This window comes from Bacillus sp. BF2-3 (assembly GCF_008368795.1).
Classification (GTDB): domain Bacteria; phylum Bacillota; class Bacilli; order Bacillales; family Bacillaceae_G; genus Bacillus_A; species Bacillus_A cereus.
The window spans coordinates 115344-230686 of the sequence record NZ_QOSA01000005.1 but is presented as its reverse complement, the minus strand read 5'-3'; the positions used below and the strand labels follow the sequence as shown (position 1 = coordinate 230686).

Sequence of the window (115343 nt, the reverse complement as noted above, 5' to 3'; positions counted from 1 at the left end):
CCTGGGCTAGAAAATCAAGATGCACAATTATATTTAGCTAGCAATATTTTACCCCGCGGCAAAAATTACGACGGTCCGATGAAAATTTATGATATGTTACGGGAAGCCGAAGAAACTGCACCGCCTGGTTCTTCCTTTTCTTACAATAACGGATCAACAGAAACGCTCGCTTGGATTATTAGAACTATTACTGGTAAATCACTAGCTGAAAATGTAAGCGAACGAATTTGGTCTCAAATTGGTATGGAAGAAAACGCGTATTACGTTACAGATGAAACAAAAGTAGAACAAGCTAGTGCTGGATTAAATGCAACTGCTAGAGATATGGCGAGATTCGGGCAATTACTATTAAACAACGGGGAATATAATGGAAAACAAATTCTCCCTTCTTCTATTACTAAAGATATAAAAAATGTCCAAGAAGGTGAACTTGCAATTGCCCCTGGAGCTTCCATTTCTTATCATAATCAATGGTGGATTCCGCACAATGAACAAGGTGCTTTCGAAGTGTTAGGTAGTTACGGACAAACACTTTACATCGATCCGAAAACAAATATGGTAATCGTTCATTTCTCTTCTAACGCAACGCCAAGTAATGAAATACATTCGGTTTACTCAAATATGTATATTGATATTGCACATCATTTAGAAAAGCTTCCACAGTAGTGGAAGCTTTTTCATTACAGTACATTATTTACACTACTATACCAATTATCTTTTCGTTATTAGAAAAGATTGAAAAAACAATTACCTAAAATACACCTATCGAAAATTTTATAAGCAGGTTACAATTTTAATTGAGCGTTTAACTTATACATCCACATCTTTTGGAGAATGTATTAAAACACTTCCCTTACAAAGATTGTCTGTTCATATTGGTCGAAAATTTCTTCTATAGATGAAAATAAAGTTTCTTCCGGGATGATGAACTTTATTTTTTGACCAGTTTGCAACAGTTGCTTTGAAGCCAGCTAGTAACCTTTCTCTATACTATCCCTATAAGTGCTACCCCATTTCCAACCGTTTTTCTTCTAGTATATTAAAAGCAGAATTTGATACGAGGCTCTATATCAATCTATCAATAAATTACCACTCTGTAAATATCTGAATTTTCTTTACATTGAAGGTTATCTCCTAAACAACCTCGAATAATTGTAATACATATACATAAGGAGGTTGATCTATTTTGTTTCGTTCCTTTACAAATGGTTGCGTCGCCTTAGTGCAACGCTTCTTGCCAGAACCGTTTATTTTATCATGTTTACTAACTGTTTTCGTTATCTTCTTTGGTATGTTTGCGACTCACCAAACACCTGTAGAAATGATTAATCACTGGGGTAATGGAATTTGGGGACTCCTCGCCTTTTCTATGCAAATGGCACTTGTACTCGTGACTGGATCTGCTTTAGCAAATGCTCCTCTTATTAAAAAAGGATTAACGAAAGCTGCCAGACTACCAAAAACAACTGGACAAGGCATTATTGCCATTTCAATTGTAAGTTTACTCGGTGCATACATAAACTGGGGCTTTGGAATTGTTGTATCTGTTTTATACGCAAAAGAAGTGGCAAGGCAGCTGGACGGATTAGATTATAGACTAGCAATCGCCTCTTCTTACTCTGGATTTCTCATTTGGCATGCCGGTCTTTCTGCCTCTATCCCTCTTACGTTAGCAACAGGCGGTGAAACGTTAATTAAAACGACTGCTGGAAGTATTAAAGAGGCGATTCCAATAACAGAAACGTTATTCTCACCATACGCTCTCGTTCCAGTTATTATTTTTCTCATTACGATGCCTCTCATTAATAAAGCGATGCATCCAGACGAAAAACATACGATTACAGTAGATCCTAGCGTGTTCCATGAAGAAGCTGCTGCTCAAGAAGTAGAAAAAAATACGTTCGCTGAAAAGATGGAAAATAGCATTATTATTACACTTTGCGTTGGATTGTTAGGTCTCATTTATATTTTCAATTACTTTTATACGAAAGGTTTTAACCTTACTCTCGATATCGTGATTTTTATGTTATTAATTGCAGGTCTTATTTTCCACCGTACTCCGATTCAGTATATTCGTGCTTTTTCAGACTCTACGAAAAGTGCTTCTGGCATTTTACTTCAATTTCCGTTTTACGCAGGAATTATGGGCATGATGATTGGAGCAAATAGTGAAGGACTTTCACTTGGAGGAGCTATTTCTAATTTCTTTATTAGCATTTCAAATGAAACGACTTTTCCGCTCTTTACATTTTTAAGTGCTGGCATTGTTAACATTTTCGTTCCATCTGGCGGCGGTCAATGGGCTGTGCAAGCACCAATTATGATTCCAGCTGGCGCTGAACTTGGTGTACCTGCTGCAAAAACAGCAATGGCAATTGCATGGGGCGATGCTTGGACGAATTTAATTCAACCTTTCTGGGCATTACCAGCATTAGCGATAGCTGGTTTAGGTGCTCGTGACATTATGGGATTTTGTGTTGTGAACTTACTATATGCGGGTTTTATCATTAGTCTATGTTTCTTATTTATTTAAACAAAAAGCTAGTTTTATACTAGCTTTTTTACATAATAAATCACTTATTTCCCACGCAATTTATAATCTTCTCCCACTCTGATTCCGTAAGATGTAATGACTCAAATGCAAAAAAATCTTCGCAAATTTTTCCGATCAGGTGTGGATGTTCCCTCAAAAAATTCCACTGTAACGCTTTAGGAAGAAAATATGTTTCATATTCTTTACTTCCCCTTACTACCTGATCAACTTCTCTTTCACAAATTCCTCTTATTAAATAATCATTTCTTAACTCTATTTGAATTTGCTGAAATGTTTCGCTGCATTTTTTCAATTGAAGTAAACACGTAACATACTTCCGAAAAAGTTCGCCATCATACTGAACACAGTTTATAATACGATCGACTTCATTCATAATGCACGAGCCTTTTCTTCTATTTGTAATAACCATTTCTCACGCTTTGATACTTTACTCGTTTTCACAGATTGAAACACTGACCGTTTTATATCGCGAATGCCACAAAAACGTAAAATACCTCTCTTCATCATAATCCAATCTGCTGATCGATATAACAATGCGACGTACCATAGAGGCGAGTCTAACGTATTAATAACCCATGCTTTTTTCCCTTGCAATAATCCTTTCGGCAGAGCCCCTTCATATTTATAAGCAAATCCAGCTACGAAAATACGATCGATAAATCCTTTTAAAATTGCTGGCATCCCCCACCACCATATTGGATAGATGAATAGAAGTGTATCTGCTTCTTCTACTAACGTTCTATACCGAGCTGTTTCCTCTTCATTTACTAAATCGCGTCTTTTCTTCTCTTCATTAAATACGAGGACTGGATCAAATTGTTCTTTGTATAAATCAAGTACGGTAACTGAATGATTTGTTTCCTGTAGTCCTTTTTGCACATGATTGAAAATCGCCGCGTTAAAACTTGAAGGGTTAGGATGAGCATATATAATTAGTACGTTCACTACAAAACAACTCCCTCTATACGTTAAAGTTTCTCCTTCTTTAATAACTTCTCTACAATTTGTACGTTTTTCGAACTTTGCAACAATCGATTTAATAATATAAGTAACTCTTCTTTTTCTAAATCTTTCAGTTTCTCTTTAACTGCACTCTCACCAGCACCTTGCATATCATAAACAACTGCCACCATATGTTCACAATAATTTCCATAGGGACACTCACAGTTACTTTCTGAAAAATCTTCGAGATCGATAACTACTTCATAATTCCCTGCATTTCCAGTAACGAAAGCAAACACTTTTTTATCTTGTATTTCAACATCTTCTACATGCCCATCTTCATAATATTCATATCCCTTATCTACAATGTACTTTGGGATTCATTTCGTTATATCTTTTAATAAGTAAGCGTACATAATTGTACCCCTTCCTTTAATTCCCTTTTGACTTCAAAAATCCTGCATGTTATTCTAATTACTGTTAAGTAGCAAGTCTACGTGACAAAACGACTGACACCTATTCGGCGAAGGTGTCTCTTTTCATTTGCAGCCGATATGAATTGCCTCTTTCAGGCACATTCAATTTTTGACACTACACACTCAACACCATTCCCTGTATCAGGCTGCTTTAGCAGTCTTTTACTCTACATACTCCGTTATTTTAAGAAAAAAAGAGAGCTTAGCTCCCTTTTCTCGCCTTATACAATACCCCTTTTTCAGCATAGAGATATTCATCAGCTAATGTAATTTTCCCATCCAGTTTTAGTTCGTCTAATAATCTTGATAAATAAAATTGATGCAACATCTTTTTCGTGAATTTTCCTTCATGATGCGAAACGATATGTTCTTGAATATCTAACAATGATATCGGCTTATCTTGCTCTATCATATATTCATAAACTGTACTACGCAGTTTTACGTATTTTTCGAGTGTCACAGTAATGCGCAACCCCTTTCTTCTTAATATAAATTTTCGTAATCGGTTTTTTTGCAATAAAAAAACCTCTCCGATAAGAAGAAGTTACGTATATATCTTCGTCTTATCTCCCAGAACAAATATGTTCTGCTGGAATTAGCACCTGCATCGCGGTTGCTGGGTTTCATTGGGCCAGTCCCTCCACCTCTCTGGATAAGAAAATATTCACTTAATTCTTACTATACGTAATTCCACTTCAATTGTCAAACAAATATAATAAATATAACAAATTATATTTTCTTCCTTACTGTTCATACTACCCATATACGAACATGCAAGGAGGATTATGAAATGCATCAAAATGCTCGCGGATATGTACAAGATTCTTTTCAATCATTACAAGAAGCTAAAAATTGTTTAGAAGAAGCGCTCGAAACAGTTGAAAAAGATTTTAATCGCGCTCGTATTGAACAATCACTTTATGCTGTTGAACAAGCTATTCAACGTTGCGAGTACACCGTTCACATTTTAGAAAAAGATTAAAAACTTCCCATCAATTGATGGGAAGTTTTTTCAAATGGCATACTTCATAATTATTGCCGTTATGATTAAAAAATATACAGAATTAGCAATTTCTAAAATTCCTACTTTTATAATAGAAATTTTTTTGCCATACAACACAATTGCTCGAATGACACTTGGTATAAAAATAAGAGAACACCACGGATTGATCACAAATATGATTATCGTTAATACGATATGATATCCCCAAGATATAAGACGATACTTCGGGTTATTTTTTTCACGAATCATCGTTTTCACATAGAACGTACTACCTAAAAAGTATAAAAATGAAATAAGCGCAATGAATAATGCTGTATGATCGATTTGCTTCATTGAAAAGGAATAACTAATTAACCCACCGATACAAAACACAATAATCGCACAAATATCATTTAATAGTGCTCTTTCATTTTTTTGACGAGCGTAATACATATTCACTATAAATAATGGAATCATTACTATTACGAATAAAAGAATTCGCCACTCATATAATAAAGAAATCATCCCAAATAGGAACGCAATAATAAAATAAATAATGGCAACTTGTAAAAACTCTTTTTTTCGTCTTTGCTTTATGTACGTAAGAAATGGGTACGTAGCTAAATAGATAAAGAACCACGCTAAAAACAATGGAATATGATAAATAGTAGGTTTCCCAAGTATGACACTTAATAAAAAAGGAATAACAAGCATGGCCCATGCACCATGTTGCTTCGGAATAACTAACTTCATTAACTATACACCTCCCTTTTGAAAAAAGTTCTCACCTACAATTATACAAATAATTTTATATAATAGCGGATGCATATTGAATCGATTTTTTGACAAAAAAATGCTCCTTACATTATGTAAGAAGCATGAAAGAGGCAAACGAATATGTAAGTCGCGACCCTACCTTATATGAGTATGCTTTTCTATGTCACGTTATGCTCATCTAATATACCGTATTTCTTTTTAAATCTTGTAAGAATCGTAATCCATGAAGTACTAAATAGTAATAAGAAAATAACATTCGAAATCGCATGGCTCAAATCAAAGTAAAAACTTGCGATATAATACGAAATGACAGTTTCCCATGTTGCTTCTCGTATAAAACCGAGAAGGCCCCAGAAATTCATAATCCAGCCAAATAAAAAGCCAACAATTACTCCGTAAAGAAGTCTCCCCCATAGCTTTTTCATAAAAAATGTATTACGAAGTAAACCTGCTATAAAACCAATCATGCCCCACGAAAACATTTGCCACGGTGTCCATGGACCTTGTCCTAAAAAAATATTAGATACGATTGCTGCTGTAGCACCAATCATAAAACCAGTTTCACTTCCAAATACAATTGCAGAAACGATAATGACAAAAGAAGTTGGTTGTACACTTGGTAAAATAGAAAATGGCACCCGGCTTACTGCTGCAATTGCCGCTAATACAGCAACGAGAACAATTTCACGTGAAACAAACGCCTTTCTTTCAAAACGGATATAGAAAGGTAACATAATAACCGCTAATAGAAACAAACTACTTAACATGTAATAACCGTCCATGACAAGTGTCGTAAAAAGCAATGTGCCGATTATTACTGCAAAAATACATATTATGAATGCAACATATCGTTTGGACACGCTTCGTACACATCCTCCCATGTTAATGCATATGGCAATTCTTTTCGAATGAATCGATTAATAGATGTTGTATAAAAGAAGTTGCCGCTAAAAAATTCTTTCGGTGCATCATTCATAATGACTGTTCCATCAAATAACATCATACATTGATCCACGTATTTCGCTGCAAACTCAATATCGTGCGTTGCCATTACAATTGTTGTACCTTCTTTTTGCAGCTTCCTAAATAGTTCTCCTACTCTTTCTTTCTTCCATGGATCCAATCCCTTTGTCGGTTCATCAAGTAATAATATCGTTGGCTTTGATAATAACGTCGTACATAACGCAAGTAATTGTTGCTCTCCTCCGCTACAATCATGCGGATGGCGTTCTTTAAGCGAGTACAACCAAAACTGTTTTAGCGTATCTTCTGCTATTTCTTTTCCTTGTTCTCCATATAATTCACGCGCACGTTCATAAACCTCGTCCCATACTGTATCAAATGTAAAATGGTAATACGGATGCTGCGATACATACCCAATACTTTTAAACCGTTCTTTCGAATCGATTTTATGTACCACTTTTCCGTTCCACTTTACTTTTCCTCTTCTCGCTTTTTGTAATCCTGCTAAAATCGTTAACAGTGTAGACTTACCTGTACCGTTCTTCCCAACGAGCGCTACCCATTTTCCTTTTTCAATCGAAACTGATAAATCACGTAAAATAAGCGGACTATTTTTTTCATATTGGAACGAAATATGCTCTGCGCTTAAAATTACCTCTTGCTTTTCACTTTGTGCTATTGGGTCATTTACATATGATATCGCTGCAAAATCATTCATTTTCATTTGCGCCTCTCGCACTGTAAACGGAATATCTCTCACATTCCACTCTAAAAATAGCCTTGGAATTTGCGGAATAAATGGACGGAATGTTTCTACTCCCCACATATCCGTAATAACAATTTTAGGACTACCATCATACTTAATACGGCCATTATCCATACAAACAACGCGTGTTGCAAGCGGGATAACTTCATCTAAACGATGTTCACTTAAAATAATCGTAATTCCAAGTTCTTCATTAATCCGTTTTAATAATCCTAAAAACTCTTTTGCAGCGATTGGATCTAACTGCGCTGTCGGTTCATCTAATAATAGCAATTTCGGCTGCATAACTAATACCGCAGCTAAATTGACAAGCTGCTTCTGCCCACCAGATAACGTATGAACAGATTGATGCAATAAATCTTGAAATCCTAAAAAGCTAATAAGCTCTGCTATTCTTTTTTGAATAATATGTGATGGTAATCCGATATTTTCTAAAGAAAATGCTAATTCTTGAATCACTGTATCCATAACAATCTGGTTTTCTGGGTTTTGAAATACCATCCCAATTTCTTGGGCAGATAACAAATCAGCTACTTCCTCTATTAAAACACCCTCATAAAATATCTCTCCAGAACGCGTACCAATTGGAAGTAACTCCTTTTTAAAATGTTTTAATAACGTCGTCTTCCCAGATCCCGATCCTCCAGCAAGTGCAATAAACTCACCTTTTTGAACAGAAAGAGAAATATGCTGTAACGCTTTTCCATTTTCATCAGCATATACAAATGATAAATTGTTTATTTCTGCATGCGCCACCATATCCATTCTCTCCCTTCCATTATGATTGGTAAACTAATAAACATCGTAAATACAACAAACATCATCCCATCGTATTGCTGGAAGAAAATAGATTCGACTTTCGGATAAATAATTAATTTTCCTCCGCCATAATTACTACATACAATAGCAGCTATAAATAAAATGATTAAATAATTGAGCGTATACCAATCGCGCCTTTCCATTCTATAGCGAATATACGTCGTACGCTTCGTTACACCAAATCCACGAGCTTGCATAGAATCTGCCGTTTGCAGTGCATCTTCTAATGAACAAATTAATAATACTTGCAGCAATTGCATACCATTTTTGACGCGTTCAATTATCGAACCTGAATCTACCTGCACACCTTTCGTTTTTTGGACGAGTGTGATTTTCTTTAATCGTCTTATAAACAAAGGAACAAATCTCACTGTAATCATCGTTAACAATGCAACTTTCGGTGAAATTCTTGAAAACAAATATAAAAATTTATGACTGGAAATAATATCATTGTATGACGCAAACGTAAACATAACTGCAACTAGTAATAACCCCATTACTATTCCAAACATAATCGCCTCAAGCTTAATACGGCTATCACCTAACCAAAATAACGTAGTTCGACCTCTATGCGTTAATAACGAATTAAATAAAATTACCATAAAAAAGAAAACAATTGTGCTCGGTAACATCTTTCTTATCTTTTCGCTATTTCCTTGCATCACATTTAACATAATAATTAATACTATTGCTCCAATTAAAAAAAGAGGATGAAGACACATCGTACATAGTATCATCACCCCGATATAATAGAAAAAATTCACAAAAGGATGTAAAGAAGAAAAACTTATTTTCATAGCCCTTTACCGAATGCCTTTCTTATTGTAATACGTATACCCACTCAATTGTATCTCCTGGTTTTACCGTAGCTACACCAGCACTATGGTTTGGAAAAGCACCGTTCACACGATATTTCCATCCACTAGTATCCGTAATATCTTTTTCATATAAATCATTAATACCTTTTACATAAATACTATCTCTAGATCCGCTTGCATCAACATCTAATCCTGTACGTTGTAATACTTTATACACAGTATCGCCATCTTGTACATCCATCTTTTTCGCACCCATTATATATCCGTTATTTCCTTTTACCGAGATTGTTACTTGTTTTGCTTGTGGTTTCGGTACTGGTACTGGATCTGTTTTTGGTGGTTCAGGTTTTGGTACTGCCGGAGTCGGTATCGTTTTCTCCGCTTTATTCGGATCAACTTTTTGCTCCTGCTTCGGTGTTTCTTTCGGCTGGTTCACAACCTTTGCTTCTTCTTTTACTTCTGGTGCTTTCGGTTGTTGTTTCTCTTCTTGTACTTGTTGCTGCTCTGGTTGCTTATTTACAGCAGGTTGCTCTTTCGGTTGTTCCTGTTGTTTCTCTTCTTTCTTTACCTCTGGTTGTGCCTGCGGCTTTTCCTCTTTCGGCTTCTCTTCTACTTTTTGTTCTTGTTTCTCTTTCTGTTCTTCTTGCTGCTTTTGCTCTGATTCAGCTTGCTTTTCTTCTGCTTTTTCTTCTGGCTTCGCTTCATCTTTTTGTTCTTCTTGTTTCGCTACCTCTTCTTGCTTTGGTTCTACCTTCTTTTCAGGCTTTACAGCTGCCTCTTCACATCCGGCAAGTAGCCCGAGCGAAAGCAGTAAAGAAATGAACCATTTCACCTTACTCATCCTATCTCTCACCTTTCATACGAAAATTAGGAGCAAATAATTGCTCCTAATTTTTTGTTAAGCTGCTTTACGTCTCCATAATACATATGCAGAAGCAATACATAATACACCCATACCTACTTCTGTTGCTGCACTATGAGAAGATGCTCCTGTTTTTGGTAGACTGTTACCGTTTCCGATTTTTTTATTCTTAACCGGTTCGTTATCTACAACTACTTTTAGATTTTCATCTTTTGTTTCTTGTTGTACTTGTTTTTGTTCTTTCGGTTCTTCAGTAACTTCTTTTTCTACTACATTATTTTCTGGTTCAACGACCTTTTCTGGCTCTTCAATCGGTTTTGGCTTAATTACATTACCAGCGTCTACATTAGACCAATCATAAATAGATTTTCCCATTTCCTTAAATTGAAGTAATGCTAAAAGAGCCTGTTCTGTAGCCATTCCGTTACCATTTTGATCACTTGGTAACCATTTAAATTCACCATTTGAAAGTTGATATGATAATAGGTTTTGCATTGCCTTATGAAGACGATTTTGATCTACATCTTTAACAAGCGATAATCCAATAATTGCTTGCGCAGTACTATTTGAATTTTCTTGTCCATCAGCTGAAAAACCACCATTTTGCAGCTGTTCGTTATATAAATATGCAACAGCTTTTTGTATAGCTGGTTTCACATCTGATCGCTCTTGATAAGGAGCTAATGCTGATAAAACCATACCTGTTACATCAACGCTACTAGCACTATCTTTACTACCTGAACTATTATAAGTCCATCCACCGTCTGTATGCTGATTATTTAACAGTGCTTCAACTAAAGCAACTCTGTTCCATTTTGATTCAACTGGAATCTCATACTTCTTCGTATCAAATGCAAGTAAAGCAAATGCATAACCTGTAACAGAATTCACTTTATCTGACTCATACAATTTTTGAACTAAATTATGCCCACCTACATTTTTAGGGTCTGCACTCATTGCATTCATCATAATAATTGTTCTAGCTAAATCTGTCGCTGAAAAACGATTAATGCGCTTTTCTACTTTTTCAGTTACTGACTTAACATAATTTAATTTTGCCTCAATTGGCACATTCTTTCCAAAACGAGAAAGCGCTACAGCTACCCAGTCACTTTCAATTCCATCTTGTAACATCTTATCTGATGTTTTAGAAATGGCTTCGTTTAATTGTGCACTTGGATCTTGAATGTTCTCTTGCTTTGGTTGTTCTGGTTTTTCATCATTTATTTTTGTACCCTCTGGTTTTTCTTGTTTTGGATCATTCGTCTTTGGTTCTTCTGGTTTTTCTTGTTTTGGATCATCCGTCTTCGATTCTTCTGGTTTTTCTTGTTTTGGATCATCCGTCTTTGGTTCTTCGGGTTTGCCACCGTTAGTTTCTTCTGTTTTACACGTCCCGAACTTATCTAACGTTTCTTTCAATGTTTCCTGGCTTATATTGCTCCAGTCTGAAACAAAGCGAAAGACAACAACATCTCCAGATTTTAATTTATAACTATCTGCTCCGACTTCTGCAGACTTATCATTTACATCATATAGCCAAGCACTTGTAGCCCCGGCCATTAAACCATCGATTCCTTTTACATATGTTCCAAACGACATCGTTTCAGATTCTACTTTGTCCCCCATGACCTTTTGCAGCAAACTTAAAGCTGTTTCCCCATCTTTAATTTGCTCTTCTTTCGGACATAACATAATGCCCTTTTGTGATTCCCCAATAATTGCAAGTTTTGCTGTATTTTCTTCAGCAAACGTAATATGTACTGTATTCGCAAAAGAAACAAATACAAGTGTCACTGCCATTAACGACGTAAGCAGCCACTTTTTCAACATTGCCATCCCAAAATTTCCTCCCTTACTACCATTTACACAAAAAAAGGCCCTTCAAGGGCGTGCGATTGACACTCTCTTTTTGTAAGTGTCGAACAAAAATGTACAACACCTCCTACCCGCATTATTCGCGGCTATATTTGTATAGGAAAAATAATTTTGTTTATGAACGTATCATTGTGATAACATTCACTTTTCTTGGCACAACTTACTTCCATTTAAGTTATCGTAAAACGATAAACCTATACATTCTGTAAATTTTAAATTTCTGTATTATTTTACTATTGACAAAGAATTTTGTCCATGCTTTATCGGATTTATTTTCTAAGAATAATAACTTATTAACTCTTAACGATGTAAACTCTTTTCACTAATAATGACGCCATCTTCATCCGCATAGACATATTCATTTGGATTCCAATCCACTTGTCCAAAGTGCAATGAAATATTTCGTTCTCCTTTTCCTTCTTTCACACTTCTATTTGGCATCGTTCCTAACGCTAAAATACCAATATTAATATTCTTTAGTTCACTAGAATCACGAACATACCCATTCACAATAATTCCTGCTAGCTTTCTTTCTTCCGCAATAGCTGCCAAATTATCACCAAGTAACGCACAATTCGTAGACGCTCCGCCATCAACAACTAATACTGTTCCTTCTGGTAATGTTTGCAATCCTTCCTTCACTAGTACATTATCATCTTTCACTTTTACAGTTGCAATTTTCCCGTGGAATTGTTCTTTCTTCCCAAAAGACCGAAAAGACTGGCGACATATTTGTAATTCCTTTTCAAATTCATCACATAGATCAGTAGTTTTCCACATCTTGTTCCCTCTTTTCCTTTTTCTTTCTACATAACATATTCTTGGCTTATTATCGTTTCCCTGTCTAATATTGCAATAATTTGTACGTGCGGGAAAAGGATACAAAAACTATTGCCTTAAGAAGCTACCTTTATTATAATCTATTTCACAGATTAAATTCAGAATATTAAAAATTAACCAAGTGAAGAAGGAGGGATTTTATGCAAATACAAACTGAGGCAAAAAAACAACCTAGTAAACAAAAGTTTAAAATGCCTGATGCGTACGTACTACTATTTTTTATTGCCTTACTTTGCGCCATTGCTACTTATTTCGTTCCTGCTGGAGAATTTAAAAGGGTTACAAACGGGACCGTTACAACGACAATACCAGGTAGCTATCATTCTGTTCCGCAATCACCCGTAGGATTTGTTTCTTTTTTTACCGCTATTGAAAAAGGAATGACACTTGCTGCCCCTATTATCTTTCTAATTTTATTTACAGGTGGAGCCATTGCAATTCTTGAAAAAACAGGTGCTCTTGACGGTTTAATCTATCATGTTATTAACAAATTTCGTAATCAGCAATTACTTTTCATTTGTATCGTTGCCGCACTTTTTTCTATTCTTGGAACGACTGGCATTATCGTTAACTCAGTTATCGGTTTTATCCCTATCGGCATCATCGTTGCCCGCACGTTAAAATGGGACGCTATCGTCGGTGTAGCAATTATTTATTTAGGCACTTATGCTGGTTTTAATGCTACTATTTTATCTCCCTCACCTTTAGGCATTTCACAAAAGATCGCAGAACTTCCGATGTTTTCCGGGATTGGTTTACGCACCGCAATCTATATATCTTTTTTACTTGCTACCATTCTATATATAAATTGGTATGTAAAGCGCTTGAAAAAATCGAATAAAGGAAGCATCCTTGGCGACAACTGGTTTCCAAGTAACGCTCTTTCAAGCGAAAAAGAAGCAGAGAAAAAGGAAGTTCCTTGGACGATACGTCATAAATTAATTTTACTCGTTTCAGCTTTATCATTAATTGCATTTTTAATAGGCGCTTTTCGTCTGCATTGGACGGACGCAGAAATGACCGCTACTTTTATTTTCATAGCAATTACAGCCGGAATAATAGGTGGCATGAAAGCAAACGATATCGCTTCTACTTTTCTAACTGGCTGCCAAAACCTTATCTATGGTGCTTTAATTGTCGGAATGGCTCGCTGTATTTCAGTCATTTTAGAACAGGGCAAATTACTTGATACTATCGTTAACCAGCTCGCACAGTCTCTTGAAGGACAAAGCCCTGTATTTGGCGTTATCGGTATGTACGTAAGTAGTGCTGCATTACATTTCCTTATTTCATCCGGGACAGGAGAATCGGTTATTTTTATTCCGATATTAGCTCCATTAGCTGATTTCATGCACATTACACGCCAAGTTACAGTACAGGCTGTTATGCTCGGAGAAGGTGTAGTAAACTGCTTAAATCCAACTTCCGGTGTTTTAATGGGCGTTCTCGCAGCAAGCGGGATTTCTTATGGAAAATGGATTCGTTTCATGGCTCCACTTGCACTCATTTGGTTTATCATTGGACTTGTTTTTCTTATTGTTGGGGTGAATATTGAGTGGGGACCTTACTAAATACTTAACTAGATAAATAAGTACTATCGTTCCATATAAATATCTATTCTATTTCCCTCACTAGTCCTATAAAAATCATTTATTCTAGTAAAAATATAAGAAGGGATTGATCATAATGATCAATCCCTTTTATCAAAATATAATACCTTTAAAAATCTTAGTTCCAGATTTTATTTACCCATTCTGGATGATCAATAAAAGGATTGCGGTTATGTTGATATTTTGTAAAAATCACTTCATTACGCTTTCGCTCTAAATCATCGACCGGGTCTTGTTCATTCCATTTTAATAAAACAGATAGTTTCCCCATGTATGGATCTTTATTGTTATTCACTTTTTCATTTAGTTCTAAATCTATTTCGCCGTTGTCCCCCTCGTAACGAACAGCCATATAAAACAGCATTCTAGCAATATCTCCTTTTACACTATCACGAGGTTCCCAAGAATCACTATCATATTTACATTCTGTCGCTTCAGAATGATTTACACCACCGTTATCAAAATCTAGATTTCCACGTGAACTATTTACAGATACATCCGTCGCTCTTAAATGATGTAGATCTGTTCCAGGTCCTGCAGTCGTTCCAAAGTCACCGTGAGATTTTGCCCAAACATGCTCTCGGTTCCAGTTATTTACTCCTGATCCATTCGTAAGTTTCCCTTGCGAACGACCAGTATATAAGAGTATCACATTATTTTTATTATTTGGATCTTCATCAGTATCTCTTAACGCTTCCCAAACCGCACTGTATGATAACTTTGTATGATTATCAATAATATTATGCAGTTCCTTCTTTAATTCTAACCCCGTTTTTCCTATTGCGTTATTATAATATGTATCGTCATAATTTTTTACAATAATCTCCTGTGCTGATGCAGGAACCACTTCACCGTGTATAGTATCTGTGAATGATAGAGATGCAGAACCTAAAATAAAAAATGAAGATAGTGTAACCATAGCGATCTTTGTATTTCGAAACTTCATATACCCATTCCCCTTTAAAATATAATTTAAAGCTATTAACTAAAAAGTGCTTTCTAACCCCCGAAACCTTTTAGAAACCCATACCCCTTTTCTGTTTATTTAATACAAGACTCTATCCAGTCTGTATCACTTCTAAACTTTTTGTTTATTCACATTCCAAACAATTTCACTTTTTACAAGGAATATCCTTTTCTTATAAAGATTATTAACATATTCTTTACAACTAAAAAGTAGTTTAATATTAACTTATAAATTTAAATTTATTTATGCAATAATGCATATTTGATAAATACTTTAAAAAACAGTTTGAATAAAATGCATTCAAAGAAAACCGTGCCACAAAACAGATACGGTCTAAGACAGAAATAATAAAAATTAAGATGATAGCTCGACTTTTCCCTTTTCCATAACTATCTTTATTTTTGTGTAAAACCTTTCTTTCTCTGAATAATACGTACAAAAATAGATTGGATACCATGTAGGCACCAATCTATTTTAATTAAAGAAACTGTGTCAATTCTGAGTTCACAACACGTTGTGCAGTAATAATAACATTTTCAGCTGTTAGTCCATAAACACTATATAGTCCACCAGGTTGATTAGGAACAATTTGAACTTCATATTCAAATGCTTGTCCAAGAGCAGGATGAACTAAACTTAGAGTTGCAAAAGTAGAAGCATTAGAATTCACATTGAAGTTTACCTGTTCAATTAATACTAATGAACCGTCAAGTCTAAAAACTCTAGCTACTCCAGTAAGTGGGCCCGCAGTACGGTTAAGGATCTTCACCCTAACTTTATTTGCATTAGCAGGTTGATTTCCTACGTTTTCAATTGGTCCTGTAGTAAGAGCCATATAACATCACCTCCATTATATTATTATTATATTCAACGATAAACATTAATGTTATAGTCTAATTACCCAATTTACTTAAAATAAAAAGAAGCTCCAAATTCTATTATATTTAGGTCATAGATATTAAACTTAATAAAATCAAAGGCAGGAACATATTTGATATGTTCCTGCCTTTTTATTGTGAGAAACCGATAAATAGCCCTCTAGCTAAGATTTTAAAGTGCTACAAAATCAAAAATTTTATCTCACCAAAGTTTTCTATGAGAATCCAGTGAACAGCTTATTTACATAATTTTTGTTCTCAGAAGTTGATCTTGTAGCGCTCTTTCTCGTAATTCACTATGTTTTCCAAAGAAAATAGTGAAAAACAGGGCGGTGAATACATTTACAAAATGACAAAACTGTAAGAATACACGAATGTTTGTAAGAAAGTTCGATGTTTTCTTTTTCCTTTTTTTATTATAGTGAAAAAGAAGAACAAAATATTCTCTTATGTAGGAAAGGAAGATAATAATGATCGATCTATTAAATAAATGGATGTTAGAAAGTACAGCCAATTTTAATATCGTTGTAGGACTTACAGCACTTCTATTTTTTGGTTCAGTAATTGCACTTATTATTATTTACAAAAAAATTGGTAAACCGGTTGAAAGAACAAATACTATTTATTTAAAAATTACTTCTCGTATGTTTACTACTCAAATTCTAATGAATGCTATATTTATTTCTTTAGTTGGTAAAGATATTGAGAATTTTCGTCAAATCTTTATATTATTTGAAGCTTTTGTATTCTTTATTGGAGCTATTTATTCGTTTAAATTATATAGACAGGAGTACAAATGATTCACTTATAAGAAACAATAAAAAACAGTAGTGATTTTACATTACTGTTTTTTATTGTTCATTTTTAATTGTAAACTTTTCATTTTTAGTTAACTGTATATTCTATACATATGAGGTTAACATAACCCATCATTAGCGTTAGCGAGGAAAAAGGACAACCCTGCTCTCACAAGTGAACCCTTTTTTAGTTCTATGAATCTATACATATTATATACATTCCTATCCTAACGTGGTTTTAGTGCTCTTGTTTGTTACTGGATTAGCCAAAAAACTGTATAAAATCTTGCATACTATTAGCGTGTTTTTTCAAAAATACTGGCATCCCCCAATTGGTGCTTTCTTATGGATATTGCTTGACTCCTCATTAAACACTCTCCGGTTCTTTGTCTATCTTTAGGAATAAACCCTGCTTGTTTATTTCAAGTTCTTGCATCGAGGTTTTACCTTCTCCCAAAGCCAAACAAACAATTCAGATTACATGCCTATATCAAACTAAACATTCAATCTTTATCCAGTTTGTAAATAAAAAAGGACAATCAGCCCTCACCAATCGGGCTTTTACGGGCAGTTGATCCCCACCTAATTTCTTTGCTTCCGCCGAAATTTGAGATGAGGGTCTTACTGCCCGGCAAATAGCGGGATAAAACTAGAACTTCTTTTCCTATGTATATTTACTTCGTTACCTCTCCAAACTGCGCTCTCGTCACTTTCGCCAAGTCATCTACTTTAAGCTCAATTTGTATACCAATTTTCCCGCCACTTACTATCATCGTTTCAAGTGATTGGGCACTTTCATCAATACATGTAGAAAATAACTTCTTCATTCCGACTGGTGAACAACCACCGCGAATATATCCTGACACTTTCGTAATATCTTTAACAGGAATCATTTCAATTTTCTTTTCACTTACTGCTTTTGCGGCAGCTTTTAAATTTAGTTCCTCATCTACCGGAATAATAAACACATGATAATTTTTACTATTCCCTTGAGCGATTAACGTTTTATATACTTCTCTCACTTCTCGTCCAATTTTCTCGGCTACTGATACGCCATCAATTTTCCCATCGTCTGGATCATATGACATCATCGAATATTCAATTTTTTCTTTATCTAATATTCGCATCGCATTTGTTTTATCTTTTTTCATAGTGATCTCCTTAAAAGGTTATTTCATATTATTAAGTTTTATTATACACCCTTTTCCATTTCTCCTACATAACTTCACGTATATTTCAAAACTAAAAATATTGATAATTCAAAAATCATCTGATATAATTTGGAAAAACTTACGTTAAGGAGAGATTTGTAATGCGAAATTTTAATACTTCTTTCCAACTTCATCATCATACGTAACGCCGTGTATCCGAAGAAAAATTTTTCTTCGTGGGTACAGGGCTTTTCCTGTTGACCCACGAAGCGTTCATAAAGCTATGTGGGTATTTATATACCTGCATAGCTTTTTTTAATTTGAAAAAGGAGTGATTATGATGGAAATGAGAAATGTAAAGGGAACGAAAGACTATTTACCAGAGGAGCAAGTGCTGCGAAATAAAATTAAAAGAGCTTGTGAAGATACGTTTGAACGATACGGATGCAAACCGTTAGAAACACCAACGTTAAATATGTATGAGCTTATGTCATACAAGTACGGCGGTGGTGATGAAATATTAAAAGAAATATATACACTTCAGGATCAAGGAAAACGCGACCTTGCCTTACGATACGATTTGACAATTCCATTCGCAAAAGTCGTGGCAATGAATCCGAACCTCCGCCTCCCTTTTAAACGTTATGAGATTGGGAAAGTATTTCGAGATGGGCCAATTAAACAAGGAAGATTTCGTGAATTTATACAATGCGACGTTGATATCGTCGGTGTTGAGTCTGTCATGGCAGAAGCTGAACTTATGAGTATGGCGTTTGAACTGTTCCAAACGTTAAACTTAGAAGTAACGATCCAATATAACAACCGAAAATTATTAAACGGTATTCTCGAGTCTATTAACATCCCTACTGAGTTAACGAGTGACGTCATTTTGTCATTAGATAAAATCGAAAAGATTGGGATTGATGGTGTACGAAAAGATGTATTAGAGCGCGGGATTTCTGAAGAAATGGCTGATACGATATGTAATACCGTATTATCTTGTCTAAAGCTTACTATCGCTGACTTTAAAGAAGCTTTCAATAATCCACTCGTTGCCGATGGAGTAAACGAATTACAACAATTACAGCAATATTTAATCGCCCTTGGAATAAATGAAAATACGATATTCAACCCGTTTTTAGCGCGAGGACTCACAATGTATACAGGTACTGTATATGAAATCTTTTTAAAAGATAGATCGATTACATCTAGCATCGGTAGCGGCGGCCGTTACGATAACATTATCGGAGCATTCCGTGGTGATAATATGAACTATCCAACAGTCGGTATTTCATTCGGTTTAGACGTTATTTATACAGCACTATCGCAGAAAGAAACAATCTCATCTACAGCGGATCTATTTATCATCCCACTCGGGACAGAGTTACAATGCTTACCAATTGCCCAGCAATTACGTTCTACCACTTCCTTAAAAGTCGAACTAGAACTAGCAGGACGCAAATTAAAACGTGCCCTTAATTATGCCAATAAAGAGAATATCCCTTATGTGCTTATTATTGGGGAAAACGAACTTAGTACAAACACTGTTGTGTTGCGGAATATGAAGGAAGGTAGTGAGGTGAAGGTTCCGATTTCTTCTTTAAGTAATTATTTATAATACGAACCACCCTCGTTTGGGTGGTTTTTCTATTTTATAGATACCCAACAATTAGTTTACATAAAATTATTATATTCTATTAAAAATACAAATAAACAATATCCAATTATCTATTTTTTTTGGTAATATATAGATACGAATTGTTTTAGGAGGATTCACTTTGAAAACCTACATTCAAGCACTAAAGTGGACTACAGGGATCTATCATCTTTTATTACTTCCTTGTTATTATGTATTTCCAAGTCTTGTTAACCTATATGGGTTACCTTTACTACTATTGATTGTTTTACATATCAATACTATTTTATTAGCTAAAAAAGAAGGCATGAATACGTACCCTCATTATATCGGTATTATCGTTACTCTAGTTGCCTTCTTTCCTTATATAGACATCTTTCTACATATGATAGCAGCCATTTTCCTTTTATTAGATGCTGCTTCTACGAATGCAAAAGAAGTGTATGATTCATAACAGGATGAAATGAAACTTTAATCAGTAGAGTTTTGAAGTCGGTTAGCAAATTGCAAAACTTACACAATAACTTCATTGCTAACACCCAAAAAGGATTTACTTTTTAAGTAAATCCTTTTTTAAATTCCCCTCCTTACTCCAGAATAATAAAAGAATATTCTGTTTAATTTTTATAAATTTCTAAATATTTATAATACATTCGAATTAACATACATTTTAGTTATGTAAAAAATCTAAGTTTTAAGGAGATGAATCCATGCTTAAAAAGTTGGTAGCAGGTGCATTATTAACTGTTTCGTCGTTAACTGGAGGAATGGGATTAGTATCAGCTAGTACCGAAAAAGATTATACGATTTCCTCTTTCGAATATGTAACTGTAGATGAAAAGACTGTTGATTCGTTTAACAAATTGAGTGCTCCATCAAGGGAAGACGTAAAAATAACGTTAGTTCTACCGAAACAAAATCAAAATGGAGACTGGTTATCTTATGGATTTTCGAGCAAAGAAAGTTTAGAGTCTTTTATTGAAAAAGATAAACAAAGGTTGAATCATTCAATCACTCCCCTTGGTGTTGGAGGAAGCGGACCTGGTAGTACAGACTTCTATAAACTCACAAATCAAGGTAGCGAGTATTTTTCACTAAGTAGCGGTTATAAAAACTTGTCTGCTAGTTGGCAAAATCAAATTGTTTCTATACGTACAGCAGCTCCTACTGCTAGCTATTCAACAACACTATGGGAACGTACTTCAACTGACGGATATGGAAAAGGTGTTGTTTTTAAACATGCTGATTGGTATGGTCAAACTGCAAACTTAAATAACTTTCCAACTTCAGCAGTTGAAGTTAAAAAGTAAAAAATATAGAAATAAAAGGTGTTTTCACGTATGAAAGCACCTTTTATTTCTACAATTATTTCTTCTATAACAATTTCAACTCTTAATTATTATTTTTCGTATTCCTACTCTCCAAAACTTTCTCCATATTATGAGTTGCCCATTCCATCATTAATAGAATCACTGGACGTAGTGATTCACCAAGCTCAGTTAACGAATATTCAACTTTAGGTGGCACTTCACGGTATACTTCACGATGTATAATGCCATCAGCTTCAAGTTCTCTCAGCTGCAGCGTTAACATTCTTTGTGTGATATTTGGTTTTAATCTTTTTAATTCATTAAAGCGCTTTGTACCATCTAATAAATGATACAAAATTACCCCTTTCCATTTCCCTCCAATCACCTCAACCATAGCTTCAACTGGACAAGAATATTTATTTAAAAATGGGTAATTTATATTATTTTCGTTTGGACAATCCATAATAAATCCCTTCCCTTAACAATAGTATCTTTTTTGATACTATACCACATAAATGTGCGTACTTGTATCTATGTTACTTTAAAAATATAATTTACTTACAAAAATAAATTCATGAAAAGAGGAACTTTTATGACAAATACAAACGAAATTACAAAAGAAAAGATTATGGAGGCTTTTCATTTCAGACATGCATGTAAAGAATTCGATCCTATGCACAAAATTTCAGAAGAGGATTTTAAATTTATTTTAGAAACAGGCAGATTATCTCCTTCTTCTTTTGGATATGAGCCTTGGAAATTTATTGTCGTACAAAATAAAGAATTAAGAGAAAAACTACAACCGTATTCATGGGGCGCTGGTGGGCAACTTGCAACAGCTAGTCATTTTGTTATTGTTCTTTCAAGAAACATTAAAGATATGCATTATGATGCAGAGTATATTAAATATATGATGAACGATATTATTGGATTGCCTGAAGACACTCAAAAAATTAGATATGAATTCTTCAAAAAGTTCCAGGAAACAGATTTTAACTTATTACAATCCGATCGTGCTGTATTTGATTGGGCATCTAAACAAACTTATATTGCTTTAGGTAATATGATGACGAGCGCAGCTCAAATCGGTATTGATTCTTGTCCAATAGAAGGATTTGATAAAGAGGAAGTAGATTCTTTACTTCGTCAAGAAGGCATTATACAAGACGATAACTTTGAAGTATCAGTTATGGTTGCCTTTGGTTACCGTAAAGAAGAGCCAAAGCGTGATAAAACAAGACAGACTATGGATACAATTGTTGAATGGATTAAGTAATATAGCACAGACAAATAATGCTCCTAATAGCTGGATACTTATACTAAAGAACTATCAGTCGTTTTTCTTATGTATGAATTTGGTTTTTCATGGAAAGATATGTTAGTATGTATACAGTTTGAGTGCTCTATTTTTAGAGTCGAACAGGAGGAGAATGAATATGTCTGATATTGAAGTTGGCGAAGTGTTTACTCTTAGTGATGAGAATAACGAAGAGCAAGAAGTAGAAGTACTTGGAGCGATGGATGTCGAAGGTGCAGAGTATATTGCTGTTGCCTTTGTTGAAGATATCCAAACAGAAACTGAGGAAGACATTGATATTTTCTTTTTAAAAGTAGAAGAAGATAATGAGTTTTCATACATTGAAAATGATGAAGAGTTTGATAAAGTATCTACTGCGTTTGAAAAGATTTTGGATGAGCAAGAGCAAGAATAGTATGAATGAAAAACACGCGGGCGGATGTATATCCGCCCTCTTTTTATTTATTACTCATCCAGAGACTCACGCAGTAATTGCAGTACATCTTTCATCGCAAAAGGTCCATCTTTTTTAACATGTTCCGCAAATTCTGAAACGAGACGTAATGTTCTCACACTTTCGATTGGATGCTCTCCTGATGCACTTTCAGCTGAAAGCATAACTGCATTCGTCCCGTCCAGTACAGCTTGAAACACATCAGTCACCTCTGCCCTTGTTGGAATAGAATGATCTACCATAGATTGAAGCATTTGTGTTGCTGTAATGACATATGTATTCGTTCGATTACATTCCTGAATCATCATTTTCTGTAAAAGCGGAATGCATTGATACGGTAACTCTACTCCTAAATCGCCCCTTGCAATCATAATTCCATCTGCTTCTTTACATATATCTTGAAAATTCTCGATTGCTTCCATCGTTTCTATTTTTGCAATTACATTAGGTGACGTTTCTTTATACTGTTGTATAAAATCTCGTATTTCTTTTATATGACTAGGTTTTCTTACGAAAGAACACGCGATAAAATCAACATTCTCTTCTAAAAGAAACTGAATATCTTTTTTATCTTTCTCTGTAATAGCTGGTAAACGAACAGCCGCATCTGGTAAATTAACTCCTTTATGAGATGAGATATTGCCACCTGTTTTTACCTTCGTTTCTATTTTGTCCGTACTTATCTTTTCAACAATTAATTCAACTTCTCCATCATTAATTAAAATTCTACTGCCTACTTTCACATCATTCGCAATTCCTTCATAATCAACACTCGCTTCTGTATTACTCCCTGTAACTGGTTGTGTATGTAAAATAAAAGAATCTCCTGCCTGAAGTGTAATTTGCTCTCCCTTCACTTCACCTAATCTTATTTTAGGACCTTGTACATCACCCAAAAATTTAATAGAGTCATCTAATGATTTCACTAAACGAATGATGTCTTTATGACTTTCATGCGTGCCATGCGATAAATTCAGTCGAACAATTTTCATACCATTCTTTATTAACTGTGCTAATGTTTCTTTATTATTACTTGCGGGTCCAATTGTACAAATTCGATCGATTGTCATTTTTGTCACCATCCTTTTTTTAATAAGTTTCCCATATGGACTTAAAAATAACAGAGATTCTGACATGAATAGATTTAAATTTACATGAATTTCATAAAATTAAACCTGTATCCCTTGCTGGCTAAGCATTAGAAGATATATTCGCTTTTTTGCAAATGAAGACATGTTGAATCGAAAGTAAAAGAAACGTTAAGTATGGGATAAACCATTGAGAGTTTCGAAATTTTCATATATTGTATGAATTGAGTTCGAACTCAAAAATTTAAAAAGGTGGGAAAATTAGTGAATATGAAAAAATCTTTATCGGTGACAACTTTAGGGTTAGCGGTTTTAGGTTTTGGTTTTACTAATAACGCAAGTGCTTCAGAGGTCGATACTGTAGACAAGCAGCCCGTTTTAGTTGACTTTGATACAATTCAATCAACAAAAACATCTAGTGTTCCTAGTTTGACTATTGCAGCTGCACCTAAGAATGACTCTAACATTAGCGTATATACTCCCTTTTTTGGTAACCCATATGCAGTTGCTAAATCGAAATCAACTACGACCGAAGACTATGTTTATGCAAAAGCAAGAACTTTCAATGGCGATGGCTCATTAGTGAATACGAAAAGTAATAGTGCAAAAAAATCATCCTTTGTAAGTGCTACAGCGACCAACACAAGCATTTATTATGGAGATGATTACGCTATCGGTAATCATACCTATAAATTAAGTGGTTATAATGATGTGAATCACGAAACAAAAGCTTTCTGGTAAGAAAGAGAAAAAAGATATGCATCTTGCATATCTTTTTTCTCTAATATTTTACATATATTGAGGTGCTATTTATGAAACAAATATATATTATTAGCGGTGTTTTACTTATTTCATTACTTACAATTTATATTTTGTTCAATACTTCATTCATACAACCTCATCCACCTTCCATAGAAAATAAACGAGAGCAACAAACCAATACTATTTCTTACGGATTGAAGGATAATCAAGGCCAACATATTAACAATGGTAGTACAATTACTAGTGAGGATAATAAAATTAATGTAACATTATCATTCGTACATACTATTAATGAAAACCGAAAATATGGATTAATTGTTCTAGAAGATTACGAACAAAAACCTTTTAAAATAGAAGATACTACTACTGAAATATCACACTATTTTTTTGATATGAAACCAAACAGTTCAATGACTACGAAAATCTCTTTACACACTTCTCCTAATGCAAGTGAATTAACCTTTTTAATAATTAAAAAACCTGAATACAAATTAAAAGATAATAACTTAAATAAAGCAGCTATTTTAGAAGATATTCTAAGTATGCGATATTCAATGCATCCTCTTCAGAAAGAAAACGAAAAAATAAAACTCTCCCTTATAGATCCAGATGCTATTCTAAAAGATGGTCTTTACGAACCATTATTTGTTACGAACCGTGAAGAGAACTTACAAACTGTCTTCTTTGAAAAGGAAGGCAAGCAATTAATTTTATCAAACGGTAATGAAACAAATGATGAAATGACTTACGCAATCGTGGCTTTTAAAGATTGGAAACAAGTTGAAATATTTAACAATAGAAAAGTCGTTTATACTAAGGTTGCACCTGAAACGAGGCAAATCTTTAATTTCACATTGCCTTCAGTGGATCAGGAAAGTAATTTGCAACTCGTCGCTTTTCCATTTCCTTATAAAGTTAGCGAAGAAGATTATATCAGTCAACAAACATTCAGTTCCTTTCGCATCGTAATTGAAAATGAAAATAAATAAGTTATACTATGCACATTACAACAACCTAAAAAAGGCCTACTCACACGAGTAGGCTTTTGAAACTATGAAAGTTTCGTCAATAACTGATTTAAATCTTTTTTCGTTTTCATCGTTAATGATTTCATTTTATTAATATCGATTTTTTCTTTCTCCGCTCCTACAATTAACGGATACATACTTTGACCGATTGTTTTAGAATCCGTCGGATGTGATGCTTCTAGCTCTTTTTCAATCACATCCCACTTTTCATTAATTTGTTTGCCAAGCTTATTCACTGTTTCCAATTTTGGATTAGCAGCTAACTGCTTGTCCAAGCTATCAATTAATGCTACAACTTCTTTAACATTCGTTTTCACAGCAACACTTTTCTTCGGATCTTTCGTTGTCTTTCCGTTATTGTTTGTGCTTGTACTTGTGCTTTGATCTGTTATTTTCCCGCTAGTCGTTTGATCATTCGTTTTTCCTGTCGTCTCTTTTTCTTTTGTTTTTACATTTTCGTTTTGAGTTGACGTTTTGCCGTTACTTTCTGTCCCTGATGATTCTTTCGTATTTTTTGCATCCTTATCTGTTTTTTCATTTGAAGAAGTATTTGTTTCTTTTTCAGTATCTTTCGTTGTTTTTGACGCTTCATCTGCACTTGTCGTTTTTGCTTCTCCATCATTTTGCGCAGTTACTTGCTCTTTCTTTTCCGTTTCTTTATCTGCTGAAGGACTACAAGCTGCCATAGTAAGCATTGTACCAATTGTTATCGATGCGATAGCGACCTTTTTCATTTTCATATAAATCCCCCTATGTTTTACATAATTTATCCTCCCCTTTACGATTCGATTCCCCCTTAAAAAATCCCTTTTCATACGAATTATCATCTTTCCGACAGTAATCTTCATAATAATACGTACAAAAACTGATAAACTCATTTTAATATTCGAGTTTCTTCTACTTCATTTTTCTACTCGCAAGTAAAAGAAAAAGAGTATATTGTCACATTAAGAATTACTATCTTCATATGACGATATACTCTTCTATCAAATTTTTATCTTTCTTGACATTTTATTTATACAAAAAAATAAAATTTTCTTTCGTTTTTTGTTTCTCAACATTTGTTAACATAATATTTTTATGAATAACCACCATTCGAGTGAATGACTTGCCCAGTAACCCATTTCGCTTCTTCACTTACTAAAAAAGAAATTAAGCGCGCAGCATCCACCGGCTCTCCTACTTTACCTTGCGGGAACTTCCATACTAAATGATGCTTCAGCTCCTCTGTAATCCATCCTGTATTCGTCGGTCCTGGATCAACGGCATTAACAGTAATCCCCTTCTCCATCGCTACTGGTGCTACTGACTTTGTAAATGCTTCAATTGCCCCTTTCGTTGCTGCATATGCTAGTTCATCTGGCATTGGCCCTACTGACTGTCCTGAAGTAAGATTAATAATACTCCCGCCCGTTTTAAGTGAATAATGTTTTATAAACAATGAACTTAATAGCATAGTAGCCCGAACATTAACTGTATAATGTTTATCCAATTGCTCTACATCTAATTCCTCAATCCTCGTATGAGTAGAATATACTGCATTATTAACTAGAATAGATGGATCACCTAACCGTTCTGATACCATATAAAACAAACGATTTGGCGAATAAGACTGCGATAAATTGATTTCTGCCATTTCACATCGAACATCGTAACTTTCAATTTCCTTTTTCAGCAAAAAGGGTTCTTGATCACTCATTCCCCATGGCATCGCTTTATCATACTTTGGCCAGTACGTGAAAAAAATGTCTATCCCCTTTTGAGCAAGCACCTTGCATACAGCTGCACCAATTCCATTCAGACGAGTTGCCCCTGTTACAATTGCTATTTTCTTCACCTTTTTCTCCTCCATCTATACACAGATCCCCTGCATGAATACAGAGGATCTATCTTCTTATTGAATATTTGACAGTATACGTTCAGCACCTAATTTTAACATTTTAATAAAGATATAATTTACAATCGTAAACATTACAAATAAAACGATAAACATAACCCACAGTCCGACATGAAGGAAGAAGTATAATACACTTACTCCCCCCACAATAATTAAAGCTATTAAAATATTAGCTAAAAAATTCCATAAAGTTGTATATCGACTTTTAAATAATTTCTGCTCTGTATCCCAATGAATATCTGCAGTTTGCGCGTCCCAGCGTGTTCCGATTAAATTAATTAATAACAACCCGTTCGCACTTAGTAAAAACCACAGTATCATAAAGACTGGAGAAATCCCAGCTACAACTGCCATCGTAATACCGAATACTGCTAAAATGATCACATTAATTAACCAAGCAGTGATTGCTTTCGCAAAAAAGATATCCGAAGCCTTTACTGGTAAATAACGATTCACAAACCAAGAGCTTCCATCTCGCGAAAATGACGTTGTTGCAATGACGTTACTACCCATTAAAAATAACGATGCACAAAGGCCAACACCAATTGCAAATCCTGTTGTCTTTGGATTGTTAATATACTCTGTAATAAACTTTAAGTTTCCATCTTGCACAAATAAAATAAAGAACAACATAATTGGCATAACGAAAGTTTGTACAATGCAATTTAAGAAAAATTGTGGTGTACGGAATAACGTTTTAAATTCTTTTTTCACATACGCTTTTAAATGCGAACTTTGTACTGTTGATTTCTGTAAACCTTCCGCCGAAATAACTTGTTTCTTTGCTGTACTCGTTGAAAGTCCAATAACCCCTTTTAAATATGTACGCTCTGCTATGTAATAAAACAACACAAAGAAGACAAATGAAATAACTGCAAAGATTATTACATATAAAGGTCCCTTCCAATTTGCATTTTCTACTAATGCTACTGCTCCAAAATATGTAGTTGGAAAATAGTTTGTCATTTGTACTAAAAGAGAAGACTGGTTGTTTGCAAGGTAATCCGCAATTGCATCTTCAGAAAACGAACTTTTATTTTTCCACTGCAAAAATACGTTAATTCCTACAATAAATAGTATACTTACGATTCCAATAAATATATTTCCTCGGTCTTTATTTTTCGCTATATTTGTATACCTCATAATAACTGTCATCAGTAACGAAGCTAGTACTAACGGCACAATTGGGAAGAGTAAGTAAATGAAAATCATATATATGTAATATGTAATAAATGCTCCACTTTTTAAACCGTACGTAATAAAGATCGGTAATAAAATAAATGAACTCATTACGTATTGTGTAATTAATACTGTTAAAAATTTGGCTGAAATAATTTGCGCTGGTTTTAATGGTAATGGTAATAACATTTCAATGTCATTGCTGTAGTAAAATACAGTTAAAATGTTCGTAATACTCATTAAAAATACCCATATACTCGCAATCGCAAGTCCCATTGCGATAATCATTCCTGGATCTTGCCCTAAATGTATCATTCCCTCATACATTGCATGCGTAATAGAACCAAACAGTAAAAAGCCGACAAATAAAATAGCTGCAAATGAAAATACATACGCCCATCGCTTCTTCTTATCTGTTATAAAATCTGCATAATTTAATTTCAATAATACTTTCGTTAACGTCCAAATTTTACTCATTGCCCGTCATCTCCAAGAACATTTTTTCAAGTGATTCATTGGATTTAAAATGATCTCTCATTTCATCTAAATTCCCTTTGAACTGAAGGTTTCCCTTATTAATAATCGCGACGCGGTCACATAATTTTTCTGCCACTTCTAATACGTGTGTAGAGAAGAATACAATCTTTCCTTTATCCGCATGTTCTCTCATCATTTCTTTTAAAATATATGCAGATTTCGGATCAAGCCCAGTTAACGGTTCATCTAAAATCCATACATCTGGCTCATGTACGAGCACACCAATAATAACGATTTTTTGTCTCATACCGTGCGAATAACTTTGAATTTGATCAGATAAAGCATTATAAAGATCAAACTTCTTCGCTAAAGACTCTATTCGTTCTTGTCGTACTTCTTTCGGCACTTCATACATATCGGCCATAAAGTTTAAATATTCAATTCCTTTTAATCGTAAAAACATATCTGGACTATCTGGTACATAACCAAACGTCTTCTTCGCTTCCATCGGCTCTTCCATAATATTTTTTCCGTTAATCGTAATAGTCCCTTTGTCCACCCCGTGAATACCAGTAATCATCTTAATTGTCGTTGATTTACCCGCACCATTCGGTCCTAAAAATCCAAAGATTTCGCCGCTAGGTACAGATAAACTTAAGTCTTTTACTGCATAGGTAGACCCATTATAACTTTTTGACACATTCGTAATTTCAATCATTCCATCCAATCCTTTCCTTAATTACCAAATAACTATATTGATATTATAGCATACTTCTATTTTAAGATTTTTACATTTTTCAGTTTATTTAACCTTTAAAATAAATATACACCCCTAATCCAACAACTAAAACGACAGCTAGTATAATATAAATCATTGTTAAGCGTTTAATATTCCCCTTTGTCGCTTTGCTATAATTTGCATCACCATTCCGCCCAATTAACACCGTCGCAATGACAGTAATCACTACAAGTAATACAACGATCATGATCCAAGTTAGCATTTCTTCCTCCCCCTCCTTACAACCATCTTACAATATTATCCTCTTTATTTCGCAGCATATTTCCTCTTTTTACTATTATTATGAAGCAAACTGGAAAACTATTATTACCATTCCTATCCAATTGTGATATATTTGTAACATAACGTGACTTATTTCTAACAACGTAAGGAGGACCTATCATGAAAACAACTTGGATAAAATATTTAGGATTTCTCGGTTTCTTCGGTTTCCTCGGATTTTTTTATGAAAAAGGATTGTTTACTATGTTCTGTTTCTTCTCCTTTTTCACATCGTATAGAACAGTTCAACACGATGAACTGTTTGAACAAATTGTCAATAAATCGTGCCGCAATGCATTTATCGTTACGTTACTAACTACCGCAATCATTATGTTTATTGAAATGTTATTTCCAAACCCGGCGCTACAAGAAATTGATATCGCTCTTATTTTCGGCACACTCATTCTTACATTCGGTTTTTCTATGTTCTTTTATGATAAACCTGTTGATGAAATGGAAGATGCACCATGGCGTTCGTAACGAAGATAAAAGAATACCGCGCCAAATTGAACATGACACAAGAAGATTTAGCAAAGAGCGTTAGTGTGCGACGTGAAACAATTAGTCATCTCGAAAAAGGTAAATACAATCCTTCCTTACAACTTGCTCACGATATAGCGAAGGCACTACATAGTACGATTGATGAGATTTTTATTTTTGAGGATAAATAAAAAATACCGTCATTCTTTCCAAGAAGAATGACGGTATTTCTCATTGATTATCCATATAAAACCGCATGAAATACGCCTAATAGTAAGTATTGATCCTGCATGTAATCTTCATCATATACATTCATCTCAATGTAATACATATCTTCCTCAAGACGAATATTCCAATCTGCAATTACATAGCCCTTTCGTAATAACTTTCCCATTCCAAATGAAGTTTTATGAACAACATATTCTTCTGCCTTATATGTAAAGGTAAATAAGAAATTTGCATCCAATAACTTTCCGTCACATACAAGTATTTCATGCTCTGCATCATGATTATCTTTGTACGTTACTAAAATCCTTCTTTGGCGCTGCCTACTTACATCCTTTGCAATGACGCGAATATTGTCCTTACTATCCTTTATTTCATAAATAATATTACTACCAATTTTCGGAATAAAATCCAGCACTCTCATCAGCGTATTTTTATAATAGCCCCTTACTACACCTACTTGCTCACTTCCATTATAAACCTCTATCGGTGTCGTATCTGCTTTGCTATCACACGGTCGTTTGTAAGAGAGCTGCATCATTTGCTCTCCTCTTAAGTACTGATCAAACGTCACAGGATATTCTATCATGCGCAGTTCTTTATTTAACTCATACAAATAGCGTTGAACACTCTCTATTAATGTTGTAGTAGCTATACGCTCTTGAAGTTCAAATTCTTGCCAGCTGGAAAAAACATTCCATTGATTATGATCCTCTTCATAGAAGAAACCAAGAATTACCTCTTCACGGTCAGCCGTTTCATATTTCATAGGCACGTTCTGCCCATGTTGCACTTGTTCCATCCACTGTCCTAAATAAATGCCCAGCTCTGCAACCTTCATACATGATTTTTGAAAAAATACGCTGTCACTCGCGCAAATCGTTACATCTCCTTCGATAAAGCCCTTTGAATAAGCATCATACCGTGGCTCATCCTTCTGCGGGAGATTCTTGTCTAACTCAAATAAAAACGTTAACATTCTTTATTCACCTCTAGTTGTTACACTAATCATACATGACATCGCATCACGCTAGGAAACTATTTATATACGTATATTTAATTCACGCATTATAACACGTGAATGACCTTGTATAGTAGCTCTATTTTTTTGTTCTATATCTTAGTATATAAATTTATATGAGCGATTTTTCAAATATATCTATCGCAACTTACAATATATCAACGATTTTTCAAATATATCTATCACAACTTACAATATATCAACGATTTTTTCAATATATCTATCACAACTTACAATATATCAACGATTTTTTCAATATATCGATTTTTCGACAAATATCAGCACAATTAAAATGAAGCTACCTTTTCTTCCGCCACTTCTACAATTTCTAAAATTTGTAGAAGACTCTCCATTTCATAAGTCGGATTAACACTCGTCTTATTCTCTTTCAAACTCGGATTATACCAACACGTATCAATGCCGTAATCTTCTCCGCCTTTCATATCAGAAGTTAACGAATCTCCAACCATGAGTACGCTTGATTTATCTGTAATCCCAAACTTTTCAAACGCATAATCAAAAATCTCACGTGCTGGTTTTTGATGACCAACTTCTTCAGAAATAATAATGTGATCAAAGAAATTACATAAAGGCGAATTTCCGATTCTTGATTGTTGCACCTTCGTATATCCATTCGTAATAATACCTAACTTGCAATCTTGTAGATTTTCACATAATTGTACTGCGCCTTCTATAAGATGTACTTCCTTCCCTAAATTTTCAAGGTATACATCACTAAATTGCTGCGCATCTACGTCTATATTATGCATTGCAAATAATTGTCTAAATCGCTCTACGGCTAATTCACTTAGCGTAATCATTTTATTTTCTAAATCTCTCCATAATCCATTACTAATCTCTTTATAGCTTGCAAGATAATCATTATACCCTGTAGGCATATCAAACTGTACAAACGCATTATGTAATGCGTGTCTTTCCGTTTCAGGGAAATCTAATAATGTATCATCTACGTCGAATAATATAACTTTGTATTTCATGATGTTCTCCTCAATTCCTATTTTAAAAGCTTCGTTCTCATTGTTTAAAATTTATTTAATTCTTTTAACTAAAGCACACTTTAATTCAATTTTTATATAACTAAAACTACACCTCTGCGTTTAATAACTTATAATCATTATTAAAATAGGCATGTATCATGTGTCCACCAAATAAATCTCCATCATGATATTCACAGTATATATCATTTTCTCTAATTTCAATTTCATAGAGCGTAATTGCTTTTGCAAATTTTTCTTTCGTTATATCATATTCTCCTGCATCTACAGCATCCCAATTTAAATGTTCATCATTCTCATCATACTCAGGCCAAAAATCATTTTTGTAATTTATCAATTTTTCTGCTATGGCTACTTTAGCCTTTTTATCAAATTCTTCTATACATAAAAAAAGCTTCTCTGCCCTTTTAATCATCTCATTAACATCTACATATTCATTTCTAATATCCAATTGCCAATGTATTTCCCCATTTTTTTGCTGATATGCTTTACATGTCTCATTAAAGGTAAACAATCCTATTAATTCACTTTTTATTGATTTCCCCATCTCCTAATTTCCTTTCTATTATGATAACCCTCCATCAAATACATAGACATTTTCTTGCTTTTTCCCTATAGTTCATTATAGAAATCATTATAAATCACACGACTTTACCGTCACTTAACATAATAACACGATAGTAATATAAGTTTATATATTTCATTATGAGGCGCTTAACCTGCTCTTTATTGAATACACCATTATCTTCTATTTTCAACTACGCTATAAGTAAAAGGAGGCTAATCCGCTCAGCCTCCTTTTACTTATTAATCTTCTAGTAATAACTCTTTCATTTCCTCTAACGACTCTTTCGTAAAGCCAAGAGCCCTTTCAGCGTATGCTTCAACTGATTCGTATTGCTTTTGAATTTCACCAATCGCAGCTTGCAAGTATTCAGCACGTGCTTCAAACATCGCACCTAATATCTCTCTACTCTCATCGTTTTGTAGTTTTGCACCTAAAAAGGCCATCATTTTCTCGTTTAACTTTTCACGGAAACCGTTACTTAGTAAATAATCTTCCATTACTGTTTTCTCTGGTACACCTAGTAAAAGTAATAATAATGCTGATCCAAATCCAGTACGGTCTTTCCCAGCTGTACAATGGTTTACTAACGGTAAGTTTTCCGGGTTTTGCGCTAAGTTTAAGAAGCTTACGAACGCCTCGTTACCACTTACGAAATCTTGATTCATTTTCACAAGATACTCACCTGGTTTTCCTAACATAGAAAGGTCACCAACTTGGAAAAACTCATTTATATTTAAGTCTTTCGCTAAGTCTTGCATAACTGGTAAGCACACTTGACGAGCACCTGTAATCTCAGGATTTGGCTTATGCTTTACCTCAAAGTCTGTACGATAGTCACAAATTAACTTTAAACCAGACTTTTGTAAATAGTCGATATCCCACTCTGTTAGTCCTGCTAATTCTTCAGAACGGTATAATTTGCCCCATTTCACTTTACGTCCATCTCTCGTTTCATATCCACCCATATCACGGAAGTTAAACGCACCTTGTAATGGCAATCTACGCTCAGCTACTGTCACTGCTTGTCCATTACTTCCTACTAGTCTAAAATATGGACGTTCATTTTCACTCGGGTTTTCAATTGTATATGATAATCCTCCATTTACAGTTGCAAGTAGTTCTCCATTTTCTTCAATATGATCTGGTGAAGTACTCCAATAAATACGAACTTCTTCTATATTATTTGCCCACTTTATTTGTAACGTATTATCTTCAATTCTTTCTACAGTTGCTTGTAGCCAATTTCTTTGCTGCTCCATTCTTTCACCAACGCTTTCTCTTATAATCGAATCTCACTCTATTGTATTATACAAATATCTACTTTGTCGTTCTCATTTTTCTTTTTATCTTACAAACAGGCAAAAAGTTCTTTTACTTGTTCAAAATTTGTACATGGATTACCGCGAAATACGTATGCGATTTGTTCATTACCTAAATCTTCGTATACAACTGTTCCGCGATTAGGGTGCGAATAAAACTCTAACCCGTTTATAATTTGTTTTGGGCCATAGTTCATTGTCCATGAAGAAATAGGATAATACGCTTTGTTTTTATGTCTACAAACCCAAAGTGCATATAGTTTATTAACTTCGTCCCAGTATACATACTGCGTTTCGTCATTTCCGAAACCGACCGATTCAAGTTTCCAATTTAGTTTTTCATGAATTAACAAATTTACATAGGATACGTCATCTGGAGCATTCCACTCTCTACATCTTCCTATCTCACCCATTTCACTTCTCTTCGCTTGAAAGCTTAATAAGTGAAATGATGTATGTAATATCGTTTTCCCAAGCTCCATATTTACTGGTTGTAATTCAAATAGAAATCGTTCCATTTCGTCTTGGTTTACATATCCATGATCAACAGAAATTTCAACTTGTGTTTTCCATATAGATGTAACGTAACTTTCTTTTCCTTTATAATTTACACCTTTCCAATACACAAGCCCTTTATATTGAAAACAATCTCCTTTTGCTTGAGAAATACAGCTATCCGGAAATACTGGTTCCATTATATCGAGAAAAAATTCCTTTACTCGAAACATCCCAGTTGGAGTAACAACCTGAAACCAAAAAGTTCCCCACTTTTCACCTTCATAACGTTCTGAAACTTTTTCAACATTCCAGCCTTCTAACAATACATTTGGATACAATAACACGAATGAATGCATGGATTGCTTTAACATATATAGTCCCCTCCCGCTATACGAGTTCGAGAGTATACATCATTCATCCTCCTAAAACTTTCTCACATATCTCTCAGTTGAACTAAGCAGCTGACATCCGTTCTTTTCAAAAACATCCTTCATCCACTCATTTTGCATATTTGTCTCACCAATATAATAAGATGCACCTATTTCCTTTAAGACAAACATCGCACCTGCAAATAATGCGGCTTCATATCCCTTATTACGCACATTTGGAGTAACTGCGAAGTACATAAGTTTTCCTTCTTCTAACGTACCTCTTTCAATATGCGGGATTACAATTCCTATCGGCTTTTCATCGACACTCGCTGTTAAGCAATGTTCTTTCCATTGCTCACCAATTTCTTCTAGCATCATATGCACAAATTGATCATGAGCGACTGGTTCTCCCGTTGCTTCATTCCACAGTGAATAAAAAGCCTCTTCTCCAACTTCTTCAATAAGCTTAAAATCAATTTCACTTTCTACATCTTCTACTTCGTATATATCTTTAAATACAATCATGTTTTCCGTAACATATTCAAATGAATACGTTTCAAAACATTTTTTATACACATCATAATTTGGACTTTTTGAAGAGATTTCAAAATGTAGTTTTTCTAATCCATCTTTTTTAGCTTCAGCAACGTAATATTGCACCATCTCTTCTAATTGCTCTTCTGTAAAAACCTCTGCATTATTTTCTTTTATCATAATAGAAGAAGCACTTCTTCTTATTTTAAAATGTTTTTCTAACTGTTCTATCGTCGTCATATTCTTCCCTCATCTATATCATACTCGAATTTCTAATCGTTCTCCTTGCATGAGCAGGATTGTCCTTGAATATATAGAATACTAGAAAAGATCGCATCTTTAAAGTGCGGAGGAGGTTCTCCATTGGATATTACAGCATTGCAACAACAGTTAGAGCTTATACAACAAAATGACTACACGCAACTGCAACATATAGACGTAAATGAGTTAACTTTGAACATGCTTCAGTATATCGGAACGACTGATAGCTACGTTCGTTACCAACTTATATATAAATGTTTTGCGCATTTCATTCATCATGAATTCCTTATGGACGATCAGCTGAAATTACTTCTGCAAACTTGTTTAAGTGATGAGTATTTATATTGTGACATTTACTCCCCACATACAGATGGGGTTTTCACACGTTCTTACACTGTTTCGTTAATTGCGTTAATACTCCAATTCGCTAATTCGCACTACTTTTGTACAGAGGAGGATATCGAAGAAATAAAAAATAAACTCATTACATACACAAACTTAGAAACGGATTTTCGGGGCTATATTGAAAATAAAGGATGGGCTCATTGTCTTGCTCATGTATCTGATGCCTTTACTGAAATTGTTCATAATACGTATACAACTTTTGAATGGTACGAAGAATTAATTCATTGTTTATTAAATAAAATCTTTATTCCATCTGACCTTTTTCATAATAACGAAGATGAACGCATTGTTACTCCATTACTAGCAATGCTGTATCATGATTTTCCTCAGAACGATTTAATTTCTATTATTCATAAAAAAATAAAAAGGCTTCCTCAAATTAGAAAACGCCTTTCGCTTAATGAGTATTGTATTTTATGTGCCAATATTAAAACCTTTTTACGCACATTATTTTTCAGAACGAAAGATGACCATAACTTAGCCTTTACAGCACGTAAAACAGAAAGAATGTTAAAAGAACTTCCTAACTATTATTAAATACAAGGAGCAATGACATGGGTTATATTGAAGATATGAGAAATCTAGTAGGAAATCATCCACTTATTCTAATAGGATCACACGCCATTATATTAAATGAAAAAGATGAAGTATTGCTGCAGCTCCGTACAGATTTTAACCGCTGGGGCATTATTGGCGGTGCCTTAGAATATAACGAAACGTTAGAAGATGCTTTAAAACGAGAAGTGTTTGAAGAAACTGGACTTATTATTAAAAATCCAGAACTATTCCGTACATACTCAGGACCAGATTTCTTTCAAATCTATCCAAATGGCGATCAAGTACACGGTGTACTCGTTGTTTATATTTGCCGAGAATTTTATGGTGAACTTGTATGCGATCAAAGTGAATCAAAAGAACTACGCTTCTTTTCACTTGATGAATTACCTAATAATCTTCCTCCTGTTATCGAGAAGATTATTACAGATTATCTAAAAAAATAAGGGAACGCTTAACGTTCCCTCTCAAATCCAATCCGTTTTTTAATTTCTGCTAAATTTATCTTCGCAATAGCGCGTGCCTTCTCAGCACCGTTTTCTAATGCTTCATATAATAAATCCGGCTCATTCATATACATTGCGTACTTTTCACGAGGTCCAGCTAACTCACGATCTACAACGCGAAACAACTCTTTTTTCACATCGCCCAATCCGATTCCAGTCTCATATTTTTCACGTAATGACTGTACTTCGTCTTCTGTCGCAAATTCTTTATAAATTGTAAATAAGGTTTCTAGTTCTTTCGGTTCATTTGGAAGTGAAGAGTCTGTTTTGATTTTAAATATTAACTTTCGAAGTTTTTCTTGCTCTGCAAATAATGGGATTACATTTCCGTAACTTTTACTCATCTTCCTTCCATCAAGACCAGGTAAAATAGCTCCTTCTTCTTGCACTACATACTCCGGTAGTGTAAATGTCGTGCCAAATGTATGATTAAAATACGTCGCAATATCACGCGCAATTTCAATATGTTGAATTTGGTCTTTTCCAACTGGTACATGAGTAGCTTGAAATAATAATATGTCAGCTGCCATTAAAATCGGGTACGTGTATAACCCCATATTCACTCCCGCATCGACCTCTAACCCTGCTTCTTTATTTTGCTCCACCTTCGCTTTATACGCATGAGCACGGTTCATAAGACCTTTCGGAGTTAGGCAAGCTAAAATCCAAGCTAATTCTAGAATTTCCGGTACTTCTGTTTGCCGATAAAAAACAACATCTTCCCCAAGTCCAAGCGATAACCAAGTAGCTGCTACCTCTTTCGTATAACTGCTGAACTTTTCTGAATCATGCACAGCATTTAATGCATGATAATCAGCTATAAAGTACAATGCTCTTCCTTCATTATTCTTTGACATTTGTAATGCAGGTTTAATCGCACCAATATAATTCCCTAAATGCGGATAACCTGTCGGCTTAATTCCTGTTAACATTATTTTTTCACTCACACTAACTCCTCCTTTCTCAAAATAAAAAGAGCCCCTCATCCTTAAAAAAGGACGAGAGACTCCCGCGGTACCACCTTAATTAGCTATCATTAGCTCACTTCATACTTCAATAACGTGAAGTAACCGTCTTTACCTACTCATTTCAGTTAGAAGCTCCAGAGCCCATTCCATATTCATCCCTTACTGATTTCCACCACACATCAGCTCTCTAAAAAGTTTCGAATATGTACTCTTCTCTTTCATTGCTTTTTCGTTATTTTTTACAGTTTATCACATTTCACTTCCAAACAAACCCTAATTTTCTATTTTATATAGCAGGAATTTCCACTTCAATTGTCTAATGTTATATAGGTTTGTTGAAATATTCGAAACAACTTTGGAGGTTTTTTCATGGTAAAATATATATCAATTTTAGGTTCAACAGGATCCATCGGCACATCTGCATTAGATGTCGTTTCAGCTCATCCTGAACATTTTAAAATCGTCGGTTTAACCGCAAATTATAATATCGATCTTCTTGAGCAACAAATCAAAACGTTTCAACCTCGTATTGTAAGCGTTGCGACAAAAGACTTAGCAGACAAGCTTCGTACGCGTATTTCAGCAAATACAAAAATCACACACGGGACTGATGGCTTAATTGCAGTAGCTACTCACCCTGATTCAAATCTTGTATTAAGCTCTGTTGTAGGTGTTTCAGGATTACTTCCAACAATTGAAGCATTAAAAGCGAAGAAAGATATCGCTATTGCTAATAAAGAAACTTTGGTTGCAGCTGGACATATCGTAACTGAACTAGCGAAACAAAACGGATGTCGCTTAATTCCAGTAGATAGTGAGCATTCAGCTATTTTCCAATGTTTAAACGGAGAAAATAATAAAGAGATTGAGAAGTTAATTGTAACAGCTTCCGGTGGTGCTTTCCGTGATAAAACACGTGATGAAATGCAAACATTACAAGCAAAAGATGCTTTAAAGCACCCAAACTGGTTAATGGGCGCAAAACTAACGATTGATTCTGCCACATTAATGAATAAAGGGTTCGAAGTAATGGAAGCGAGATGGCTATTTGATATTCCATATAAAAAAATTAATGTAATGATTCATAAAGAAAGTATCATTCATTCTTTAGTAGAATTTATTGATGGATCAGTTATGGCGCAGCTCGGTGCTCCTGATATGAGAATGCCGATTCAATATGCGTTTCACTATCCTACTCGGCTGCCTTCTTCCTATGAAAAATTAAATTTATTAGAAATCGGTAGTTTACATTTTGAAAAACCAGATTTAGAGAAGTTCCCTTGTCTACAATACGCATATGAATGTGGCAAAATCGGTGGTACTACTCCCGCTGTATTAAATGCAGCAAATGAAATTGCGAATGCGCTATTCTTAAAAAATGAAATTGCCTTTTTCGATATTGAAAAAACAATTTACAAAACAGTTGAAGCTCATCATAACGTAAAAGATCCTTCACTAGATGCTATATTAGAAGCAGATCAATGGGCACGCCAATATGCAAATGAATTGTTAATAAAAAAGCGCTAAAACAGTTCCCACTGTTTTAGCGCTTTTTTTCACGTATTCAACTTAACAAATCTATAACCGTGTGTAACTAACACTTTTAATATCGCATATCCTGGAATGGCTAAAATAATGCCCATAATCCCGAATAAGTTTCCGGCAGTTAAAATGATAAAAATGATAGTAATCGGATGAATATCTAACTTTTTACCCATAACTTGCGGAGAAATAAATTTACCTTCTGCTAATTGTACAACCATCATAACGATAATTACTTTTAACACCATTGCTGGCGAGTCGATAAATGCGATAATTAACGCTGGTGTAATCGCGATAATTGGTCCTACGTACGGAACGATATTTACAATCATCGCTAAAATCGCAAGTAATACCGCATATTTAATACCAATAATAAGATAACCAATTAATAGCATAATACCGATAAATAAGCTGACGATAATTTGACCTCTAATATACGAGCTAATCGCATAATGCATATCATCTAGTATTCTCATTGCTGCTGGTTGTCTTTGCTCTGAAATAAACTTTAAAAAGTGATTCGGCAATTGCTCACCATCTTTTAAAAGATAGAACAATATAAATGGAACCATTACAAATGTCAAAACAACCTCTGTAACAGTACTCAAAAATCCAGTTACATTCCCAGTTACTGATGATAATGACTTTGTAAAATCAACTGTGTATTCTTTTACCATATTCGCAACATTAATATTTAAATTCTCCTGAATTTTACCGAGTAAATTACTTTCCCCGAATCTACGTGCTGCTTGTTCAATCTCATGGCCAAAATACGGTAAGTTATCAATTAATGCATCAATTTGATCTTTAATAATAGGGATAACCGTTACAACTAAAAATACAAATAATCCTAGTACGATTAAATATATGGAAGCTATCGATACGATTCTTGAAACACCTTTCTTTTCTAAAAGCGAAACGAATGGATGCAAAATATAAAATAGCACGCCTGCTAATAGTACTGGGAAGAAAATTGTTTTTAAAAATACGATAAACGGTGTAAAAACAAATGATATTTTTGTTAGCAATAAAATATTAATGAACAATAACGCAAATCCAAGTAATACCGCCAAATAATTTTGTTCTCTAAAAAACTTTCTTAACTTATCTCTTTTTCTTATATTTATTTTCTCCAACGAAACCACCTCTTCGAATGATGAAAAGCCCTTATTCAGGGCTCTTCATCATAATCTATATCTCTATTTCCTTGCAGCTTTCACTACAAATGATACAATAAGAATTAACACGATTGCACCTAATAATGCCGGCACGACATGAATCCCACCAAATGATGGCCCAAAGGATCCAAATAATCTACCACCTAACGAAGCACCTAATAAACCTGCGATAATATTTCCGAACATACCACCTGGGAAATTTTTACCTGTTATAGAACTAGCAATTGCACCTATAATAGCACCAACTATTAATGTGATAATCCATCCCATTTTTAGTCCTCCATTTCTATTATAGTTTGTATGATTTAATACAAACATATGTATTTATCATTGCTAATCATATTTCACTATAGAAATATATTTACTACTATTTTACATATGGAGATACATATATTATATGCAAAAAAGAAAAATATTGTCAAACTCACCCATAAAGCAATTATATTCATATACCATATTTAAAGGAGGCTTCATTGTCTATGATTCTTAAGTTAAATTCCACTTCTTTTGAAGTAGCAACATCCATTTTACAGGTTCAAATTCCAGCTTATAAAGTTGAAGCAGACTACTTAAATAGTACTGCCATACCTCGTTTATATGATACTGTAAACGATATTCAAAATTGCGTTGAAACATTCTATGGATATTTTTCTGAAAATAAACTTGTCGGTTTTATTTCTTTTGTACAAGAAGAAAAACTAATCGATATCCATAGGCTAGTTGTATCGCCCGATTTTTTTCAAAAAGGAATCGCAACGAAACTCCTAATTTATATATTTAACATGTTTCCCTCTTCAATGGCATACATTGTACAAACAGGTAAAGCGAATACCCCTGCTATTACTTTATATAAAAAACACGGATTCATTACAGTATCAGATACAATACTTCCTGACGGTATGATTCTTACGCAATTAAAAAAGACAGAATACACAAAATAATTTGACTTGTTCGCTCCTTTATGTTATTTTTTACTTTATAAAACCTTTTGCTGAGTCCAAATTTTGGAGCGGGGGAACCATTTTTGTAGCTATGCTACTTGGGGCGAATCTTTTTTAAGTAGGGAAACTCTCACTTCCCGAGTCCGACAGCTAACCTCGTAAGCGTAATGGGAGAGGAAGGTGCTTTTTGCCTATGTTACACATTTTGCCTCCTTAATTATAAATATGGGATCGATATCAAATAGTCACCTATATTTATAGAAAAGGAGAATGTATTATGTTACGTTTATCTGATCACGCAATTAAAATGATGGAGCAAAGACTTCGAATTGAAAAACAACGCACATATCAAGCAAATAAGGTTGTAGATAACTTACATCACAAATACTTCTTTCAGCATATTTTTCAACCGAAAAGATAAAGAAAATGTTTATTTAATATTAAAAAACACAAGGTGTGTCTTACAAAGACATTCCTTGTGTTTTTTATATTCTTTATAAAATTCTCACTACATTTAAGCTTGCTGTAATCGCACCTGCTATAGTAGTCACATGCCCTACACCTAACGGGCCATTTTGTAATATTAATGTTGAATTGGCACTCGTCACATTCACAAGAAGTGTATTTGAAATGGCTGGTTCGATTACTACAGTTGATGTCGTTACGTTTTGTATAAAACTCCCTGTTAGTTGCGTTCCATTTAATAGCAATCTAACAGATACTGTCTCATTCCCACCATTTGCATCCCCTTGAAAATAGTAGCTTACTAAATATATTCCTGGCGTCGTTACTGTGACTGTCGTAGCACTAGTTAAAGATACACCAGTTCCATATACAGTGGATCCAGAATTAATTGGGATGTTGGCATTTGCTGCAATTGTGCTTGTTGATGTAGAAAAGAAATATCCGCCACCTGTCGATATAGCAGATGATCCTGTTGCTCCAGTTAAGCCTGTTGGACCCGTTGCTCCTGTTGGGCCTGTTACTCCTGTTCCCCCTGTCGCTCCTGTTATTCCTTGTATGCCTTGTATTCCGGTCGGTCCAGTTGCACCAGTCAATCCCGTCTGGCCTGTTGCTCCCGCCTGACCCGTTACACCTTGTGGACCTTGGATTCCCTGTGGACCTTGTGGACCAGTTGCTCCAGTCGGGCCGGTTGCTCCAGTCGGACCCGTTATCCCCTGTGGACCTTGGATTCCTTGAGGACCTTGTGAGCCCGTTGCTCCTGTCTCGCCGGTTGCTCCAGTTGGACCGGTTGCTCCTTGTGGTCCTTGAATTCCTTGTGGACCTTGAGGACCCGTTGCTCCCGCCTCGCCGCTTGGACCGGTTGGACCGGTTGGACCCGCCTGACCAGTTATTCCTTGTAGACCTTGAGGGCCTGCCTGACCAGTTGGGCCTTGTGGACCTTGCACGCCTTGTATCCCCTGAATTCCTTGGGGGCCGGTTGGACCAATTGGACCTTGGATTCCCTGAATTCCTTGAGGACCCGTTGCACCCGCCTGACCCGTTACACCTTGTGGACCTTGCACACCTTGTATTCCTTGAGGACCAGTTGGGCCTATACTTCCTTGTGGTCCCTGAATACCTTGTATTCCTTGAGGACCAGTTGGACCTGTTATGCCACTCGGACCTTGTATGCCTTGCACTCCTTGAGGACCGGTTGAACCACTCGGACCTTGGATTCCTTGTAGCCCCTGTAAACCAGTTGGACCGGTCGCTCCCCTTACTCCTTGCTCACCTTGTATGCCTTGTATCCCTTGAGGGCCGGTTGGACCGATTGGCCCCTGTGCCCCTTGCACTCCTTGTGGACCAGTCGGACCGGTTGCTCCTACCGGTCCCTGGATTCCTTGTAGACCTTGCGGACCAGCCGGACCGGTTACTCCTTGTATCCCTTGTGGACCTTGAATGCCTTGATCACCCGTTGGACCCGTTGCCCCCATCGGTCCCTGTACTCCTTGCAAACCTGTTACACCAGTTGCTCCGGTCGGTCCCTGTATTCCTTGTACCCCTTGAATTCCAGTCGCTCCTGTTGCTCCGGTCGCTCCTGTTGCCCCTGTTGCTCCAGTCGGACCAGTTGGACCCCCTGGTGATCCTGCTGGACCGGTTGGACCAGTTGGACCTCCTGGTGGACCAGTTGGACCGGTTGCTCCAGTCGGGCCAGTTGCAGAACCTGTCGGACCAGTTATCCCAGTGGCTCCTGTTGGGCCGGTTGGACCTGGATCACCTTGTAAACCGGTTGGACCAGTCGGACCGATTACACCTTGCACTCCTTGTATTCCTTGTATTCCTGTTGGACCTACCTGCCCCATTTCTCCCTGGGGACCTTGTAAACCTTGAACACCAGTTTCCCCTTGTGGACCCATTGGTCCTTGCTCCCCTTGAATTCCTTGAGAACCAGTTGGACCGGTTGGACCAATCGGACCCTGTATTCCTTGTATTCCGGTTACACCTTGTAAACCACTACCTCCTAAATTACCTTGCACACCTTGTATACCAGTATTTCCAGTTGGTCCAGTCGGACCAATTTCCCCTTGCACTCCTTGTATGCCTTGTATTCCTGTTGGGCCGGTTGGACCGATTTCTCCTTGCATTCCTTGTATGCCTTGTATTCCTGTTGGACCGGTCGGACCGATTGGGCCAGGAATTCCTTGTATCCCTTGAATACCAGTTGGACCAGTCGGACCTCTTTCTCCTTGTATTCCTTGAACACCTTGTATTCCCTGTGGGCCTCGTTCTCCCATAGGTCCTTGATTACCTTGAGAACCTTGTGGTCCAGTTAAACCAGTTGGGCCGGTTGGACCATTTTCTCCTTGCACCCCTTGCACTCCTTGTATTCCTTGTGGGCCGGTTGGACCGATTGGACCTTGTACGCCTTGTATTCCTTGCGGTCCAGTTGGGCCACCTAAAGCACCAGTTGGACCGGTTGGACCAGTGGGCCCCGTAATACCTGGCGGTGGAAAAGGAATAGGTGCTTGAAACTTACTACACTTATCTTGATTCTTCACAAGCATCTCCCCCGTTATAACTAACGTATCAAACTATTTTTAATACATTTAAACTAGCTGTTATCACACCAGATAATGTCGTTACATGCCCGATAGCTAACGGACCATTTTGTAAAGACAAAGTTGCATTTGAAGAAGTAACTTCAATGACCATCGTATTCGAAACTGCTGGTTCTAATATAAAAGTACCTCCTGTAACATAAAAAATAAAACTCCCTGCGACTTGTGTTCCATTTAAAGTAAGCCTCACTGAAATTGTTTCATTTCCGGCCGTTGGATCACCTTGAAAATAATAGCTTACTAAATAAATTCCCGGCGTACTTAACGTTACAGTTGTTGCATTTGTTAAACTGACATCAGAACCAAAAACTGTAGATCCAGAATTAATTGGTATTAACGCATTCGCTGCAATTGTACTCGTTGAAGTAGAAAAGAAATAACCGCCCCCACTAGGTAAACCAGTCGCTCCTGTCGCTCCCGCTATTCCAAAGAAACCTATTGAACCTGCACTACCAGTTGCTCCTGTCGGTCCCACCACGCCACTTGGGCCCTGACTACCTTGTGCTCCAACTGGGCCTATACTACCACTAGCACCTGTCACCCCACTTGCTCCAGTTGGGCCTTGCAAACCTTGAACTCCTTGTATACCTTGTATTCCTTGCGAACCCGTTGCACCTGTATTACCTGTCGTTCCCGTTATTCCTTGTATTCCCGTAATCCCTTGCACTCCTTGCACACCTTGTGGTCCAGTTGCCCCGGTTGCTCCAGTTGCCCCAGTTTCACCCGTTGCACCTGTAATTCCAACATTTCCTTGTGGACCTTGGGGCCCTTGACTACCTTGCGCTCCTTGGACTCCTTGAGGTCCTGTTATACCAATTTCCCCTGTATTTCCTTGGGGGCCTCTAATTCCTTGTGCACCTGTTGGACCGATAATTCCTTGCACACCTTGTATTCCTTGCACTCCTTGCGCTCCTGTTGGACCCATTATTCCTTGTAATCCTTGAGGACCTTGCAAACCGATAGCTCCAGTCGGTCCTATTATTCCTTGCACTCCTTGAGGACCTTGGGCACCTTGTGTACCTGTCAATCCGGTAGTCCCTTGTATCCCTTGAACACCTTGAGGACCTTGTGTTCCAGCTGCTCCTGTTTCCCCTTGAATTCCTTGTACGCCTTGGATTCCTTGTGCTCCAGCTGGGCCGGTTGCTCCTCGGATTCCTTGTGCTCCTTGAGCTCCTTCCGCTCCTGTAACACCAACTGGACCAGCTATCCCTTGTATTCCCACCATTCCTTGTGCACCTGTTGGACCTATCACACCTTGAATACCTTGAATACCTTTAGGACCTTCTGCACCAGTTGGACCAGTTACTCCCAGCGGACCTTGTATTCCTTGAGAACCTTCTGCACCCGTTGGACCTGTTATACCTTGGTTACCTTGAGGACCTTGTGCTCCTTGTACTCCAACTGCTCCAACTACACCTTGGGCACCTTGCGCTCCCCTTACACCTTGATGACCTGTTGGACCGGTTATACCTTGCACACCTTGCCCTCCAATTGGACCTATCCCTCCGCTTACACCTGTTGAACCGGTCGCACCCGTTGGACCTGTTGGACCTCCTGGTGGACCCGGTGGGCCAGCTGGTCCAGTCACCCCACTAGAAGGGCCAATTGGACCGGTCACTCCCGTCGGACCGCCCGGTGGTCCTTCTGAGCCTTGAGTACCAATACTACCTGTCGCTCCCGTTATACCTCTTATTCCTTTTATCCCTTGAAAACCTGTTGCTCCCGTTATACCTTGTATTCCTTGCACACCTTGTGGTCCTTGTAAACCGATTGCACCTGTTATCCCCTTTATTCCACTTATACCTTGGGCACCTTGCATTCCAGTAGAACCAGTTGGACCCACTTCCCCTTGTATTCCTTGAGCTCCTTGCGGGCCTTCCTCTCCAGTAATTCCTTGTATACCTTGGAAGCCGTCTTCTCCTTGTATACCAATAGCCCCTTGCTCTCCTTGTATTCCTTGAACACCTTGAGGGCCTTGTGGACCAGTTACACCCGAGACTCCAGTTATGCCTCTCTCTCCTTGCATTCCTTGTGCCCCTGTTTGTCCTCGCTCGCCTATTTCCCCTTGTATTCCTTGTGTGCCTTGTATACCTTGACTACCAGCAGGACCCGTTGCTCCTTGTATTCCTTCTAATCCTTGTACTCCAATATCACCAATTAGACCTTGGTTACCGATTAATCCTTGAGCACCTTGGAGACCAGTCGGACCAGTTATACCTTGCTCTCCTGTATCACCAATAGCCCCTTGTATTCCTTGTGCTCCTGTTGTCCCTTGGGGACCTTGTATTCCCCTGATACCTTGAGGACCTTGGGGCCCAGTTGCTCCCGTCGGTCCAGTCACCCCTGTAGGACCAACAGGACCTTCATGCCCTCCAGTTGGACCGATTGGACCACTATTACCTGTCGGACCCGTTGCTCCTATAAGCGGAAGAGGCAGTGCCACTCCAAATTTTTTGCACTTTCTATGATGACGCACAACAATCCCCCTTCCCAAAAATAATTACACCTTTTATATGAAATGCATTTTTATAAGAAAAGTACACTTTTGACCTCATTTTTTTAAAATAAAGAAGCCTATGATTTCATCTATTTGAAATCATAGGCTTCTTTTATAAAAACACTTTACTTTCTAGCTTTAATAATAAAAGTAGTCGGCACCATTCTAGCTTTATATAAAGAATAATACTTCGTAGACGGCTCAGCTAGTTCTCCATCAAACGAGCTTGATGGTTCAGGCTCTTCTATTCTCTCAATTTTAAATCCCACTCTATTTAACTCATTTATGTATGTACTTATTTTTCTCTTATATAATGTCGCTTGTACATTTTCTCCTTTAAATGTTTCAAACGTAATGGGCGTTTCCTCATGATAAGAAGACTTTATAGCAACTTCTTCCGTACCATACTGTAAGTTTGAATATACCGGGTGCTCCCAACTAAAAATAAAACTTCCCCCTGGCTTTACATATGAATAAATCAGTTCCAACGTTTTTCTTAAATCCGAAGTCCAACCTAATGCATAAATGGAATATACAATATCAAAATATCCTTTCGGAATATCGCCTTCTTCTTCCATTGCTCCGCATACTAACTTTGGATTCCAATCCTTTAACGTCTTATTCGCTATTTCAATTTGTGTACTCGAAAGATCAAGCCCCCATAATTCCTCTGCCCCTTGTTCCGCCATATATTGCAACGAATGCCCACTTCCACAGCCAATATCAAGAACCTTTTTCTTTCTGATTGAATCGAACAAACGAATCTCATCTTCAGACGCCGTATACGGACCATATTTAGGTAAACAATCCACTTGAAAGAAATAAGGTGCAACTGTATCCCAACACTTTTTATTTAAAGCTAACATTTGCGTACCTTTCATATTCTACATTCCCCCATCCATTTTTCTTTCTCTAATATTAATTACATATCATAACCAGATCGCCCTTTTCTCTTCGCCCGGTAGTTTTTCACTTTCGCAATCGTACCGCATGCTCTTCCTCCTTCTTCTCTAGCATACATACCGCACCATCTTTTACTTCCATTTCGCGAATGATCATAAAATACCCAGCGACAATCTGGACATGCTTTTAACCTTCCCCATACATTTTCTTGAATTGACATTAACACAATGCTTAACACTTTTGTATACACATTCTCTTCATATACCGGTTCATATGTAATACCTTTCATATCATCCTTTATATGTACATGAAATGGGTATTTCTCTAACCATTTTTGCAATGATCCTTCGCCTTCAATTGTCATCCGAATATCTTCTCGAAAACCTCTTAATTCCTCTATCGTATGAAATGGAAACTCTTCATCAAAATATTCTTTCATAAAAAGCTTTATGTCTTCTTCTGTTTGCAGCAAATCAATTGGCTCTCTCGTATCGTTTGGTATTCTCCATGTATTTAAAAATTCCCGAATATATTCTAGTTCATTTGGAGCGTTTTGATTCAATTCGATCCACCTTCTTCTTAAAATTTACTTTTTTCTGACTTTATGTATAATTATAGTATAAAATAGTTAACCATCAAATAATTTTACTGGTTACATAATTAGGAGGATTTCTATGAAAAGTTTCTCAACACCGATACGTTTCATGCTTATTTCTTCATTTTTTATGTCTTTTGGGTATTTTGCAGTATACGCATTTTTAGCTATTTATCTATTAACCTTTCTTCATTTTTCTGCTGTCCAAGTAGGAACAGTGTTGACGGTTATGACAATTACATCACGAGTTATCCCATTATTCTCAGGGTTAATTGCTGACAAAATAGGCTATATCATTATGATGATAGCCGGTTTATTTTTGAGAGGAATCGGATTTATCGCTTTAGGAATATGCTCTGATTTCTATACAATTTCTATTTCTTCTGCACTTATTGGCTTCGGAACTGCATTTTACGAACCTGCTGCGCGCGCCATATTCGGTTCACAACCAGCTCATTTGAGAAAAAATTTATTTACATATTTAAACCTTAGCTTTAATTGCGGTGCAATAATCGGACCAATTGCAGGAGGGTTCTTACTCTTACTTGATCCAATCTATGCCTTCTCTCTAACAGGATCACTTATGCTGTTATTCGCTTTTATCTTTTACTTACTTAAAAATCACTTCCAAGTCACTACTGAAAACACGTCTATTACATTAGGAATACAGGCCATCTTACAAAACAAGTCTTTCCTTCTGTTTTCCTTTATCATGATTTTCTTCTATATTATGTTTACTCAACTTACTGTCGCACTTCCACTTCATATGAAAAACATTAGTAGTAGCAATCAACTTGCTACACTCGTTATTACGATAAATGCGATAACAGGCGTCATATTTATGGTATTATTCCGAAAATTATTCCACAAATACAACACACTTTCAATTATTAAATACGGTGTTTTATTAATGAGTATTTCCTTTTTACTCATTCCTTTATTTCAACACCCATATTGGCTCTTTATTTGTGTAATTTTATTTACAATCGGTGAAACACTCGTATTACCTAACGCTGATATCACTATTGCAAATTACAGTAATGAATCATATACAGCCACTTTCTTCGGATTTTATCAACTATCACTCGCATTTGGTTTTATCATTGGTAATTATACCGGTACATCTTTTACATCCAACTTAAGCGGAATGTATACACCATGGCTTATTTTTGGCGGAATAGGACTTATTGGTTTTATTTCACTACATATTTTGAATATAAAAAAAGTGGCCTCTAAAGAGGATATACACCTATGTAATACAAGCGACCTATAACGAAAAAGATTCGACCATCATCTTTGACAGTCGAATCTTTTTATTTTTCATATTCAAGGTGATTATGTCTTTTACAACCAAATAAATAGCAAGCCCCTATATAATCAGTTTCAAACTCTAATCCTGGAACGTATCCAGATTTGATACGTTCTACCATTGTTTTATAACAATTATTCTCTTCTGTATATTCCTCAATTAACTCTTTCTTATCATTTTCTGTCCAGTTTTCTTCTACTTCTTCATTCTGAACATCTTCTATTTCTGCTGTTTTCGCTTCGATACATTCCCGTATAACTTCATTTATACGGGAGAAATTATTCGTTTTATATAGAGCATACACAAATCTACCAATCCAATTAGGACTTTTCCAGCATTCTTTATATCCCTTTTCGAACCATTCAATTGCTTCTTTATAGCAATTCAACTCAACATATAAATCTGCTACATTAATTTCCCCTAAAAAATTATCAGATTCCCTGTTAAAAGTATCTAACTTCTCTTTTGCTTCTGTCGTTCGTTCTAAATCAATTAAACATTTTACATAGCTATACATGATATAGTCCGAATCCCCTGCAACTCGCAAGAAAAAGTCTGAAGCTTTTTCCAGCTCTCCAAGGTTATAATGCGCTACAGCTACATTATGATATGCTTCATCTGATGGTTGAATCGAAATAGACTTTTGTAATGCTTCTTTCGCTTCTGTCCATTTTTCTTGTTTCATGTAAATGTCCCCTAAGATGTTATAAGGAAAGTATGAAGAAGGATTAAACTTAACAACTTCTCTTATTAATTCAAGAGCTTTATCATCATTCTCTTCCTCATAAAAGTACATCCAAGCCAGATTATTGAGAGATTGTACGTCTCTAGATTCATGTACTGCTTGTTGAAACAGTTCCATTGCTTCCTCATATTTATTTTGTTCAAACATTTCAATTGCCTTCTCATTAATGTTCAAATAACTACCTCCGAAGTAAATGAATTCATCTATTCCCTATCATTATTGTAAAATGTAAAAATTATAATTTCTATAAAAAATTTCTTTCTCTCGTCTACATTTCGATTGAAATAGAAGCTAAAATATACGAATTTACAAAAATCAGTAAATTTTTCATTCTCCCTTAAATTGGATATACCTCCTGTTTCATTTTACATATTATGGTACAATTAAGAGGGTACTAACTAAACATTTACGCTCCGCACTAGTAATCTAGCAATACAAAAATCAAAAATCACATGGAATTGAGGGATGTTATGAAACAGAAATTAGCTGTTCTTCTATTCACTGGAATCATATTATCAGGATGTTCAACTATAGCAGAGAATTCTTTAGAAAGCGGGAAAGGCAGTATGGAATTATTAACACCAACGATTACAGCAAAAGACAATGAATTAGAAATTAAAACTAAAGGCATTGATGAAAATAAAGTAACTTTTATTTATGTTGCTAATAAAAAAGTGTTGGAACAAAAACTAAAAAATGGTGAATCCTACAAACTTAACATTAAAGATATCGAACACGCTCATAGGACGGACTACAAACCAAAAGTTCAACTTTTACAAACGAAAGACGATGATGATGATGGAGAAATAGTAACCTTCAAACAAGTTAGATATACAGTTAAAAACTGATTTTAAAGTTGTTTCATTATAAATGTAACAAAAGAAAATATACTTTTAACAGTAGATAAATGTAGGGGGTGCTAACATGAAAAAACGATGGATTTCTTGGTGGATTGGTAACATATTTTGGATTATCGTTTTTGGAATATGGGCCGCTATTATTTGGCTACGAGATGTTGATGGTGCTGGTGTTATTCAAACACCTGAAATTAAATCAATATCACTTATCGTTTTATTAATCACGTTTATCATACCGGTATTTTTTCAAATTATATGGCTAATCATTAATTTGAGAATGAGTAAAAAACATAATTATACGATTTAGTTTTTTTGAATTAACAGATGAATATTTTTCATAAAAAAAGAGAGGAATCTACATCAAAATAGATTCCTCCCTTTTACATTTAGACTTATACTGCGCTTTTAATGCATCACTATTCCTCTTTTTTACGATGCATGTTCATCTTTCTTCTTCATTAACGCTCTTTTCTTCATCGCCTTCGTTAAATATCCACCCTTAAACGAGCGAATTTCATACGAAGACATAAACGCTTTCGGTGCAATTTCATTAATGATTTCTAAAAGCTCTTTCTCTCTAGAACGCTTTGCGACGATATCTAAGCGATAACGTATAGAATTAATACCTTCGCCTTCAAATACTGTAACGCCAAATCCAGAGTGACGTAACTCATCTACTAATTCATTACAACGGTCTAGTAAACTAACTTGATACGTAATATAACCAATTGCTAATTTATTCTCTATATAACCGCCTAATAACAGTCCCGCACTAAAGCCAATGACATAGGCAACGATGTTCATCCAATTTGATAAATCTTGAAACACAATACCTAAACTGACAATGTAAATAGCTCCTTCTAACAATCCAACACCAGCAGCGGATCTTGTTTGATTCTTTACAAGCAAAATCGTACGGATTGTTAATATTGGAACGTAAATAATTTGAAGCACAAAAATAAGTAGCGCTTGTAACATTGGTATCCACCTCTTTCAAAAAGTCTTTTGTCATAATAACATACATAACCTTTAGAAATCGATGGGTTTTTTAAAATTTTTTTATTATTTTTCATACTATTGAAAAACACAAAAAAGAAGCGTATTATATTTGTCATTAATTTGATTACTTGTATCATATCGCTAAACTAAAAAAGGAACCTGATTAGGTCCTTTTCATCATAGCTCTATATTTTTCGAAGCATGTTCTCTTTGCTTCTCTTCTTCTTTCACTAACTGCATATTTGCGTACGCTAAATTTGCAATCATTAAAAAGTGACCACCTAAAATACCTGTACCGAATGCCCACATTTCCATTTCATGCTCAATTTCATACATGATGATAGCTCCTAAAATAGCAGCTGCAAATCGGTTTAAAACTCCTAATCCAGGAGCCTTTTCCTTCATTACGATACTTTTCCCGAGTTTCTCCACTCTGCGAGCTAATAACCAAAGACAATAAGCACTTACTGCTAATCCAATACCGAACCCTGTCACTTGTTTTCCAAACGGAGTAATCGTCCACATAAGTAGTAAACCACTAAAGATCACATACAATTGTAATCGATATACACGTAAGGCTTCTTGAATCAAAATATCCGCTCCTAAGTTCTCATTTTTTGTACTTTAGAAGAAAAGCAGCAACTTACACAGTTGCTGCTTTCTCTTCTTCTTGTTCTTGTTCCATCTTACGAATTTCAACACGTTTAATTTGGTAAGCGTCTTTTTCTAACACTTTAAATTCATAACCTTCCGCCTCAACGTGTTGTCCTTCTTCGATTTCATGATTTTGCATCATAATCCATCCACCGATTGTATCCACATCATCTTCTTCGATGTGTAATCCAAATAAATCTTTCACTTCTGAGATAAGCACTTTTCCATCAACAATAATATGTTGCTCGTTCACATGTTGAATTGGTGGTGCTTCATCTTCATCATATTCGTCACGAATTTCGCCGACGATTTCCTCCAAGATATCTTCAAGCGTTACAATTCCAGCTGTTCCTCCGTACTCATCATATAAAACAGCCATCGGAATTCGCTTCTTCTGCATTTGAAGTAATAAATCGTGAATTGGAGTCGTTTCCATCACTTCAATAATCGGACGCATATACGAGCGAATAGATGATAAATCTTTTTGATCCTCGGTCATATATCGAATAAAGAAATCTTTTACGTTGACCATACCGATAATATCATCTTTATCTTCTCCAAAAATCGGATAACGTGTGTATCGCTCATTTTGGATTACTTTCATGTGTTCTTCTACTGAATCTTCCAGGTAGAAACCAACGATTTCTGTTCGCGGTACCATAATCTCTTTTGCAATACGATTATCAAATTCAAAAATGTTATTTACATACTTGTATTCAGCTTGATTAATTTCGCCACTTTCATAGCTATCTGAAAGGATAAGACGTAATTCTTCTTCTGTATGAGCTACTTCATGTTCTGAAGCTGGCTTTAAACCAAATAAACCAGTTATCACACGAGCTGAACCGTTCAATACCCAAATAAATGGATACATTACTTTATAGAACATCATTAATGGACCTGCCAATAATAACGTTACCCTTTCAGCCTTTTGAATTGCCATCGTTTTTGGAGCTAATTCTCCTACTACAACGTGTAAATACGTCATAATCATAAAAGCAAGACCAAATGTTAATACTGATGAAATAGAAGGATTTAAGTTCCATTTCTCAAATAACGGGTGTAATAACTTTTCAATTGTCGGTTCACCTAACCAACCTAATCCCATAGCTGTAACTGTAATACCTAATTGACAAGCAGATAAATATTCATCTAAATTTGTTGTTACCTTTTTCGCTGCTAAAGCACCGCGTTTTCCTTCCGCAACAAGCTGATCGATACGGCTTGAACGTATCTTTACAATCGCAAACTCTGCTGCTACGAAAAATCCAGTAAATGCGATTAAAATCGCAACCATGACTAAATTAAATATTTCCAATGAATCCCCTTAGTTAAAAAACTAAGGTGTCCACCTCCTGTATACTATAATGTTTTCTTATTTGTTTGTTAGAAAACATAGCCCGATACAAAAATTAAAGAGGTCGGATTTCACTTATTCTATAATAATAGAGCAAGTGTCTGTATTAAAGCTGTCGTTTGACCTGATAAAGATTTCGATATTTTTTCACGTTGTGAATCAGTCAATTCATCTAAAAGCGGTTTTAACTCAGTAAGCTCCACTTCTAATCGATGAATATGGTCTGTCACTTCATTCACTTGTTTCGAAACGTGTTCATTGATACCGAGCAGCTTCTTCTTCTCCTCGATTTTCTCTTTAATCTCACAAAGCGGCATATGCATTTCTTTGCACTTCTCAATAAATTGTAATGTCTCAAATGCTGTTTCGTCGTAATAGCGATAATTAGATTGAGATCGCTCCGCTTTTAAGATACCTAGATTCGTATAATAATCAATCGTTCGTTTCGACACGTGAGCCATGAGAGCCAACTGTCCGATTCGATACACCTTCCCAACGATCTTCCCCCCTTGTTTATATTACTTACATCATACAATACATAAACTGTACAGTCAAACGTGACGGTTTATTATTCACAATTTATACAAAATTCCAATCTCCTCCTATGATGATTCAATACGAGTAATCTACACTTATACAATAAAATTACTAAACTACTACCTAATCACTACATTATCTGCCACTTTTAACCTTTCTTATTTAAAAGCATATCCTACTAATAATGATTGCTTGTATAGGAGGGAATTAATATGAAAAAGACAATCATTTCTCATTTTTATAATGAAGAATACCTACTTCCATGGTGGCTTATGCATCACACGAAAATATTCGATCACGGCATTTTAATTAATAGAGGGTCTACAGATCGTTCCGTAGAGATTTGTAAACTATTAGCACCCCACTGGGAAGTACGAAATTCAAGATTTCTTGAGTTTGATCCAACTAATACTGATATTGAAGTGATGGAAATTGAAAGAGAAGTTTCAGGTTGGAAAATCGTTTTAAATACTACTGAATTCTTTTGTTGTAATAATACTGAAGAATTTTTTTCATCTCTTCATACACTAGGCCAAAACATGTATGCGATTAGAATGATTTTAATGATAGATAATCATAATTATAATTATTCAAAGCCTAGATATTCTATCCCCTTAGTAGAACAGCGATACCACGGTGTCTTCCCTTATAACCCAAATCTCGGATGTGCTTGGAGATTTATTCACAATCATCTAGACGGTGCATATTTACCTGGTAGACATCATTCGCGGCACGGATATATAATTTATGACTATCCTTCATTTATTTTAAAATTTTATTTTAGCCCTTGGAATGAACAATCAAAGGCAAGAAAATTACAAATTACACCTACCCTTTCAAAAAGGGGTGTTCAAATGGGACTTCAAACACATTACGGTCAATCTCCTGAAGTACTGGACATACGTTTTTTAGAGCTTAGTAACCTAACACAAGACCTCCGTCATAACCCTGAATATCAAGAATTATTCCCAAAATTCAAACCGTAATACTTTCTGCATCGTCATCACCTCAAACATTTTCATTCACTTAATCAAAAACAATCTCATTTGCATAAAACATGAATACTGTATAAATAATAAATTTTTATTTTAGGAGGAAAAAATGAAAGCTGTTATTCTTGCTGGTGGGTACGGTACAAGAATTGGGGAAGAAACACATTTAAAACCGAAACCTATGATTGAAATTGGAACAAAACCCATTCTATGGCACATTATGAGTTTGTATAGTCATTACGGAATTACTGAGTTTATTATTTGCTTAGGCTATAAAGGATATGCAATTAAAGAGTTCTTTCTAAATTACAACTTACACATGTCTGATTTCACAATACAGTTAAACGATAATACAATTACTAGCCATTCTCATCGTGTAGAACCATGGAAAGTTACACTAATCGATACTGGTGTAAATACCGAAACGGGTGGCCGAGTGAAAAAGATTCAAAATTATGTCGGAGACGAACCTTTCTGCCTCACTTATGGTGATGGATTAAGTAATGTAAATATAAAAGAACTTATTACATTCCATAAAAAACATGGAAAAATGGCTACTGTTACTGCCGTACAACCTCCTGGTAGATTTGGTTCTCTCATATTAGATAAACAGTCTGTAACATCTTTTCAAGAAAAACCATTAGGTGATGGCGGATGGGTTAACGGTGGATTTTTCGTTTTAAATCCTGAAGTTTTCAATTACATTAGTGGAGATAAGTCTGTTTTTGAAACAGACACTTTAGTTCAGTTAGTAAACAAAAATGAATTGACCGCATATCAACATTCTGGTTTTTGGCATCCGATGGATACATTGCGCGATAAAAATAAATTAGTCGAGCTATGGGAAAGTAATAGCGCTCCGTGGAAGGTTTGGTAATATGGCTTCATCATCTTTTTGGAATAAGAAAAAAGTATTTATTACAGGACATACTGGATTTAAAGGCTCCTGGCTCACCCTTTTCTTAAGTTCTTTAGGTGCAGAAGTAGTAGGCTTTTCTTCTCATCCCCCATCCATTCCTAACATTTTTGAACAAGGTAACGTAGCAAAAGAGTGCACGACAATGAAAGGCGATATTACAGATTACCATTCTTTATTTCATGCCATGAAGCAGCATAAACCTGACATAATATTTCATTTAGCAGCTCAGCCAATCGTAACCGCTTCATACAAAAATCCTATCGATACATTCAAAACGAATGTTTTAGGTACTGTCCACGTGCTAGAAGCAGCAAAGTCCGTCGAAAGCGTACGTGCCATTATTAATGTGACAAGCGATAAATGTTATGAGAATGACAGTAGTGGCGACCGAGCGTTCGTGGAAAATGACCGACTAGGAGGTTTCGACCCTTATAGCGCTAGTAAAGCTTGCGCTGAAATAGTGGCAACATCCTATCAAAAATCATTCTTCCGCACTAATACCCAGAAACTCGCCTCAGTCAGAGCTGGTAACGTCATCGGCGGTGGTGATTGGGCAGAAGATCGATTATTCCCTGATATCATTCGGGCATATTTGCACAATCATACTTTGTATATTCGAAACAAATATGCCGTCCGTCCGTGGCAACATGTTTTAGATCCTCTACATGGCTATATCCTTTTAGCTGAGAAACTTTGGAATGATGATAAATATGCAGAAGCGTGGAATTTCGGCCCAATGAATGAACCTAACAGAACCGTTCATGATGTCATTGAATCTGTAATAAAATTATGGAATAACCCACTAACAATCATTTCCTCCTCTACAAATACTCCTTATGAATCACCTGTTTTAACACTCGACAGTACAAAAGCAGTAAATAAACTCGGCTGGACTCCTAAGTTATCAACAGATGATGCTATCGCTTGGACTGTTGATTGGTACAAAAAATATGCATCTGGTGAAAATATAGAATCTTTCACACGACAACAAATCGATGCATTCAAAAATTTATAAGGGGGCTATAAAATGGAACAGAAAAAATGCCGTTTTTGCCACTCATTACTAACCAACACTTTTTTAGATTTGGGCGTTTCCCCTCTTGCTAATTCATTTGTAGCTCCTGAAAGCTCATATAAAATGGAACCTTTTTATCCGCTGCACACATTTGTTTGTAACTCTTGTTTACTCGTACAGCTAGATGAATTTGAATCCCCACAAAATATTTTTCATAACTATTTATACTTCAGCTCTTACTCCTCAAGTTGGCTACTACACGCTAAACAATACGTAGAAATGGCGATTAAGCGTTTCAACTTAACGAAACATTCAAAAGTGATTGAAATCGCAAGTAACGATGGGTACTTATTACAATACTTTAAAAAAGAAAATATCGAGACATTGGGAATTGAACCCGCGAAAAACGTAGCAGAAATTGCTATCAAAAAAGGAATTCCTACTCATGTAAATTTTTTCAGTAATGACTTAGCAAAAAAATTGCCACAAGCTGATTTAATCGTCGCAAATAACGTATTAGCACACGTTCCGAACTTGCATGATTTTGTCGCTGGTTTAAAAACACTATTAAAACGTGATGGCACGATAACAATTGAATTCCCGCACTTATTAAACCTTATATCCTTTAACCAATTTGATACCATCTACCATGAACACTTCTCCTACTTCTCACTTATAAGCCTTCAAAAAGTTTTAAGTTATCATCATTTACAAATTGTTGATGTAGAAGAACTTTCAACGCATGGTGGTTCCTTACGGATTTTTGTAAACCATCTAAATGCCCAATCAACTATCCATTCCAATGTTACAAAATTAATTCAAAAAGAAGTCGACCACGGGTTAGATACTTTAGATTACTATCTCCTTTTTTCTAAACGCATCGAACAATTGAAAATAAATATTTTAAAGTTTTTTATTGAAGCGAAAGTTTTAAACAAACAAATTATCGGTTACGGTGCTCCAGCTAAAGGAAACACCCTTTTGAATTATTGCGGGATAGGTAAAGAATTTCTAGCTTATACAGTAGATAAAAATCCTCACAAACAAAATCTCCTTTTACCAGGAACTCGTATTCCAGTAAAATCTCCAGCAGAAATTAAACGTACAAAACCGGATTACATTTTCATACTTCCTTGGAATTTGAAAGACGAAATTATGAAAGAATGCTCTTTCATTCGTGAATGGGGCGGTAAATTTTTAGTGACGGTTCCAGAAGTTGAGGTGATCGAGCCATGAAGAAAGTTGTTGTAACAGGTGGTAGTGGCTGGATAGGTAAATATGTTGTACATTCACTTATACAAAAGGGATATGAAGTGCACGCCACGTATAATAAAAATAACCCCTCTCACCTCCCTTGCCATTGGCATAAAGTAAACTTGCTTCGCGATGACGAAGTAAAACAATTCATTTCGGATGTTCAGCCTAGCCATCTCATTCACCTTGCTTGGGAAGCAGTGCCACCAGCATGCTATGTATCTATTAATAATTACTATTGGCTAAAGTCTAGTATTTCATTGATTCAACACTTCACAACATGCGGCGGAAAGCGTGTTGTCGTTGCAGGTACTGGCGCAGAGTACGAATGGTTTAACGGCGTATTATTTGAAGATTCACCGCTCCTTTCCTATAAAACCCCGTATTCTTTATGTAAAAATGCACTGCACTCCTGGCTAGAAACGTATGCACAACAAACAGGCCTCAGCATGTGTTGGGGCCGCATTTTTCATATGTATGGACCTCACGAACAAGGTAATCGGCTCGTTTCTAACATTATCACTTCCTTATTAAAAAATGAGGAAGCACTATGTACACATGGAAAACAATCGAGAGATTTCCTCCATGTGAGTGACGTCGCTGACGCTCTCGTAACAGTATTAGAACATGGCGTTACAGGCACCATCAATATCGCTTCAGGTCAATCTGTACAAATTAAAGAACTAGCTTCTATCATCGCTAAAAAGATAGGAAAAGAACATTTAATTAAACTAGACGCGATTCCTTTCTCTAAAGATGAACCTTTATTCGTCGGCGTTAGTGTAGAACGTTTAAAAACTGAAGTAAACTGGAAACCAACATACGATTTAAATACAGGAATAGAAGAAACAATTTTATGGTGGGAATCATTTATACAAAAACATAACGATATACGTCACTAAAACGTAAATCCTTCGTTCCTCTCGCTAATTCCTTATACCATTCTTCTAATCTTTCCGGCGTAATAATATGGTGCGTCCCCATTCCCCCATGCTTACTAGCTTCAGAAAGAGTCGGACCAATTTGTAACTTTCTCTTTCTCATCACATCGTTCCACGGACTAAACCCAAACCATAATATACAAGCAAGAGGTGGATAAATCATCGATTCATGCGCAGATAAATGTCTTCCAACCGTATAACTTCCATGCTCATGATTATGAATAAATCTACCTCTTCTCCATAACGGCCAATCTTCTGGTAAATAACCATGAAATCGCTGTTTCATTAAAGGTATTCCAAAGTTAAGGTCAGGATAGTTGCAGTTAGGATCATCAACCATAATAAGCCCGTCCAGCCAATACATCCTCCCCCCCAATTCATGTAGCGATTTCCAAAACTGATTTTTATCTTGCACGCAAAGAAACTCAGTCGTATTTAAAATCATTTTCCATCCTTGTACTTCTTGTTCTATCCTCATCACTTCATGATCTGTCGCATATGCATCAAACTCTGGATTTACAGAATCTCGCACCTCCCAATGCGGTGCGAATTTTTTACAAATCTCAACGGAACGATCTGTTGAACCTTTATTAATTAAAATACCATGATCAAAAAGTTTCGTATGATGCATAAGCCACCATGGCAATAAATACTCTTCATTGTAAAAATGCGAAATAACGGTTGTAGTTATAATAATCTCCTCCTCTTTCTCTATTAATCTACTTTTTATCCTACAACCAATATACTCATAAGCAAAAATATGTTTCCTAATTATCGGTCAAATATTATTATTAATATTTTTGTAAGTTTTCCTTCGGTACCCAGCCCTTCTCACCATCTCTTCCTTCGCACCAAACCCATCCATTCAATTCTTCTAATCCGATCAATCTTTCTCCAATACTCACATTTAATTCTTTCGCAGTATATTGTTTTATAATAATTCCCGTTCCATTCATATCTTTTCTTATAATTTGCTCCGGAACCCATCCTTTCCGGTCATATTTCTCTTCGTGACAAAACATCCAGTTTTCCCAATTTTCAGGACCAGCGTAACTCTCTATCATTTTCACTACATCCCCCTCTTCTAAGCGAATTGGATTAGGATAATTGCTAACATGTGATTTTATAACGATATATTTCATAACACTCTCCAATAATCAGAAAATTAAGTTATAATATCATTATAAAATTATGAAGGAGGAATGCACTCATGTACTACAACACTTCATTCGAAAACGATCAACCTGTAGGCCGTCTATAAACTAAGACGGGCTTATAACACATACACTATGCCTCGTCTTAGGGAACTCATATTACCCTAAAAATAGACGGAGGTACTTCAAATGAAACAAACCATTTTAGGAGCTATATGCTTATCACTAGCAGCAAGTATATGGGGCGGTATGTATGTTGTTAGCAAATACGTACTCGATTTCATTCCACCACTAACACTCGTTTGGCTACGCTTTATTATCGCTTTTGTTGTTTTATATGGCATTTTGAAACTAGCTGAGAAAAAGCAAAAGAAAAAAGTAACCATTCGCAAAAAAGATTGGCTCCTATTCGCTTGGATTGGATTTATCGGCTATTTCATTTCGATCACATGCCAATTTATCGGAACAAAATTATCCGACGCTCATACAGGCTCGTTAGTTACATCAGCTACACCTGCATTTATGGTTATATTTGCAGCGCTCATTTTGAAAGAAAAACTAACTGCTCGTAGACTTTTATCTACTATAATAGCGACAATCGGTGTCATTATCGTAATCGGATGGGATATTGAAATTGGCTCCTATTTTATTGGAACAATCATTTTAGTTGGAGCCGCTATTACGTGGGCTTTACTATCTATTTATGTAAAAATCGCTTCAATCCAATTTTCATCCTTAGTTATTACAACGTACGCAATTTTCTTTTCACTCTTTTTTATTACACCTTTTATGATATGGGAGCTACAAGCGGCCTCTATCGGAACAGTAAATACGTACGTAATATTAGGCGTATTATACTTAGGAATCGTCTCAACAGCAGGTGCCTTTTTCCTTTGGAATAAAGGATTAGAATTACTGGATGCAAGCATAGGTTCCTTATTTTTCTTCTTCCAACCTATCGTTGGATCGTTACTTGGTTGGCTCTTATTAAATGAAACATTAAATAGTAACTTTTTTATTGGTGGTATTCTTATTATATGTAGCGTTTTCATTACTACTTTTGAAAAGAAATAAAAAGCAGGCAGAGATTCTTAGTCTCTGCCTGTTCGCATTATTGGATCTTGGTCGTGAAAACCAATACAAATCGGTATATTATTTTGCACTTCACTACGTACACTTATAAAACTACACAGCGTTTTAGCAATTAAATATAAAGTGATACCAATTGCTTTTTCACTTGTGTCAAAGCCATTTTCATTATACATATCCGCTAATTCTACAGACTCCGGTCCCTCAACATCATATGTCCATTCAGAAGCCCAATCATCATCCTCTTCTTCAAGTGGAGCATACTCCTCACAAATATAAAACTGACTAGTCCACTCGTTATCAAGGTCATACTCAAAATAAATCGCTTTTGCTTCTTCATTAGTAGCCATTTCTACAGCTGCATCCAAACCTACTCGAATACTTACCTTATATGACTCTACATCAATTACTTTAATTCGTTCTGCATATTCTGTAGACGCCAACATGCAACAAATATCATAATACTTCGCTTCTATTTGCTCTACTGCTAACGAAAAGACATCCTCTTGCATCTCTTCTAAATACTGAAATATATCCACACTAAATACTCCTCACTCTTTACGCACTCCAATGCGATGGACGAGACAATAATTTCGGTAATTTCGTATGTTTGTCCCCTCTAGCAGCATTAACTTGAACTTGCGTCAGAAAAATACTATTAGTAAAATCAGCCCCGCGAATATCTGCATCTCGCAAATCTGCTCCGATGAGATCTGCTCCTCTTAAATCTGCACCATTTAAGTTAGCCGCAATTAAGTAAGCTCCTCTTAAATTTGCACCTTGTAAATTTTTCTTTTTCAGATTCGCTCCCATAAGGTCTGCTCCGCGGTGAATGATTCGTTTCTTACGCGCAGTATTCATTTCCTTCCATACTAATTCGCTCGTTTCTAAAAGAAGAATGTTCACCTCTGCCCTATGCATTGGAACATTTATTTTCATTAACTCATCTGGATTTAAATTCGAAAGTCGATCTGTCTCCTCAATTGCGGTCTCCAGCTCTTTATGAATTGGCTGTGTTGCCTTTAAAAGAATCGCTTCATTCAAATACCAAAGCATTTCATGAAGTTGATGCATAACCGGAAAAGCATCGTACATTTTTCTTGCATGCTTTGCATCTTCCCTCCAATCAATCCCTTTAAACGTACCCTGAGAAATCTTCTGCCCAGCACCGAAACATTCAAATACTGTACAACCTTTATAACCTTTTCCTCTAAGATTTTTATGTATACTACATTTAAAATCTGATTGTAAGTTGGAACACGGTTTACCACCATCTTTATTCACTGCAAAATCTACCGATGCTGCAAACGGTAATGCAACGCAACATAGACCGAAGCATTTTTCGCAGTTTGCTTTTAAATGATCGTTATGATTAGTCAAAATCTATACCCCCTGTTGTCTTTTGACTATTTCATAATATTCCAACTGTAATAAATAATCAATTTTAAAATAAACCAGCATCTTTCGTTTCAATTCATAACTTTATCATTCGATTTCCTTTCAATTGAAAAGGACTATTTCTATTTAATGAATTATAATTGAATTATAAATTTTCTAACTAAAAAGGAGACTTATTATGGCACTAGAAATGAAAACAAACTGTCAAATTTGCGATCAATCGCTCGAACAAAATTCTGAAGCATACATTTGTGTATATGAATGTACATTTTGCGCACCATGTACAGAAGAAAGACATAACGTTTGTCCAAACTGCGGCGGCGAATTAGTACGTAGACCGAAAAAGAAATAATAAAAAGCAAAGCGATATCGCTTTGCTTTTTATTATTTTCTGAGTTGATGAAACTATATCGGACAATTAGTACGTAGACCGAAAAAGAAATAATAAAAAGCAAACGCTTTGCTTTTTATTATTTTCTGAGTTTATGAAATTATATCGAACACAACTTAAACATTTACAAACTTCACACAAACAGGCTCTGGCACAGCAACATCAGATTGTAAAAGTGTTAACTTACCTGTAGATTCATCTCTTGAAAATAACACAAGATTATGTGACTTTTCATTTGTAGCAACAAGGAACTTTTCAGTAGGATCTAATACAAAGTCTCTTGGCCAATTTCCTTCTGTAGATGTGTGTTCAACAAATGTAAGCTGACCTGAATTTTGATCTACGCTATAAACAGCGATACTATTATGACCACGATTACCTGCATATACAAAACGGCCGTCAGAAGAAATATGAATCGCACTTCCTTGATTATTTTCATCAAACTCTTCTGGAACAGTAGAAATATACTGTAATTCTGTAAAGGATCCTTCTGCAGGATTATAGGTTAACACAATAACCTCTGAACTAAGCTCCGTCATCACATATGCATACTTTCCATTCGGATGAAAAGTAATATGTCTTGGACCACTTCCTGGATTTACAGATAAACGATTCACTTCTGTTAATGTACTATCTTTTACTTCATACGTAATTATTTTATCTATCCCTAAATCAACGCCCACTACATATTTTTCATCAGGAGTGTACCCCGCGTAATGTGCATGTGGTTTTTCTTGTCTTTCTTTATTCGGACCTGAACCTTCATGTGCCATAATAGATGAAGCAGGATTTACAGTTCCATTTTCTTCATTTATTTCAAAAGACTCAATCGTTCCTTTATGGTAATTCGCTGTAACTACTGTATGATTTCCACTATCAACACTAATATGACAAGGAGAAGCACCTTCTACTACTTGTCTATTTTTCGCTTTTAGTTCTCCAGTATGACTATCAATGGAATACGCAGCTACACCGCCAGATTCGCCTTCCTTAACAACGGAATAGAGATATTCATTATTTCGGTTAATCGTTACATATGTAGGGTTATCCAGCTTAGCGGCAAGTGTTACATTACTAATTTTTTTTGCTTCTACATCTAGCGTAAATTTATATATTCCTTCGCTATTTTCTTTCGTGTAAGTTCCAACATATCCAATAAACTCTTTGTTATCCTTCATTTTCATAACCCTCTCTCCCTATATTTTTCGTTCATCATGCTTCTTAAAATATTTTATGTTGAAAGAGTATCCTAAAAAATCGGAGTACCTCTTTATACGTTACCATATTTTCTTGGTAACTAGCTTTTAAACCCACTTTTTTTGGTACGCTGCTATACTTTCATATTCTTCTTCCAATTGACGAGACAGACGAATATAGATTGGTGTTAAATCTTTATACTTTTCCACACTTTCCATGTTTGGTTCATGGTGGAAATTCGCACCTACCATTTCAGAAACTACATGCAACGTATCTACTTCACCTAAACTATATAAACCGAGGATTGCAGCTCCTAAGCAAGAGCTTTCAAAACTTTCCGGAACATATACGTCTTGATGGAAGATGTCCGCCATCATCTGTCTCCAAAGCTCCGACCTTGCAAAGCCGCCTGTCGCTTGAATTTTTTTCGGTTCGCCAATTAACTCTTTTAAAGCGAGAAGAACCGTATATAAATTATAAATTACTCCTTCTAAAACAGCACGGATAAGATGTTCTTTCTTATGATGCAATCCGAGTCCAAAGAAAGATCCTCGTGCATTTGCATTCCATAAAGGAGCTCTTTCCCCTGCTAAATACGGGTGAAACAATAAACCGTCAGATCCAGGATTCACTTTTGCTGCTATTTCAGTAAGTACTTCATATGGATCTTTCCCTAAACGCTTCGCAAGTTCAATCTCTGAAGTACCCAATTGGTCACGAGCCCATCTGAAAATCATACCGCCGTTATTCACTGGTCCACCGATTACCCAATGGTCTTCAGTTAACGCATAACAAAAAATTCTACCTTTTGGATCTGTTACAGGACGATTTGTTACAGCACGTATCGCACCGCTTGTACCAATTGTAACAGCCACAACACCAGGATCAATTGCATTTACACCTAAATTGGATAGGACTCCATCACTCGCTCCTACTACAAAAGGCGTAGAAACAAGTACATTCATCTCTTTGGCAAGCTCTTCATCTAATCCTGTTAAACTGTGCGTTGTTGGAACAAGCTTTGAAAGCTTTTCATCTGTAATTCCCGCAACATGTAAAGCCTCGTCATCCCATTTTAAAGATTTCAAATTAAACATCCCTGTTGCTGACGCTATAGAATAATCAATTACATACTCTTTATATAACTTGTAAAAAACATATTCTTTAATAGAAATGAATTTATAACTTTTTGCGAATAACTCTGCCTGCTCATTCTGTAGCCAAACTAATTTCGAAAGTGGTGACATCGGATGAATTGGTGTCCCAGTACGAAGGTAAATTTCATGACCATTCATATCATTCTTTATTTTCTCCGCCCAGCTTGCACTTCTATTATCTGCCCAAGTGATACATCTCGTTAACGGCTCTCCCTTTTCATCTACGGCAATGATACTATGCATTGCCGAGCTAAAAGAGACACAAAGAATATCACTTGGCTGTACACTACTTGATTGTATAGTTTCTTTAATCGTATTTATTACTGCACGAAAAATTTCTTCTGGGTCTTGTTCTGCTATTTCAGGTGTAGGAGAATATAAAGGATATTCAATTCCATGACTTGCAATAACAGATCCATCAGTAGAAAATAGAACTGATTTTGTACTAGTTGTCCCAATGTCTACACCAATCATATATTTTGAGCTCACCATTTCTTCCTCCTAACAAAAATCCCTACAGTATCCTAATCATATAAGAACCATAAAAATATATTTATTTTATCTGTTCATAACGTTATGTGCTAAAGTTGTCTCTCTCAATTCATATAAAAATATCCTTATTATTTTAAACAAACATATCGAGTAGTAAAACTCCTCCAAAAGCGATAAATGAAAGTAACGTTTCTAATACTGTCCATGTTTTAAATGTTTCTTTCACTGTTAACCCTAGGTATTCTTTTACCATCCAAAAACCAGCATCGTTTACGTGTGAAAACATTAATGCTCCTGCACCTGTTGCAATAACGAGTAACTCTAAATTCACACCTGTCGTATTTTCAACGATTGGTGAAACGATGCCCGCCGCTGTTGTTAAAGCGACTGTCGCTGACCCTGTCGCAATTCGAATTAATCCAGCTACTATAAATGCTAATACAATTGGAGATAGTGCTAAATGCTCAGACATTTGAGCAATAGCATTGCCTACACCACTATCGATAAGAATTTGCTTAAATCCCCCGCCGGCACCAATAATCGCAACAATTGAACCGATTGGTAATAAGCTATCTTCTGTTACCTTCTTAATAGCCTTTTTATCGATACCTTGGCGAAATCCAAGAAAATAAAACGCTGCAAAACATGCAATCAATAGTGCAATGATAGGACTACCGATTAATGTGACAGTCTTCATCAAAGTAGTAGAAAGAGGCACATAAGGAGCTGCTGCAGCTAAAACCATTAACATAACAGGTAACAAAATAACTAAAAATGAAACTCCTATTCCTGGTAATTTCGTTGATTTTGTATTTACACGAATCAATTCTGGCTCATTTTCAGGAATTACACGTTTGTGAATCCATTTCGCAAATATAGGACCTGCAATAATCGCTGCAAAAAATGTAATAATGAGTGAATACATTAGTACCTTCCCAAGATTCGCTTTATAAATACCAATTGCTACAATTGCCCCTGGATGCGGAGGAACAAGGCCGTGTACGACAGATAGCCCAGCAATTGCTGGTAATGCTATCAATAAAATATTTTGTTTCGTTGTTTTATGAATTGAAATTACTAACGGTAGTAATATTAAAATACCTACTTCAAAAAACACCGGGATTCCAATAATAAAACCTGCAATTAACATAGCCCATGGTAAGTTTTTTATCCCAAAGGATTTTATAAAGAACTCTGCCACCTGCATTCCAGCACCTGACTCTGCCATCATTTTCCCTAAAATTGTACCTAATACTAAAATACCTACTAAATGCCCGAGAACACTTCCAACTCCCGTTTCATAAGCACTTACTATTTTATCCATTGGCATTCCAGACATAATTGCTAAAAACAAACTTGCAATCGTTAAACTAATAAACGCATGCCATCTCCACCACGATACCCCTAAAATAACAATTACAATTGATAATAATGTAATAATTAAAAGGTACATATTCATACTCAATCCCCCTTTATGTAAACCCTTTCATAAATACTATATAATGAAAAGAACCTATATAGTTCTTACTTGAGTAAAAGATACCTTTTCATATTGCTATACGTTTAAAAGCATCTTCACATCATAATGATTTATATAAAAAGAATCTCCCTTATTAGAGATACACTATAACTCATCTCTCTAATAAGGGGATTTCTCTTTCATAATTATAATGTTATTTTGATAAACGCTTCGCGCGATCAATTTTTCCTTTTTTAAAAGTGAATGACACTTTCATCTCTGCTTTTTTCACGTAGTAAGACTACAAAATCAGGATCCAGTTTAAACGATGAAGTTACTTAGGATTTGTCCTCTCATGAAAAGCAATTTTCGGAAAGCACCTTCACTTTCATGCATTATAATTTAGGAGCTTTCGCCCAATCCGCAGCAAATTTCTCAATACCTTGGTCTGTTAATGGGTGCATAGCAAGTTGCTCGATTACTTTATAAGGGATTGTTGCAATGTGAGCACCTGCCATCGCTACACGAGTTACATGATCTGGATGTCTGACAGAAGCCGCAATAATTTGTGTATCTAATTGATGAACATCGAATAATTCAGCAATTTTAGCAACTAATAGTACACCATCTTCAGAAATATCATCTAAGCGTCCTAAAAATGGAGAAACATACGTTGCACCTGCTCGAGCAGCTAAAAGTGCTTGGTTCACAGTGAAAATAAGTGTAACGTTCGTTTTCACACCTTTTTCAGTAAGATAGCGACAAGCTTCTAATCCTGCTAGCGTCATTGGAAGTTTTATCGTGACGTTTTTATCGCCACCGTTAATTTTAATTAATTCTTCTGCTTGAGCAATCATTTCTTCAGCTGTAACAGCATCTGGCGTTACTTCTGCCGAAACAGACTCAACTTTAGGTACTGCCTGACAAATTTCTGCGATACGGTCTTCAAACTTAACGCCCTCTTTTGCTACTAAAGAAGGATTCGTTGTAACACCAGCTAAAACTCCAAGTTTATATGCTTTTTTTATGTCCTCAAGATTTGCAGTATCAATAAAAAATTTCATGATCAATTCCCTCCAGTTTTTAAACGTTGATGAGTTACATGTTTAATATGCTTATCCCGTAAAAGCCCGATTGATGTGGAATAAAGCCCCTACTTATTAAAGTTTCACTTTATTTCTTTTCTACTGCATGTCCGCCAAATTCATTGCGCAGAGCTGCTACAACTTTTCCTGTAAATGTATCATTGTCTAATGAGCGGTAGCGCATTAATAGAGACATTGCGATAACAGGAGTTGCTGTTTGAAGGTCTAATGCTGTTTCTACTGTCCATTTTCCTTCACCAGAAGAATGCATAACACCCTTAATTTCATCCAGTTTTGCATCTTTAGAAAATGCATTTTCTGTTAATTCCATTAACCAAGAACGAATGACTGAACCGTTGTTCCATACTCTTGATACTTTTTCATAATCGTAGTCAAATTCACTTTTCTCTAGAATCTCAAATCCTTCACCAATAGCAGCCATCATACCGTATTCAATTCCGTTATGAACCATTTTTAAGAAGTGACCACTACCAGCTTTTCCAGCATATAAGAATCCATTTTCTACAGAAGTATCGCGGAAGATAGGTTCAACGATGTCCCAAGCTTCTTGATCTCCTCCAATCATGTAACAAGCACCATTACGAGCGCCTTCCATTCCGCCAGAAGTTCCTGCATCCATAAAGTGAATGCCATCTTTCTTTAATTGTTCATATCGGCGGATAGACTCTTTATAATGTGAATTACCTGCTTCAATTAAAATATCTCCTTTTGATAAAAGTGGTGTGACCTCATCAATAACAGAATCAACAACAGCGTGTGGTACCATTACCCAAAGAATTCTTGGTGTTTGTAATGACTGAACAAGTTCACTTAAACTAGATGTACCTGTAGCCCCGTACTCTTTCATTTCTTCCACTGCACTTGCATTTAAATCAAATGCTGCTACTTCATGTTTATGATCCATTAAATTTTTCCCTAAATTTAATCCCATTTTACCTAACCCAATTAATCCTACTTGCATAATATAATTCCTCCTCAAATTATCTTTTATTAAAAATTCATATCACTACAATCTGGAATACCTTTCAGCACTGAAATGTTAGTATGTACAGAAAGGTATTCACAGTCATAGCTTAAGAATTCAACACATTTTTTGTAATTTGAACAACATTTTCTGTCGTAAATCCAAATAGATTCATGACTTCAGCTCCAGTTCCTGAAGCTCCAAATGTTTCAATTGATAGTACTTTTCCTTCTTGTCCTACATAACGTTCCCAACCTAGAGATACACCCATTTCAAGAGATACTCGTTTCGTTATAGAAGACGGAAGAACGGATTCTTTATATTCGTTCGATTGGCGATCGAATAACTCCCAGCTCGGCATTGCAACGATGCGAACAGAAACTTGATCTTCTTCTAATTTTGCTTTCGCACTAGTAGCTAAGGATACTTCAGAACCTGTCGCAATTAAAATTACATCCGGATTTTCATTCGTTTGTGTTAATACGTAAGCTCCTTTAGAGAGATTCTCTATGTTCGCTTTCGTTTCATTAAACACCGGTAAATTTTGACGGCTCAGTACTAAAACGACTGGACCATCCGTTTGCTGTAAAGCATACGCCCAAGCACTTGCTGTTTCATTTGCATCTGACGGACGGATAACTGTTAGACCAGGAATTGCTCGAAGCGCTGCCAATTGTTCAATTGGTTCATGCGTTGGACCATCTTCTCCTACAGCAATCGAATCATGTGTAAATACGTAAGTAACAGGTAACTTTTGCAGTGCAGCCAGTCGAATCGATGGACGAAGGTAATCATTAAATACAAAGAATGTACTTACGAAAGGTTTTACTCCTCCATGGAGAGCCAGTCCATTCGCTGCCGCGCCCATTGCGTGTTCACGTACACCGAAGTATATATTTCGTCCGGCATATGATTCTACTGCATATACTGCTTCACCTTTTATATCTGTCATCGTAGAATGAGAAAGATCCGCACTTCCACCGAAAATAGAAGGAATCGATTTCACATAATGATTAATAGCTTCCCCACTTGCAACACGAGTGGAAATCGTTTTTTCAATATCAAAGGATAGAATGTCTTTCGCTTCAATTAAAACATCACCTGTAATCGCTTTTTCTAATTCATCTGCTAGTGCAGGGTTCGACTCTCTGTATGAATTGAACTGCTCATTCCAGTCATTTTCTTTTTCAATACCTTTTTGTTTCAGTTCATTAAAATGAGCTTTTACTTCTTCAGGTACAAAGAAATCTTCCTCGTAACCCCAACCATACACTTGTTTTGTCGCTGTTGCCTCTTCTACTCCAAGCGGATTACCATGTGCTTTGTTCGTTCCAGCAACTTTTGGACTTCCATAACCTATAATAGTTCTAATTTCTATAAGAGTAGGTTGATCCGTATTTTCTTTCGCTGATTGAATAGCTTTTGTAATAGCATCGACATCGTTTCCATCTTCAACTCTTACATATTGCCAATGTACAGATTCTGCCCTTTTCTGAATATCTTCAGAGAAAGCAATGCCTAATTCACCATCAAGTGAAATTTCATTTGAATCATACAGTACAATTAACTTGCCAAGTTTCATATGTCCTGCCATTGACATCGCTTCATAAGCGACACCCTCCATTAAGTCACCATCTCCGACTAAAGCGTACGTATTGTGATCTATAATAGAGTGACCATCCTTATTGAACTTCGCTGCTAAATGAGCTTCTGCCATTGCCATTCCGACAGCATTAGCAATCCCTTGTCCTAACGGGCCTGTCGTCGCTTCAACTCCAGGAGTATGACCAAACTCAGGATGTCCTGGTGTTTTACTATTTAACTTTCTGAAGTTTTTCAAGTCATCAATTGAAACGTCATATCCAGCTAAATGAAGTAAGCTATACAGTAGGCTCGATCCGTGTCCCGCTGATAAAACGAATCGATCACGGTTAAACCATTTCGGATGATTAGGATTGTGATTTAAATGATTCGCCCATAATGCATAAGCCATCGGTGCTGCTCCCATCGGAAGACCTGGATGACCTGAATTTGCCGCATTAATAGCATCAATTGATAATGTACGAATTGTATTCACTGCTAATTGATTTATGTTTTGTGTCATAGTAATCGTCCCCCTACATGCTTTCATGAAAGAAAGTACTTATTTTTCCGTCTCTTGATCTAACCACCATTTAAATCCACTTTCTTGCAATAATTCATTAGACGCATCTGGACCATATGAACCAGACTCATATTCATGAAGTGGTAATAAGTTCTCCTCGAATGCTTCAAGAATTGGTTGTACCCATTCCCATGACAATTCAACTTCTCTCCAATGTGCAAAGAATGTAGCGTCTCCACTCACCGCATCATGAATGAGTCTTTCATACGCTTCAGGTACTCCCACATCCGCTTGCTCACAAGTAAAGTTAATACGCATCGGTTCAATTTCTCCATTTTTCAATGGATTTTTACTATTTAACTGTAATGAAACGTTCTCACCTGGACTAATTTCAATTATTAATAAGTTAGGTGCTGCATTTGGATTACTATCTTGATATTGCTGTTTTAACGTATTTTTAAATTCGATTACAATACGAGTAGACTTTTCTTTCATTCGTTTTCCTGTTCGTATATAAAATGGAACGCCAGTCCAAAATGGATTATCGATCCACAGGCGAGCAGCAACAAATGTGTCTATGTTAGAAGAAGGATTTACTCCTGGCTCCTCTTTATACGCTACAACTTGTCCGCCTTTTATTTCTCCTGAAACGTATTGACCGCGAACGATATGGTTTTGAACGTCTTCTTTTTTCACTTTACGAAGCGTCTCCATTACCTTTCGCTTTTCCTCTCGAATTTCACATGCATTAACCTTTTCCGGCAGATTCATAGCAGTCATCATTAATATTTGTAACATATGATTTTGAACCATATCTCGAATGGCTCCTGCCTGATCATAATATCCTGCTCTTTCTTCAACCCCAACTGTTTCACTAGCTGTGATTTGTACGTTCGCTATATGTTCTTTATTCCAAATAGACTGGAGAACAGGATTTGCAAATTCTAGTGCTTCAAGATTTTGAATCATCGGTTTACCTAAATAATGATCAATACGGTATATCTCGTCTTCTTCAAACGTGCGACTAAGTTTATCATTCAGCTCACGAGCAGATGCAAGGTCGTGCCCAAACGGTTTCTCAATCATTAGGCGTTTCCATCCATCCGTTTTATCAAGTCCGCTTTCCTTAATATTTAAAGCAATCGTCTCGAAAAATTCAGGAGCAACGGAAAGATAGAACATTCTATTACCTTTTATATGTAGCTCTTCTTCCCTTTCACGAACGACTTGTAATAATCTCTCATAGTCTTCCGGCTTACTCACATCTAATGGACAATAGCGAAAGTTATCTAAAAAAACTTCGAGTTCTGGAGTACCTTCTTCTCTATGACGGGAAAACGTCTCTATTGATTCTTTTATTCTTTCTTGAAAATCCACATGAGATACTTGACGTCTCCCAAGCCCGATAACGGATATTTGCTTTGGAAGCTTTTGATCTCTATATAAGTTATATAGTGCGGGGTAAATTTTGCGTTTCGCTAAGTCCCCTGTCGCTCCAAATAAAACAAAGGTCATTGATTCCAATTTCAGTCCCCCTCTTGTTGTATAATCCTTGTCAATATTTTAAAAATGAATTGTACAGAAGCCCCTGTTTTTATAAAAAAAACAAAGAGTTATCAAATTCCAATTCCTTTTATACCTTTCGCTTTCTAATTGTCCCCAATATTAATAGTGGCAATTCAAAGCACTTCTACCACAGATTACTTATTTATCGAACTCAACAAACAAATGTATATCCGATTACTTTTAGTAATTAAATAATCTTATGTCTAGTATATTAACCATATAAATTATTATCGTCAATAAAAATGTCTTGCATTACATACTATTTATTTCGTAATGCTTTTCTAAGTGTATTCCTAATTACCATTCATTTTCAAAGATAATGATTGATATAACAAATGTCAGTTTCATCAAAATCTTCAATCATTTTTCTATTAAACTCACGAGCAGACGTTACATGATAACCAAAAGGCTTCTCTATAATAAGACGGTTCAATCCTTTTGTAGCCCACAATCCACTTTCCTTAATATTTAAAGCAATGACATCAAATACTTCTGGTATAACAGATAGGTAAAACATGCGGTTTTCAGGAATGTTTAATTCTGTTTCACGCCTCTTTACAAGACGCAACAAATCTTGATAGTCCTCTATATTCGCTGTATTTAATTGACAATAACGAAATGTGCTAATAAATTCTTCTACTCCTAATTTATCATCAGTAGATCTTCTAGAAAATGTAGCAAGGGATTGTTCTACCTTTGTTTGAAATTCCACATCTGACATTACCCTTCTGCCGATACCGATAATCGAAATAGATTGTGGTATATTTTGATTACTAAATAGCTTATATAAAGCAGGATAAATTTTGCGTTTCGCTAAATCCCCTGTCGCTCCGGATAAAGTGAAACTTTAATCAGTGGGGGTTTTGTTCATCCCCACTGATTATTAGTTGAACCAATCGGGCTTTTACAGGCAGTTGCCCCCACCTAACTTCTATAATATCGCTGAATTTTGAGGTGGGGGTCTTACTGCCTGTTAATGCGGGGTAAAAGAAATGTCATTGAATCCATTTGTTCTCTCCCTTTTAAAACAATTGCTAGAATAGAATATATAAGTTCATTCGCTACTTAGCACAATACTGTCTCTAAAACCTCATACTTTACCAATGTTTCTTCAATACAATTTTTCCAAGAGCACGTTCTGACTCACTTATGTGGTGTGCTTTTTTTACACCTTCTACATGTAAAGGCAACACATGCGTGACAACAGGTTTAATCTTCCCGCTCTCAATTAATTCTGTAATAAGAGAAAGTTCATATCCGTTAGGTTCAGTAAATATATGGTCACTCTCAATATTTTTCTCTCTTGATATCTCGGTTTGCGGAATTTTCATACCTTTCGGACCATAAATAGACGCTAACTTTCCATTTGGTGCAAGTACTTTATAACTATTCTTTAGTACATCCCCACCTAACACATCAAATACAATATTGTAATTATGCAAAAGCAAAGAAAAGTCTTCCGTTTTGTAATCGACGACAGTATCAGCGCCTAGATCCTTTACAAATTGCATGTTTTTCGTACTAGTCGTAGTTGCAACATGTGCACCGAAACTTTTCGCTAGTTGAATAGCAAACGTACCTATCCCGCCAGATCCAGCATGAATTAAAACCTTATTACCCTTTTGAACATTAGCGAATTTCACTAAACTTTGCCAACTTGTCAAACCTACTAGAGGGATTGACGCCGCTTCCTCAAAAGATAGATTTCTCGGTTTTTTCGCTACATACTTCTCATCTACTGCCACGTACTCTGCATACGTACCATTTCGTTCAATATCTGGACGACTATATACTTCATCCCCCACTTTACATACTGTTACGTTTTTTCCTATAGCAGCAACTACACCTGCAACATCCCATCCTAAAACGAGCGGGAAGTCATAAGAAATTACGTCTTGAAGTAAACCCTCACGTATTTTCCAATCCACAGGATTTACACCAGCTGCATATACTTCAATCAGTACATCGTTGTCTTCCAATAGCGGTGTCTGCATTTCAATCTCTTGTAGTACACTTTTATCTCCATATTGCATAAGTCCTATTGCTTTCATTCTTTTCACTCCTTTACAAGGCTGGGAAATGCGGTAGCACTTCTTCTCCTAGCTCATCCAATACTTCGTCAGCTGGACGTTGACCATCAAATAGAGCAAGGAATAAATGATTCACACCAATACTTTTATATATATCAAGTAATTCAATTAGTGCCTTACGCCCTGTACGGTAACCTAAACGTATCGGTGTAGGACGTTCATTTGGATCTTCAGATAAATCTAAATGCATCGGTTGTATAAATGGTTTGAATACATCTGGATGATAATCCTCTACTAGTTCTCTCCATTGTCCAATTGCTCCCGCCTGATGCACCGGACTACGTGGATAATACATCCATCCATCTCCATGTTCAGCAAACCATTCCATATTTTGCTGACTAAAACCTGTAATAAAGGTTGGAACACGTTTAGACGGTTTTGGAACTAAATTCGCACCATGAACTTCTCCTAGTGTCGACTGGATAGACGGGAAGTTTTTATACAAAATTTCTTCCAAGTAAGCAAATGCTTCTCTAAACTTTTCACCTCGTGTTTCATGACTAACACCTAACGCTTTGAAATCGGCACGTCTGTCACCGGATGAAACGCCAAGCATAATTCTTTCTGGAAATAGTTGATCTAATGTAGCAATTTCTTTTGCTACACGCAATGGATGACGAAGTGACAACACTGTTGCCGACGTTCCAAATGCGATTTTCTCTGTCTTGCTTGCTAAATACGTCAAATAAATCATCATATCGTAAATTTGACCTGTTGCAGGATCACCAAAATCAGGGTCTTGCAGCAATACATCGCGAAGCCATACACCTGTAAAACCGTATTGTTCCGCTTTTTGTACTAACTCTACTTGTTTTTCCATCGTTGGAGCATGAAACTGATAATTTTCAATCGGAATGTGAACTCCTAACGTAAGTTGATCTTTCGCAAACATACGATTATATCCAAAATGGTTCGCAAACTTTTCCATGTGTTTCACTCACTTTCCCTCATTCATATAAACCTATACTTTTCATATTTCTTCTCAAAATTTATAAGCAACACTGCAACACCACATTGTTGCCGATTGTAATCGTTATAACTTTCTTTGTGCTACGAGTGTTATTATAAATCGGCCATAACATGAATAACAGTACGTACTTTAAAGTGATGTAGGCACTTTAAAGTACCTATACTAAGTGAGTAATAATAAATCATGCTGCAAAAATAACATCTACCCTTTCTTCAAAAAGCTTTACTGTTGCTTTTGCAAATACGTTTCATTATTTCACGTACTTTCCCTTTCTTTATATAAAATTGTTACTAACCAAATTCAAAATATTATACTTATTTTTCGTACTTTGCTATGCTATAACCACAAACAGGAGGTATAAACTATGAAAGCACAAATTATCCATTCTTTTGGGGGTTCATCTGTATTTCAATTAGAAGAAGTTTCAAAACCAAAACTTTTACCAGGTCATGTTCTAATCGATGTAAAAGCAACAAGTGTAAATCCAATCGATACAAAAATGCGTAGTGGTGCCGTTTCAGCAGTCGCTCCTGAGTTTCCAGCTATATTACACGGCGATGTAGCTGGTATTGTTATTGAAGTAGGAGAAGGTGTTTCGAAATTTAAATGTGGGGATGAAGTATACGGATGTGCCGGAGGTTTTAAAGAAACTGGAGGTGCACTTGCAGAATTTATGCTTGCTGATGCACGATTAATTGCTCACAAACCTAAAAATTTAACAATGGAAGCAGCTGCTGCTCTACCATTAGTTGCAATTACAGCTTGGGAATCTTTATTTGATCGTGCAAATATTAAACCTGGTCAAAATATTCTCATTCATGGAGCTACTGGTGGCGTAGGACACGTAGCCATTCAACTAGCTAAATGGGCAGGCGCTAAAGTTTTTACAACCGCTTCTCAGCAAAGCAAAATAGACATCGCCCATCGTCTAGGAGCCGACATAGCTATTAATTATAAAGAAGAATCTGTTCAAGAATATGTACAAAAACATACGAACGGAAACGGATTTGAAGTTATATTTGATACAGTAGGCGGCAAGAATCTTGATCATTCTTTTGAAGCTGCTGCGGTCAACGGAACTGTCGTAACAATTGCAGCTCGTTCAACCCATGACCTCTCTCCTTTACACGCAAAAGGACTCTCTCTGCACGTTACTTTTATGGCGTTAAAAATATTACATACAGATAAACGTGACGCTTGCGGGGAAATTTTAACTAAACTAACGCAAATAGTAGAAGAAGGACACCTTCGACCATTGCTAGATTCTAAACTTTTTACGTTTGATGAAGTTGCACAAGCACATGAATATTTGGAGTTAAATAAAGCAATTGGGAAAATAGTGTTGAAAAACGTTTGGTAACTTTCACTAAATAATACAAATAACAGCGGGATTGCTTCGCCTTATCTTTGTCTTAAGAGGCGTGCCACAATCTTAAAAGCTTTCCATCCTTTACAACAAGTAAAAAAAGAACAGCCGAATTTTTCTTATAGTAGAAAATTCGGCTGTTTGCATGTCGCAATTTGCTTTTTATATATTTCCATTAATAGATAAAATACAACTCATTTGCCTTACCATCTTTACCTTCAACAGAATATTATGTTGTTTTTAATTTTTTAAAACACACTACGTACTAATCCCCCGTCTATTCGCAACGCGGAACCATTAATTGCTGAAGAAAGTGGGCTGCTTAAGAACGTGACAAGATTGGCAATTTCTTCTGGTCGAATAAGTCTTTGAATAATAGAGGTTGGTCGATTCTCTTTCATAAATCGCTTCTCAGCTTCTTCTATTGTCAATTGCTCATTAGGATAAAGACTATTTAACATAGTCTCCACTCCTTCCGTTAAAGTCGAACCAGGCATTATAGTATTAACAGTCACATTCGTTCCTGTCGTCAGCTCAGCTAAACTGCGAGAAAGTGAGAGTTGCATCGTTTTAGTCGCACTATAGTGAGCCATTTCTTGAGATGGCATAATAGCTGCTTCGCTAGCAATAAAGATGACTCTTCCTTCTTTTCTTTCAATCATTTTTTTCAAGTACGAGCGAGTAAGTCGAACACCACTCATAATATTGACTTCAAACAATTTAAACCAATCTTCATCAGGGATATCAAAATATTCTACAGGTTCAAAAATCCCTAAGTTGTTAATAAGAATGTCTACTTCAGGGTACTTTTCAATCACATTTTGGCACCCTTGTTCTGTTCCTAAATCAGCTACTACAGGTTGAAGAATAGCATCCGGATACTGCGCTCGAATTTCGTTTATCGTTTGATTAACATTTTCTTCACGGCGTCCATTAATAAGTACAGTAGCTCCTTCCGCTACTAATGAAGTGGCAATTGCTTTTCCAATCCCTGCCGTAGATCCAGTAACCAGTGCTGTTTTTCCTTTTAATTGCATATGCATATAGATCCCTCCAAATTCATGTGCTACATGATTGACTTACGTTGGAATAAATAATTACGTTTATATTGTGGTTCACTTCTCTTATCTTTAACAGAAAATAAGCAGATCCACCCTTTTTTCGAAAGAGTATAAACGAAAATTATGTAGCTATTGGACTCTGTACGGAATTAAAAATCGAAATTATTATCATTTAGATCTACTCGATAATTCTGATTCTAATCATTGTCATGTTAAAAAATCACATCAACAGCAGAGTAAAGCTAAAACCAACTAATAAATACCATTATGATATATATTAACGATAAAGAAAATTACGCACTTTAAAGTTCCATAGGAACAAAAAAGTGCCCTATAAACTATAATTTCTAACTCCTTATATTTGCTAAAGTAGTATCTTTTTTTATCATAGAAAAGGTTGTAAAATCACACATTCTTACATACAGTTATAGGATCATTTTTATCCTAATTAACTAAAAACCATATAACACATTTGTAAAATAAAATTCTAAAAAAACCTTGCAGAAAAATTCTACAAGGTTTTTGCCTATACACACAAATTAATCACTATATTAAAATAAAAGGGTTTATAATTCATCGCAATATTATTAAATATAAGCTGCTTTAAAGGCTTGTTGGACAGCTTGTACTTCTAATGAGTCTTTACCATATAAGTTCGTTGCTACACGAATACAAGCTTCTTTTAATTCTTTAAAGTTAGAAGTCATATTTAATTCATCCGTATTTGCATAATAGAAAATATCAAACATTTTATCTTCTCCAATGCCATGTACGTTTACTCCATTATGGTTTCCACCACTAGCAATCAAGTAAGCTACTTTATTAATAATGCTAGAGTTCGTGTGTACACCACCATGATCGTGGTCAGCATCAATAGGTAAGTTATTATAATGTCTATAGTCCTCCGGATATCTAGAAGAGATAGATGATGGGTTTTTCATATCTCTAAAAATACGACCAGATTGTTCTCCCATTGTCCAATTGAACTTTCCGTTATTTGCATACTTTTCAACTGCTACTCCTAAAATATCAGATAACGCTTCATTAATTGCACCAGCTTCTCCTGCGTACTCAAGTCCAGACTCATTTCTTGTAACCGCGTGTGTAAATTCATGTCCTGCCACATCAAATGCTCTAACAATTGGATCTCCATATACCAGCATAGCCCCATTACTAAATGCATTAAACCACTGCTTAGGATTCCCTTTATTCGTACCATTTGTGTTCCAACCATGAACGACAGAAATTACTTTTTGTCCGTTATTATCAAAGCTGTTACGGCCATATTTTTCTTGATAAAAATCATATACTTTCGTTGCTAAATAATGGGCACTAACTGCTTTAGGATCTGTAAAATTTGTAGAATTACTTGTTACTAAATCATCGAGATAACCCCATACATTTCTTCTATAATTATTATAATCTTTATAATTAGCAGTATATGTTTCAATTCCCTTACCACGAGAATAATCTGCAAGCATGTACGTTCCATCACTTCGCTGCGTAATTCCAAACGTACGATTAATACCTAAGTCATCTTTTCCTGTACCTGTTAATTTTGAAGGATCTTGTGATTTATTTACTGTCGCAGATTGGACAATACTACTATCTACTTGTATACCTAATTTTTGAACGAGTTCTTTTAATAGATTACCACCAAAAGCATCAATTAATACTGTACCAGATACATATTCAGGTGTAGATGCACTAAAAGTAATTTGATATGCGTTTGTAGCTTTATTTGTATTTTCATCTACATATACTACTTGTTTAATTTCTGGTTCTTCAATAAATGTAAGATCATTTCCATAGATGTTGAAAAGCTGTTTCTTTGCATCCTCTTCTGATAAAGTAATAGGTTGTTTCAAATCTTCCTGTTGTTGTAGATCTTGGGCACTATCCCCCGAAACGCTCGTAAGTACACCATCATCATTAATATGTGCTGTTAGTTGATATCCGTATACATCACGTCCTTCATACGTTTGTTGAAGACGTACCAATGTAGTACCATCATAAGATTTACGACTTTGCGTAACATTATAATTAACTTTGGATTCCGTATTAACTTGCTTTGATGATAATGCTTGTTCTGTTTTTCCTTTTAGTGCATCCTTTGCTACATTTTCTGCCGAATTTTGAGAAGGTGCTGTTAAATTACCTGTTCGGAACGTATCCTCCTTTGTGTCCACTTTTAAATCTTCTGTTGCCGCATGTACTCCTCCATAAGGCATAATCGCCGATAACACCACTCCTGTAGTTAAACCTACCTTTACGAAATTCTTCATATTTTTACTCCTTTTTAATCTTATTATTAAGTTAAATAAATGTTTTTCAGAATTGGAAACATAGATATTTCAAACTATCTATGTTTATCTACTGTTTATGAATTGTGATTCCTCATAATATAGATAGATTGCGTCGTTACTTTTAGATTCATTTCATTTCTCAAAAATTACTCATTATATAAGCTATCTTTATATTTATTCATATACGTTATTTTTTGTGGTTCTGATAACATATTTATTGCCATCCACACATTCTTTTTCATTTCTAATTTTTGCATTGGTATCTCTTTTAAAACCGGATTACTTATAATTTCTTCCATTTCTTCATCAATTCTTTTCATAAGATTTTCTTCTGGATTATTTTTTAAATAAGTATTTTTCAGTCCCCATTTTGTCATTATAAATTCATTTGTTTTATTCATAGGATTAATAATAGTAGCTTTACTAGTTAATCGTTTTTTTATTTCATCATGATAGATTTTAATTTTATATCCTTCTTTTAGTGGAATAGTATCTTTTACAATCGTTACATTTGTCCCTTCCATTTCCTTCGTATAAATTTTTTCACCTTTCTCATTAAACACCTCTATTGATGCGTATTTTTCATCTGCATAATAGCTATGAGGCGTTTTAGTAGTAACCGTAAAAACAGCCCGCTTTTGCTCTAAGTCTGTATTTAATTCGGCAAACTGATCATCTCCTAATCCTAGGAATTGAATCGTTTCATTTACCAAATTGCTCACTTTCATTTCGTTAACATCAATCGTTAGACTATTATCCTTTTCCTTTACATAGGCATAATACGAACGGAAATGATACATTCTATCCATTTTCTCACCTGAAATTTCAACCGTATAAACCCCATTTGGTACGTCTTGTAAATTGATATCTGCTGTTTCAATTGTTTTTTCTTGAACAACTGTATTCCCTTCTTTTAATTTAATCTTTCTTCCTTTCAATGTATCTATTTCATTTGTATTTAAATGGATATGCAAATTCCCTTTTAACCCAAGTGAAGCAATTTGCTGATTCGTAACTATTTCAAAGTTAGAGTTTATCGGAATATCAGGATCAACTAGAGCTCTCGCCTTAGCTAATTGTGATTCAGGCACTATATACGCTAAAGAAGTAACTGCCGGATAACCTTTCGCCCTATTCATCTCTATTTGTTTATGATTAAGCTTAAAGCCCCATCTTTCAAAAACGGGTGTAAAATCAACTTGTACATTCTCGCTATAATACTGATTCATTAAATCTGGTAAAGAATGGTCACCTTTTTTAAAAGCAGCATTACTAGCTAGTTTTCGATAACCTTGATACATTTTTGCAAAAGCTTCATCGCCAGCTTTTTGTTTCGCCATCGTTAAAAGAATAAGTTTTTGTCGCAAATCTAAATCATCATAATTTTTATTTTCTTTCATTAAAGCATTGTATAAATTCCGTTCTACCTGTTCCTTCTTCCCAAAATTAAATAACCAACCAACTTGATCTGCTTTTTTGCCGTATTTACTATATTGATATTGAACACCAAATAGATTATTAGAAACTTCTCCTGTAAATATTCCTTGATTATCAAAACCAGCTTGGTATCCATGAGCGATTTCATGTAAAGTTCCCCAACTTAGTTTATCTAACCACATCTTTGTACTATCTGTACTATTGGCTGTCCAATTTGCGCCATAATAGGCACCGCCAGCACCAGATATATCTGCTTTTAAGAAATAACGATTTTGACTTTTTTTATTTTCAACCGTTGAGCCATCTAAACCAATAATTGAATCATACATCGCAAAAATATCTTCATAATATGCAATTAACTCATCCAACGATTGAAAATCTTTTAAAGATCTTACTAACTCTTTATCTTTTTTAGGTACAAATAATTGAAAACTCTCCCCTTGAATTAACGCATACTCTCCATCAAATTGATCCCATGTACTAAAAAATTGAGATACACTTCCTTGTTGTTTATAAATCGGAAGAGGTTTAGTAGCACTTTCATTCCCTAGTTGGTACTCAAGTACAGCGTGCTCTTCACCATACGGAGTATCTATGAAAGGAACTAAAGGCGTATCACCTTGAATGGTAATCCATTCATTTCCTACTTGTATGGATTTTTCATTTTTAGAGTCATTAGACAATAAACGTAATGTTAATTTGTCTTTAAAATTAGGATTCGTTTGTCTTACCTTTAATGGTGTATTTCTCTGCAAAATAAATCCTAAATCTTGTCGATCGTGATATTTACCCTTACTTATGCCCGCCTGAAATATCCAAGTAGGCTCTTCTAAACTAGTAATTTCTTTTACATTTGTTCGTTCATCAGCATGTAAGTGTATATTTCCTATGAGGAAAAACATTGTATACATGATGCCTATAACAAGTAGCCTTTTCATTTACATATCTCCTTTTCTATTTTTTATATACAAAATACAATAAAACCCTCCTTCTTTACTTATAACTGTCGTCAGTAAGTTACTTATTAGTGTAATTATTATAGTTACATTAGCTCATGATTATCAATCATTAAATATATGTAATTTTGCATATATGGATATAAAACCGAAATTTTTGAAATACCGTGAAATGATCCAATATTATTTCATACATTATTCAATAAAAAAACACACGAAGCCCCTTAAGTCTTCATGTGTTTTCATACATGTTATTACATTTGTAATTGAATAAATTATCTTATTCTGTAATATTAAATTTTGAAACCAGTTCCGTTAATTCTTCCACCTTTTCTTTCATTTTGTTAGATTGAATTGATATTTGTTCAATTGATACAGCTTGTGATTGAATTGATTTTACTGTTTGAAGAGTCTCTTTTTTTACATCCGTTGCAGTTTCAGAAACTAGCGAAAGAGAAGCATTTACTTCTTCTGTACCAGCAGACATCTCTTCTGTCGCTGCGGATACTTCTTGAATTTGACTTGTAATCTTATCAATATCTCTCATAATAGACAAGAAGGTTTGATTCGCTTTGTGGGCAGCTTCTTTTCCTTCTACTGCCTTCTGTTGGCCTTTTCGCATGACATTAACTGTATCTTGAGTATCTTGTTGAATGGATTTTATTAAATGATTCACTTCCTTTGCAGATTCTTTAGATTGCTCAGCCAAGTCTCGAACTTCTGCGGCAACCACTGCAAATCCTTTCCCATTCTCTCCAGCACGTGCCGCTTCAATAGCGGCATTTAAGGCAAGAAGATTCGTTTGTTCGGCAATATTAGTAATTGCAGCGAGAGCTGTATCAATCTGTTGTGTACGTGTAACAAGTTTATTTATTACTTTTGATGTTTCCTCGACAACATCATGCACACTATTCATTTGAAGAATAGAGTGATTTATCACTTCACTACCGATATTTATTCGTTCTGTAGTCGTTACTGCTACCTCAGCGACTACTGCTGAAGATTCAGCTACAGTTTGCACCCCTGTTGTAATTTCTTCCATTGAGGATGAGCTCTCCTGAATACTAGTTACCTGTCCTTCTATTTTTGTTTTTACTTCTAAAACAGTCTGTACAACCTCATTTGAAATACTAGACGCTCGATTTGTATCTTGTAATACGCCCTCCGTAGTAGAAATAACCTCTTGTGTTGTCATCTTAACATTCGCAATTAATTGTTGAAGGTTATCTAACATACTATTAAAAGACTGAACAATATGCCCTAATTCATTATTTGCTTTATAAGGAGTACGTGTTGTTAAATCTCCAGCTGCTACTTTTTCCATATCATTTTGTAGTAACACAAGTGGTTTTCGGATAGTTAATTTAATAATATATCCAATTAATATAATTATCAAAATTGCTAAAAGCGAAATACTAACAAACATTATCATTGTATTTTGAGCACTATTATTATTTTCCTTCTGTAAAAGCTCTGCATTATTACTATTATATAAAATTAATTCACGAATTGATTTTATTGATTTTTGCATATTAGGTTCAATCTCTTTTAGGTAATATGCATATGCTTCCTCATTATTAGATTTCCCTAATTCTTGCGCTTTCTTCATTTGAGTTCTTAATTTATTAAATGTTTCATAAAACGTGTTATATAATTCTTTTTCTTTAGTAGAAATAACTTTAGCCTCAAACTGCTTTAAAAGATAATCATTTTCCTGACGAATTCCGTCCATTTCTCTTATTAATTCATTCATTCTTTTTTCATCTTTTGATACCATATTTTCCATAAAGTTCATATTAACATGATAAAAATTAGATTCTACAATACCAATCCACTCAATTGGTAGTAAATTATCCTCATACATATTAGAGGAAGTACTTTTCCCTCTTTCTAATCCCCAAAACCCTATTAGGGATAATACTATACATGCAATACTTGATATAGTTATTAATATGTTTAGTTTTGTACCAACCTTACTGTTTCTTAATAATTCCAATTCACTTTCTCCATTCTAATATATAGTTTAAGTAATGTATTTTATACCAAGAATCCAAAAATTACGATGTTTATTTTGTAATATGCAATTTTGCATATCATCCACTACTGATTCAAAATAACCTAACATTGTAATTTTGGTTTTCCAAAAATTCATGATTATGAACACACCCTATTAATTCTTGAACTTCTCATCCAAAATATCCAAAAATATTGTGGCACCAGGGGAACCCATCATTGATGTATAAATTACACTACCATACAAGACTAGCTTAAAAATATTTTTCTTATTGCTCATTTTTCTATTTCCTCTCTATTAGAAGTACTCCTAGCACATCACACTAATAAAAACGATAGTATTAAAAAATAAGGAAAGACATAACACCTATGTCTTTCCTCTAAAATTGTAACACTCAATATACTCTTAGCTCTATTTGATTTGCCAGTTAAATCCTCACATTTCTTTCTTTATAATATCTCCTAACTCCGTCCAACTTGTAATCCGCGGGATATTGAGATGTTGATTGTAAGAAGTAGTTTTTACATACACATTTATCGGTTTTCCTATTAACGTTTCTAAGACTGCCGGCTTATCATCAAAGAAATAGTTTAATTTTATTTCTTGTATGAAGTGTATTTTTTCTTCATCCTTCATTCCATAGAAAAAGCGATCTTCATGTACCGGAAAACCTTTTTCTATTAACCATTTTTTTGTTTGCTCTCCATGTTCTTTAGGCCGTGCTGTTATATAGTATATTTCATGTCCCTGTTTTTCTAATTCTTGTAATGTCTCTACTGCATATGGAAACGGTGAACAAGAAGTATAATAAATCTCATCCAGCAAACTATTCCACATATGACTGCCTTCCTCCGAAGTCATGCCAAATGCTTCATGAATTTCAATTGTTTTTAAAGAATGAAATACATCCAATCCTACTTTTTTGTTTAATTTCTTATTATATAAATGAAAAGCATGCTGCCTTAAATCAATTAATGTATCATCGATATCAAATCCAAACTTCACTCTTCATCGCTCCTTTCTGCAATCCATTTATCGGAACATATAAGTAGCTTTTATTCTCCTTATATTTTCCGATATTCTGGATAGCCAATAAATCTATAATCTTTTCCAACCTGGGTAAATGATACATCCTTAAATTCAATTGCATCTTGCATTTTAGTAATACCAGTCCCCTCTACAAAGCTAGGCGCCAATCTGCCCCCAATAATTTTTGGTGCGACATATAATATAAGTTTATCCATCAATTTATTTTCAATAAACGAAGCATTTACCTCTCCACCACCTTCAATAAGCAGGGAGGAAACTCCTTTTTGCCCTAAAACATCAAGCATTTCATGTAAGTTTATATGCTTTTCTCCGCTAGTAACAAATACTTTAACTCCTGCATTTTCTAATGCTATCTTTTTTTTCGCTGCATGATTACTTGTTGTAAATATCCAGGTAGGAGCTTCTCCATCTGTAACAACATTAGCTTCCATCGGTATGCGTAATGTCGAGTCCAATATTATTCGAATTGGATTTCGTCCATTTGGAATACGCGTTGTCAATGATGGATTATCCTTTTGAACAGTATTCGCTCCTACTAAAATAGCCGCATTTTCGTTTCGTATTTGGTGTACTTCTTGTCTTGCTTCTGTAGATGTAATCCACTTACTATCCGATGAAGACGTAGCGATTTTACCGTCTAATGTAACTCCTGATTTAATCGTTACAAATGGACGCTTTGTCAAAATATATTTATTAAAGACTTCATTCATTTTTTTAGATTCTTCTTCACACACTCCTACAAGTACTTCAATACCTGCATCTTGTAGAATTTTAATTCCACGTCCAGAAACAAGCGGGTTTGGATCAAGTGTAGCAACTACTACCTTCTTAATTCCTGCTTGTACAATTGCTTCAGCACAAGGCCCTGTTCTACCATGATGAGAACAAGGTTCAAGAGTTACATAGATTGTAGCACCACGTACCTGTTCTCCAGCCATACGTATCGCATGTATTTCGGCATGTGGTTCTCCGGCCTTCATATGTGCTCCGACCCCTACAATTCGATTATCATTTACAATTACAGATCCAACCAATGGATTTGGAGTCGTTTGTCCCTTCATAGCCTTGGCATTTTCTAGTGCTAGCTTCATATACAATTCATGCTCAAGCATGTAAGTGTCCCCCTTCAAAATGTCCAGAACGCTGAATCTTCGTTTGCAAATATTTCTCATTAAACTCTGAGATATCACCCCATAACGGTTCACGACTCGTAACATTTAATCCAGCTTTTTGTAACGCTTCTAATTTTTTCGGATTATTTGTAATAAGTTTTACAGGTTTTGAGCGTAGCGCTTTTAATACTTCAATTGTATCATCATAGTTTCGAACATCATCTTCAAAGCCTAGGTTCAGATTAGCTTCTACTGTATCTAACCCATTTTCTTGCAAGAGGTACGTCATTGCTTTACTAAACAAACCAATTCCTCTTCCTTCATGATTCGCTAAGTAAAATAAAGCACCTGAACCATGTTCTGTAATCATTTGTAAAGACTGCTTTAATTGGAATCCACAGTCACAACGTTTACTACCAAAGATATCACCGGTGTGACAAATACTATGCATACGAATTAGGGCATCTTCAGAATTCTCAAAATCACCATATACAAGCACACTAGATTGCTGCATATCAGCTAAATTAATAGAGGAGAGTTTTTCGATAATTCCTTCTACACTATTTGTAACCTCACTACATTGTAACCAAGAATACCATTGGAAAACTTTAGTCTCCCCATATAAATTAATTGGTAATTTGATAGGGCCTACTAAAGAAATATCCTTTCCATCTTGATGTATAAATTGAATTTTATCTTCTAACATATGAATTGTATCTGTTGTAACCATTAGGTACCTCCTAGTATTGAGAATCTCTAAAAATTCTCTTCCATCGTTATATTTTTTATTGTTTAACTTACACAACGTAAGTATTTTTACAGATGCTATTCTTTTTTCTCTCAGCTTATATGCAATATGTATCATTACAACTTTGGCCATTTAAAGAAAAGAGTTTTAGTTACATAAAACAACTTAGTTACTTTATGTAAGTGAGTATACATTCGTAATTATTTTACGTCAAGTAATTAATTATAAAAACATTTGTTACTAATAGTAAGATGTTATATAATTTGTTTTAGGAGGTGAAGGAAAATGAATGATTCTACATTATGCCCTCGCTTTGAAAAAGGAATGAAATTTTTTAGTCAACGATGGACAGCACTCATTATTTACCAACTTTTCTCTGGACCTCAGCGCTTTTGTACGCTTGAATCTTCTCTTCCTGTTAGCGGAAGATTACTTTCAGAAAGATTGAAAGAGTTAGAACTAGAAGGAATTGTCGAACGTAAAGTCTTTCCTGAGACACCAGTTCGTATAGAATATTCTTTAACTCAAAAAGGATTTGCTTTAGAAGCTATTATTCGCGGAATAGAAGCATGGTCACAGGAATGGATAAAACTTGAGGAATAACATAAAAGCTTTTTCGTATATAGTTTTAAGTAATCAAATTACAAATATCTATAATTAAAACGCTAGTTTTTCAAACATTTATGAAAAGCTAGCGTTTTTGAATGAATAAAATTTAAGAAATGAAACAAGGTGATCAAAGCGATCACCTTGTTTCTTTAAAGATTAAAATATTGTTTTTAACAACTTTTATTAATACATACGCTATTAATAAATAGAACGAATAAAATTCTTGTAACTAAACAGTTTTATTTTCATAATACCGTTAGGTTATCCCGCTATTTCCGGACAGTAAGACCTCTACTGATTAAAGTTTCACTTTATTACATTTGAATATTACTTATGAAATTTCACACGCTCTTCAAGTGGTTGGAATTCTTTTTCACCTGGTGCAGCTGTTGGATTACCAAATGGCATTTGTGCAATTAGTTTCCAATTAGCAGGGACATTCCATTCTTGTTTTACCTCATCGTCAATTAATGGATTATAATGTTGTAAAGATGCCCCTAATCCCTCTGCTTCTAAACCTGTCCACACGACTAATTGGTGCATACCTGATGCTTGGTGTGACCAAATTGGGAAGTTTTCAGCATATGCAGCAAATTTTTCTTGAAGCGATTTAACGATAGCCTCATCTTCAAAGAATAGTACTGTTCCATAACCAGCTTTAAAAGAATCCATTTTTTGTTGCGTTCCTGAGAAATCTCCATCTCCAACTACTTTTCTTAATGTTTCAGTTGTAATATCCCATAATTTATCATGAGCTTCACCAAATAATACAACTAATCGCGCAGTTTGAGAATTGAAAGCTGATGGAGTATATTTCACAGCAAACTCCACAATTTCTTTAATTTTTTCATCCGATACTTGTACCTCTTTGTTAATTCCATAGTAAGTACGTCTTTCTTTCAGTGCAGTATAGAAATCTTTTGTCATAATTCATTTCCTCCTAAGTTTTAATATTCTTCAAAATGATACATTGCGAAGATAATATGAGTTGAAATGAGTTCATTTTTGAACCATTGAACACCATAACACCAATTGCTAGTCATTCTGAATCTAAACCACTGCTTCTTGCTTCAGTTTCCCTAAAAAAACACCTATAGCATCATTGATACAATCTAGTGATCATTCGGTATTATTTTACCCATTCTCTATTCATGTATCCTGCTTGTTTCATATTTACACAAATATGAAAATAACCTTAAATTGCTGGTCAAAAAAGCCAGGTAGCATGAATAACACATTACCTGGCTTTTTACATTTTTAATTTAAATTCAACTAAACATTACCAATGAATAGTAGTAAAAACTATACCTGTCACTTATTTAATAATTAACATCTCATAAGGATGTTGTTCCATAAATCTATTCTCCCAGGGAATCTCTAATGATGTCCAATTTGAACCACCGTCTACTGACTGATACACTCCTTTATTGCTAAACAGATAAAACGTTCCATCACTTGTTGCCTTTAATACTGGTATGATTGTGCCTTTAGGAGTTGGTAAACCTACATTCATTTCTGCCCAAGACTGATTTTTTTCTTTCTTATAAATAAATGATTCACAATTTCCATTATTGTAATCATGCGCTACGTGTGGATTTGAAGATGTCGCGATAATAATATTTTCTGGATCATTTGGGTTAACTGCCATTTGATATGCGTAATGATGCTTTAGCCCGCTACACATATAGTTCCAAGTCTTACCTCCATCATTACTCTCCGCATACTCTTGACCTGGTTCTTTCAAGAATGAATCACCTAACACCCCGTATAAACGATTTGGGGCATTGCGATGTGATGTAAGAATGTGAATATCTTGAGGATAGTTCCCCTCTTTTTCCTCAGTCCATGTCTTACCTCCATCTACACTTTTAATTAATCCGCCTACCTCAATAGTCGTATAAATAGTTTCTGGATTATTAGCATCAATTTCAATATGTTTTACATGGTGTGTATATGTTCTTTGAGGAAAGAACCATGATGAATATGATGGCATTTGTCGATAATCAGTTAGCAGCTCAAAACTGTCTCCTCCATTTTTGGATACGAACATTGCGCTCGGTTCAGTTCCTACATATACAATCCCGTTACCGTCATCCCCCTTCGCTAGAGATACAGAAACTGCTGTAATAGCTCTCATATGAATAGCATTAGCTGGGAACACTTCACCAAATGAAGGCAACGTACCAATTGCTTCCCATGAACTTCCTCCATCTTTACTTCTCCATAATCCTCTATCAAAAGTACCACAATACATTCTTTCTTGGTCGTATGGATCTGAAGCTAACGCAACCGGATTCGCACCTACAAACTGCGATTGGACGCTCCATGTTGAGTCTTTTTTTTCTGCAATTACAAGTTCTCTATCAAACGCTAATATGAATTTTTCCATTACTAAAATCTCCTCGCTTCATGAATTTTCTACTATGTTATTTAAATTTTGAACATTACAAGTTAAGAGGTGTATTTTGTATGCTATAGCATACAAAAGATAAATTTTATAAGCAATATGTGATTAAAAACTTACATTATATAATTTGTTAACTTCACATCAGTATAATGAACAAGATGTCCTGTTAACTCATATAAGTCCATATGCCACCTCTAAATAAATCGCAATTTACATGCTATAGCATATATAATATAGAATCCATTATTTTATGTCAAACTTTAATACTGTTAATCAGTTCTTTAGCTCGCCTAAAGTAATTTAAAAGTCATAATATAAACAGAAACATTTTATTGAATAGAAAATAAAAAAAGAGTGCAATTTTTGCACTCTTTTTACTTATTTCTATTAGAAATCAAAGTTATCAGGATCTGGACCAACGCGGTGATTTTGATTTAATGCATCGATTTTTTCCATATCTTCTTTCGTTAATTCAAAGTTAAATACATCTGCATTTGCAATAATGCGGTGCTCTTTCGTTGATTTTGGAATTGTGATCACTTCATTTTGAAGGTCCCAACGTAAAATCACTTGTGCTGTTGTTTTACCATGTTTCTCAGCAATTGCCTGTAATGTTTCATTATCTAATAATTGACCTTGCATAAGTGGTGACCATGCTTCCATTTGAATACCTTGTTCTTTACAGAAAGCTTGTAATTCTTTTTGTGTTAAACGAGGATGGTATTCTACTTGGTTGATCATCGGCTTAATTTCTGCATCTTTTATTACATCTTGCAGATGGTGAATTTGGAAATTACTTACGCCAATTGCACGTACACGCTTTTCTTTATAAAGTGTTTCTAACGCTCTCCATGTATCTTTATATTTCCCTTCTACAGGCCAGTGAACAAGATATAAATCTAAATAATCTAGCTTTAATTTTTTTAAGCTCTCTTCGTATGCAGCAATCGTTTCTTCATATCCTTGATCTGCGTTCCATACTTTTGAAGTAATAAATAATTCTTCTCTTGAAATACCAGTTGTTTCAATACCGGCACGAATCCCCTCACCTACAGCTGCTTCATTTCCGTAAATTGCAGCTGTATCAATGCTGCGGTATCCTGCTTTAATTGCTGATTTAATCGCTTCTACAAGTTCTGGTCCTTCTTCTACTTTAAATACACCTAAACCAAACCAAGGCATTTCCACACCATTACTTAATACTGTTTTACTTTGTAAATTTTTCATTTTATTTTCTCTCCTTTTATTTTACTTGATCTCTTTTTTCTAATGTCATGCTCCATGCTGTTAAAATAACAGCACCTACTACCATAATGCCGCCTACCCAAGCTGTATGAATTAACCCTAACGAGTTCGTTACAATACCGCCTAAATAAGCACCAAGAGCAATCCCAGCATTAAACGCCGCAATATTAATTGCCGATGCAACATCGACAGCACTCGGTACAAATCGTTCAGCTAACATTACGACATATACTTGTAACCCTGGAACATTCATAAATGCGAATAGCCCCATTAAAATAATTGTGATTAACCCAGCTACCTTAAATGGTGCCGTAAATGTTAAAACAAATAGTATAATCGCTTGAATAAAGAACATGTAGAATAGCGCTCGAATTGGATTATGATTCGATAATTTTCCGCCAATCACATTCCCTATCGCAATGGCGATTCCATACACTAATAAAATGATAGTAACCGTATTTGCTTTAAATCCTGTTACCTCTTGTAATAACGGAGATAAATACGTAAAAGTTACGAATGTTCCCCCATATCCTAATGCAGTAATAATGAAAACTAGTAACAGTCTTCCGTTCGTAATCAGTTTAAATTGATCGCGGAATGATACAGACGCACCTTTTTTCATATTAGATGGAATGAGAATACTATTTGCAATTAAGGCGATAATTCCAATTACTACAATTGCTAAAAATGATGTTCTCCAGCCAAATTGTTGACCAATAAATGTTCCAATTGGTGCACCTGTAATAGTTGCAACTGTTACACCAGTAAACATAATCGCAATCGCGCTAGCCCGTTTATTTTCTGGGACAAGTGCCGAAGCAATTGTTGAACCAATTGACATAAACACACCATGCGAAAGTGCAGAAATAATTCGCGCAATAAGTAATACAGTGAAGCTTGTTGCTACCGCTGCGATTCCGTTACCAATAATGAAAATAATCATAATCCACATTAATAACGTTTTTCGTGACATATTAGCTGTTAATGACGTTAATACTGGAGCCCCAAACGCTACGCCTAACGCATATAAAGAAACTGTTAAACCAGCCGTTGTAACCGACACATGTAAATCTTCCGAAATAGATGGTAATAAACCGACACTAACAAATTCAGTTGTCCCAATCCCGAACGCACTAATTGCTAACGCTAACAACGCAAATATACTTCTTCGATTCGTCTGAACTTCTGAAGACGATGCTGTATATGAATTCAATTGAGTTTCCCCTCTTCCCTATAATTCCTATCATAATAGTGCGATAAAAAGGCCCTTTTATCTTCTAAAAAACATATTTAATCTCTACAAACGCTATTATGAATGGTTTCATTCTTTTTTTAAAGAACGCACTTTAAAGTACTATAGGTACTTTTTAGTACCGTAAAGCTTGTTTCTCTCTTACATGTGCTATTATGAATGATAATCACCCTAATAAAAAGTACGTACTTTAAAGTACTATAGGTACTAAAAAGTAACATTTATATAACCTAGCTTATTTTGCTCAAAAATTGAAATCTACATTCCATGAAAAAGACTTTCAAATGAAGAAATACACTTTCCCGTAGAGGCAACTTTAGAGAATATTACTTAAACATATAAAGGATCATGTTCATTACCACAGACAAATAATAAAAAGGCAAAAACGAACAGAAATGTGTTCATTTTTGCCTTTTTTATTTAATGATTAAAATGTACGACTTTGGGAAAGGAAATCTGCATTAGCTCCTGTTACACCACTTTGTCCCCAGTTCCCTGGAATCATTTCACGAATAAGAATTAGCACTTTATCCAAAGGTGCATGAGTATATTTAGATGTTACTTGTGTAAGTTCGTTTACCCACTTATCCTTTGTCTCTTGATCAAATGTATTCCATATATCAATCTTAATAATAGCCATTCCATTAACGTTACGACCTAGTGTATCGTAAGACTCTTTTGTCTCCCAATCGGACACCCTACTTTTCACAGCAAAGGTAGCATCACTTGCTACAGCCCCAGCTTTCCCCCAGTTTTCTTTCTCAAGTTCCGTTATCAACACTTGAATTTTGTCAGGGACAATTTTTAATAGTTTTATTGTAAGTTCCGTTACACTATAAATAAATTCCTTCTTTTCTTCTGTTGACATGGTTGGCCAAGTATTTAGCTCGATTAATGGCATAGTATTGCCCCCTAAATTTAATTATCTATTGACTAGTTACAACTATTGGTTCAAATGATTTTTAACTGCTCTTACTACCAATTCGTGATCTTCTTCTGGTGGTAATCCTGAAACTGTTATCATTCCAATAACCCCTACGTTTTTTATCCTGATAGGAAAGCATCCACCAAACGCAGCATATTCCGAAGTATCTAAAAGATATTTTTCATTATATGAAATTCCAGTTATTTCACTTTGTATCTGCATATAATACGAGCTACGATCATGCAGGGAAACGACTCGTTTTTTACGCTCAATCCATTTCGTATTTTCCGCATTTGTCCCTGTCATCTTGAAATGAAATAATTGCACACCATTTTTCGTTATATCAACAGCAATCAATTTCCCCTCTCGCTTTGCTGTTTCAACGATAAATAAACCTAGTTGCAAGGCATCTTCATTTGTAAAAGAGGAAAATTGAAGCGTTTCCTCTTCTTTTAAAATTTGTTTACTTATTTCATTCAAATTTGAAGTGCTCATATCTTTAACCTCCATAATTGTTTTATGCCACACCGACATTTTTTCGAAATTATTAGGCCATATAGTACAACCCTTCAATCAATCTGATTCTAAATAAACTGCTGTAACATCGTTGGTAACTAGTAGTACCGTAAAGCTTGTTTTCTTCTTACTGGTGCTATTATGAATGATATTCAAAGTTATAAAAAGTACGCACTTTAAAGTGCTATAGGTACTTTAAAGTACTATTCTACTTATCCCTATCTTACAGAGACTATTATGAAATATATTTAACATCTTAAAAATGTATGTACTAAAGAATAATATTTTTAATCACTAACTTTTTTGATCAATCGTTATAATCCAATTTCATCAAAATTTTTATCAATTATTACACTATCCAACAATAGGAGGAAACAAAGATGGATGAAAATATATCCAAAAGCTGAAAAGCAGTTGAGTCCCTTGAGGAAATAGTTATAATTCACTACTTATAGAAATAGGCATACAAAAACGCCATCCTTTCCTATAATTCTACAGAAAGAATAGCGTATTTTTCAAAAATGAGTTCTTTTATTGAGAAACTTTGATTCTATATCATACATAAAAGGGCAACCAGTGCTAAAACAGCTGGAAGTCCTTGTTTCACAATAATTGATTTATTAGATGTGAAACCTCCGAAAATAGCTGCTATCACCACACAAATCACGAAAAATAATTGGACCATATAACCAATTGGATTGAGTCCAAGTACAAGTCCCCAAATGAGACCAGCCGCTAAAAATCCATTATATAAACCTTGGTTTGCAAACATAATGGCTACGTTTCGATCTCCTTCTAAATGCTTCGGTAATTTGAAAGCACGTTTCGCTACTTTTGAATCAATAAAAAACATTTCAAGGATCATGATAAACAAATGTTCTAATGCTACGATCCCGACTAAAATAGCTGCGATTATTTCCACACTATTCTGCCCCCTACACTCTCTATTCTTTAATATTCTCTACATTTTTTTGCACCTGTAATAGAACATGAATAAGTATTTTGCGTTCTTCTCCACTGATATTTACGAACATTTCCTTCATAAAATGTTCCTTTTCTTTCTTGTCAAAATATTAATTGATATATCAATTATTGATACATCAATTAATATACATCTCTCTTTTTATTTTTGCAAGTTTTTTTGCTCAATTGGTTTTATTTTGTTCCAGCAACTTTAAACCAATTCAAAACATCAGTTCGCATTTCTAGAAATCATAATTACTTTAAGTTCATTCTGACAATCATATTTAACTAAATATATAAAAGAATTGAGTTATATCTCCATCAATTTATAAAAATTAATTTTTTCTAAAAACAGATACTTTACGTTTTTTATAGTAATAAAAATCATTTTTTTGTTTCAGAGGCAATCCATTTTGTTAGCCTGATGGGCATAAGATAGCACCCATATGGAGAACCAATTATCTTTCAAGAAGATGGCTAGAAATCTGGAATTGGTACAGGAGTTGCCTACTTCCCCGATTCAGATGGTACTAATTTAGAGCTAATTGCTCCAAAAGGGCCATTTAGACGTGACTAATTAAAATATATTAATACTGAAAAACCACCTTTATGAGAGGTGGTTTTTTGTTGCTAATAGTGAAGGTTAATATTGAGGTCTGATTGATACCTATTCCTTTTCCACATCTTTCATCATACCATCGAAAGAATAGTCTTATAGCTATTTCAAATATTTCGGCAGTACTATATTGCTAGCAAGCTAAAATTTCATGGTACTCCCCAAAAACTCTGCTGAATCATAACCCAAAGTTCATTTTATCATTTCAAGGTAATTCGAAATTCTTAAGTTGTTGGGCACGGGGTACAGCTGAAAAACAGTGTATATTCATTAACTTCAAACTAATTTTGATGTAACAAAATTGTATTTATACCTTTTTAACAAATTCAGATTTTAATTTCATAGCTCCAAAACCATCAATTTTACAATCAATATTATGATCTCCATCAACTAATCGGATACTCTTTACTTTTGTACCAATTTTTACAACTGATGAAGTTCCTTTTACTTTAAGATCTTTAATTACTGTTACAGAATCACCATCGTTTAAAATATTTCCATTTGCATCTTTAATTACCTTTGTATCTTCACTATTTTCAGCTTCTAATTCTAAAGTCCACTCATGAGCACATTCTGGACAAACAAAAAGATTCCCATCTTCGTAAGTGTATTCTGAATTACATTTTGGACAATTTGGTAAATTAGACATATTTTTATTTCCTCCACTCATTTTCGTGTATTCTATTAAATAAATATTATTTTTAATTTCCCTTTTCCGTTTAAATATACGGAAAATATTCTCTTCTTACTGTTTGATACTTATTTGTTGAATGTATAAAAAAACTACTTGTTCACACCTTGTAAAAAATCTTCTCCACATTCTCCAAAGCAAACTTTCTTCTTCTCTATTTTTTAATAAAATGATGAAAAAGTAGATGAAATCAAACAAACTTTGTATGTGAAGTGAAATTTTTAAAAATCTAATGCATTTACTTTATTCTTTATTGTATTGATTTCCTGAGATTGCTGAGAAAGCCCTGTACACTCATGAAAAGCAAAATGCTTACACCCTATACATTTTCTTGTATTCAGATGTCCTAAAGCACAATTAATTGCTTCCCCGGTATGATCAAAAAAGTTTTCTTTCCCAATCTCAGCGTACAATCCATTCTTATCTAGATTGGCTTTTAGCTCTGATTGAATTCCAGAAATAAGAAGTACGCCACCTTGTTTTTTGAAGTGCTGAACAATATTCCTAAAGTAAGACTCTCCTGTGGTATCAATAAAAGGAACTTTTCCCATACGTAAAATTAAAACTTTAGGTTTATAATGAATAGTCGCTAAAATATTTTGTTCAAATGTTTGAGCAGCCCCAAAGAATAATGGGCCTTCTATTGTATAAATACTAATTTGTGGACAATCATGAGCTTTATTTACCACATGCGATAACAATTTTTCATTCTTTTTTGTATGATCAGGAAGCACTTTAGATATAACAAGCATATTACTCATACGTTTTGTAAACAAAATAACAGCTAAAATAAGACCGATCTCCACAGCTGTTGTTAAACTAGTAAATACAGTAAGTAAAAATGTTACTAGTAATACAAGGGAATCTCCTGTCTTCATTTTGAGTATGTGATAAAAATGTTTTTGTTCGCTCATATTCCAAGCTACCACCATTAAAATGGGAGCCATACTAGCAAGAGGAATATGTGAAGCATATGGAGCTAACAGTAAAAGTGTCAATAACACAAATCCCCCATGAATAATACCCGACATCGGAGATACAGCCCCACTCTTAATATTAGTCGCTGTACGAGCAATTGCTCCAGTTGCTGGAATCCCGCCAAATAACGGGGTAACAATATTTGCAATCCCCTGACCGACAAGCTCTTTGTTACTGTTGTGTTTACTATTTGTCATACCATCTGCCACGACAGCGGATAAAAGCGACTCAATTCCACCGAGCATCGCAATAACAAATGCAGGACCAATTAACTGTTTTATACGTTCTAATGTGATTTCTGGTATATCAAACTGAGGAAGTGTATTTGGAATCGTGCCATATGCTGTACCAATAGTAGGTACATGACCTGAGAAAAATACAGTTGCAATTACAGTTGAAATAACAACACCTACTAATGAACCAGGCACTTTTGGTAAAATCTTTGGTGTTATGAGTATAACAAAAAAGCAAATCAAAGCAGTTATAACACTATAAAAATTGGTAGTACTGATATGAGTGAAGAGTTCCTTCAAATTCGCTAGAAATTCCTCATGCTTTTTTATACCTGTTAAACCTAAAAAACTAGCAATTTGTCCCGTAAAGATAATAACAGCAATACCTGAAGTAAAACCAATTGTTACAGGACGTGGAATAAACTTAATTAAAGAGCCTAGTTTGAAGATTCCCATAAGACATAAAATAATTCCAGCTAACAAACCCGCGAGTAGTAAATTTTCGTATCCATAGGTAATTACAACTCCTAAAAGAATCGGAACAAAAGCACCTGTAGGTCCTCCAATTTGATACTTCGAACCACCAAACAGTGAAATGAGTATTCCAGCAATACAGGTTGTATAAATCCCATACTCTGGCTTAACACCAGAGGCTATAGCAAAAGACATAGCAAGTGGAATCGCAACAACTCCAACAATCATTCCTGAAAGAAGATCCTTTTGAAAATGTGCTAATGAATATCCTTCAAACCTTCCTGTAAATAACTTTCTCATTACAAACCCTTCTTTTCTATTTTTAATAGATCTGGATTACAAATGTATTTCTCGGTCCCTTATACAGAAAATTGTCCTTTTCACAAAAATAAAAAACATCCTAATATTTACTATATGTTTTACTTAAATGACACTCCAATTCACCTATATCTCCACCTTGTTGTACATAGGATTTCAATCTTTCTGCTAAACGTTCTCCGGCTCGACTATTTAGCTTCTTCGTATCAATAAACGATCTAATCCTTACCTTATCTGGAGTAATATCTCTACGAAACATTTGTCCTGGAATTTCACTCCAAAAACGATTCCATTCATCCAGTAATCCTATTTGATCAAATAAAAAACCTTGAATTCCACATAACCAAGCTGTACAAGCAGTATTTCTTTTTCGACATCCAACTCCATCTTGTAAATGTTGGCATGAAAAACAACAAGAATTTCCACTTTTTATACAAACTTCACAAACGTAATGAGCTCCTAATGAGCGAAATGTTTCAATCCCATGTTGGATGATATCTTCTTTCTTAACCTCAATACTCAACCTATCCCTCCTTGGCCATCATTTCACTTTCTGCTTCATCTAGCTCTTCTAACATTGAAATCGTATCGATTAAATGGTTGTTGAAAATCTTCCGTGCAACCACCAATAAATCCACAATAATAGGGTCTCGTAAAGAATATAAAACTCTTTTTCCATCTTTCCTACCAACAACAATATTTTTTGAACGTAGTACACTTAATTGCTGAGAAACAGCTGAGCCTTCCTTATTTAAAATATCTTGAATTTCGTTTACGCTTTTTTCACCTTCTGACAATAATTCTAAAATACCTATTCGCAAAGGGTGTGCTAAGGCTTTAAAGAAATCTGCTTTAAATTGTTGCATTTCGTTTCCCATTGAAATCCCTCCGTTACTTTTCCTCAATTTCAAAAAGTATCATATACATCTTCAAATGTTTGAATATGTATATGATACTTTTAAAACCTCGAATTTTCAATACAAATTTTACAATATTAAATAAGCATCAAATAGAGAAATATACTATTCAAATTCAGGTTCAAAATTTATTATCCAAAATAAAAGCGCCTAACATATTAGGGATATATAATACGTTAGGCGCTTGATATTTAAAATTTTTCGATTTAGGTCTTGATAATATTGGATGAGTATATGACCAAAACGCTAGATGACTAATATGAATAAACTTATTTGTAAAATTAATTCCTTAGAATATTTTAAGAGCAAGTTTTGAAAAAAACTATTCAAAACTTGCTCCTTATTTTCTCAGATCCAACTATTTTGATACTAAAACCAACAGTAGTGAATTAGAATAATGACTTAATACTTGCTAAGACAGTAAGTACACCTACAATAATAACAAATACGTTGCTCATTTTCCCTTTGTATTTAGCTAGTACTGGCACTTTTTGAATCGCATACATCGGTAATAGACATAAGATAGCAGCAACTAAAGGACCGCTTAGAGAATCAATAAGTCCAAGAATACTTGGATTTGTATAAGCAACAAACCAGCATGATAATACAACAAAAGTAAGAATTATTGTCTTAATTGTTTTTTCTTCAATATCTTTTCCACGTGATTTACCAAACTTAATAATCATGTCACGCATTACTTCAAATGCTCCTATATAATGGCCAAGGAAAGACTTTGTAATAGCCACAAAAGCAATAATTGGAGCTGCAATAGTGATTACAGGCGAATTAAGCTCATTAGCAAGATATGAAAGAATTGATAAGTTTTGTTCTTTTGCCATTTTTATATCATCTGGAGTCAAGCTCAATGCGCTACTCCAAACGAAGAACATAACAACAGCGAATGTCATGATATAACAAACCTTTTGTATTTGCGCACATTTAGCATCAGTGGCTTCGATTCCATACGTAGCTCTCTGTTTCACAACAAATGATGAAATCATAGGTGAATGATTAAATGAGAATACGATGATTGGTAGAATCATCAATATCGTCCCAAAATAGCCTGTTCCTGTTGAAGCAGTTGAAACAGCTGAAAAACTAAGCATTGACGTATTCCACTGTGGAATTAAAGATATTGCGATAAACAGTAGAGAAACTATGAAAGGATACACTAACATACTCATTACCTTTACAGTAATATCTTGACCAAAATTCAGTATAGCGATAAGACCAAGAACTAATACAAGTGATAAAATAGCTCTTGGAGGTTCTGGCATGTGCAATTGATGCACAATAAAACTACTTGCAGTGTTTGTAAGCGCAACCGAATACATTAGTACGATTGTATAAATTGAACCGAAATATACGATGTTAAAAATGATACTCGCTTTATTTCCGAAATACTCTCTAATTGTACCTGTGATCCCCTCATCAGCAGAATTAGAAGCGTATATCATTTTAGCAAGTGCCCTATGTGAGTAGTACATAACTGGATATGCAAGCAATGTAATTAGTAGTAAAGATAATAAACCACCTGAACCTGCATTAATCGGTAAAAAGAGCACCCCTGCTCCAATTGCAGTTCCAAATAGACTGAGTGCCCATGTAGTATCCTGCTTATGCCACTTTTTCGGATCTGCATATTGCTCATTTTTTAGTGCGGTATTTTCAGCTTGAACTTCTATTTTCTTTGCAGTATTCCCGTTCATATAATAACTCCCCCTTGTATCTATTCCTGCATTTCTCTTTGCAACTAACAAATATTCCCTTTTTGGAAAATGAATTCCTTACAAGTTGCCCCACATTGTATGTCCTTCATCATAATGAATCCAAATTGAAACATTCGCTAATTAGCGTCCTAATATAATTGTTAGCGTTCACAAAAAAGTTTACTCGTAATATCCGCTCTTTATATAAAGAACCCTTAAGAGAACAATATAGAATAGACTTCATAAATACGTTGCAACATTTCTAATAACAGTGTATTACTTTAATGGTTTCTCTTTTTTACTTTTAACAGTAATTTTAGCTAAACCGGCCTCTCTTCATTTGCGAGGCATTTCTTTCTCAATTCTATACATTACTTTCATAACTTCGGTAGCACTGATGATATTGCTCACACAAGCCACTGAAGCACATTACATACATTTCGCCTCTAATCACACACCTTTCTTACTAATAATCGCATTTTTTATATTTTCTCCAGAGATAATAAAATTTCTCTCGACGCCCTCATTATAACGTGTATATTTATAAAATTAATATTTTTATATTTTCAGAAATATTAAAGAGGAATAATTTTATATGGATAATATTTTACAGTTAGCATGTAGCTATTGTTTTTATCGCTTAAAGCTGAATTAGTTAGTAAAAAAATACAATAATACATTGTTTTTCTAGGTGACTTATTATAAAAATACTTATATCCCCTTTTATCAAAAAATTTTATTTTAAACATAAAAGATATTCTAATAAATAATTAATTTAGGTAAAAAGAAAAAAATCCCAAAATAAAAAACCAAATTTTAGGATATATATTATTAATATTGAATTCATATACAATTTAAAAAGCTACACTGAGCAAAAAACAAAAAAGCTGCCCCATATGGACAGCTCATTTACATAATTATCGTTATCAGGAATACACAAACAAATCACTTCAATATCATCTTAATTGTAGTTTGTCCGGCTCTTCTTCAGGGATATCTCTATGTTTGTAATGAATCGTTTTTACATCATTTCCTTTTATGCGAAAAGTAATTGTGTCCCATAAGGCGGATTGTGTGCACCCTCAAAAGTTTAAATTTTAAAATCCCTCATTAACTAGCTCTTTTATCGAGTTTAATTTTGAAGAAAGCTCGATAAACCATTCTTCATCCCCTGTTAATAATGCAAGATCTATAAGATAAAGGATTTGTTCCTTATTTATTACCTTTGATTCAGGGAGTTTGTTAACGTGTTTACTAAAGAGTAAAATCGCTTCGTTTATTGTGTACTGGCCGTCACGTTTCACAATACTAACTGTAACTATATCCTCTACATCATCAAGTGATACAATATAACCAACTATTAATTCACCTTCATTTGATATTCCACGAACCCAATCTCCTACTTTTAAAACATGATTATTATTTGACATCATACCGTTTCACCTTCCTATAAATATTTTTTGTGACGATAAAAAAGATATAAAAACAAATTATACTGTAATATTTTTCATTACATTTAAGTGTTAAGAACTCACGGCTATATAATAATTAAGCCGCTTAACGCTCTTGATTGATAAGGTCAACAACTTCTTTCATTGTATAATTCTTTAAGTATTCACCTAGATGCTCTTCAGCACCTAAGAAAATAGCGAAAAGAACTTTTCGCATATTCGAACCTACAACACACTGATTGTTTGATTCTGGACACTTCGGCTGCAAAGCACCTTCAGAGGTTATCTGATAAATATGCCAAAGATTAATTTCATCTAAATCGCGAGCGAAAATAAAACCGCCACCAGTCCCCTCTTTCGATTGTATAAACTTATGTTTTTTTAACAAACTTAGTACTTTGCGAATGCGTACTGGATGAACACCTGCACTTTCTGAAATAGCATTACTTGTTGACATCCGGTCTGGCTGTAAAGCTAAATAAGTTAAACTGTGTATGGCCAAGGTAAAGTCGCTGTTCATGATTTTCCTCCTACGATTAAAAATATTGTTTCTCATATATTAACATACTGTAGCCATAAATATTACAGATTGGTTAGAACGTTAAAACATGTGGAATGCTTCTTGCCATAAAAAATTAATTCCCTTATATTCTATCCCGTCCCACCTATATCTGATAACTTCATTTAGCTTTTTAAGTTAAAAAGAAAATTAAACACTCCACTGTTTCTTCACTTGTTCTTCTGCCAACTGTTCAATTTTTGTCCAAATCGTATCTTTACTTACAATAACATTTGTTTGATAATTTCTATCTTTATAATTAACTGTAACACATACTTCAATCATCTTCTGCTTCCTCCTTTCAAGAAAATTTCTTATTTATATTTAATACCTGAAAAATTTTGAATTTAGTTATAATCTCTAGCATATAAATTCATTTTTTTAAATAATTAAGTTTAAAAACCCCACTGTTTCTTCACTTGTTCTTCTGCCAACTGTTCAATTTTTGTCCAAATCGTATCTTTGTTCACAATGACATTTGTTTGATAGTTTCTATCTTTATAATTAACTGTAACGCATACTTCTATCACCTTCAGTTTCCTCCTTTCAAAAAATTTCTCTTTCATACTATTACTTATTAATTAGCCAACTTTTGCAGTTCAATGTTTAAAAATGTTCGGACACTACGTGGTAAAAATTTGCGAATTTCTTCTTCGTTAAAACCAATTTGCAATCTTTTTTCATCCAGCATAATCGGGCGACGCAACATTAGTGGATGCTCAATTATTAATGTATAAAATTCATTTAGCGAGAGCTCATCAATATTTATATTTAAGTCCTGAAAAGTTTTGGATCTAGTTGAAATAATTTCAGTAGCCCCCTCTTCAGTTAAACGAAGAATCGATTTAAGCTCATCAACTGTCATAGAATTTGATACGATGTTTTTTTCAATATAATCAATTTGATGCTCTTCAAGCCATGCTTTCGCTTTTCGGCATGAAGCACAGCTTGCTGTTGTATATAGAATTACCATATTTAACTCACTCCTTTAATGTTATTAAACGTACATTTTAAATATCGCTTATTGAAATGTATTAAAAAAAATTACAGTTTAGAATCAAATTCACATAATGTTAATTATTCAGCAATGTTTCATTTATCTCTATTATTCATGCTACATTTTACAGACGTTAACAACTCACTTTTAAAAATCTTACTGTAATTTTAAACTTTACAGTTCAATTAATCAACTGTTAAGTCTTGGATTAATTTTAATAACACAACAAATTATTCTCCTGTAAAATTCCCCATAGCATGATGGCTCCTTCAAAGCACATTTCACGCATTTCTTGCTTACAAGTGCTATTATGGATTATATTCATCCTAATAAAAAGTACGTACTTTAAAGTGTTATAGGTACTAAAAAGTAACATATGCATTTTTAAGTGCCGTCCTGCTTATTTCTCTCTTACATCGGTTATTATGACCGATATTTAGCACAATAAATAGTACGCACTTTAAAGTGTTATAGGTACTAAAAAGAAATAATTTTAGTATTGCAACGGATGTAGGCTCACAACTGTAATCTAAATTCATCAAAGGAGTTTTTTTATGAAGACATACAATGTTCCTGTAGAAGCGACTTTAGAAGTTATTGGCGGAAAGTGGAAAGTTGTTATCCTTTGTCATTTAAAAAAAGGAACAAAAAGAACGAGTGAATTAAAACGTTTAATGCCTGGTATTACGCAAAAAATGTTAACGCAACAATTACGGGAACTAGAAGAAGATGGTGTAATCCAAAGGAAAGTATATGACCAAGTACCACCAAAAGTAGAGTATTCTTTAACGGATTACGGTTCGTCTTTAGGAGCTATACTCGATTCCCTCTGTTCCTGGGGAGAAGTTCATCTTGAAAAAACCGGGAACACATCCATGCTGATTACAGCAGATGAATCATAACTGTAGAAGACATAAAATAGGTTGAGACAATGCTTGCCTCAACCGGTTTTTATGTCTCTTTATAATTTTTTTGCCGTAATGACTGTTTCAAACTCAAAGGTTTCCGGTAGATGATCTGCATAAGAATATTCAAAAGTTCGTCCATCCGTTAAGTAAGCTACTTGCTCAACTCGCATTAGGAAATCCTGATTTGTTAAGTTCATAAACTGCTTTTCCCTATCATCTGGGCGAATCCCTTTAACCCTGACAACAGATGTCCCTACTTCAAGACCAAGTTTATTTTGAATATGTGAGTATATCGACTCCTCTAAAACAGAAGCCTTAACACCTGGGATAACCGAAATTGGCATCCATGTATGCTCCATAATCGTCGGAATGCTGTGAATGATGCGGAGGCGAATGATTTTATAGACGAAATCACCAATTGAAACTCCCAATTTCTCAGCAACTACTTCATCAGCACCTACAATCGCAAACTCGATAATTTTACTTTCTACCTCACTACCGTAAACAGCTTTCGTACCTGTTAAAGTTTGAATCATTCGTGCCTTTTCCTGCTGATGCCAATCTTGTACCACTGTTCCACTTCCGCGCCGACGGATAATGTAGCCGTCTCTTACTAATAGATCCAGCGCTTTTTTAATCGTAAGTGCTGAAACATCGAATTCTTCAGCAAGGACGGAGCTACTCGGAATTTTTTCGTTGATTTTATATTCACCGTCTAAAATTTGCTGTTTAATCTTTTGATAAATGCCGAGGTATTTTACTTGTGTTGATCCGCTTGCCATTTCCATACCTCCTTTATACTGCAAACTCTCTTCTATTCATTCAAATGTAAAGCCTCAAGTTTGTAAACTGAAGGTGATGGGGCAGCAAATCCGTTTTCCAAGATTTCAATATTCGTTACTGCTTCTTCATCTTTCACAAGTTTTGGTGCACCATTTACAATTGTGTCATACGCTGCATCATAGAAACGACCGTAATCACCAAGCGGCGTTTTAATTTGTTTTTCAATCCAGTCACCATTTGCATTACGATACTTAGCAATTCCATAATACATCGGCGAATCTTCACCAAATCCTGCACTCTCAGGCATAATACCCGCTTTCAAATCATTTTCCTGCTGATCTTCACCGTATTTAATAAAAGAGCCATTTGTTCCATGAACGATAAAGCGTGGATAATCTTTTGCTACGATATGGTTCGTTTTCAGCTTAATCTTCAACTGATTTCCATAATGTAGACCAACATCGAAATAGTTATCAACCGCACCTTCCACTTCATTATTACGAATATCGTATGTCACTGTATTTGGACGGCCGAATAGTGAAATCATGCGGTCCATCGTATGAATACCTAAACTGTAAAATGAACCTTCTTCTTTTGGAGCTCCATGAGTGATTGAACCAGGACGGAAATAATCAATATGTGATTCAATCTCAATAATATCACCAAGGAATCCTTGTTCAACTACTTGCTTTACAGCTAAAAAATCACCATCAAAACGGCGGTTTTGATAAGGCATAACGACTACACCTTTCTCTCGTCCTAAAGCTAATAATTCTTTCGCGTGTTCTACTGTATCGCAAAATGGTTTTTCAACGATAACTGATTTTCCGGCTAGTATAACTTTTTTTGCTAATTCATAATGCGTATGTGCTGGCGTACAGATCGTCACGACTTGAATTTCTTTGTCATTCAACAATTCGTCCAAATCAGTAGTGAAGTAAACACCTCTTTCCTCATATGGAGCCGCTAATTCTTCATTTATTTGACGTACAAAAATCGTTTTTACTTTTATATTATTACGTGTATTTAGATAAGGTAGGTGATAACGGTTAGCTGATTTTCCAAATCCAATAAAGCCCATTGTTAATGTCATGTTCTTCAACTTCCTTGCTCATAAATTTTCGTTTCTACATTTATTATATATTTTTTCTTTAAAAGTATATAGTTTTAATTTTAAAATTATATACTAAAAAGTCGAGATAGAAATCATTTTCTGATTCCCATCTCGACTTTACGTTATAGACTTATATCCTATCATCATTTTATTTATACTCAATGACTTGAGAGCTACTTGGTTACATGCTCTTATTCATACATATACGAACGTGTCATCGGAATTGTATCATTAATCCCTTTTGTAAATACAAATTGATGTAAATCAATATTACCTGTAAAGAACGAAGCTGCACATGCATTTAAATATAAACGCCACATGCGGATAAATCGCTCATCTTTCGTTTTACGAACTTCCTCTAGTACGTTTTCAAAATTTCGAGCCCAATGTTGTAATGTTTTTCCGTAATGTCTACGTAAGCTTTCTACATCCACAATAAAAAATTGTTCGTTTGTCATGTTCGTGATTAATTCGTTCACAGCAGGAACATACCCACCAGGGAATATATATTTTTCAATCCAACCATTCGTAGCACCACCATTAGCCGGAGAAGTAATGCAATGCAGCAGAGAAATCCCGCCATCATTTAATAATTTGTTAACTGTTTCAAAGTATTGCGTAATGTTGTCTTTTCCTACATGTTCGATCATACCTACACTAACAATTTTATCAAATTTATGATTCTTAATATCGCGGTAATCAAGTAAAGATACTTCAACTAAATCCGTAAGTCCCTCTTGTTTAATTCGCTCAGAAGTCTTAGCATATTGTTCCTCACTTAACGTTACTCCCATCGCTTTCACACCGTACTGTTTAGCGGCAGCTGTAATGAGTTCACCCCACCCACAACCGATGTCTAATAGCGTATCACCTTTTTGAAGGTTCAACTTTTTCAAAATATGATTCACTTTATTATGCTGCGCTGTCGTTAAAGAATCTTGCTCATTTTGGAAATATGCACAAGAATATGTCATTGTTTCATCAAGCCATAATTTATAGAAATCGTTCCCAATATCATAATGATGAGCAATATCATCTTTATTTTTTTGTTTTGAGAAATTCCATTTACTTTTGAAATATTGCAACTTACTATCACCTAAAAAGCTATCCTGCCTTTTATAAATAGATTGAATTGCTTTTTCAAGGTTACCCTCTATTTCAAGATCCCCATTCATATATGCTTCACCGAATGCAATAGAAGGATCCTTAGCGATTTCTTTTTTTGAAAGTGGCTTATGGAATGTTATGTGAAATTGAGGTTCCCCTTCGCCATATTGGATTGTTTCTCCATTCCAAAGTGTAATTTGAACTGGATCTGAAAACAGATTTTTGAATATTTTTTTATAAAAAAGTTCTTCAACCATAAAAACATCTCCTACTAAAAAATTGAACAAAAAACTATACTAGTTAATAAGTCTTTTTGAACATAGCTTAAAATCGTTATTGTACTGACTTCTTGCTACGAGTGTCATTATAAAACGGTTATATTATGAAGCATAGTACGTACTTTAAAGTGATGTAGGCACTTTTAAGTACCCATGACTGAAACAGGTCCTCAAAAATTTTACTTTTCATCATAACAACTTTCTAAAGTTTTAAAACGAAAAACACCACCTCGTCATTAGGTGGTGTTTTCAATATTACATATAGAGATTTCACTTAACTTCTGTGTTTTTTCTATCTATGCATCGTTCTCCCCATACGGTCAATTGATTTAATACATTTTGCAAAGACCACCCATAATCAGTTAAGGAGTATTCTACTCGGGGTGGAATTTCTTTATAGATTTCACGTGTAATCACACCATCATCTTCTAGCTCACGTAATTGTTGCGTCAACATTCTAACAGAAATTTCAGGAATTAGACGCTGCAACTCGCTCGTTCGCTTTGTTCCTTTCGTTAAGTGACATAAAATGACGACTTTCCACTTTCCCCCGATAATTTCTAAAGTTGCTTCTATCGGTATATTGTATTGTTTCACACGATCTCCCTCCTTTTTTCTAAATTTCTTCTCTATTGTTGCGTAAAAACAAATAATTTTCTATACGGCACATTTTAGTTCCTACAGCACAAAAAAGTACCTATATTACAAAAAAGTAATTATGCTGCGTAAAAATCTCCCTCTATACAAAAAGAAAAAACGAACGTATTCTCGTTCGTTTTTTCTTTCTTTATTCAGCTGCTGTTATAAGCATAGATGTGTTCCCATTCTTTTCAAGATGAACTTCTCCCCAGTTACAAAGAGTATCGAGTATAGAATCTAAAGAATGACCGTAATCAGTTAAAGAGTACTCTACTTTTGGTGGCACTTGGTTATACACTTTTCTCTCGATTACACCATCTTCTTCTAATTCACGTAATTGTTGCGTTAACATCTTTTGTGTAATACCAGACATTAATTGTTTTAATTCGCACGTTCTCTTTTTGTCTTTCTTTAAATGACAAAGGATAACTACTTTCCACTTTCCACCGATAACCTCTAAAGTTGCCTCTACAGGAATATTGTATGTTTTCATATAAAAATCTCCTTTAATAATTTTATAAGACAAATAAGCTAAAATATTTAAATATTACTTTTAAGTATCTATAGCACCTTAAAGTACGTACTTTTTACCCTGTTAAACATGTTTCATAATAGCATACGTAAACAGCAGATGAGTAGTACGGCACCAAAAAGTACCTGTATTACTTTTTAGTATCTATATCACTTTAAAGTACGTACTTTTCATTATGTAAAATACATTTCATAATAGCATTTGTAAGAGTTGAGTGAGTCATGCAGTGTTAGAAATTACCTGTTAGTACCTTTACTTTAAAGTGAGTATTTTTCTCATACATTTTGTCAGACGATAAAATGACATGTTTTCATTTTCACATCCATTCACAATGAATAAATATTTTGCAAATACATTTTAGGAGGATATCTATAATGAGTAAATTACTAAAAGAAAAAATCGGGTTTGGTACAGCACCACTAGGAAATATGTACCGTAATATCCCAGAGGAAGAAGCAATCGCTACAGTGGATGCTGCTTGGGAGAATGGCGTTCGTTACTTTGATACAGCTCCACTTTATGGATCTGGCTTAGCGGAGATTCGTCTTGGTGAAGCACTATCAAAAAGAAATCGTGATGATTACTTTTTAAGTACGAAAGTAGGTCGAACTATTTCGGATGAATTAGAAGATCCATCTGCACGTGATTTAGGTGAAAAAGGCGGGCTTTTCGAATTTGGTCGCAAAAATAAAATGATCAATGACTATAGCGCAGATGCAACACTTCGTTCTATCGAGCAAAGTTTGAAACGTTTAAAAACAGATCGTCTAGACTTTGTTTTCATTCATGATTTAGCACAAGACTTTTATGGTGATGCGTGGATTTCACAATTTGAAATTGCTCGAACAGGAGCATTCCGTGCGCTAACACGTTTACGTGAAGAAGGAGTCATTAAAGGCTGGGGGCTTGGAGTAAACAAAGTAGAATCAATTGAACTTATGCTTGATTTAGAAGAAGCGAAACCAAATATATCCTTATTAGCTGGTCGCTATTCATTATTAGACCACGAACGTGCATTGCAACGAGTAATGCCTGCAGCTGTAAAGCATAATATGGATATTGTTGTTGGTGGCCCATATAGCTCAGGTATTCTTGCTGGAGGCGCTCACTTCGAATATCAAAAAGCATCGCCAGAAATTATTGCAAAGGTTGAGAAAATCAAAGCTCTTGCAGATCGTTACGAAATCAGCATCAAAGCTGCTGCATTACAATTTTCACTAGCAAATCCAGCAGTTGCTGCCGTTGTTCCTGGTGCAAGTAAACCGGAACGAATTGTAGAAGACCAAAACGCCTTAAATACAGTAATTCCAGCAGCATTCTGGGAAGAAATGCGCGAACAAAAACTAGTAGCACCTAATGCACCACTACCAATCAACGTAAAATAATAATGAAACTTTAATCAGTGAGAGCATCCCCCACTGATTATTTACCCGTAAATACCGGGATGAAAAGGAGCGTAATGAATATGGCACATACTACTACATCTATGGAAATTTTCGGTTCACCTGAACAAGTATGGCAATTAATCGGAGGTTTCAACTCCCTTCCAGACTGGTTACCTTATATACCTAGCAGTAAATTAACTGAAGGCGGTCGTGTACGTCATCTAGCTAATCCGGATGGGGATACAATTATAGAACGATTAGAAGTATTCAATGATAAAGAGCGCTACTACACGTATTCAATCATGAATGCACCATTCCCAGTCACTAATTATCTATCTACAATCCAGGTGAAAGAAGGTACTGAAAGTAACACATCGTTAGTAGAGTGGTCTGGTACATTCACTCCTGTTGAGGTTAGTGATGAAGAGGCAATTAATCTGTTTCATGGTATTTACAGCGATGGACTGAAAGCATTACAGCAAGCATTTCTAGATTAATTCATGTAATTGATTGAGACGAAAAAGTAAATTAACAGTCAAATATTCGATTTTTTTAGTTAAATTCATTATGAAAGATAAACAAATACAAATTTCATGCCTGCTTGTTATTGACAAGAAATAAAAAATACTACCTCCAAATGGAAGGTAGTATTTTTTTATTAATCAGGAAAAACAATTAATCCCTCTTCTTTTTCCTCCTGTTTTAAATCTTCTTCTGGGAAGGTTACAGTTGAATTTTTATCACCTGTTCTTTTTGTTTCTTCACCTGGAAATACGAAAGTTGAATTTTCTTTTCCTTCATTTTTTTCTACGTTATCTGGAAATACCATAGGATCATTGGTAGTCAAATCACTATGAAATCCAAGGTTAGACAAAATCGCTTTTAAATCTGGTAAAACACCTATTTTATCAGATGATGGGTTATTAGACTTTGTGCCTGTATTAGGATTACTTAAAATTGCTCTCAATTCTTTTGGTGTATATGCCTTACCTAAATGTTCTTTAGCAATCCCTTGAATCGATACAGCAGCCCCAGCAATTATAGGCGAAGCGCTAGAAGTACCACGGAAATTAGAAGTATAACGATTAATTATGTTCTGATCTGTAACTTTTTGTCCTTTACTATTTTGATTTTGATATGTATCTAATGTATCAACATACTCTCCCCAACCATATACATCAATTCTACTACCATAGTTAGAGAAAGCTAAACGTTTATGAGGAACTCTTGCAGTAGATGCTCCAACTATAATAGCTCCTGA

The 115343-nt window shown here is 35.1% G+C and carries 115 protein-coding genes, 5 pseudogenes, 2 riboswitches and 1 other annotated feature (2 of these 123 cut by a window edge); of the genes and pseudogenes, 35 read left to right on the top strand and 85 right to left on the bottom strand.

Features of this window, described 5'->3' with window-relative positions; all coding sequences use genetic code 11:
- Both DN401_RS05610 and DN401_RS05605 read left to right on the top strand, forming a co-directional pair.
- Positions 1 to 666: the 3' portion of a serine hydrolase domain-containing protein gene (locus DN401_RS05610; RefSeq protein ID WP_060851914.1), read on the top strand. Its footprint begins 594 nt before the window's first position; 666 of the gene's 1260 nt are visible here — the last part of the coding sequence; its start codon lies beyond the left edge, outside the window; it ends in the stop codon at positions 664 to 666.
- 520 nt (positions 667 to 1186) lie between these two features.
- Positions 1187 to 2533 (top strand): short-chain fatty acid transporter, encoded by a 1347-nt coding sequence (locus DN401_RS05605; RefSeq protein ID WP_000490030.1) that lies wholly within the window; start codon positions 1187 to 1189, stop codon positions 2531 to 2533.
- A 40-nt stretch (positions 2534 to 2573) separates the two neighbouring features.
- Here DN401_RS05605 and DN401_RS05600 read toward each other — a convergent pair whose 3' ends face one another.
- From DN401_RS05600 to DN401_RS05585, 4 genes are all read right to left on the bottom strand, one after another.
- Complete coding sequence (locus tag DN401_RS05600) at positions 2574 to 2927, bottom strand: hypothetical protein (protein WP_001006479.1); 354 nt, start codon at positions 2925 to 2927, stop codon at positions 2574 to 2576.
- A complete protein-coding gene (locus tag DN401_RS05595; RefSeq protein ID WP_001101572.1) occupies positions 2924 to 3499 on the bottom strand; it encodes an NAD(P)H-dependent oxidoreductase in 576 nt (191 codons plus the stop codon). The genes DN401_RS05600 and DN401_RS05595 overlap by 4 nt, the downstream gene beginning before the upstream one ends.
- Before the next feature lie 23 nt (positions 3500 to 3522).
- On the bottom strand, positions 3523 to 3876 hold the full coding sequence (locus DN401_RS05590; RefSeq protein WP_232305177.1) for an SWIM zinc finger family protein: 354 nt from the start codon (positions 3874 to 3876) through the stop codon (positions 3523 to 3525).
- A 298-nt stretch (positions 3877 to 4174) separates the two neighbouring features.
- On the bottom strand, positions 4175 to 4432 hold the full coding sequence (locus tag DN401_RS05585; RefSeq protein ID WP_000171476.1) for a hypothetical protein: 258 nt from the start codon (positions 4430 to 4432) through the stop codon (positions 4175 to 4177).
- A gap of 100 nt (positions 4433 to 4532) precedes the next feature.
- A riboswitch (SAM riboswitch) is annotated at positions 4533 to 4631 on the bottom strand.
- A 131-nt stretch (positions 4632 to 4762) separates the two neighbouring features.
- Between DN401_RS05585 and DN401_RS05580 the strand changes: the two genes are divergently transcribed.
- Positions 4763 to 4954: a hypothetical protein gene (locus DN401_RS05580; RefSeq protein ID WP_000554032.1), complete on the top strand. Its 192-nt coding sequence runs from the start codon at positions 4763 to 4765 to the stop codon at positions 4952 to 4954.
- 30 nt (positions 4955 to 4984) lie between these two features.
- Here DN401_RS05580 and DN401_RS05575 read toward each other — a convergent pair whose 3' ends face one another.
- From DN401_RS05575 to rraA, 7 genes are all read right to left on the bottom strand, one after another.
- Positions 4985 to 5707, bottom strand: a complete 723-nt coding sequence (locus DN401_RS05575) for a YwiC-like family protein (protein ID WP_000779983.1) — start codon at positions 5705 to 5707, stop codon at positions 4985 to 4987.
- 182 nt (positions 5708 to 5889) lie between these two features.
- Complete coding sequence (locus DN401_RS05570; RefSeq protein WP_000044904.1) at positions 5890 to 6591, bottom strand: ECF transporter S component; 702 nt, start codon at positions 6589 to 6591, stop codon at positions 5890 to 5892.
- Positions 6564 to 8225, bottom strand: a complete 1662-nt coding sequence (locus tag DN401_RS05565) for an ABC transporter ATP-binding protein (RefSeq protein WP_149287625.1) — start codon at positions 8223 to 8225, stop codon at positions 6564 to 6566. The genes DN401_RS05570 and DN401_RS05565 overlap by 28 nt, the downstream gene beginning before the upstream one ends.
- Complete coding sequence (locus tag DN401_RS05560) at positions 8198 to 9076, bottom strand: energy-coupling factor transporter transmembrane component T (protein ID WP_002204741.1); 879 nt, start codon at positions 9074 to 9076, stop codon at positions 8198 to 8200. The genes DN401_RS05565 and DN401_RS05560 overlap by 28 nt, the downstream gene beginning before the upstream one ends.
- A 22-nt stretch (positions 9077 to 9098) precedes the next feature.
- A complete protein-coding gene (locus DN401_RS05555) occupies positions 9099 to 9938 on the bottom strand; it encodes a DUF4430 domain-containing protein (protein ID WP_000048880.1) in 840 nt (279 codons plus the stop codon).
- 57 nt (positions 9939 to 9995) lie between these two features.
- Positions 9996 to 11795, bottom strand: coding sequence for a DUF4430 domain-containing protein (locus DN401_RS05550; protein WP_149287624.1), 1800 nt, complete (start codon positions 11793 to 11795; stop codon positions 9996 to 9998).
- 339 nt (positions 11796 to 12134) lie between these two features.
- Positions 12135 to 12614, bottom strand: coding sequence for a ribonuclease E activity regulator RraA (gene rraA, locus DN401_RS05545; RefSeq protein WP_000266037.1), 480 nt, complete (start codon positions 12612 to 12614; stop codon positions 12135 to 12137).
- Positions 12615 to 12814: 200 nt separating this feature from the next.
- On the opposite strand from rraA, the gene DN401_RS05540 reads away from it, so the two are divergent.
- Positions 12815 to 14245 carry a YfcC family protein gene (locus DN401_RS05540; protein WP_001166974.1) on the top strand — a complete coding sequence of 477 codons (1431 nt, stop codon included), beginning with the start codon at positions 12815 to 12817 and terminating at the stop codon, positions 14243 to 14245.
- A gap of 157 nt (positions 14246 to 14402) precedes the next feature.
- Here the strand turns inward: DN401_RS05540 and DN401_RS05535 are convergent, their stop codons facing one another.
- From DN401_RS05535 to DN401_RS30445, 3 genes and pseudogenes are all read right to left on the bottom strand, one after another.
- Positions 14403 to 15230 (bottom strand): endonuclease I family protein, encoded by an 828-nt coding sequence (locus DN401_RS05535; RefSeq protein WP_000672193.1) that lies wholly within the window; start codon positions 15228 to 15230, stop codon positions 14403 to 14405.
- A 499-nt stretch (positions 15231 to 15729) separates the two neighbouring features.
- Positions 15730 to 16086 (bottom strand): hypothetical protein, encoded by a 357-nt coding sequence (locus DN401_RS05530; protein WP_001229415.1) that lies wholly within the window; start codon positions 16084 to 16086, stop codon positions 15730 to 15732.
- Positions 16087 to 16373: 287 nt separating this feature from the next.
- Positions 16374 to 16460 (bottom strand): annotated as a pseudogene (locus DN401_RS30445) (transposase); the annotation flags it as partial.
- Positions 16461 to 16599: 139 nt separating this feature from the next.
- Between DN401_RS30445 and DN401_RS05520 the strand changes: the two are divergent.
- A complete protein-coding gene (locus DN401_RS05520; RefSeq protein ID WP_000566269.1) occupies positions 16600 to 16929 on the top strand; it encodes a hypothetical protein in 330 nt (109 codons plus the stop codon).
- Positions 16930 to 17600: 671 nt separating this feature from the next.
- Here the strand turns inward: DN401_RS05520 and ybaK are convergent.
- Positions 17601 to 18077, bottom strand: a complete 477-nt coding sequence (gene ybaK / locus DN401_RS05515) for a Cys-tRNA(Pro) deacylase (RefSeq protein WP_000710860.1) — start codon at positions 18075 to 18077, stop codon at positions 17601 to 17603.
- A 340-nt stretch (positions 18078 to 18417) separates the two neighbouring features.
- On the opposite strand from ybaK, the gene DN401_RS05510 reads away from it, so the two are divergent.
- The 3 genes from DN401_RS05510 (at position 18418) to DN401_RS05500 (ending at position 21023) form a co-directional block, all read left to right on the top strand.
- Entirely contained in the window at positions 18418 to 19695 is a 1278-nt protein-coding gene (locus DN401_RS05510) for a histidine--tRNA ligase (protein WP_000425985.1), read from the top strand.
- 160 nt (positions 19696 to 19855) lie between these two features.
- Positions 19856 to 20167 carry a hypothetical protein gene (locus DN401_RS05505; protein ID WP_000860725.1) on the top strand — a complete coding sequence of 104 codons (312 nt, stop codon included), beginning with the start codon at positions 19856 to 19858 and terminating at the stop codon, positions 20165 to 20167.
- A gap of 256 nt (positions 20168 to 20423) precedes the next feature.
- Positions 20424 to 21023, top strand: a complete 600-nt coding sequence (locus DN401_RS05500; protein WP_149287623.1) for a hypothetical protein — start codon at positions 20424 to 20426, stop codon at positions 21021 to 21023.
- Positions 21024 to 21105: 82 nt separating this feature from the next.
- On the opposite strand, the gene DN401_RS05495 is transcribed toward DN401_RS05500, so the two are convergent.
- Positions 21106 to 21486 carry a winged helix-turn-helix transcriptional regulator gene (locus DN401_RS05495; protein WP_000340580.1) on the bottom strand — a complete coding sequence of 127 codons (381 nt, stop codon included), beginning with the start codon at positions 21484 to 21486 and terminating at the stop codon, positions 21106 to 21108.
- Positions 21487 to 21615: 129 nt separating this feature from the next.
- Between DN401_RS05495 and DN401_RS05490 the strand changes: the two genes are divergently transcribed.
- Together DN401_RS05490 and DN401_RS05485 are read left to right on the top strand one after the other, a co-directional pair.
- Positions 21616 to 22299, top strand: a complete 684-nt coding sequence (locus DN401_RS05490) for an NAD(P)H-dependent oxidoreductase (RefSeq protein WP_000185713.1) — start codon at positions 21616 to 21618, stop codon at positions 22297 to 22299.
- Positions 22300 to 22453: 154 nt separating this feature from the next.
- Positions 22454 to 22735 carry a DUF1292 domain-containing protein gene (locus tag DN401_RS05485; protein WP_002026117.1) on the top strand — a complete coding sequence of 94 codons (282 nt, stop codon included), beginning with the start codon at positions 22454 to 22456 and terminating at the stop codon, positions 22733 to 22735.
- 50 nt (positions 22736 to 22785) lie between these two features.
- On the opposite strand, the gene DN401_RS05480 is transcribed toward DN401_RS05485, so the two are convergent.
- Positions 22786 to 23844 carry a pyruvate kinase gene (locus tag DN401_RS05480; protein WP_000151079.1) on the bottom strand — a complete coding sequence of 353 codons (1059 nt, stop codon included), beginning with the start codon at positions 23842 to 23844 and terminating at the stop codon, positions 22786 to 22788.
- A gap of 282 nt (positions 23845 to 24126) precedes the next feature.
- On the opposite strand from DN401_RS05480, the gene DN401_RS05475 reads away from it, so the two are divergent.
- Positions 24127 to 24603 (top strand): hypothetical protein, encoded by a 477-nt coding sequence (locus DN401_RS05475; RefSeq protein WP_001056353.1) that lies wholly within the window; start codon positions 24127 to 24129, stop codon positions 24601 to 24603.
- 71 nt (positions 24604 to 24674) lie between these two features.
- Entirely contained in the window at positions 24675 to 25613 is a 939-nt protein-coding gene (locus DN401_RS05470; protein ID WP_000810160.1) for a hypothetical protein, read from the top strand.
- A 62-nt stretch (positions 25614 to 25675) separates the two neighbouring features.
- Here the strand turns inward: DN401_RS05470 and DN401_RS05465 are convergent, their stop codons facing one another.
- The 5 genes from DN401_RS05465 to DN401_RS05445 all read right to left on the bottom strand — a co-directional run bounded on the left by DN401_RS05465 (position 25676) and on the right by DN401_RS05445 (position 30206).
- A complete protein-coding gene (locus DN401_RS05465; RefSeq protein WP_000782541.1) occupies positions 25676 to 26392 on the bottom strand; it encodes a hypothetical protein in 717 nt (238 codons plus the stop codon).
- A 338-nt stretch (positions 26393 to 26730) separates the two neighbouring features.
- A complete protein-coding gene (locus tag DN401_RS05460) occupies positions 26731 to 27489 on the bottom strand; it encodes an SDR family oxidoreductase (RefSeq protein ID WP_000716965.1) in 759 nt (252 codons plus the stop codon).
- A gap of 57 nt (positions 27490 to 27546) precedes the next feature.
- Positions 27547 to 29205: a putative ABC transporter permease subunit gene (locus DN401_RS05455; RefSeq protein ID WP_000036885.1), complete on the bottom strand. Its 1659-nt coding sequence runs from the start codon at positions 29203 to 29205 to the stop codon at positions 27547 to 27549.
- Positions 29198 to 29923 (bottom strand): ABC transporter ATP-binding protein, encoded by a 726-nt coding sequence (locus DN401_RS05450; RefSeq protein ID WP_000570206.1) that lies wholly within the window; start codon positions 29921 to 29923, stop codon positions 29198 to 29200. Before DN401_RS05450 ends, DN401_RS05455 begins: the two co-directional genes overlap by 8 nt.
- 88 nt (positions 29924 to 30011) lie before the next feature.
- Entirely contained in the window at positions 30012 to 30206 is a 195-nt protein-coding gene (locus DN401_RS05445; RefSeq protein ID WP_000958863.1) for a hypothetical protein, read from the bottom strand.
- 179 nt (positions 30207 to 30385) lie between these two features.
- On the opposite strand from DN401_RS05445, the gene DN401_RS05440 reads away from it, so the two are divergent.
- Complete coding sequence (locus DN401_RS05440; RefSeq protein ID WP_000859213.1) at positions 30386 to 30745, top strand: DUF3796 domain-containing protein; 360 nt, start codon at positions 30386 to 30388, stop codon at positions 30743 to 30745.
- A complete protein-coding gene (locus DN401_RS05435) occupies positions 30733 to 30936 on the top strand; it encodes a helix-turn-helix transcriptional regulator (protein WP_000896308.1) in 204 nt (67 codons plus the stop codon). Before DN401_RS05440 ends, DN401_RS05435 begins: the two co-directional genes overlap by 13 nt.
- 47 nt (positions 30937 to 30983) lie before the next feature.
- Here the strand turns inward: DN401_RS05435 and DN401_RS05430 are convergent, their stop codons facing one another.
- The 6 genes from DN401_RS05430 to DN401_RS05400 all read right to left on the bottom strand — a co-directional run bounded on the left by DN401_RS05430 (position 30984) and on the right by DN401_RS05400 (position 36537).
- Positions 30984 to 31949 carry a tubby C-terminal domain-like protein gene (locus DN401_RS05430; RefSeq protein WP_000955099.1) on the bottom strand — a complete coding sequence of 322 codons (966 nt, stop codon included), beginning with the start codon at positions 31947 to 31949 and terminating at the stop codon, positions 30984 to 30986.
- A 329-nt stretch (positions 31950 to 32278) separates the two neighbouring features.
- Positions 32279 to 32989: a YjjG family noncanonical pyrimidine nucleotidase gene (locus DN401_RS05420; protein ID WP_000875911.1), complete on the bottom strand. Its 711-nt coding sequence runs from the start codon at positions 32987 to 32989 to the stop codon at positions 32279 to 32281.
- Between the two features lie 106 nt (positions 32990 to 33095).
- Positions 33096 to 33554 carry a DUF2262 domain-containing protein gene (locus DN401_RS05415; RefSeq protein ID WP_000520299.1) on the bottom strand — a complete coding sequence of 153 codons (459 nt, stop codon included), beginning with the start codon at positions 33552 to 33554 and terminating at the stop codon, positions 33096 to 33098.
- 260 nt (positions 33555 to 33814) lie between these two features.
- Positions 33815 to 34834: a tyrosine-protein phosphatase gene (locus tag DN401_RS05410; RefSeq protein WP_000437797.1), complete on the bottom strand. Its 1020-nt coding sequence runs from the start codon at positions 34832 to 34834 to the stop codon at positions 33815 to 33817.
- An 89-nt stretch (positions 34835 to 34923) separates the two neighbouring features.
- On the bottom strand, positions 34924 to 35763 hold the full coding sequence (locus DN401_RS05405; RefSeq protein ID WP_002198007.1) for a hypothetical protein: 840 nt from the start codon (positions 35761 to 35763) through the stop codon (positions 34924 to 34926).
- 51 nt (positions 35764 to 35814) lie between these two features.
- On the bottom strand, positions 35815 to 36537 hold the full coding sequence (locus DN401_RS05400) for a GNAT family N-acetyltransferase (RefSeq protein WP_000207419.1): 723 nt from the start codon (positions 36535 to 36537) through the stop codon (positions 35815 to 35817).
- Between the two features lie 123 nt (positions 36538 to 36660).
- Here DN401_RS05400 and DN401_RS05395 point away from each other — a divergent pair, with 123 nt between their 5' ends.
- Both DN401_RS05395 and DN401_RS05390 read left to right on the top strand, forming a co-directional pair.
- Entirely contained in the window at positions 36661 to 37500 is an 840-nt protein-coding gene (locus tag DN401_RS05395; protein ID WP_000355451.1) for a DUF2785 domain-containing protein, read from the top strand.
- Positions 37501 to 37517: 17 nt separating this feature from the next.
- Positions 37518 to 37964: an NUDIX hydrolase gene (locus tag DN401_RS05390; RefSeq protein WP_000540459.1), complete on the top strand. Its 447-nt coding sequence runs from the start codon at positions 37518 to 37520 to the stop codon at positions 37962 to 37964.
- Between the two features lie 8 nt (positions 37965 to 37972).
- Here DN401_RS05390 and DN401_RS05385 read toward each other — a convergent pair whose 3' ends face one another.
- On the bottom strand, positions 37973 to 38971 hold the full coding sequence (locus tag DN401_RS05385) for a tryptophan--tRNA ligase (protein WP_149287622.1): 999 nt from the start codon (positions 38969 to 38971) through the stop codon (positions 37973 to 37975).
- A 44-nt stretch (positions 38972 to 39015) separates the two neighbouring features.
- Positions 39016 to 39223, bottom strand: a binding site (T-box leader).
- 138 nt (positions 39224 to 39361) lie between these two features.
- On the opposite strand from DN401_RS05385, the gene DN401_RS05380 reads away from it, so the two are divergent.
- Positions 39362 to 40519, top strand: coding sequence for a 1-deoxy-D-xylulose-5-phosphate reductoisomerase (locus DN401_RS05380; RefSeq protein ID WP_000241787.1), 1158 nt, complete (start codon positions 39362 to 39364; stop codon positions 40517 to 40519).
- Between the two features lie 29 nt (positions 40520 to 40548).
- Here the strand turns inward: DN401_RS05380 and DN401_RS05375 are convergent, their stop codons facing one another.
- Complete coding sequence (locus tag DN401_RS05375) at positions 40549 to 41670, bottom strand: AI-2E family transporter (protein WP_000411484.1); 1122 nt, start codon at positions 41668 to 41670, stop codon at positions 40549 to 40551.
- A gap of 63 nt (positions 41671 to 41733) precedes the next feature.
- Positions 41734 to 41982 carry a GlsB/YeaQ/YmgE family stress response membrane protein gene (locus DN401_RS05370; RefSeq protein WP_000539733.1) on the bottom strand — a complete coding sequence of 83 codons (249 nt, stop codon included), beginning with the start codon at positions 41980 to 41982 and terminating at the stop codon, positions 41734 to 41736.
- A gap of 209 nt (positions 41983 to 42191) precedes the next feature.
- Here DN401_RS05370 and DN401_RS05365 point away from each other — a divergent pair, with 209 nt between their 5' ends.
- Both DN401_RS05365 and DN401_RS29720 read left to right on the top strand, forming a co-directional pair.
- Positions 42192 to 42653 (top strand): GNAT family N-acetyltransferase, encoded by a 462-nt coding sequence (locus tag DN401_RS05365; protein ID WP_000601228.1) that lies wholly within the window; start codon positions 42192 to 42194, stop codon positions 42651 to 42653.
- Positions 42654 to 42691: 38 nt separating this feature from the next.
- Positions 42692 to 42834: riboswitch (cyclic di-AMP (ydaO/yuaA leader) on the top strand.
- 96 nt (positions 42835 to 42930) lie between these two features.
- Positions 42931 to 43074 carry a hypothetical protein gene (locus DN401_RS29720; protein ID WP_000945243.1) on the top strand — a complete coding sequence of 48 codons (144 nt, stop codon included), beginning with the start codon at positions 42931 to 42933 and terminating at the stop codon, positions 43072 to 43074.
- A 73-nt stretch (positions 43075 to 43147) separates the two neighbouring features.
- Here the strand turns inward: DN401_RS29720 and DN401_RS05360 are convergent, their stop codons facing one another.
- The 4 genes from DN401_RS05360 to DN401_RS05345 form a co-directional block, all read right to left on the bottom strand.
- Positions 43148 to 45661 carry a BC_3345 family exosporium-associated protein gene (locus DN401_RS05360; protein ID WP_149287621.1) on the bottom strand — a complete coding sequence of 838 codons (2514 nt, stop codon included), beginning with the start codon at positions 45659 to 45661 and terminating at the stop codon, positions 43148 to 43150.
- Positions 45662 to 45683: 22 nt separating this feature from the next.
- A complete protein-coding gene (locus DN401_RS05355; protein ID WP_001215797.1) occupies positions 45684 to 48191 on the bottom strand; it encodes a collagen-like protein in 2508 nt (835 codons plus the stop codon).
- A 146-nt stretch (positions 48192 to 48337) separates the two neighbouring features.
- The gene (locus DN401_RS05350; RefSeq protein WP_000679198.1) at positions 48338 to 49093 is read right to left on the bottom strand and encodes a class I SAM-dependent methyltransferase; all 756 of its coding nucleotides are present in this window, start codon (positions 49091 to 49093) and stop codon (positions 48338 to 48340) included.
- Between the two features lie 41 nt (positions 49094 to 49134).
- Entirely contained in the window at positions 49135 to 49677 is a 543-nt protein-coding gene (locus tag DN401_RS05345; protein WP_001072931.1) for a CGNR zinc finger domain-containing protein, read from the bottom strand.
- 112 nt (positions 49678 to 49789) lie between these two features.
- Between DN401_RS05345 and DN401_RS05340 the strand changes: the two genes are divergently transcribed.
- Complete coding sequence (locus tag DN401_RS05340; RefSeq protein WP_000834867.1) at positions 49790 to 50983, top strand: MDR family MFS transporter; 1194 nt, start codon at positions 49790 to 49792, stop codon at positions 50981 to 50983.
- A 40-nt stretch (positions 50984 to 51023) separates the two neighbouring features.
- On the opposite strand, the gene DN401_RS05335 is transcribed toward DN401_RS05340, so the two are convergent.
- The gene (locus DN401_RS05335) at positions 51024 to 51938 is read right to left on the bottom strand and encodes a tetratricopeptide repeat protein (protein ID WP_001024458.1); all 915 of its coding nucleotides are present in this window, start codon (positions 51936 to 51938) and stop codon (positions 51024 to 51026) included.
- Between the two features lie 278 nt (positions 51939 to 52216).
- On the opposite strand from DN401_RS05335, the gene DN401_RS05330 reads away from it, so the two are divergent.
- On the top strand, positions 52217 to 52612 hold the full coding sequence (locus DN401_RS05330; protein WP_002041528.1) for a hypothetical protein: 396 nt from the start codon (positions 52217 to 52219) through the stop codon (positions 52610 to 52612).
- A gap of 76 nt (positions 52613 to 52688) precedes the next feature.
- Positions 52689 to 52928: a DUF3923 family protein gene (locus DN401_RS05325; protein WP_000747681.1), complete on the top strand. Its 240-nt coding sequence runs from the start codon at positions 52689 to 52691 to the stop codon at positions 52926 to 52928.
- A 122-nt stretch (positions 52929 to 53050) separates the two neighbouring features.
- Here the strand turns inward: DN401_RS05325 and DN401_RS05320 are convergent, their stop codons facing one another.
- The 4 genes from DN401_RS05320 to DN401_RS05305 form a co-directional block, all read right to left on the bottom strand.
- Positions 53051 to 53599, bottom strand: coding sequence for a DUF2179 domain-containing protein (locus DN401_RS05320; protein WP_000938438.1), 549 nt, complete (start codon positions 53597 to 53599; stop codon positions 53051 to 53053).
- A gap of 198 nt (positions 53600 to 53797) precedes the next feature.
- Positions 53798 to 54211, bottom strand: coding sequence for an ATP synthase subunit I (locus DN401_RS05315; protein WP_000613876.1), 414 nt, complete (start codon positions 54209 to 54211; stop codon positions 53798 to 53800).
- 52 nt (positions 54212 to 54263) lie between these two features.
- Positions 54264 to 55592: a hemolysin family protein gene (locus tag DN401_RS05310; protein WP_000402258.1), complete on the bottom strand. Its 1329-nt coding sequence runs from the start codon at positions 55590 to 55592 to the stop codon at positions 54264 to 54266.
- Between the two features lie 119 nt (positions 55593 to 55711).
- Positions 55712 to 56119, bottom strand: coding sequence for a MerR family transcriptional regulator (locus DN401_RS05305; RefSeq protein WP_000285639.1), 408 nt, complete (start codon positions 56117 to 56119; stop codon positions 55712 to 55714).
- A 261-nt stretch (positions 56120 to 56380) separates the two neighbouring features.
- Between DN401_RS05305 and DN401_RS05300 the strand changes: the two genes are divergently transcribed.
- The 5 genes from DN401_RS05300 (at position 56381) to DN401_RS05280 (ending at position 61250) form a co-directional block, all read left to right on the top strand.
- Positions 56381 to 57154 (top strand): glycosyltransferase family 2 protein, encoded by a 774-nt coding sequence (locus DN401_RS05300; protein WP_000750973.1) that lies wholly within the window; start codon positions 56381 to 56383, stop codon positions 57152 to 57154.
- Between the two features lie 115 nt (positions 57155 to 57269).
- Positions 57270 to 58037: a glucose-1-phosphate cytidylyltransferase gene (gene rfbF / locus DN401_RS05295; protein WP_000648808.1), complete on the top strand. Its 768-nt coding sequence runs from the start codon at positions 57270 to 57272 to the stop codon at positions 58035 to 58037.
- A 1-nt stretch (position 58038) separates the two neighbouring features.
- Positions 58039 to 59094: a CDP-glucose 4,6-dehydratase gene (rfbG, locus tag DN401_RS05290; RefSeq protein WP_000168662.1), complete on the top strand. Its 1056-nt coding sequence runs from the start codon at positions 58039 to 58041 to the stop codon at positions 59092 to 59094.
- A 12-nt stretch (positions 59095 to 59106) separates the two neighbouring features.
- Positions 59107 to 60330: a class I SAM-dependent methyltransferase gene (locus tag DN401_RS05285; RefSeq protein WP_000435779.1), complete on the top strand. Its 1224-nt coding sequence runs from the start codon at positions 59107 to 59109 to the stop codon at positions 60328 to 60330.
- Complete coding sequence (locus tag DN401_RS05280) at positions 60327 to 61250, top strand: NAD-dependent epimerase/dehydratase family protein (protein ID WP_000758376.1); 924 nt, start codon at positions 60327 to 60329, stop codon at positions 61248 to 61250. Before DN401_RS05285 ends, DN401_RS05280 begins: the two co-directional genes overlap by 4 nt.
- Here DN401_RS05280 and DN401_RS05275 read toward each other — a convergent pair.
- Positions 61219 to 62019, bottom strand: a complete 801-nt coding sequence (locus tag DN401_RS05275; protein WP_079998819.1) for a glycosyltransferase family 2 protein — start codon at positions 62017 to 62019, stop codon at positions 61219 to 61221. The two genes, DN401_RS05280 and DN401_RS05275, sit on opposite strands and share 32 nt — an antisense overlap.
- Positions 62020 to 62080: 61 nt before the next feature.
- Entirely contained in the window at positions 62081 to 62431 is a 351-nt protein-coding gene (locus DN401_RS05270; RefSeq protein WP_000875284.1) for an SH3 domain-containing protein, read from the bottom strand.
- 201 nt (positions 62432 to 62632) lie between these two features.
- Here DN401_RS05270 and DN401_RS05265 point away from each other — a divergent pair, with 201 nt between their 5' ends.
- Positions 62633 to 63517 carry a DMT family transporter gene (locus DN401_RS05265; RefSeq protein ID WP_000814732.1) on the top strand — a complete coding sequence of 295 codons (885 nt, stop codon included), beginning with the start codon at positions 62633 to 62635 and terminating at the stop codon, positions 63515 to 63517.
- Between the two features lie 17 nt (positions 63518 to 63534).
- On the opposite strand, the gene DN401_RS05260 is transcribed toward DN401_RS05265, so the two are convergent.
- The gene (locus tag DN401_RS05260) at positions 63535 to 64071 is read right to left on the bottom strand and encodes a hypothetical protein (RefSeq protein ID WP_000350943.1); all 537 of its coding nucleotides are present in this window, start codon (positions 64069 to 64071) and stop codon (positions 63535 to 63537) included.
- A 19-nt stretch (positions 64072 to 64090) separates the two neighbouring features.
- Positions 64091 to 64912: a pentapeptide repeat-containing protein gene (locus DN401_RS05255; RefSeq protein WP_149287620.1), complete on the bottom strand. Its 822-nt coding sequence runs from the start codon at positions 64910 to 64912 to the stop codon at positions 64091 to 64093.
- Between the two features lie 196 nt (positions 64913 to 65108).
- Between DN401_RS05255 and DN401_RS05250 the strand changes: the two genes are divergently transcribed.
- Positions 65109 to 65282, top strand: coding sequence for a DUF1272 domain-containing protein (locus DN401_RS05250; protein WP_001162792.1), 174 nt, complete (start codon positions 65109 to 65111; stop codon positions 65280 to 65282).
- Positions 65283 to 65437: 155 nt separating this feature from the next.
- Here DN401_RS05250 and DN401_RS05245 read toward each other — a convergent pair whose 3' ends face one another.
- From DN401_RS05245 to DN401_RS05195, 10 genes and pseudogenes are all read right to left on the bottom strand, one after another.
- The gene (locus DN401_RS05245; protein WP_000782261.1) at positions 65438 to 66505 is read right to left on the bottom strand and encodes a lactonase family protein; all 1068 of its coding nucleotides are present in this window, start codon (positions 66503 to 66505) and stop codon (positions 65438 to 65440) included.
- Between the two features lie 120 nt (positions 66506 to 66625).
- Positions 66626 to 68167: a gluconokinase gene (gene gntK, locus DN401_RS05240; RefSeq protein ID WP_100655053.1), complete on the bottom strand. Its 1542-nt coding sequence runs from the start codon at positions 68165 to 68167 to the stop codon at positions 66626 to 66628.
- A 133-nt stretch (positions 68168 to 68300) separates the two neighbouring features.
- Entirely contained in the window at positions 68301 to 69626 is a 1326-nt protein-coding gene (gene gntP / locus DN401_RS05235) for a gluconate permease GntP (protein ID WP_001057599.1), read from the bottom strand.
- 395 nt (positions 69627 to 70021) lie between these two features.
- The gene (fsa, locus tag DN401_RS05230; protein WP_000667692.1) at positions 70022 to 70690 is read right to left on the bottom strand and encodes a fructose-6-phosphate aldolase; all 669 of its coding nucleotides are present in this window, start codon (positions 70688 to 70690) and stop codon (positions 70022 to 70024) included.
- A 109-nt stretch (positions 70691 to 70799) separates the two neighbouring features.
- On the bottom strand, positions 70800 to 71693 hold the full coding sequence (gnd, locus tag DN401_RS05225) for a phosphogluconate dehydrogenase (NAD(+)-dependent, decarboxylating) (protein WP_001195914.1): 894 nt from the start codon (positions 71691 to 71693) through the stop codon (positions 70800 to 70802).
- A 112-nt stretch (positions 71694 to 71805) separates the two neighbouring features.
- On the bottom strand, positions 71806 to 73800 hold the full coding sequence (gene tkt, locus DN401_RS05220; RefSeq protein ID WP_063220399.1) for a transketolase: 1995 nt from the start codon (positions 73798 to 73800) through the stop codon (positions 71806 to 71808).
- A gap of 39 nt (positions 73801 to 73839) precedes the next feature.
- Positions 73840 to 75324 carry a glucose-6-phosphate dehydrogenase gene (gene zwf / locus DN401_RS05215; protein WP_000445365.1) on the bottom strand — a complete coding sequence of 495 codons (1485 nt, stop codon included), beginning with the start codon at positions 75322 to 75324 and terminating at the stop codon, positions 73840 to 73842.
- A 352-nt stretch (positions 75325 to 75676) separates the two neighbouring features.
- A pseudogene (locus DN401_RS05210) lies at positions 75677 to 76213 on the bottom strand (glucose-6-phosphate dehydrogenase); the annotation flags it as partial.
- Between the two features lie 250 nt (positions 76214 to 76463).
- Complete coding sequence (locus tag DN401_RS05200) at positions 76464 to 77417, bottom strand: NADP-dependent oxidoreductase (RefSeq protein WP_000643793.1); 954 nt, start codon at positions 77415 to 77417, stop codon at positions 76464 to 76466.
- A gap of 13 nt (positions 77418 to 77430) precedes the next feature.
- Positions 77431 to 78384, bottom strand: a complete 954-nt coding sequence (locus tag DN401_RS05195) for an LLM class oxidoreductase (protein ID WP_002195683.1) — start codon at positions 78382 to 78384, stop codon at positions 77431 to 77433.
- Between the two features lie 406 nt (positions 78385 to 78790).
- Between DN401_RS05195 and DN401_RS05190 the strand changes: the two genes are divergently transcribed.
- On the top strand, positions 78791 to 79786 hold the full coding sequence (locus tag DN401_RS05190) for a zinc-dependent alcohol dehydrogenase family protein (protein WP_149287619.1): 996 nt from the start codon (positions 78791 to 78793) through the stop codon (positions 79784 to 79786).
- Between the two features lie 254 nt (positions 79787 to 80040).
- Here DN401_RS05190 and DN401_RS05185 read toward each other — a convergent pair whose 3' ends face one another.
- From DN401_RS05185 to DN401_RS05155, 7 genes are all read right to left on the bottom strand, one after another.
- On the bottom strand, positions 80041 to 80835 hold the full coding sequence (locus DN401_RS05185) for an SDR family NAD(P)-dependent oxidoreductase (RefSeq protein ID WP_000551092.1): 795 nt from the start codon (positions 80833 to 80835) through the stop codon (positions 80041 to 80043).
- Positions 80836 to 81440: 605 nt separating this feature from the next.
- A complete protein-coding gene (locus DN401_RS05180; RefSeq protein ID WP_000788189.1) occupies positions 81441 to 83138 on the bottom strand; it encodes a M4 family metallopeptidase in 1698 nt (565 codons plus the stop codon).
- A gap of 167 nt (positions 83139 to 83305) precedes the next feature.
- Entirely contained in the window at positions 83306 to 85534 is a 2229-nt protein-coding gene (locus tag DN401_RS05175) for a putative mucin/carbohydrate-binding domain-containing protein (RefSeq protein WP_000826225.1), read from the bottom strand.
- Positions 85535 to 85832: 298 nt separating this feature from the next.
- Entirely contained in the window at positions 85833 to 87548 is a 1716-nt protein-coding gene (locus tag DN401_RS05170; RefSeq protein ID WP_000422017.1) for a methyl-accepting chemotaxis protein, read from the bottom strand.
- A 453-nt stretch (positions 87549 to 88001) separates the two neighbouring features.
- Entirely contained in the window at positions 88002 to 88571 is a 570-nt protein-coding gene (locus tag DN401_RS05165; RefSeq protein ID WP_149287618.1) for a 5' nucleotidase, NT5C type, read from the bottom strand.
- Positions 88572 to 88630: 59 nt separating this feature from the next.
- Positions 88631 to 89728, bottom strand: a complete 1098-nt coding sequence (gene ribD / locus DN401_RS05160) for a bifunctional diaminohydroxyphosphoribosylaminopyrimidine deaminase/5-amino-6-(5-phosphoribosylamino)uracil reductase RibD (protein ID WP_000889435.1) — start codon at positions 89726 to 89728, stop codon at positions 88631 to 88633.
- On the bottom strand, positions 89721 to 90458 hold the full coding sequence (locus tag DN401_RS05155) for a GTP cyclohydrolase II (protein ID WP_086404022.1): 738 nt from the start codon (positions 90456 to 90458) through the stop codon (positions 89721 to 89723). Before DN401_RS05155 ends, ribD begins: the two co-directional genes overlap by 8 nt.
- Before the next feature lie 303 nt (positions 90459 to 90761).
- On the opposite strand from DN401_RS05155, the gene DN401_RS05150 reads away from it, so the two are divergent.
- Positions 90762 to 91079: a winged helix-turn-helix transcriptional regulator gene (locus DN401_RS05150; protein ID WP_098213429.1), complete on the top strand. Its 318-nt coding sequence runs from the start codon at positions 90762 to 90764 to the stop codon at positions 91077 to 91079.
- A 333-nt stretch (positions 91080 to 91412) separates the two neighbouring features.
- Here DN401_RS05150 and DN401_RS05145 read toward each other — a convergent pair whose 3' ends face one another.
- The 7 genes from DN401_RS05145 to DN401_RS05115 form a co-directional block, all read right to left on the bottom strand.
- On the bottom strand, positions 91413 to 92012 hold the full coding sequence (locus tag DN401_RS05145) for a nitroreductase family protein (RefSeq protein ID WP_000158938.1): 600 nt from the start codon (positions 92010 to 92012) through the stop codon (positions 91413 to 91415).
- Between the two features lie 388 nt (positions 92013 to 92400).
- Positions 92401 to 93474, bottom strand: coding sequence for a WD40/YVTN/BNR-like repeat-containing protein (locus DN401_RS05140; RefSeq protein ID WP_074554952.1), 1074 nt, complete (start codon positions 93472 to 93474; stop codon positions 92401 to 92403).
- Positions 93475 to 93879: 405 nt separating this feature from the next.
- Entirely contained in the window at positions 93880 to 94719 is an 840-nt protein-coding gene (locus DN401_RS05135; RefSeq protein ID WP_000793565.1) for an aldo/keto reductase, read from the bottom strand.
- Positions 94720 to 94735: 16 nt separating this feature from the next.
- The gene (locus DN401_RS05130) at positions 94736 to 95950 is read right to left on the bottom strand and encodes an MFS transporter (protein ID WP_149287617.1); all 1215 of its coding nucleotides are present in this window, start codon (positions 95948 to 95950) and stop codon (positions 94736 to 94738) included.
- A 466-nt stretch (positions 95951 to 96416) separates the two neighbouring features.
- The gene (locus tag DN401_RS05125; protein WP_017657589.1) at positions 96417 to 96890 is read right to left on the bottom strand and encodes a tautomerase family protein; all 474 of its coding nucleotides are present in this window, start codon (positions 96888 to 96890) and stop codon (positions 96417 to 96419) included.
- Positions 96891 to 96932: 42 nt separating this feature from the next.
- The gene (locus DN401_RS05120; RefSeq protein WP_105559683.1) at positions 96933 to 97448 is read right to left on the bottom strand and encodes a heme-degrading domain-containing protein; all 516 of its coding nucleotides are present in this window, start codon (positions 97446 to 97448) and stop codon (positions 96933 to 96935) included.
- 532 nt (positions 97449 to 97980) lie between these two features.
- Complete coding sequence (locus tag DN401_RS05115) at positions 97981 to 98352, bottom strand: DUF1304 domain-containing protein (protein WP_000402472.1); 372 nt, start codon at positions 98350 to 98352, stop codon at positions 97981 to 97983.
- A 483-nt stretch (positions 98353 to 98835) separates the two neighbouring features.
- Between DN401_RS05115 and DN401_RS05110 the strand changes: the two are divergent.
- Positions 98836 to 98970: pseudogene (locus DN401_RS05110) on the top strand (VOC family protein); the annotation flags it as partial.
- 346 nt (positions 98971 to 99316) lie between these two features.
- Here the strand turns inward: DN401_RS05110 and DN401_RS05105 are convergent.
- From DN401_RS05105 to spxA, 11 genes and pseudogenes are all read right to left on the bottom strand, one after another.
- Entirely contained in the window at positions 99317 to 99658 is a 342-nt protein-coding gene (locus tag DN401_RS05105) for a zinc ribbon domain-containing protein YjdM (RefSeq protein ID WP_000067659.1), read from the bottom strand.
- A gap of 263 nt (positions 99659 to 99921) precedes the next feature.
- Complete coding sequence (locus DN401_RS05100) at positions 99922 to 101685, bottom strand: SulP family inorganic anion transporter (RefSeq protein ID WP_001228486.1); 1764 nt, start codon at positions 101683 to 101685, stop codon at positions 99922 to 99924.
- Between the two features lie 100 nt (positions 101686 to 101785).
- Positions 101786 to 102226 (bottom strand): hypothetical protein, encoded by a 441-nt coding sequence (locus DN401_RS05095; RefSeq protein WP_000021462.1) that lies wholly within the window; start codon positions 102224 to 102226, stop codon positions 101786 to 101788.
- 1 nt (position 102227) lies between these two features.
- Positions 102228 to 102581 carry an ArsR/SmtB family transcription factor gene (locus tag DN401_RS05090; protein WP_000526187.1) on the bottom strand — a complete coding sequence of 118 codons (354 nt, stop codon included), beginning with the start codon at positions 102579 to 102581 and terminating at the stop codon, positions 102228 to 102230.
- Positions 102582 to 103009: 428 nt separating this feature from the next.
- Positions 103010 to 104329 carry an aromatic amino acid transport family protein gene (locus DN401_RS05085; protein ID WP_001014168.1) on the bottom strand — a complete coding sequence of 440 codons (1320 nt, stop codon included), beginning with the start codon at positions 104327 to 104329 and terminating at the stop codon, positions 103010 to 103012.
- A 956-nt stretch (positions 104330 to 105285) separates the two neighbouring features.
- Positions 105286 to 105419 (bottom strand): annotated as a pseudogene (locus tag DN401_RS30565) (DUF3888 domain-containing protein); the annotation flags it as partial.
- A 7-nt stretch (positions 105420 to 105426) separates the two neighbouring features.
- Positions 105427 to 105762 carry an IDEAL domain-containing protein gene (locus tag DN401_RS05075; RefSeq protein WP_000987462.1) on the bottom strand — a complete coding sequence of 112 codons (336 nt, stop codon included), beginning with the start codon at positions 105760 to 105762 and terminating at the stop codon, positions 105427 to 105429.
- 124 nt (positions 105763 to 105886) lie between these two features.
- The gene (gene saiR, locus DN401_RS05070; protein ID WP_001083465.1) at positions 105887 to 106300 is read right to left on the bottom strand and encodes an Rrf2-family transcriptional regulator SaiR; all 414 of its coding nucleotides are present in this window, start codon (positions 106298 to 106300) and stop codon (positions 105887 to 105889) included.
- Between the two features lie 189 nt (positions 106301 to 106489).
- Positions 106490 to 106624, bottom strand: a complete 135-nt coding sequence (locus DN401_RS05065) for a BA3454 family stress response protein (RefSeq protein WP_000573516.1) — start codon at positions 106622 to 106624, stop codon at positions 106490 to 106492.
- A gap of 110 nt (positions 106625 to 106734) precedes the next feature.
- Entirely contained in the window at positions 106735 to 106869 is a 135-nt protein-coding gene (locus DN401_RS05060; protein ID WP_000573515.1) for a BA3454 family stress response protein, read from the bottom strand.
- 47 nt (positions 106870 to 106916) lie between these two features.
- Complete coding sequence (gene spxA / locus DN401_RS05055; protein WP_000236189.1) at positions 106917 to 107312, bottom strand: transcriptional regulator SpxA; 396 nt, start codon at positions 107310 to 107312, stop codon at positions 106917 to 106919.
- A gap of 578 nt (positions 107313 to 107890) precedes the next feature.
- Between spxA and DN401_RS05050 the strand changes: the two genes are divergently transcribed.
- Complete coding sequence (locus tag DN401_RS05050; RefSeq protein WP_149287616.1) at positions 107891 to 108238, top strand: winged helix-turn-helix transcriptional regulator; 348 nt, start codon at positions 107891 to 107893, stop codon at positions 108236 to 108238.
- Positions 108239 to 108287: 49 nt separating this feature from the next.
- Here the strand turns inward: DN401_RS05050 and DN401_RS05045 are convergent.
- The 5 genes and pseudogenes from DN401_RS05045 to DN401_RS05025 form a co-directional block, all read right to left on the bottom strand.
- Positions 108288 to 109026, bottom strand: a pseudogene (locus tag DN401_RS05045) (GntR family transcriptional regulator).
- A 32-nt stretch (positions 109027 to 109058) separates the two neighbouring features.
- Positions 109059 to 110120: an oxidoreductase gene (locus tag DN401_RS05040; protein ID WP_000176606.1), complete on the bottom strand. Its 1062-nt coding sequence runs from the start codon at positions 110118 to 110120 to the stop codon at positions 109059 to 109061.
- 212 nt (positions 110121 to 110332) lie between these two features.
- Positions 110333 to 111505, bottom strand: coding sequence for a cyclopropane-fatty-acyl-phospholipid synthase (locus tag DN401_RS05035; protein WP_078403997.1), 1173 nt, complete (start codon positions 111503 to 111505; stop codon positions 110333 to 110335).
- A gap of 291 nt (positions 111506 to 111796) precedes the next feature.
- The gene (locus tag DN401_RS05030) at positions 111797 to 112123 is read right to left on the bottom strand and encodes a winged helix-turn-helix transcriptional regulator (RefSeq protein WP_000816335.1); all 327 of its coding nucleotides are present in this window, start codon (positions 112121 to 112123) and stop codon (positions 111797 to 111799) included.
- Positions 112124 to 112313: 190 nt separating this feature from the next.
- The gene (locus DN401_RS05025) at positions 112314 to 112658 is read right to left on the bottom strand and encodes a winged helix-turn-helix transcriptional regulator (RefSeq protein ID WP_000860822.1); all 345 of its coding nucleotides are present in this window, start codon (positions 112656 to 112658) and stop codon (positions 112314 to 112316) included.
- Positions 112659 to 113071: 413 nt separating this feature from the next.
- Between DN401_RS05025 and DN401_RS05020 the strand changes: the two genes are divergently transcribed.
- Positions 113072 to 114082 carry an aldo/keto reductase gene (locus DN401_RS05020; protein ID WP_000040526.1) on the top strand — a complete coding sequence of 337 codons (1011 nt, stop codon included), beginning with the start codon at positions 113072 to 113074 and terminating at the stop codon, positions 114080 to 114082.
- An 80-nt stretch (positions 114083 to 114162) separates the two neighbouring features.
- The gene (locus tag DN401_RS05015; RefSeq protein WP_000951521.1) at positions 114163 to 114579 is read left to right on the top strand and encodes an SRPBCC family protein; all 417 of its coding nucleotides are present in this window, start codon (positions 114163 to 114165) and stop codon (positions 114577 to 114579) included.
- A 161-nt stretch (positions 114580 to 114740) separates the two neighbouring features.
- Here the strand turns inward: DN401_RS05015 and DN401_RS05010 are convergent, their stop codons facing one another.
- A protein-coding gene (locus tag DN401_RS05010) for a S8 family peptidase (RefSeq protein WP_000713609.1) crosses the window boundary here: on the bottom strand, positions 114741 to 115343 show its 3' end. Its footprint extends 774 nt past the window's final position; only the last 603 of its 1377 coding nucleotides appear in the window; its start codon lies off the right edge, out of view — the gene reads right to left on this strand; it ends in the stop codon at positions 114741 to 114743.

Bases quoted from the DNA above. Each gene is read 5' to 3' on its own strand.
- DN401_RS05600 (WP_001006479.1), bottom strand. From the start codon at position 2,927: ATGAATGAAGTCGATCGTATTATAAACTGTGTTCAGTATGATGGCGAA.
- DN401_RS05580 (WP_000554032.1), top strand. From the start codon at position 4,763: ATGCATCAAAATGCTCGCGGATATGTACAAGATTCTTTTCAATCATTA.
- DN401_RS05575 (WP_000779983.1), bottom strand. From the start codon at position 5,707: ATGAAGTTAGTTATTCCGAAGCAACATGGTGCATGGGCCATGCTTGTT.
- DN401_RS05565 (WP_149287625.1), bottom strand. From the start codon at position 8,225: ATGGATATGGTGGCGCATGCAGAAATAAACAATTTATCATTTGTATAT.
- DN401_RS05560 (WP_002204741.1), bottom strand. From the start codon at position 9,076: ATGAAAATAAGTTTTTCTTCTTTACATCCTTTTGTGAATTTTTTCTAT.
- DN401_RS05555 (WP_000048880.1), bottom strand. From the start codon at position 9,938: ATGAGTAAGGTGAAATGGTTCATTTCTTTACTGCTTTCGCTCGGGCTA.
- DN401_RS05550 (WP_149287624.1), bottom strand. From the start codon at position 11,795: ATGGCAATGTTGAAAAAGTGGCTGCTTACGTCGTTAATGGCAGTGACA.
- rraA (WP_000266037.1), bottom strand. From the start codon at position 12,614: ATGTGGAAAACTACTGATCTATGTGATGAATTTGAAAAGGAATTACAA.
- DN401_RS05540 (WP_001166974.1), top strand. From the start codon at position 12,815: ATGCAAATACAAACTGAGGCAAAAAAACAACCTAGTAAACAAAAGTTT.
- DN401_RS05535 (WP_000672193.1), bottom strand. From the start codon at position 15,230: ATGAAGTTTCGAAATACAAAGATCGCTATGGTTACACTATCTTCATTT.
- DN401_RS05530 (WP_001229415.1), bottom strand. From the start codon at position 16,086: ATGGCTCTTACTACAGGACCAATTGAAAACGTAGGAAATCAACCTGCT.
- DN401_RS05520 (WP_000566269.1), top strand. From the start codon at position 16,600: ATGATCGATCTATTAAATAAATGGATGTTAGAAAGTACAGCCAATTTT.
- ybaK (WP_000710860.1), bottom strand. From the start codon at position 18,077: ATGAAAAAAGATAAAACAAATGCGATGCGAATATTAGATAAAGAAAAA.
- DN401_RS05510 (WP_000425985.1), top strand. From the start codon at position 18,418: ATGGAAATGAGAAATGTAAAGGGAACGAAAGACTATTTACCAGAGGAG.
- DN401_RS05500 (WP_149287623.1), top strand. From the start codon at position 20,424: ATGCTTAAAAAGTTGGTAGCAGGTGCATTATTAACTGTTTCGTCGTTA.
- DN401_RS05495 (WP_000340580.1), bottom strand. From the start codon at position 21,486: ATGGATTGTCCAAACGAAAATAATATAAATTACCCATTTTTAAATAAA.
- DN401_RS05490 (WP_000185713.1), top strand. From the start codon at position 21,616: ATGACAAATACAAACGAAATTACAAAAGAAAAGATTATGGAGGCTTTT.
- DN401_RS05485 (WP_002026117.1), top strand. From the start codon at position 22,454: ATGAATATGTCTGATATTGAAGTTGGCGAAGTGTTTACTCTTAGTGAT.
- DN401_RS05480 (WP_000151079.1), bottom strand. From the start codon at position 23,844: ATGACAATCGATCGAATTTGTACAATTGGACCCGCAAGTAATAATAAA.
- DN401_RS05470 (WP_000810160.1), top strand. From the start codon at position 24,675: ATGAAACAAATATATATTATTAGCGGTGTTTTACTTATTTCATTACTT.
- DN401_RS05465 (WP_000782541.1), bottom strand. From the start codon at position 26,392: ATGAAAATGAAAAAGGTCGCTATCGCATCGATAACAATTGGTACAATG.
- DN401_RS05455 (WP_000036885.1), bottom strand. From the start codon at position 29,205: ATGAGTAAAATTTGGACGTTAACGAAAGTATTATTGAAATTAAATTAT.
- DN401_RS05450 (WP_000570206.1), bottom strand. From the start codon at position 29,923: ATGATTGAAATTACGAATGTGTCAAAAAGTTATAATGGGTCTACCTAT.
- DN401_RS05445 (WP_000958863.1), bottom strand. From the start codon at position 30,206: ATGCTAACTTGGATCATGATCGTTGTATTACTTGTAGTGATTACTGTC.
- DN401_RS05440 (WP_000859213.1), top strand. From the start codon at position 30,386: ATGAAAACAACTTGGATAAAATATTTAGGATTTCTCGGTTTCTTCGGT.
- DN401_RS05435 (WP_000896308.1), top strand. From the start codon at position 30,733: ATGGCGTTCGTAACGAAGATAAAAGAATACCGCGCCAAATTGAACATG.
- DN401_RS05430 (WP_000955099.1), bottom strand. From the start codon at position 31,949: ATGTTAACGTTTTTATTTGAGTTAGACAAGAATCTCCCGCAGAAGGAT.
- DN401_RS05420 (WP_000875911.1), bottom strand. From the start codon at position 32,989: ATGAAATACAAAGTTATATTATTCGACGTAGATGATACATTATTAGAT.
- DN401_RS05415 (WP_000520299.1), bottom strand. From the start codon at position 33,554: ATGGGGAAATCAATAAAAAGTGAATTAATAGGATTGTTTACCTTTAAT.
- DN401_RS05410 (WP_000437797.1), bottom strand. From the start codon at position 34,834: ATGGAGCAGCAAAGAAATTGGCTACAAGCAACTGTAGAAAGAATTGAA.
- DN401_RS05405 (WP_002198007.1), bottom strand. From the start codon at position 35,763: ATGTTAAAGCAATCCATGCATTCATTCGTGTTATTGTATCCAAATGTA.
- DN401_RS05400 (WP_000207419.1), bottom strand. From the start codon at position 36,537: ATGACGACGATAGAACAGTTAGAAAAACATTTTAAAATAAGAAGAAGT.
- DN401_RS05390 (WP_000540459.1), top strand. From the start codon at position 37,518: ATGGGTTATATTGAAGATATGAGAAATCTAGTAGGAAATCATCCACTT.
- DN401_RS05380 (WP_000241787.1), top strand. From the start codon at position 39,362: ATGGTAAAATATATATCAATTTTAGGTTCAACAGGATCCATCGGCACA.
- DN401_RS05370 (WP_000539733.1), bottom strand. From the start codon at position 41,982: ATGGGATGGATTATCACATTAATAGTTGGTGCTATTATAGGTGCAATT.
- DN401_RS05365 (WP_000601228.1), top strand. From the start codon at position 42,192: ATGATTCTTAAGTTAAATTCCACTTCTTTTGAAGTAGCAACATCCATT.
- DN401_RS29720 (WP_000945243.1), top strand. From the start codon at position 42,931: ATGTTACGTTTATCTGATCACGCAATTAAAATGATGGAGCAAAGACTT.
- DN401_RS05360 (WP_149287621.1), bottom strand. From the start codon at position 45,661: ATGCTTGTGAAGAATCAAGATAAGTGTAGTAAGTTTCAAGCACCTATT.
- DN401_RS05350 (WP_000679198.1), bottom strand. From the start codon at position 49,093: ATGAAAGGTACGCAAATGTTAGCTTTAAATAAAAAGTGTTGGGATACA.
- DN401_RS05340 (WP_000834867.1), top strand. From the start codon at position 49,790: ATGAAAAGTTTCTCAACACCGATACGTTTCATGCTTATTTCTTCATTT.
- DN401_RS05330 (WP_002041528.1), top strand. From the start codon at position 52,217: ATGGAATTGAGGGATGTTATGAAACAGAAATTAGCTGTTCTTCTATTC.
- DN401_RS05325 (WP_000747681.1), top strand. From the start codon at position 52,689: ATGAAAAAACGATGGATTTCTTGGTGGATTGGTAACATATTTTGGATT.
- DN401_RS05320 (WP_000938438.1), bottom strand. From the start codon at position 53,599: ATGTTACAAGCGCTACTTATTTTTGTGCTTCAAATTATTTACGTTCCA.
- DN401_RS05300 (WP_000750973.1), top strand. From the start codon at position 56,381: ATGAAAAAGACAATCATTTCTCATTTTTATAATGAAGAATACCTACTT.
- rfbF (WP_000648808.1), top strand. From the start codon at position 57,270: ATGAAAGCTGTTATTCTTGCTGGTGGGTACGGTACAAGAATTGGGGAA.
- rfbG (WP_000168662.1), top strand. From the start codon at position 58,039: ATGGCTTCATCATCTTTTTGGAATAAGAAAAAAGTATTTATTACAGGA.
- DN401_RS05285 (WP_000435779.1), top strand. From the start codon at position 59,107: ATGGAACAGAAAAAATGCCGTTTTTGCCACTCATTACTAACCAACACT.
- DN401_RS05280 (WP_000758376.1), top strand. From the start codon at position 60,327: ATGAAGAAAGTTGTTGTAACAGGTGGTAGTGGCTGGATAGGTAAATAT.
- DN401_RS05270 (WP_000875284.1), bottom strand. From the start codon at position 62,431: ATGAAATATATCGTTATAAAATCACATGTTAGCAATTATCCTAATCCA.
- DN401_RS05265 (WP_000814732.1), top strand. From the start codon at position 62,633: ATGAAACAAACCATTTTAGGAGCTATATGCTTATCACTAGCAGCAAGT.
- DN401_RS05250 (WP_001162792.1), top strand. From the start codon at position 65,109: ATGGCACTAGAAATGAAAACAAACTGTCAAATTTGCGATCAATCGCTC.
- DN401_RS05245 (WP_000782261.1), bottom strand. From the start codon at position 66,505: ATGAAAATGAAGGATAACAAAGAGTTTATTGGATATGTTGGAACTTAC.
- gntK (WP_100655053.1), bottom strand. From the start codon at position 68,167: ATGGTGAGCTCAAAATATATGATTGGTGTAGACATTGGGACAACTAGT.
- gntP (WP_001057599.1), bottom strand. From the start codon at position 69,626: ATGAATATGTACCTTTTAATTATTACATTATTATCAATTGTAATTGTT.
- fsa (WP_000667692.1), bottom strand. From the start codon at position 70,690: ATGAAATTTTTTATTGATACTGCAAATCTTGAGGACATAAAAAAAGCA.
- gnd (WP_001195914.1), bottom strand. From the start codon at position 71,693: ATGCAAGTAGGATTAATTGGGTTAGGTAAAATGGGATTAAATTTAGGG.
- tkt (WP_063220399.1), bottom strand. From the start codon at position 73,800: ATGACACAAAACATAAATCAATTAGCAGTGAATACAATTCGTACATTA.
- DN401_RS05200 (WP_000643793.1), bottom strand. From the start codon at position 77,417: ATGAAAGCAATAGGACTTATGCAATATGGAGATAAAAGTGTACTACAA.
- DN401_RS05195 (WP_002195683.1), bottom strand. From the start codon at position 78,384: ATGGAAAAGTTTGCGAACCATTTTGGATATAATCGTATGTTTGCGAAA.
- DN401_RS05190 (WP_149287619.1), top strand. From the start codon at position 78,791: ATGAAAGCACAAATTATCCATTCTTTTGGGGGTTCATCTGTATTTCAA.
- DN401_RS05185 (WP_000551092.1), bottom strand. From the start codon at position 80,835: ATGCATATGCAATTAAAAGGAAAAACAGCACTGGTTACTGGATCTACG.
- DN401_RS05180 (WP_000788189.1), bottom strand. From the start codon at position 83,138: ATGAAGAATTTCGTAAAGGTAGGTTTAACTACAGGAGTGGTGTTATCG.
- DN401_RS05175 (WP_000826225.1), bottom strand. From the start codon at position 85,534: ATGAAAAGGCTACTTGTTATAGGCATCATGTATACAATGTTTTTCCTC.
- ribD (WP_000889435.1), bottom strand. From the start codon at position 89,728: ATGCTTGAGCATGAATTGTATATGAAGCTAGCACTAGAAAATGCCAAG.
- DN401_RS05155 (WP_086404022.1), bottom strand. From the start codon at position 90,458: ATGGTTACAACAGATACAATTCATATGTTAGAAGATAAAATTCAATTT.
- DN401_RS05150 (WP_098213429.1), top strand. From the start codon at position 90,762: ATGAATGATTCTACATTATGCCCTCGCTTTGAAAAAGGAATGAAATTT.
- DN401_RS05145 (WP_000158938.1), bottom strand. From the start codon at position 92,012: ATGACAAAAGATTTCTATACTGCACTGAAAGAAAGACGTACTTACTAT.
- DN401_RS05140 (WP_074554952.1), bottom strand. From the start codon at position 93,474: ATGGAAAAATTCATATTAGCGTTTGATAGAGAACTTGTAATTGCAGAA.
- DN401_RS05135 (WP_000793565.1), bottom strand. From the start codon at position 94,719: ATGAAAAATTTACAAAGTAAAACAGTATTAAGTAATGGTGTGGAAATG.
- DN401_RS05125 (WP_017657589.1), bottom strand. From the start codon at position 96,890: ATGCCATTAATCGAGCTAAATACTTGGCCAACCATGTCAACAGAAGAA.
- DN401_RS05120 (WP_105559683.1), bottom strand. From the start codon at position 97,448: ATGTCGGTGTGGCATAAAACAATTATGGAGGTTAAAGATATGAGCACT.
- DN401_RS05105 (WP_000067659.1), bottom strand. From the start codon at position 99,658: ATGTCTAATTTACCAAATTGTCCAAAATGTAATTCAGAATACACTTAC.
- DN401_RS05100 (WP_001228486.1), bottom strand. From the start codon at position 101,685: ATGAGAAAGTTATTTACAGGAAGGTTTGAAGGATATTCATTAGCACAT.
- DN401_RS05090 (WP_000526187.1), bottom strand. From the start codon at position 102,581: ATGGGAAACGAAATGCAACAATTTAAAGCAGATTTCTTTAAAGCCTTA.
- DN401_RS05085 (WP_001014168.1), bottom strand. From the start codon at position 104,329: ATGAACGGGAATACTGCAAAGAAAATAGAAGTTCAAGCTGAAAATACC.
- DN401_RS05075 (WP_000987462.1), bottom strand. From the start codon at position 105,762: ATGATGTCAAATAATAATCATGTTTTAAAAGTAGGAGATTGGGTTCGT.
- saiR (WP_001083465.1), bottom strand. From the start codon at position 106,300: ATGAACAGCGACTTTACCTTGGCCATACACAGTTTAACTTATTTAGCT.
- DN401_RS05065 (WP_000573516.1), bottom strand. From the start codon at position 106,624: ATGATTGAAGTATGTGTTACAGTTAATTATAAAGATAGAAATTATCAA.
- spxA (WP_000236189.1), bottom strand. From the start codon at position 107,312: ATGGTAATTCTATATACAACAGCAAGCTGTGCTTCATGCCGAAAAGCG.
- DN401_RS05050 (WP_149287616.1), top strand. From the start codon at position 107,891: ATGAAGACATACAATGTTCCTGTAGAAGCGACTTTAGAAGTTATTGGC.
- DN401_RS05040 (WP_000176606.1), bottom strand. From the start codon at position 110,120: ATGACATTAACAATGGGCTTTATTGGATTTGGAAAATCAGCTAACCGT.
- DN401_RS05035 (WP_078403997.1), bottom strand. From the start codon at position 111,505: ATGGTTGAAGAACTTTTTTATAAAAAAATATTCAAAAATCTGTTTTCA.
- DN401_RS05025 (WP_000860822.1), bottom strand. From the start codon at position 112,658: ATGAAAACATACAATATTCCTGTAGAGGCAACTTTAGAGGTTATCGGT.
- DN401_RS05020 (WP_000040526.1), top strand. From the start codon at position 113,072: ATGAGTAAATTACTAAAAGAAAAAATCGGGTTTGGTACAGCACCACTA.
- DN401_RS05015 (WP_000951521.1), top strand. From the start codon at position 114,163: ATGGCACATACTACTACATCTATGGAAATTTTCGGTTCACCTGAACAA.